This window comes from Acinetobacter sp. B-6, from assembly GCF_056930735.1.
The window spans coordinates 57,672-173,014 of sequence record NZ_JBXPBY010000009.1; the positions used below are offsets into that span (position 1 = coordinate 57,672).

Genomic DNA, 115,343 nt, shown 5'->3' on the forward strand with positions numbered 1-115,343 from the left:
AGAAACAATTAATCACCTAACAGTGTGTTAAATTAAGTTGATATGTGTCGTAAATAAATAGTGAACATTTAGCCAAATTAGTAGCTTTATTTTTGGAGCTCAGTAAGATTGAATTTTACCTCAAAGTAAAATTAAACTACTGAGCTTTTTCATATTTTAAATACAGGAAGTTGCTTATGAAAATGTTGAAACTATTGGCATTAGATCGCTTTACGATACTGTTGGTAGCAATGGTGCTTTTAGCTTCATTTTTACCCATTTCAGGTCAAGCAGCCGCTATTTTTGGTAAAGTTACCACCATCGCAATTGCAGTTTTGTTTTTTTTACATGGGGCAAAGCTATCTCGTGAAGCTGTGGTTGAAGGTATTCTGCACTGGAAATTACATGCTTTGGTCTTTGCGATCACATTTATTGTATTTCCTGTATTGGGATTGATGGCTAAACCCGTACTTGAACCTTTATTGGGTCAACAATTGTATTGGGGCTTTCTGTTCATGTGCTTTTTACCATCCACGGTGCAATCATCCATTGCATTTACTTCGGTGGCAAAAGGTAATGTGGCGGCAGCAGTATGTAGTGCATCATTTTCAAATTTAATCGGGATGTTTATTACTCCAATTTTAGTCAGCTTGTTTATATTTGGACAATCGAAGCACAATTACGATCCAACTTCATCGATCATTGAAATTACCTTATTGCTGTTGGTGCCTTTTATTCTTGGACAGGTTTTGCGTCCTTATGTATTTCCTTTAATGCAAAAAATGCCAAAAATTGTCAAAGTTTTTGACCAAGGTTCTATTTTAATGGTGGTGTACGGCGCATTCAGTGGGGCAGTTGTTGCGGGGCTATGGCATCAAGTCAGCTTAACGACATTAATCTATTTGGTATTGGCTTGCTCGGTTTTATTGACTGCAATTATGCTATTAGCCTTATACATTCCAAAGTGGTTGGGCTTTAGTCAGGCAGATCAAATCTCTATTTTCTTCTGTGGTTCGAAGAAAACTCTCGCCAGTGGTGTACCGATGGCACAAATTTTATTTATTGGTCAACCCTTAGGTATGATCGTATTGCCAATCATGATTTTTCATCAGATTCAGTTAATGGTCTGTGGAGTCATTGCAAACTATTGGTCTAAACAGCAACATTCAGGCGAGTAAATTTAATCAAATTGTTGAAAATAGATCGCAATCGAAATATTTATCACGTATAATGTTGCCCACTTGTTGTGCTTAGCTCTGACACTTATAGTCTCGGTGGGCCAAAAGAAATGGTCTGTTGTGGTGTTAACCTGCTGAAGATGTTCAGCCTTCCTCAAAGCTTTTTTAGATGTTTGAGAGTGGTTAATTGCGATGACAGCTAAACCTTTCTTAACTTAGGAGAATCGACCATGCGTGCCGATATTCACCCAAAATACGAAAAATTAGTTGCTACTTGTTCATGTGGTAACGTTATCGAAACTCGTTCTGCTTTAGGTAAAGAAACGATTTACCTAGACGTATGTTCAGCTTGCCATCCATTCTATACTGGTAAACAGAAGAATGTTGATACTGGCGGTCGTATCGATAAGTTCAAACAACGTTTTGCTGGTATGTCACGCTCTGTTAAGCGTTAATACGACAAAACATAAAAAACGGGCTTTTGCCCGTTTTTTTGTGTCTATGATCAATGAAAGATTGATGTATAAAAGATTGAGTATTGAACCCTTATACTCAATCTTAAATAAGCATTATTTATTGATCTTGAACATCGGTTAGATGATCAAGTTTTTTCTGGAAATATTCACCTTGTAAGAATCGAACATCAACATTCCAAGCATTTGCGAATAAACTCATATCATTTAGGTTTTTGAGCAGCATTTCCACAGGTTTAATGGTTTGATACTTTTCAAGTGTCTGCTGAAATTGAGCCATGGTCGTATCACTATTTAGCTTCTGTGTGAATTTCTCATCCAGTGTTAATAAACTGACATCTAACTGTTTTAATATCGTTTCGCTGGAAATGCTTGAGCCAAAGCGACGGATTGAAATCTCAGCACCGTGGTCGCGTAGAATTGCAAATTGCTTTTGTGTCTCGAGAATACTTTTTGCAATGTCTTCTTCGTCAAACTGTAGAATCAATGGATGTGATTGACGGCTGCCAACAATGGTTAGGAGTTTAGAAATAAGCTCTGGAAATTGCTTATCGTGGAATAATACATGCCGATTCAAATTAACAATTAATTTTGCTTGTGGATATTGAGTAATAAAGTTATGAAGTTGCTTGCAGGCTTCAACTAAAATCCAGCGATCAAGTTTAATAGATAGTTCAATATCGTCATCGAGTTCAATTAAATTGCTGACTTTTTTCCATTGATTTTCAAAAATAAAACCACTGGTGACTTCATAAGTATTAAGACTACTATCATGTTTATCATAAAGCTGTTGATATTTAAGCTGAATTTCACCTTTATCGAGAGATTGCATGATCTGTTCTAAGATCGGTGCATTTTTGAAAATTGGTTTGGTTTGTATATCTTGGGCAGCAGTATCTTGATGTGTTGGTGCAGGATCTGGCTGCGGCTTTGGCTCTAATTGAAGTGAGTTGCGTTCAAGTTGAAGTGGTTCTACAGGAGTTGAAGCAGGTTCAACTAAAGACAATTCAATTTTAGTATCTTGTAATGTTGCTGTTAATTGTTGTTCAGAAACAGAGCCTTTTTTGCTTAGACGATGATCATAGGCTTGTTCTAAAACATCACTAAAGTTGCTTTCATTAAAGCTATTTTGTTGAATGTTGGTATAACCAATTTTGATGCTTAATGGATAAGTTGTTCCATTAATTTCAAGTAATTGAGGTTTTTCTAAAGCTTGTAGACCATGAATACGTGACTCTAAAATGGCATCTGATTCTGCTTGTAAAATCACCGCATATAGCAACATGTCAATTTGATAGACTGTTGTATTGGTCTGTTCTTTAATAAAACTTTTAAAGCCATCTAAATACTGAATCGCAGTTTTCCAATTGGATAACAAAATATGATCAGGACAAGCTGCAAAACTAAATAATATCAGGGCATTGGCATTGGCGGGTTGATTAATCAAAGCATATTGGATTTGTTGCAAACTGCTGACGACAGGGCTAATCGCTTTTTTACTCGATTCGCTGGATTGAGTAGATGTTTTTTGAGAGACAGAATGCGTTTCAATGGTAATTTGAATACAATCCTCTTCATTGGAAGGAAGAAATTCAATCTTCAAAGGATTTTCAGATTTGGCATTTTTATTGAGTGTATCGATTTCAAAACGGGCTAAATCAAATTGTCCTTGGGAAATCTTTTTAAAACGTTGTTTGAAATCGTTGATATTTTGAGGTTGTAAAATATCCAATAAAGGTAAGCCAATGATTTCATTTTCATCTTTTAGACCGAATAATTTTAGATATTCATCATTGGCTTGAGTGTGAATACCTTCTTGAATCAGTGCGACAGCTTTATGTTGTTCTTCCACCAAAGCTTGTGCCTGATTTTTTGCACTTTCAAGATCTGTCAATAAATGTTGCTTGCTTTGTAGTGTGCGGCTATAGGAGAGTGCTCTAATTAAACTGATATAAAAACGTTCAGTATATTCTAGGTTTACAACATCATAGATACCTTTTTGTATATATGATTGATATTGGTTATGTTGATAATCTTCAGGTTTTAGCAATAAAACAGGGATATCAATTTCCGCAGAAGCCTGAATAAGGGTGACCGCTTGCTCAATCTTAATATCGTAAGCGCGACCAAAAATAATTAAATCCCACGATGTATTAAGTTGTTTTTCAAAGCTTTTTAATTCATCAAGCAAAATAGCTTGTACTTGATGATTTTTGCTTTGAAATAAACTGATAATTTCATTATAGCGAATTTGATTGTCATCAATAATAAGTAATCTAGTTTCCGAGAGTTTTAATTTTTTCGATAATAATAAATTTCTCACTTTAAAGCTTCCCATACATCTTGATTATTCAAATTGGTTGATTGGAGTTGAATGAATTGTTCAATACGATGATTTTCTTCATCATTGATCAACTCAAATTCAAACTGAACAAAACTTTGGGTAATTAACAACGTTTTCGTTAAATACACCTTAATTTCATCAGTATCTAAACGCAGATAAATTGCTTGCTGTTCTTTAAAAAAAGGTAAGTTTGGCAAAATAATTGAAGTATTTGATTCATTTAGATTTGGTACCTGTACCATGAGACAAGGATGATAATTAATCGTTGAGCGATCAGCAGGAACCTTTACTGCACAAGGGTAGATGTCCTGTGCTAAAACCTCTAAACCGACTTCATAGGTTTTCTGGATCGATTGTTTAATCCAGCGGATGATTGCACCTTTCCATTTATTGTTCAGGCTTTCATTGATCAAGATAAATTCCCCCGTTCTTAGATTTCGAGGGGCTTCATTTGACCAGCGAATACGATAACCGTTGACACTAATATCGAGTACTTGTGCTTGATAAATTTGTTTGGCTTCTCGGTCCAAACTTTTAATCTGACTTAAATTAGATCCTGTACTTGAACCTGTCGAAATAGAGGAATGAATATTTGATTCCGACTGAAAAGCATAATTGTTATTGAGGTTGAGGGTTTCATAGAAATTTTTAGCTTTAGATAGATAAAAATGTGCTGTTTGTAAACTAAAGCAGATTTGCAGTTGAGCTGAGTATTCATAACGTTCATGGCGACGCTCAATGGTTGTTCCTAATACATTTTGTACATGAAACTTTAAGGCAGCTGATAAATAAATCTGCTCATTCTTCGATAAATATTCAGTTTCTTTATGGATAGTTAAATTAATATGTTCAAGTAAATTTTGCGTGGAAATATATAAGGATGTATGAAAGTTTGCATGTTGTTTGCGGTTATAGATCGGTGGTATATCTTTAGAACCATCAACAATATAACGAGAAAGACTGGTTTCTCTTGGTAAGATTTGGACCAATTTCACCCAGTCAAATGTACATTGATATAATGCCTGAGTTTCAGATGGGCGAATTTGATGCGTATTGAAAATATCCAACAGTAAAACTTGTGCATAGGCTTGTTGGATATTATGAATAGTAAAATGTGTACCTTGTAGCTGATTGATATTTATACTGAATTCTTGGTTTTTAACAGCGAGCTCATATAAATGGTGTGTAGTAAGCCATTGATGGGTTAAAGGACCGCTATAAATCATTTGTTGCTGAACAAGCAACAAACCCAATTGTTCTAATGCATAAAATGTTGCCAAAGTCCGAGCAGTTTGCAAATTTCTCTTTTGTTTAAAATTAAAAAATGAGAATTTACTCGATGTTAATGTTTGATGGCTTCTTTGCACGATGTTGATGTAAACATTGGCAAAATAGGTACGAATTCTGGAAGATAAATCAATGATATGCTCAATTCGATCTGTTTGAGAAAGCCCTTGATTCAGAATACTTTTTTCTAAACTGGATAGAATGCTTTCTGTAATCGGGTGCAACACCTGAATAAGGTCAAAACGGAGCATTTCACTACAGTTTAGCTCTGCAATTTCACAAATCGCATTTAAAACAGACTCAGAAGTGTCGCCCAATTGCATGATTGAGAGCGTTGCCACCCATGCGCTCACAGAATCTACAGAGGGATTTGCAAAACTTAAACTTTCTCGTTGTAGAACCGTGATATTTTGAAAAATTTCAGAAATTTCTTTATTTATCATGAGCGTTTCAACTCTTAAAAGGTTGTGACTCCAAACAGCGGTGTTTTATTATTTTCTCCCGCAACTTCTCGAACCAGTTTTGGGACTAGATATCCAGGTAAGCTGGCTAATACATCCTTGTAGATCTGATCAATTTTTTCTGCCCCCAAATCAAAATGATACGCACCTTTGACCTTATCTAAAACGTGTAAATAGTAAGGTAAAACTTGTGCTTCAAAAAGTCGCTGACTTAAATCAACGAGTGTTTGTGCAGAATCATTCACACCTTTAAGTAAAACGGCTTGATTCAACACAAGAATATTTTGTTTTGCCAAGTGAGCAAGTTTTGAACAGGTCAAATTATCGAGTTCAGCTGGATGATTTGAGTGTACCACTAGAATCACACGTAGCCTACTGTTTTTCAATAAAGAAACCAGCTCTTCATCGATTCTTTCAGGAATAACAATAGGAACTCGTGAATGAATTCTCAGGATTTTAATTTGACTGAGAGATGCTAGACGTTCTAACCAGAGTGCCAGTTTGCGATTTGATAAGGTTAGGGGATCCCCCCCACTTAAAATCACTTCATTAATTTCTGGATGTTGCTCTAAATAGTTTTTAATATTCAGCCAATCATCGTTTTTAGGTAGATTTTCTTGATATGGAAAATGTCTACGGAAGCAATAACGGCAGTGAACTGCACAAGCACCTGTTAAGGTCAATAAAAAACGTGATCTATATTTATGTAAAACACCTGGAATTTGATTTGCCTGTTCCTCACCCAATGGATCCGTTACAAAACCTTCATGTTCTTCAAGTTCAAGATGATGGGGGAGTACCTGTAAAAGTAGGGGGTCTAACGGATTGCCTTTTTCCATTTTCGCAACAAACGCTCGAGGTACACGTAATTTAAATTGAGCAGTCGCAAGAATTGCACCAGACAATAATTGTTCTTTCGACAACGTGAGAAGTTCAAGTAATTCGAGTGGATCAGTCACTAAATCACTGAGTTGAGATTGCCAATTTTGCTCTTGATATAAATAATTTAACATGCCACGTGCGATAAATAGTCAATGGAGGAGAGAAGGGTTCAAATGTCTATTCAGATTAAATCTGTCAGATTGGACATAATAACATTGTGAGCTGTATCTAAATCTATACAGCTGATTCATTACATCGGACCGAAAGGAGAGTCAATCAGTACAAAAAAACAATGAATCGGAGATTTTACCCTCAATCTGACAGAACATGGGTAATTTTTCATTGCTTCACGACGTATTGCTCATTTAGAATACGAAAAATGTATAATACATTCTTTATTGTTGAGAGTGATCATTCTGGGTGTGTTGGCAATTCAGCGATTTTGAAGTGTTAAATAGACCCGATTACAAATCAGATGATTTGTTGATCGCATGACATTAGAGATTTAAATTAGTAAGTTTGGAGTGTGCCTTTCATGGCCTATTATTCTACAAATGATTTCAAAGCTGGCCTAAAGGTTATGCTTGATGGTAACCCATGTTCAATCATGGAAAACGAATATGTAAAACCAGGTAAAGGTCAAGCGTTCAACCGTGTAAAATTACGTAACCTTAAATCTGGTAAAGTATTAGAAAAAACTTTCAAATCAGGTGATTCATTAGAAGCTGCTGACATCGTTGAAGTTGAAATGGATTACCTTTACAACGATGGTGAAATGTGGAACTTCATGGATCCTGTATCTTTCGAGCAAATTGCTGCTGATAAAGTTGCGATGGGTGATGCTGCGAAATGGTTAAAAGATGATTCAAATGAAAAATGTACCATTATGCTGTTTAATGGTGTGCCATTAACAGTAAGCCCGCCTAACTTTGTGGTGTTGAAAATCGTTGAAACTGATCCAGGTGTACGTGGTGATACTTCTGGTGGTGGCGGTAAACCAGCGAAGCTTGAAACAGGTGCTGTGGTACGTGTTCCATTATTCGTACAGCAAGAAGAAAGCGTTCGTGTAGATACCCGTACAGGTGACTACTTAGAGCGTGCTTAATCATTTTTCAATGATGATGCGAGGGATGATGAAAATCATCCTTTTTTTGTTTTTAATTTGAGTTGAGCTAGGGGCATTGACAGTAGCGAGTTATGGATAAATTTCCGACTAAAGTCGTAGATCGACTGAGAATAATTAATAGTAGAGTCGAATAGTCGGAATATGACAAGAATGATAAAAATAACATTGTAATAGTTTAAGTCATTGTGATGTCATGCTAATAGTACATATTCAAACCAGTTTTACATCCAAAGTCTTAGATGAAAACAAAAAAATGAGGAGTAGAGTCACCAGGGAAAGAGTCACACGGAAATGCATTACGCTTTATAAAAACAATGGAACTGCTTTTTGTAATCAAGATGTGAGGTTTTAATGGAAAATATTCAGACAAAGTCATCGCCCTTATCAAAGTTGGTCTGGGTGATTGTCGCCATAATTGGTGCAGTATCTTTTGGAATACTCGCAGTCAGTAAAGGTGAGCATGTCAATGCTGTTTGGTTGGTGCTTGCTGCAGTGTGTGTGTATAGCATTGCATATCGTTTTTATAGTTTATTTATCGCCAATAAAGTTTTTGAGCTCAATCCGAGACGGTTAACCCCTGCACATCGTTTAGCTGATGGTCTGGATTATGTGCCAACCAATAAGTATGTGCTTTTTGGTCACCATTTTGCAGCAATCGCAGGCGCAGGTCCATTAGTTGGACCTATTCTTGCCGCTCAAATGGGCTACCTACCAGGAACAATTTGGCTTTTAGTCGGAGTGGTCTTGGCGGGTGCTGTTCAGGATTTCTTGGTGCTATTTATCTCAACACGTCGCGATGGACGTTCATTGGGGGAGATGGCAAAGCAAGAACTTGGCTCATTTGCTGGTGTTGTGGTGATGCTGGGTGCATTGGGGGTGATGATCATTATCCTTGCTGTACTGGCATTGGTTGTGGTTAAAGCGCTTGCACACAGTCCGTGGGGCGTATTCAGTATTGCAGCAACCATACCGATCGCCTTGTTCATGGGGGTATATATGCGTTACATCCGCCCTGGACGAATTGCAGAAGTGTCGATTATTGGCTTTGTTTTGATGATGGCTGCAATTGTGTATGGCGGTAATGTTGCTGCTGACCCTTATTGGGGACCATTCTTTACTTTAACTGGGACTCAACTGACTTGGGCACTGATCATTTACGGATTTGTAGCTTCAGTATTACCTGTTTGGTTGCTATTGGCGCCACGTGATTACTTATCAACTTTCTTAAAAATTGGTGTAATTGCAGGTTTGGCAGTGGGTATCATTGTTGCCATGCCGATGTTAAAAATGCCTTCTGTAACGCATTTTGTTGATGGTACTGGTCCTGTTTTTGCTGGATCAATGTTCCCATTCTTATTTATTACCATTGCCTGTGGTGCGATTTCAGGCTTTCATGCCTTAGTTTCTTCAGGGACTACACCTAAACTGGTAGATAACGAAGTCAATATTCGTGTTATTGGTTATGGCGGCATGCTCATGGAATCATTTGTCGCGATTATGGCAATGATTTGTGCAACTGTACTTGAGCCTGGTGTTTACTTTGCGATTAATGCGCCTGCAGCAGTATTGGGTACAACTGTAGAAAGTGCCGCAGAAGCAGTACGTAATCTTGGTTTCGTAGTGACGCCAGAAACATTAAGTCTACTGGCTAAAGAAGTAGGCGAAAGTACCATTCTTTCTCGTACTGGTGGTGCACCAACATTTGCAATTGGTATGGCACATATCATCACGGATATTTTTAATAATCGTTCGATGATGGCGTTCTGGTATCATTTTGCGATTTTATTTGAAGCATTGTTCATTTTGACTGCGGTTGATGCGGGTACGCGTGCTTGTCGTTTTATGGTTCAGGATACCGTGGGTATAGTTGTTCCTGCACTTAAAAATTCACATAACTTCTTTGGAAACATGATTGGTACAGCGGTGGCGGTTGCTGGCTGGGGCTTCTTTGTGTATCAGGGTGTTGTTGATCCGCTGGGTGGTATCAATAGCTTGTGGCCTTTATTTGGTATTGGTAACCAAATGCTCGCTGCTATGGCGCTTATTCTTGGTACGGTCATTCTATTTAAAATGAAAAAAGAAAAGTATGTGTGGGTCACGATTGTACCTACAGTTTTCTTATTCATTACTTGTATGACAGCGGGTTGGCAAAAAATATTCCATTCAAATCCAAAGATTGGTTTCTTGGCACAAGCAGATAAATTCTCAGCGGCAATTGCTCAGGGTGAAATTTTAAAACCTGCAAAAACACTTGAAGAGATGCAAACGATTGTTTTATCGAATCAGATCAATGCAGCATTGTGTGCATTCTTTATGATTGTTGCGGTCGTAATGCTGGTTGCCGCTATTGGGGTAATTCGCCGTGCATTGGCAAGTCCAACACCAACAGTTAATGAAGCGCCTGCAGTATATGCTGACCCTGAAGAAACTGTTGTCACGTCTGCAAAGCATTAATTGACTTATAAGTGAGGTGAGTAAGATGAATCTTAAATTCGCCAAAGGTGGTAAGACGGTAATTTATAAAATCATCAAAATGACCATCATGTCGCAAAAGGATCTAATTTTTAATCCTAAGAATTGGTCAAGAATTGCAACATTGTGGACACGCTTACAGCAGAGTTTTCGTTTGATGGTTGGTGTACCAGATTATCAAAACTATTTGGAGCATATGAAAAAGCATCATCCTGATATGGATGCAATGGATGAGAAGACTTTTCATCGTTACTGTGTAGATGCTCGTTATCCGAGTGCTGGTGGTACGATGAAAAAGTGTCCATGTTGAGATGAGTGTCTAATCACATGGAACAGTACTTTGATGCTGTTTTGAATGGTAGTTAAAACGGTACTTCGGTGCCGTTTTTCATTGGGTAGTGATTTAGTTAAGGTATAGTCAATCTGATGAAAAATTCATACAGTAAAATATCATTTCTCTTAATTATTAAAATTAAAGCGATCAATAAATTATTTGATGAGCCAAAGCTTGCACTGCCACGCTTTACTTCTAAAGTCTAAATTGTTATGCGTAGGCGACACTTTACTTTTCAGAGATGAAAAGTAACGAAAATCTTTCGTTTAACAGGGATCTTGCGCTGTAAACAAAGCAGTGCTTTGTTTTTGCTCACATACCCCCGCTCAACATAGCGACATCCATGTCGCCTCACGATAGCAAGTCCTTCTATGATTCAAAAGGGCGAAGTAAATGAATGATCAAAATCTTCTAGTGGGTGTAAATATTATTAAATATTAATTATTTATAGTGGTATATTTGTATGAATTATTAGACGGTTTAACTATATTCGCTATCATTTTTATTCCGCGGGCTTAGGTAAATTGTGATTGCAAAGCGTTATTGTAAATTGCCATGAAATAAACATTATGAATTGTCGGATAGCGGACAGTTCATTTCGCTTATCTCAGATAAAATGTTTAATTAGAAAAATGACAGAAATATATTGGTTAAAGGGATTTTGAGATGAAGATTTGTATTTATGGTGCGGGAAGTATTGGGTGTTATATTGGTGGTCGATTGGTTGCATCAGGTGTAGACGTTACATTTATGACCCGTCCACGCATGTATGATGAATTATCCAAATCTGGTTTGAAACTTACGGATTATTTAGGGAATAACTTATCTATACCTGCAAATGAACTAAAATTATCACAAGATCCGAGTATTGCTTTAGATGCTGATATTATTTTTGTCTGTGTTAAATCAGCGGCAACTGAACAAGTCGCCAAAGCGCTTCAGAAAATATTCGTTCAAAGTAATGCTGGTCTTAAGCACAGACCTTATATCCTGAGCTTTCAAAATGGATTAAGTAATGTTGCTGTACTTAAACAGTTTTTACCAGATATGACAATCTTAGCGGGGATGGTTCCTTTTAATGTGGCTGCCTTGGGATCTGGACATTTTCATCAAGGTACATCAGGGGCAATTCATGTCAAAAACTTTTCCAAACAACAAGATTTAGCCCAACTTTTTCATAAATCGCAATTAGATATTGTATTTGATCAGGACATGCTTGCTGTGCAGTGGGCAAAAGTTTTACTTAACTTAAATAATTCTATTAATGCCTTATCAAAATTACCTTTAAAAGCACAATTATCGAATCTGCAATATCGTCAATGTCTCGCAATGGCGCAACAAGAAGCACTTGATTTACTTGATTTGGCGCAGATCAAGCCTGCTAAGTTGACTGCAATTTCTGCACATTTGCTTCCTAAAATCATGAGTCTGCCGAATATTTTATTTAAAATATTAAGTCGTAAAATGCTGAAAATTGATCCGTTGGCACGTTCGTCTATGCAAGATGATTTGATTGCAGGGCGAAGCACTGAAGTTGATTGGATTAACGGTGAGGTGGTGAAGTTAGCACATCGACTCAACACCCAAGCACCCATCAATCAATTGCTCATTGAATTGATTAAGCAAGCTGAGGTTTCAGATATTGAATTTTCAATGAGTGCAGATGATTTAAAATCAAGATTAAACCATGCTCAAAATAGATTTGTATGAACACATAATTTAGCCCCTAAATTAATCTTTAAAGAATGATAAGAATCGGTTTTTAGTCAAAATAAACCAAGTGGTGAAATTCATGAATTGTTGCACTTTGAGTATCCCTTAAAAACGTGTATGTTAATCAAATTACTTAAAAAATTACGATTGGGGAAAATAAGGTGATTTGGGGAACAACACAAGGAAATACACTGCAACAGAATTCCGAATTAAGTGATTTAGACTTATCACGTTATTATCCGAAGGTTGATGAGTTCTTAGTGCAAATTAACCAAATCATTTTAGATAAACAGCAACAAACAAAACTTGCCTTGTGTAGTTTATTGGCTGGAGGGCATTTGCTCTTTGAAGATTTGCCAGGCTTAGGTAAAACGACTTTAGCCAGCAGTTTGTCTCGTTTAGCAGGGCTTGATTTTCAACGAATTCAATTTACCAATGATATGCTGGCCAGTGATGTGATTGGGATTAATATGTTTAATCAAAAAGAACATCAATTTGAATTTAAGTATGGACCTATTTTTACTCAAATATTACTTGCGGATGAAATCAATCGTTGCAGTCCAAAAACCCAAAGTGCATTGTTGGAAGCAATGGAAGAGGGCAATGTCACAGTGGATGGTGTCCGTTATACACTGCCACAGCCATTTTGGGTGATTGCAACACAAAACCCACTTTTTCAAAGTGGTACATATAGCCTACCTGAATCTCAGTTAGACCGCTTTCTAATGCGGTTATCCTTGGGTTATCCATCACGTTCAGCAGAAAAATTACTTTTACAACAACATTCTCGTCATGACTTAATTGAAAATTTACAATCCATTTTTAAACAAGAAGAGATTCTGCAATTACAATGTATGGTTAATAACATTGCAATTAATGATTTGGTTTTTGACTATATACTTGATTTAGCAGAAGAAACCAGAAAGGGACGTCATGGGTTGTCTACGCGTGGTGTATTGGCATTGAAAAAGGCTGCTCAAGCGCATGCATTTATTGAAAAAAGATCATTTGTAATTGCAGATGATGTACAAGCCGTTTTTGTTGCAGTTACTTCGCATCGTATAGGATTAGGTGAGTCTGAAACTTTAGCTTTGATGCAAAAAGTTCCTGTTCAAGGTTAATTGGGATTTGACCATGTTTGCTAAAAGATTCGTGCAATGGTTGCATCAAAGATTTCGTTATACAGGTATACGCACACTCAAACAAAATGAAGTCTTAGTCTTTATATACCAACAAGGCTTCCTCTATCTTGTGCTTATTTTGATCACATTTATTGCGGGAATTAACTATGCAAATAACTTAATTTTAGGTTTTTGCTTTTTAATAAGTGCCATTTTGTGTATTAGTTTTTATTTGAGTTTTAAACAATTGCATGGTGTGACAATAGAAGTCATTGTTGATGAAGTTGGTAAGGTTAATGAAGCTTTTAAAGTCACCGTGATTTTGCAACAACATCATGCAAGCCCGAAGTTTTTAAATTTTAAATTCGATGATCAATTACTACCTTTGTTATTTCAGGATAAACAACAGCGTGTTGAATTAAATTTTATCCCGCAAAAGCGTGGCAAATTTTCAATTCCTCCGATTCAGATTTATTCAACTTACCCATTAGGCTTAGTTCGAGCATGGACTTACATTTATCTGACCCATGATTATTGGATAGCCCCTGAAGCTAAGCAGGGTGTTCAATATTCACATATTCAGGCGAATACGGGTGAACCTGATTTGGACGAGTTTAAAGAGTTAAGAAATTTTAAAATTGGTGATTCATTACAAAGTATTTCATGGAAGCAGGCTGCTCGAGGACAAGGACTTTTTGTGAAGCAGTTTGAAGATTTACTCGATACCCACGCCATGCAAATTGAATATGCAAAAATGCCCAGTGCAGATCATGAAGAAAAACTCAGTTTAATGATGGAATTGGTTGATCGTTGCGAACAAGTACAATCACCTTATTGTATTATTTTACCGCATGCTCAGACTGAAAATGGTGTAGGGGAGCAGCATTATATTCATATCAAAACTTTGTTGGCACAAGCTTGAGGGTTGGACATGAATAAATCGATCCAAATTTCAATTTTAGTTGCCTTAAGTTTGATTTGGTTGGCACAACTTGCTTATATGCCAATTGCCTTGTCGATATTGTTCTTGGTGAATATCCTCGGTTTAGGGGGGTATTATCATAAAATAAATACTCATCAAACACTCAATGTTCCTCGATTTTTGTTGCAAGCGCCGAAGCTATTATTTGCATTTTTTGCCTTATTAATTATCTATCTGCACACTCAAACATTTTTAGGCGTAGAAGCTGGAACTGCCGTACTTTCTACATTCTTATTTGCCAAAGCATTAGAAACCAAGTCTAAGCGTGACTATATTATCTTGTTTAATTTTGCTTTGTTTGTGAGTGCAAGTTTATTTTTACATAGCCAATCTTTTGCAATGGCTGTTTTAGTATTGTGCTGCTTAATCAGTTGCTTGGTTGGATTGTACCGCGTACAGACAGCCAATTTTGAAATTGCACAGCCTGTTTTACAATCTCTTAAAAACGACTCTTTACATATTGTTAAGTTTATTGGTTTGGCTTTACCCTTTTTTATTTTGCTATTTTTGTTTTTTCCACGCTTGCCTCCACTTTGGCAAATTCCGATTCCCAATAATCAAGCGGTGACAGGATTGAGTGATCGGATGTCTCCTGGAGATATTGCATCATTGTCGCAATCGAGTGCTTTGGCTTTTCGAATTATTGGAGACATGAAACAGTTTCCAAGCCGCAATGAGTTATATTGGCGAGCGATGGTATTGGATCGTTATGATGGTACAACTTGGACAAGTGATTTAAGCAATAAGCAGAGTAAATCTTATTCCAAAATAACGGGGCAAGTGGATGGTTTTCATTATCAGTATTTAGCCAGTGATCCAAGTCAGCAGTGGATCACGGGTTTAGAAAAATCTATACCGATAGAACAACGTTTTGAACTACATCAAGACTGGTCTATTACACCGAAACGGCTTGTACAACGGGTACAACCCATCGAATTGCAATGGATTGGTCAGCGTATACAGGATGTTCAAGCACCAGCGTTTGAACAATTGATGCTTAAAAATAATCTAAAATATCCTAAAAATCGTGATCTACAAGCGCAGAAGTTTGCAGTGAGTATGTTTCGTCAAAGCCAAGAAAACCCTGATATCTATATTCAAAATATTTTAAACTGGTATAAAAAAGAGAATTTTGTTTACACGCTGGCTCCGGGGAAATTGGGGAATCACCGAATTGATGAGTTTTTATTTCAATCAAAACAGGGTTTTTGTGAACACTATGCTTCAAGCTTTGTTTTGCTTATGCGTTATGTCGGAATACCTGCTAGGGTTGTCACAGGTTATCAGGGCGGAGAACTTGCACCTGACGGAAAAAGTTGGGAAGTACGTCAGTTAGATGCTCATGCATGGACAGAAGTGTATCAACAAGGACAATGGCGTCGAATTGATCCTACAGCCATCATTGCGCCGATGCGAATAGATCAGGGAATGCAAACGACCATAGATGGCAATGCAGCGATTTTTGGGGATGCAGCTTATTCAAATTTACGTTTTCAGCATTCATCCGTATTGAGAACATTAAGAGTCTGGAGTGACTACGCAAGTTTTCAATGGCAAAGCAAAGTCGTGGGTTATGATGCGGAAAAGCAAAGTGGGTGGATGAAAAAACTGGGGCTCACTTCAGTCTATAGTTATGGACTAGTTTTAATTTTTGGAATCATTGGATTGTTACTGATTTACTGGGGAGTGACAAAACTTTTTCGAGTGCGTCAGATGTCTGAACTTGAGCGCTTGGTTTTTAAATTTAATCAGCAGTTACCTGAGCTAAATCAAAAAGCACAATTTGAAACTTTTCAACAATGGATGTCTCGTTTAGCAAGTCAGGTTGAAGAAAAAAGTTCCTTTGAACAGGCAAATCAAGTTTTTCAAAAAATCACGTATTTAGCTAATGAAAATCAACAAGATATTCAAAAAATTAAGAAATTGCTTAAAGAGTGTTCGAATGCGTTAAAAGCTAAAAAATAAGTCTTGTCATATTGCTGAAAAATGAATAATATTCTCAGCACTTCAGGTGTATAGCTCAGTTGGTTAGAGCGCTACGTTGACATCGTAGAGGTCTCCAGTTCGAGTCTGGATATACCTACCAAGATTTTTAAAGGGTTTACGAGTATTTTCAAAGACTTGTAAGCCTTTTTTTTATGGTTAGAATTTTGTTGTTTTGACTAGATTTATCAAAAAATCATAGAAATAATTACTAGACTTCACCAAGAATGCACCAAGATGAGGATGAATGAAGTTACCAAAACCGATTAAACGTGGTGAAGTTTGTTTTACTAAGAAAATAACGAAATATAAGATTTCTTCATTCTCTAATGATAAAGTAAATGAATGACATTAAAAATATGTGTGAATATTGGAAAATCTTTTACTGATAAGATAAAAGTAGTTGATTTTGAATATAGGCTTAGTTAATCAAACAAATATTCTAAAAATTTACCCCAATATTTTTTAGTTCTTTAACAACTTAATAAAATCAATAAGTTATAATTGTAAGTAAAAACTTGGGTCATTTGATGATTTTTAAGTTTAACTTACTGTTATTATTTTTTTTGTTTTAAAATTACAGTTCACTACCGCATAGGTAGCTTAGAAAAAAATCTACAATGATGCCCACGGAATAAAAGAGTTCACTACCGCATAGGTAGCTTAGAAAATATGATTCGCAATCTTGGCTTCTGTTTTACTGTTCACTACCGTATAGGTAGCTTAGAAAAGATGGGATGGCTAATACTGCTGCTGTTGGAAGTTCACTACCGTATAGGTAGCTTAGAAAGCAACAATTGCAGGTTGTAAATCAGTCGTAAAGTTCACTACCGTATAGGTAGCTTAGAAAATTTCATTCAAAATTTTGCAGGCAAAGTACAGGTTCACTACCGTATAGGTAGCTTAGAAAGATGTTTGGACATGGTAAGTTAAGCGCAACAAGGTTCACTAGTGCATAGTAGCTTAGAAAAAATGGTCTGTAGTACGGGTGATACTGGGGTAACTTAACGAACTTAAAATTAATTGGATATAGGTTTAATGTGACTGGAAAAGTCTAATCAATTGAAAAATTTCGATATTATGTTTAAAACAAAATTTGACAAAATGAGCGACATAATCTTTGACATTATTACAATTAAAATTTGACTAAATTTATGATTTATAATAATAATGTTTTGACATTTTATTTGACAAAAAATTGACAAAATGCCTGATCAAAGTAAAGTTTGGCTAGATGACACAACTTTAAGAGTCATGACGTACAAGTCCGGCTCTTTTACCTTTCAGCTTGGGTTTGACTTAGAGCAGGTTACACCTATGCTTGATCGTGTAAACGATGCACAGAATAGATTTAATAAAATGCCAAGTTTGCCTCAAATTATAGATCAAGTACAAGAAAAGGTTTTAGCGAGTAGTATTTATAGTACAAATACCATTGAAGGTGGTCAATTTACAGAGCAAGAGACGAAGGAAATTTTAAGACTAGATCCTAAGACAATACAAAAGACCGAGGAGCGTCGTCTCACCAATCTTAAAGAGGCAATAGATTGGATCAAACAGTTCAGTCAAAAAAAATTACAACCTAAAGAGGGTCAAAGTATATCCTTAATGTCCGTCATTAAGTTACATAGTCTGGTATCGCAAAATCTAGAAGAACAACATAATCCAGCAGGGCAGTTTAGGAATAATCAGCCTAACCAAAAAACAGTGGTAGGTAATAGCGAACATGGTGGTACATATCGTCCACCAAAATGTATTGAAGATATTGAGTATCTTATAATAGCTTGGATTGAATGGTTAAATAGCCCGAATGTGATTAATCAGCCCGCTATTATCCGTGCTTGTTTAGCACATTATTACTTTGAATTGATTCATCCATTTTGGGATGGTAACGGACGAACAGGTCGTTTAATTGAAATGTTACTGCTTGAACAATCAGGCTATCGATTTAGTTCGTCAGCGATATGGGCATATTATCAAATCAATATTCATGAGTATTTTGCTTTGTTTAATGCATGTCGAAAAGCTGCTGATAGAAAAGAATCTTCAGCCAATCAATCTTTTATTGAGTTTGTGCTAAAAGGGATGTTTGAGACCATTAATAATTTACATGATCAAAGTAATGGATTAATCGGCTTTTTGTTATATCAAACAGCTTTAAATGATGCCAAGTTTAGTAAACGGATCTCAGATAGGCAATTTAATTTAATTCAAACAATTATGTTTGTAAGAGGACAGACGAAAAAGTTTTTTAACCAAGCTGAGTTATATCGAATACCACAAATCCAAGTTTTATATACAGGTAAAACAGAACGTACTTTTTATCGTGATATTGCTAGATTGGTTGAGCTAAACTTTTTAGATGATCAAGATGGATTGATTGTTGTTGGCGAGTCAGTTTAAATATGATGAGTTTATAAATTGCTTGGCAATATTTTATAAATCTTTTGCAACTGAGGCAAAAGTAGGAAAATTTGGATTGTATAGATTTTAGTGAAACAGAAGATAATTCTAAAATTTTACCCCAATATTTTTTAACTCTTTAACAACTGAATAAAATCAATAAATTATAATCGTAAATAGAAACTTGGGTCATTTGATGATTTTTAGGTTTAACTTACTGTTATTATTTTATTTTTTGTTTTAAAGTTATAGTTTACTACTGTATAGGTAGCTTAGAAATGTTTGACGGTTAATTCGAACACCACCCTCAAGTTTACTACTGTATAGGTAGCTTAGAAATGTTTATGGGGACGTTACTTGGGATGGTGAGAGTTTACTACCGTATAGGTAGCTTAGAAAAAACCGCATCATCTTCTTGCTCAAAACGTAAAGTTTACTACCTTATAGGTAGCTTAGAAAATCTAGAAATGAGTAATCAAGCTGGTCAGATTGTTTACTACCGCATAGGTAGCTTAGAAATGAATATAAAAATGAATTTGCGGCTGCTGTTGGTTCACTACCGTAGAGGTAGCTTAGAAAAAGATTTCTTCATTCGTAATTTGAATTGTTCAAAATTTGATTTATATTCATTTCTGTTTTATTATTTGCTTGGAGACGCCGAGTAGCGGTAACTACCCGACGCATTCTGTTAGTGAGCTGATTGAGAAATCAACAACAATAACAGAATGACAACGATGATTAGACAAAAGCGCATCGTAAACCTCCAAGGATTAATGTAACGAAACACCGTTACAGGTCACCCTAGCCCCAATGACTAGGGCACGTTACTGTAACACAACAAAAAGCGCCCATGGGCGCTTTTTGTTGTTTAAAGAGATGAGGTTAACTACATCCTATCCAGCGTTTGTCTTCTTCTTCAATTACCATATTCACTTTTTCACTTCAATTCAGCGCGATCATTTATTTTATCTGTTTGGTACACTGAGAGACGTCAAGAGAACACCTTCCGTATAACTTGATCATTCTCTAACAAGCATTCACTACCATATAGGTAGCTTAGAAACCTTACCAAAGCGATATAAGCCATCGCACCGAGTTCACTACCGTATAGGTAGCTTAGAAAATTGTGGTAAAAATTAACTTAAATATGATTTTGTTCACTACCGTATAGGTAGCTTAGAAAAGATTACGAGTTCTTGTTCTGATCGGGGCAGGGTTCACTACCGCATAGGTAGCTTAGAAAAATATGAAAGGTGGAGAATGTAGTCAGGGTGTGTTCACTACCGCATAGGTCGCTTAAAAATTATGCGTTGTAACGCGCATTTTCATACGTTGGTTCACTACCGCATAGGCAGCTTAGAAAATAAATTGCAATCGCAATTTCAAGCAGTAAAAGTTCACTACCGTATAGGTAGCTTAGAAATTTATTTACAGCTTGATCAGCCTTTGTCGCATGTTCACTACCGCATAGGTAGCTTAGAAATTGCTAACATTTTGAATTGCCGAAAAGTCTGAGTTCACTACCGTATAAATCCCTTAAAAATATAAACGCCTTAACATCTTAGCTAAATTTAGAAAATTACAAACGATATGGAATAATTTTTATAGTAAATAAAATATGATAATTTAAATGATAATTATTTGCATTATTAATTGCATTTGAATATTTGGTAAAATACAATGTGCAACAATTCTTACACAATCCCTCCGTAATTTAAGTTGCGTATTAACATGAATAAACAATTAACACTTCCAGCACTATCTCTCTCCATACTCTCAGCAATGTCAATTTCAACATATGCAAACGAGACTTCAGAAGACTCCTCCAAGCTTAAAACGATTGTCGTTACAGCAAGTAGTCAGGCGGTCGATGTTAAAGAGGCACCAGCTAGTATTAGTGTGATTACCAGTGAAGATATAGAAAAACAACCGGTGGGTAGTCTTGGCGAGTTATTAAGTAAAGTACCTGGGGTTACTGGTGGAATTAGTCCTACCAAAGAAGGATCTAAAATTAAACTACGCGGTTTACCTGACAATTACACACTGATTCTCGTGGATGGTAAACGTATCGGTTCTTCCCGTGATGTCAGTTATCGTCCAGATTTAGGACGTCAGGATTTAAACTGGATAACTCCAGATATGATTGAAAGAATTGAAGTTGTACGAGGACCAATGTCTTGATTGTATGGCTCAGATGCAATGGGTGGTGTCATTAATATCATCACCAAAAAAATCCCAAGTGTTTGGGGTGGCAATGTCACACTAAATTATACTCAACCTACAACGTCTGCAGATTTAGGTACGACTTTACAAACAGGTGTGATGGCTGCTGGTCCATTGACGGATACACTCGGATTACGACTAACCGCAGGAATGACTGAACGAGAAGCAGATAAAAAATATAAAGCGGGTGATGGTACAACAGGTTCTAAAGATCAAAACTATAATGCAATGTTGCACTATCAGCCAACAGACAAACAGTCATTTAGTTTTGAAGCAGGGCACAGCATTCAAAAGAATGAGAAAGGTTCGCAAATCAATCAAACTACGGGAGCTGAACAAACCACAAGTTGGGGTGCTGCAGAATTAGAACACAATACATTCACCATTTCGCATCAGGGTGACTGGGCGATTGGTCAATCTAAATTAAGTGCCTATTACAATGATTATGATTCGAGTGTAGGTGAACTTACGACTAAATCAAACGAAATGATTGTTGAAGGTAGTTTAACCATGCCATTTGAAGCAGTGTTTAAGCAGGCTTTAACTGTTGGGGGGCAATGGAAACGACAAGAATTGACCAATTCAGATACCATAGGAACATTACCAGGTGGAAGTTGGGATGGAAAAGGTTATAGTGACCCCAAAGTAGAAAATAAGAACTGGGCATTATTCTTTGAAGATAATATTTCACTGCTAGACAATTTGACTTTCACTGTTGGTAACCGTTTAGATCATGATGATAAATATGGAACTCATCATAGTCCACGTGGATATTTAGTTTATAGTCCAACTGATGACCTTGTTATTAAAGGTGGCGTTGCAAAAGGTTTCCGTGCACCCACGGTAAAAGAGTCTTCTCCAGGTGGTGCGACTCAATCAGGAGGGAATGGTTGTAATGGATTGAAAGGTCAAGTTTGGTATGACGAAAAGGGAGCGCCTCACACTTATGTAAGTGGGGGCTGTTATATGACAGGTAATCCAAACTTAAAGCCTGAAGAAAGTACAAACTATGAGATTGGTGTGAACTATACTGGCTTTGGAACAGACTTGGGGTTGATGTTCTTCCATACAGATTTTAAAAATAAAATCGCTTATTCTCCACTCGGTTATTTTTATGGAAATTGGTTTACGCGTAATGAAAATATACAAAGCGCAGTAACGCGTGGTATCGAGATGGTGGCAAATTTTCCAGTCCTTGATAATTTAAAATGGAATAATAATGCCACCTATTTCTTAAAAGCAAAAAATGAAGACACAGGTGCAAATCTAATCAATACATCAAAATTAACAATAAACTCAGCATTGAATTGGCAAGCATCAGACCCATTAAATGTTGAATTGTCTGCACAATATTTAGGTAAGCAATATTTAAGTGATAAGACAGCGACACCGACAATGCAAAAACCACACACCATTGTAAATTTAGCCAGTAATTATAGCGTAAATGATAAATTAACACTTCGTGGCGGTTTAACTAACTTATTAGATAAGAAGTTATCTAATGGTTCAGATAATTATTTGGTTGAGCGTCAAAAAATATTTGTTGGTGCAACCTATAAGTTCTAGTCGATACATCGAATTATTAAGCTGAGTATACTCTTTCTAGAAATGAATTAATAAAACCACCCTCGGGTGGTTTTTAAATAGGTGCTTAAAAGGAATGAATAAGTAGTCAAAATGCTATTGTATAAATTTAAATGATCAATTTAATAAGGCGATAACTTTTGTGAAAAAAAGTGACGTATCTTCTAAATACTGGCTGGGAAAAATCTCAATTGGCTATGGCATTGGGTATTTTGAAGGGAATGTTGGCGATAACGATTTACATCGACACCATGCACACCAATTAAGTTTTGCAAAAAATGCAGGAGAATGTATTCAGGTCAGTGGTGAGGAACAATGCATATTTAGCAGTGGCGTATATATTACAGCAAATACATTGCATCATTTAAAGTCAGGAACATATTGTTCAATTTATATTGATCAAACACATTTTCTTGCATCGGTTATCCATCAATACTTACAACCCATCTTCACAATGACCGTATTACCTGAAGATTTGGTGATTGTACTTCGTAAATATTTTATCCAGCAGCGTCATCACGACAAAGCTTTTCAAATGCTGTTAAATTACTGTGGAATTAATCATTTTAAACAACCTACGATACGAGTACAGCATCTTTCAAATTTTCTTAGTTCGAGTAAACAGCAAGATTTAACCCTTAAACAAATCGCTGAACAATTTAATCTTTCAGAAAGTCGTTTTAGTCACTGGTTTAGTGAAAGCTTTGGTATTTCTTATAGAAGTTATCGTAAATGGTTACGACTACTTCAAACGATTCAATCAACTAGTCAGCAAACTACCCTGACAAATGTGGCATATCAATCCCACTTTTCTGATCAAGCTCACTTTAGTAGAACGTGCAAACAGATGTTTGGTATTCAACCTTCACTGTTAAAATTCATTCCATCGATCGAACAGATTCCGATGTGGCAACCATCTGATCCTATACTTGAATAGTAATCTAGCTGTTTCATTCAATTCTTTTCACTTTCTAATCCGCATACTGAAATGACATTTTAAACGGAAAAGGAGTGATGAATTGAATACCTTGTTAAAGATGTCATTCAGATATTTATTTTACCCAGTTTGGATGGCTTTGACTGTTTGGGTCATGTCCGTGATTCTATCGGGGCAGATTACATATTGGTCAAGTTCGATCTTATTTATTGTGCTCAGTGGTTTGATGATTGCTTTAGCTGAATATCATTCTCCCTATCAACCGAACTGGTTAGAGTCGCATCAAGATGGATTGACCGATATTTTGCATGCCATTTTTAATTTAATTTTGATTGTTTCTGTATCTAAAATAATTGAAATATTGGACATATTTAGATTTTTCCCACGTCTCTGGCCGGATCAATGGTCATGGTTTTGGCAACTTATGCTTGTCGCCTTGGTGATCGACTTTGGATTGTGGTTGATGCATCGTTTTAGTCATCGTTATAAGTTTCTGTGGAAATTACATGCAATTCACCATCATTCTAGTCGGCTATACTGGTTGAATGCTGAAAAAAGGCATCCATTGAGTGCCTTAATACTTGCAGGACCAAGCCTTATGATTCTTGCAATCTTAGGTGCTCCAAGTATATTGATTGGCTGTTGGATGATGTACATGGCGGTACACTTATTTTTTCAACATGCCAATGTGGACTATCGAGTAGGTGTTTTAAAATATATTTTTGCTGTTGCTGAAGTACATCGCATTCATCATAAACATGGGCATGGTCGGAAAAATTTTGGTGAGGTGTTCATTTTCTGGGATATTATTTTTGGAAGCTTCTATTATGAAAAGCAAAAGATTAAACCAGATCAAGTCGGTGTACGTAGCCCAATTCCAAATGAATATTTGGCGCAATTAAAATGGCCATTTCAAAAGTAGTCAGACAGATGTCTAGTCTAGAGCAAATTAAACTCATTGTATTTCTGGTAGTCAAATTTAGTACTGACTAAAAGGACTGTTATTTTATAAGCATAAAGTGGTCATCACGACCACTTTATCGTTTTATTTTTAAAGCTCAAACACATTACTAGATTGAATTTATTTAAGCTTGGGTTAAATCATAAATTTAAAAACAGAATTACCAGCTGTAGCGAACACCTACATTAAAGTTTGTTGGTGCACCATAATAACTATTGGTTGTCGCCAAATGATATTTTTCATTCAATAGATTATTTACATTGAGATTGACCAACAAATTTTCACTGATTTTATAACGTGCCATCAAATCAACGAGTGTATAACTGTCTTGAGTAAAGCGTGTATTTACAGGGCGAGTCACATCCGAATAAATATCGCTTTGCCAACGTAGACTGCCACCTACTGTCAGTGCTTTATCGAAATAAGGCAGGGTATAAGTGGTAAATATTTTTGCTGTATTGTTAGGGATATTGGTGTTTATGGCGTTGTCTTTATTATCCTTTGATAGATTACGAGTGAAACTTCCTGAAACTTGCCATAACTCTGTCAGTTTTCCAGTTGCTTCTAGTTCAAAACCTCTACTTTCTGTACCTGATTCAGCGCGATAAGCTTGCGAGCCATCTGGAGCAAAAACTCCATCGACAGCAATGGCTTTATTGTCTTCTTTGGTTTGATAAATGGCAGCACCAATATTTAATTGATTGTCGAAGAACTCACCTTTGATTCCAAGCTCAGTGCTATTTCCAACAAGCGGATCTAAATAGTCACCACTCACTGTTTTTCTGTCTTGTGGAGAAAAGATACTGGTATAACTGGCATAAGTGGTCCATTGCTCAGTCAAATCGTAAGTCAACCCGATATAAGGAATCACTTCACCTGTTTCTTTACGTGATGTTGTTTCGGTAGTGTTTGTGGCATTGTCATGATTTTTGGTCACACGCTTCCAATCTTCAACGCGTGTCCCCAAGATAATCGCAGCTTTGTCTGAAGGCTTTAATCGAACAGCACCGAATATAGAGCGACTACTGTCATCACCACTGTACCAGCCATCAATCATTGTTTCTGGGCGAGTTGGATTATGCCCATCCCAAGTGAAAATATTACCTAGATTACCATCCCAAGACATTCCATTATTCCAACCTGAATATGTTGGGCGTTGATTGTCACTTTTAGTATAGGTTGTCCCTACGACGACATCATGAGTTTGGTTAAATAGATTAAAGGAACCATTTAAGGTTAAATTGAATAGATTCTGTGTAGGTTCATAATCCCAACGTGTGGCATAAATTAAAGCGCCAGCACCTGTTTGTTTATCAATTCCTGAACTATATGCATAGCCGACTACCTCATCAGAAGAGGTTTCAGTTCGAGAAATCGTTCCCTTGAGTTTCCAATTGTCATTAAATTTATGTTCAATATCTGCAAAATAACCTGTTGTTGAACGGTCTGAATAGGTCCAGTCAGCTGCCGCTGAATCAGAACGTGACCAATTGATCAGTGATCCATCTTTATAGTATGAAGGTAAGCCCCCACGTGCGATGCCTGTAATATCAATTTGTTGGTGGCTGATACCGAAACTTGCTTTGGTTCGATCAGTCAAATCAGCTTCAAGTACACCATAAGCAACTTTACGTTCTTCAGCATAACGATCGATATAAGAGTCACCATCTTGATAAGCCAATACGGCACGACCACGAATACTTCCTGATTGGTTTAATGGTGATGAAACATCAATATCGGTACGATATGTGTCCCATGAGCCAGCACTTGCACTCACTGAAGCTTTAAAATTCTGTAATGGTTTTTTCCTAACCATGTTGATACTGGCACTTGCTGAACCGGCACCTGTCATTAAACCATTAGCACCACGTACAATTTCAATACGGTCAAAAAGCGCAGTATCTTGGCTTTGAAAGATACTTGAATAAGAGTTTAGGAGTTTTACACCATCCAATAAGTAATTGTCTACGCTTTGACCACGCGCATAAATTGGTGTGTTATCTGAGCCGATATTACCGCCTTGATTGATGGTTAAACCCGCAGCTTGAGTGACCACATCTGTTAACTGGGTGAGATTTTGATCTTCCATTTGCTGGCGAGTAATCACACTCACCAGTTGCGGTGTTTCTTTTAAGCTGAGGGCTAATCCAGTGGATGCAGTGGTTGCTTTCGCCGTATAAAGACCTGTTTCTTCTGTTGTTAATGTATCACTGTTGGCAGCAGTGACCGTAATGGTCGGGAGTTGTTCTGAATTTTGTGACAGGTTCTCAGTATTATCTGATGCTGCAAATAATGATCCATTGACCAAAATAGATCCACCCCAAAGTACAGTTCGAATAGCCAAAGTCAGGGCATGCTTAGCTTGATGTTCCTTCATAAGATTCTCATACGAGTTATATTTATCTATTAGTCGTTTAATATGAAAAAAAAGCTCAAATTTTTCTAACTTTTTTACTTTTAGGTAATTTGGAAATAAAAATATTAAAAAGAAATTTTTATTATTTTATATAAATCAGTAACTTGATGTTAATCTTGTAAAGCCTTTATCTAATCGAGAAAATTTTAATCTGATCACGATAAATCTAGTTCAAGGTATTGTTATAGGTTTTAGAACAAGCGCTGAATGCCTGCTTCATATCTCTTTTTACTGTGGCTTGTGAAATATTGAGTTGCTGACCAATGGCGCGATAAGTCATTCCTTCTAACTGAGATAATAAAAAAACCTGAGCAACTCGATTGGGAAGGTTTTCAAGGGTTTGTTGAACCTGATTCAAAGTTTCGCGCATGCAGATTTGATGTTCAGTCGAAGGATAATCATCTTGAGGGATTGAGGGGAGTGTCTCTAAATAACCTCGTTCAATTTGCTGATGTCGCCAATGATCAATGATGACATGTTTGGCTATGCCCAATAGCCATGCTTTGGGTTCTTTGATTTCTTCAAAACGATAGTTGCTTTTTAATGCACGATAAAAAACTTCTTGACTCAAGTCTTCTGAAGAGTGGTGATTATGCAGCTTATGCTTAAACCACAAAACCAAACTACTTTGATAGTCTTGATAAATATGGTTGAACCATTGCTGTTTTTCTACGTTCAAATTCATTGAAGTTGCCTGTTGAATCAGCGAATAGAACAAAGTTTTGCTGGGTAGATATAAGTATTGAAAATAATGATAGTGATAATGATTATTAAATGCAATAATAAACATTACAAAAAGCAACATGTAGTATTGAACTGATTTAAATCAAGTTTCATCAAGCGAATGGATGAAATGAGCACTGATTTTTAGTGAATTATCACTTTATTAGGTTTGATCTTTGTAAATATCGCGAATTCTGCGACTGTCTGAATAAGAGTTTTTATGAGTAACCCATTAGTCAATATAAGCCCCAAAAAGAGTTCACTTCAGCAGAAGTTTAAATATTTAATTGGATTAATCATTCTCATTGGCTCGGCGCTAGCAGGTTTTTATTGGAAAAAATCGACGTCTAAACCTGTAGAGGAATACAGTCAGTGGAGTAAACCTGTTCCTGTAAGAACAGTATCCGTACAGCAGCAAAATTTACAACTTGAGATCAAAGCTATAGGAACGGTAATTCCTGCACATACCGTCAATGTTCAAAGTCAAGTTTCTGGTGTGCTACAACAAATTTATTTTAAAGAAGGTCAATGGGTTAAAAAAGGCGAGCTACTTGCACAATTAGATCCTGCACCGTTTCAAGTTGCATTGGCACAGGCACAGGGCACCCAGCAGCAAAATTTAGCGCAACTGCAAAATGCAGAAACAGAGTTAAAACGTTATCAATTACTGTTTAAGCAAGATTCGATTGCCAAACAGCAAGTCGAACAACAACAAGCATTGGTGAATCAGCTTAAAGGGCAAATACAATCAAACAAAGCCCAAGTTGATGCGGCCAAATTACAGCTATCGTATACACGAATTTATTCACCGATTGCAGGGCGAGTAGGCTTTAGACAAAAAGATGCCGGTAATTTGATTCAGGCCAATGAAACAACAGGCTTGGTCACAATTACTCAAGTCCATCCCATTTATGTGCAATTTGCAGTTGCCGAAAATTATTTGATGGGGCTACGTGATACTTTGAAAAAAGGACAGAAAATTGAAGTGAGTGCATGGGACAAAAGCGAGCAAAATAAGTTAGCGATGGGACATGTGCAATCACTGGATAATCAGATTGATGTTAGTACTGGAACATTAAAGCTAAAAGCAGTATTTAACAATCAAGACGATGCTTTATTTCCTAATCAATTTGTCAATGTTCGCTTGAATACACAGACGATTCAAAATGCCATCACGATTCCAAATGATGCTGTGCAACATGGCGCCAAAGGAACCTATGTTTATATTGTTAATCCACAACATAAAGCTGAAATTCGCATGTTAAAACTGGGCATGACTTCAAACGGTCAAATTGAAGTGATAGAGGGTTTAACAGCAAAAGAGCAGGTGGTTTTAGAAGGGATTGATCGACTATCAGAAGGAAAAGAGGTTCAAATCGTTTCAGATCAGCACCAACAAACTTCAAACGTGGATGCAACTCAGAGATAAATCATGAATATTTCACGATTCTTTATTTTACGTCCAGTCGCTACGACGCTGTTAATGCTTGCCTTGTTATTCAGTGGTTTCTTAGTTTGGCGTTTGCTCCCTGTATCTGCTTTGCCACAAGTCGATTATCCGATTATTCAGGTATATACCTTTCAACCCGGTGCAAATCCCGATACGGTGCAAAGAACCATTACCGCTCCACTTGAGCGTGAAATGGGGAAAATTGCAGGGTTGAAACAGATGTCGTCCAGTAGTTCTGTTGGTGCGTCGGTAATTACTTTACAGTTTGAACTCAGTGCGGAATTGGGTGTAGTTGAGCAAGAAGTGCAGTCTGCACTCAGTACAGCCAGCAATAAGTTACCCGATGATCTGCCCACACCACCTGTGTATCGCAAGGTTAATCCTGCCGATGTTCCAGTGATTACTTTGGCCATTAGTTCTGATACTTTGCCTTTAACTACAGTCTATGACATGGTTGATACACGTGTTGCTCAGAAACTTTCACAACTGACAGGTGTGGGCATGGTCAGTCTTGCAGGTGGGCAAAGACCTGCAATACGGGTACAAATGAATCCAGCAGCGCTTGCTTCTTATAAAATGAGTGCAGAGCAAGTACGAACAGCGATTCAGTCAGCCAATGCCAATCAACCGAAAGGCAGTTTTGATGGTCCTTTTCGAACCACAATGTTGGATGCCAATGACCAGATTCGCTCAATTCACGATTATGAAAATTTAATTCTGCGATGGAATAACGGCGCGCCGATACGTTTAAAAGATGTGGCAAAGATCATAGAAGGTAGTGAAGATCGTTATATGGCAGCTTGGGCAGACAGCCAGTCAGCGATTTTGGTGAATATTCAACGCCAACCGAATGCCAATGTGATTCAGGTTGCTGATCAAATTAAGCAGGTATTGCCTGACTTACAAAAAAATTTACCTGAAAACGTTAAAATTCGGGTTTTAACAGATCGTACGGAAAGTATTCGAAGCTCAATTCGCGATGTACAAAAAGAATTGGTTTTTGCTGTTTGTCTTGTGGTCATGGTGACCTTCCTGTTTTTAAAGAATTTATCTGCAACCATCATTCCAAGTATTGCTGTACCACTTTCAATTATTGGTACTTTCGTGGTGATGTATTTTCTAGGTTTCTCTGTTAATAATCTGACCTTAATGGCACTGACGATTGCGACTGGTTTTGTGGTCGATGATGCGATTGTGATGCTGGAAAATATTGCACGGCACCGAGAGTCAGGTGAAAACTTATTACAAGCGGCATTGAAAGGTGCTCGAGAAATTGGCTTTACTCTTATATCTTTGACAGTTTCATTGATCGCAGTACTGATTCCATTGCTGTTTATGGGAGACGTCGTTGGGCGCTTATTCCATGAATTCGCAGTCACTTTGGCAGCAGCAATCGCAATTTCTTTGGTGGTGTCTTTAACATTGACACCGATGATGTGCGCCTATTTACTCAAAAATACTCAGCATGCAACTTCAAAAAAGGCTTGGAGCTTAGATCAAGTTATTGATTATTATGCTAAAGGATTGACGTGGGTTTTTCGCCATCAAACCCTGACCTTAGTCGTAATGTTGAGTACAGTATTGCTGGCAGGATTCTTATATTGGGCGATTCCCAAAGGATTTTTCCCAGTCCAGGACAGTGGGGTGATTCAAGTCGTGACTGAAGCACCAGATGATATTTCATTCCAAGCCATGAGTGAACGTCAGCAAAAATTTGCCAGTCAAATCCTCAAAGATCCTGCGGTTGAAAGTTTATCTTCATTTATTGGGGTAGATGCCAATAATCCGAAACTGAGTAATGGGCGTATTTTAATTAACCTAAAGTCACATGCCGAGCGTGATGATGCTGATCTGGTGATGTCTCGTTTGCGTGAACAAATGAGTCAAGTGCAAGGTATTTATGGATGGATGCAACCTGTACAGGAGTTGAGTATTGAAGACAAAATTAGTCGGACTCAATATCAACTCAGCTTAAGTGCAACACAAGCTTCAGACTTAGAAAAATGGACGCCTCTATTGGTAGATGCATTGGCACAACGTTCTGAATTTGCAGATGTCACCAGTGAGGGGAGCGGACAAGGTTTACAGGCATTTATTGAGGTCAATCGAGATGCTGCATCTCGTTTAGGTTTAAGCATTGAAGATATTAGTTTGGCCTTACAGAATTTATTTGCCCAACGTCAGATTGCGACACTGTATACCCAATCGAATCAGTATCGTATTGTCTTGGAGCTCAATCCTGATTTGGCACAAGGTCTGGATCATTTAGGGCAAACTTATATTCATAATGGTAATGGTGAACCCATATTACTCAGTACTGTTGCTACAATTGTTCAAAAAAGAGTGCCGATTATTTTACAACAACAAGCACAATTTCCTGCCAATGGTGTGTCTTTTAATCTTGCTTCAGGTGTTGCATTGGGAGATGCAATTAAAACCATTCATGAAGTGGAACGACAGCTCAATTTGCCTATCGATGTGAAGTTGAAATTACAGGGGGCAGCAGCAGCATTTGAAAATGCGCAGCAACATACATTTTGGCTGGTCATCGCCGCGATTGTCACGATGTATATTGTTTTGGGGATTTTATATGAAAGTTTTATTCATCCCATTACCATTCTTTCAACATTACCCTCTGCTGCAATTGGTGCTTTAGTGGCTTTGTTTTTGGTACAACGACCGTTGGATATGATTGCATTGATCGGAATCATCCTATTAATTGGTCTGGTCAAGAAAAACGGCATCATGATGGTCGATTTTGCTTTGGCTGCGCAAAGGAATGAAGGTTTGACACCGCAGCAGGCGATTTATCAAGCAGCACTAATGCGTTTTCGTCCGATTTTAATGACTACACTTGCAGCATTGGTCGGAGCGATTCCACTCATGTTGGCTTCGGGCGCTGGTGCAGAATTACGCCAACCACTCGGCATTGTGATGGTCGGTGGTTTGATTGTGAGTCAGTTACTCACCTTATTTACAACACCCGTGGTTTATTTATTCTTTGATCGATTGCAACAATCTTTTTCAAAATCTGAGTCTTCAACAATAACGGCAAATGAAGTAGGGAGGGAGTCTTGAAGGTGCTCTCAAACTTTATTCATCGACCCGTTGCCAGCATATTGTTGGGTATAGCAATTGTATTGTTGGGCATATTGGCTTATTTCCGCTTGCCAGTGGCAGCTCTACCGCAAGCTGATATCCCCACAATTGTTGTACGAGCCAGTTTACCTGGAGCAAGTCCAGAAAGTATGTCCGCGACAGTGGCAACTCCTTTGGAAAGAGCCATGATGGGGGTGTCAGGGGTAAAAGCCATTAACTCTTCAAGTAGTCAAGGTTCAAGTCAAGTGGTTTTGCATTTTGCTTTGGATACGGACATTAATGAAGCTGCTCGAGAAGTACAAGCAGCGATTAATGCTGCCATGTCACAGCTTCCTTCTGGTATGCCTAGCCCACCTGAATATTTTAAAATTAATCCAAGTCAAAGCCCGATTCTTTATTTGGCATTGAGTTCAAAGCATTTATCTGCTGGAAAACTCTATGAGATTGCTGCGAATCAATTACAACCGAATCTTGCTCAAGTCAGTGGTGTTGGTGAAGTTGCCATTGATGGTGCTTCTATGCCTGCGGTGAGAGTGACACTTAACCCGAATGCTTTGATTGCTCAAGGGATCTCTTTGGAGCAAGTTCGTGAAGCGATTGTTCAGGCAAATCGAACACAGGCATTGGGTGTCATAGAGACTGAAAAATTAAGATGGCAGGTCGCACTTTCAAATGACTTAAAAACTGCACAAGACTTTGCTGATTTGGTGGTTTATCGAAATGCGCAGACATTGGTTCATTTAAAAGACGTTGCAGAGGTACAAGACTCCGTTGAAAATCGTTATGTCAGTGGTTTTCATAATGGTCAACCTGCTGTGATTATTAAAATCAGCCGTCAGCCCAATGCCAATACTGTTGCGACCATTGCAAAAATAAAAGAAAAGATACCCGAGTTAAATGCCTTGATTGCTGCGGACGCTCAAATCATCACCGTGATGGATGGATCAGAGATTATTCGAGCCAGTCTTGATGAAGCACGTGATACTTTATTATTTTCCATGTTTTTGGTGATCGTCGTCGTCGCATTGATGTTGGGACGTTTACAAAGTGCAATTGTGCCCAGTATTGCCTTGGTCGTGACTTTGATTGGCGCATGTAGCTTGATTTATCTCGCAGGTTTTTCACTGAATAATTTGTCGATCATGGCTGTGATTGTGGCAATCGGATTGGTTGTGGACGATGCCATTGTCGTCTTAGAAAACATTGAGCGTCATATTGAACAAGGTGAACAGCCTGTTCAAGCTGCAATCAAAGGTATCAGCGAAGTTGGTGCGACTTTGGTGGCAATGAATTTAGCTTTGGTGATGATTTTTATTTCCGTACTATTTATGGGCGGAGTGATTGAACGATTGTTTAGAGAGTTCTCTTTAACTTTAGTGTTTATTGTCATTTTATCTGTATTGGTATCATTGGTTCTGACCCCCAGTTTGTCTGCACGGACACTTAAACCCCTTAAAAGTTATCAGCATCAAGCTTTGTACCAGTTTAGCCATCGTACAACACAATATTTAACTCAGCTCTATTTGCGCTCCCTGAAATGGATGATTGGACATGCCTATATTGCAATTCTATTGTGGATTGGGGCAATTGGGGCATCCGCATATCTTTACCAAAATTTATCGAAACGGGTGCTACCTGAGCAAGATACAGGTCGTGTAGATGCCTTTATACGTGGTGATGATGGATTCTCTTTTCAGATTATGCAGCCGAAAATTGCCAGTTTCAGTCAAAGTGTATTAAAAGACCCAGCCGTAAAAGATGTCATTGGGACTTCAGGCGGAGCAGGAGGAACCACGAACTCTTTTCTCATGGTGAGTTTAAAACCTAAAGCCGAGCGTGGTGGAAAATCTTCACATGAAATTGTTGAGCGACTTAAGCAAAATGCACCTTGGCAAGCTGGGGCAATTTTCTCGGCACGTGTTAAGCAAGAGTTAGAACTAGATGATCCATTTTCAAGCGGGAGTGGTCAAGATTATATGTTGCTTCTGCAATCTGACAATGTTGCCTTGTTACGCCAATGGGTGCCCAAAGTTGCGCAGGCCATGCAGAAACTTCCTGAACTTGAAGAAGTTGAAAGCATGGGAGATGAAGGCGCTCAGCATGTCACATTAGATATAGATCGTGAAGCTGCACGTCGTTTGGGCGTAGAGATTGAAAATATATCGAGTGTATTGAATAACTCATTTTCACAACGTCAGATTTCAACCATTTATGATCAAAATCAACAATTTCATGTGGTGATGGAAGTCGATAAGCATTTTACCGAGCATCCGGAAGCTTTGGCGAATGTGCGTATACCGAATCAACAGGGTGCATCTGTACCATTGAGTAATTTTGCCAAATGGTCATATGGGATTAGTAATGATCGAGTATATCGCCGTAATCAGTTTGCAGCGATGGGAATCGGTTATGTGGTGAAACAAGGTTACAGTTATGAACAGGCCGATGCTGCGATACGATCTGTTTTGCCTGAAGTGATGTTGCCCAATGAAATATTTATGACCACGGATAAAGATGTGGAAGCAGAAAGTTTACAAGGTGGCTTAAGCACAGCATGGTTAATTTTGGTGGTGATACTCCTGATTTATATTCTATTAGGGATTACTTATGAGAGTGTGGTTCATCCCTTAACTATTTTATCTACCATACCTGCTGTGGCGTTGGGAGCGCTATTTACCCTATGGTTATTTGATTTTCAATTTACCCTCATTGCACTTTTAGGCATGTTTTTGTTGATTGGTATCGTGGTGAAAAATGCCATCCTTTTAATTGATTTTACTTTGCTTGAACGGCGTCAAGGTAAGTCCGCATACCAAGCCGTGTTGTCTGCTGCAAGCTTGCGTTTTCGTCCGATTTTAATGACCAATAGCGCAGCACTACTTGGCGCGATTCCATTGGCACTTAGCTGGGCTGAAGGGGCTGAGTTACGCCAACCTTTAGGTGTTGTCATTGTGGGTGGATTAGCACTGGGTCAGTTATTCACCTTATATAGCACACCTGTCTTATATTTAGCTTTGGAAAAATGCGCAGAATTTTGCGCAAGAATCAAGCGTAGCCATGCCGTTCAGTCAGGTCAGTAGGAACTATAACATGCAAAATTTAATCAAAAAAAATATGTTCAGTCTAAGTTGTATGTTGTTCTTGACAGCATGTCAATCAACCAAAGTTTGGCATCCACCGCATTATCAAGTGCCAATTATTCAAGCAGATCAGCACTATAAATATTCAACTTTAAACTGGAAACAAACCGAAAATTTAAAAATACAGTCAAATGCATGGTGGGAGATTTATCACGATTCAACCTTGAATCAATTGATGCAACAACTCAATCTCGAAAATTTGGATTTAAAACAGGCTGAAGCACGATATGTACAAGCGGCCGCATTACTCAACCAACAGTATGCGCAACGTTCAGCAAAGTTAACCGTAGACGGTGGAGTAAATCGTCAAGCAAGCAAGCAAAGCTCAGCAAAAAATCAATGGTCTACGGGTATTCAAGCCAGTTGGATCCCAGATTTGTGGGGCAGAGTTGCAAAAGCGATTGAAGGGCAAAATGCAAATCTAGCCGCTTCTCAAGCAGACTTAGATGCTGTAAGACTCAATCAGCAATTATTAGCAACAGAGGCTTATTGGAATATACGGATATTGGATGCGCAGTTAGCGATATTACAGCAAACCCAAAAAAGTTATTCACGATCTGTCGAGATTCTCAATAACCAATATCTTGCTGGAATGATCGCACGTGCAGATGTGATTCAAGCAGAAACGCAGCTCAAACAAGTTGATATTCAGCAGATTGAAATACAACGTGATCGTGATTTACAAGAAAATATTTTGGCTGTACTACAGGGCAAAACGGTTTCACAATTTCACTTGGCTCGGCAGCAACAAACCTTTCAAATACCTGTTTTACCCACACAAATTCCTAGCCGTTTATTAATTCAGCGTCCAGATGTTCGACGTGCTGAACGAGAACTTGCAGCCACACATGCAGAACTTGGATTAGCGCAAACGGCTTGGCTACCTGATCTTAGTATCGGTATAAATGGCTCAGTCAATGCTCAAACTTTGAGTCAATTATTCCAAGCGCCACAATACTTATGGTCAACAGGTTTGCAAGCGACATCAATGATATTTGATGGCGGTAAACGTAAAGCTGAAATTGAGCTTGCACAAGCACGTTATGCTGAAAAAACGGCAACTTATAAACAAAAGGTTTTAACAGGATGGAAAGAAGTTGAAGATGCACTTCTACAATCTACCAGTTTTAGGCAACAACAAAATGAACAAAGTCGTTTATTTGAATTAGCAAGAGAAAATGAACAAGTGGTCACTCGCCGTTATCAAGCAGGTATGGTGAGTTATTTAGAAGTGGTTACGGCACAAAATTTGCGCTTACAGGCAGAACAAGCAACTTTGGAGTTAAAACAACGACAGTTAAACAATACAGCACAATTGATTGCAGCATCAGGCGGACAGATTAATTAAAAGCAGTCTTCAATGTTGATTACTGAATAATGTTTTATGGTTTGTCTTTCTCGTATTAAGTCTTTAGATTTTGCTATGTTATTTATCATCAAGGAAGATGTACACCTACACGATAGACGATGTGTAGGTTAATTTAAGCAAGTCTAAAATTTAATGTCCTAACCTGAATTTTGCTTTAATTGTTGTCATTTTAGGGTGTTTGGTCCATAAAAATGCACTGTTCAAGTGCGATATTTTAATAAATGCATCTTGATTCATTTTTTTAGATAAAAATGTTATACAAGTCACAAAATATATGTATAATCGCCGAAATTTATCACTTGACATGATTTAAAAATGGTAAAGCTCATAACTTTGACAGTCTTCGCTGGGATTTTATTTCTTGGTTATTTTACCTATGTGGATACGCAACAGAAAAAACAGCAAGAAATGCTGAATATCATTAAAGAAGCAAATTTAACCATTAAAAATGTTGAAGCGAACCCAAATAATCAGCATATTTTAAAGGGCAATCATTCATCCATCTAATCTCAAGAGTGGCTATGCTGATGTTCAAAAATTATCAGATCCGATGAAATGAACGGGGGAGGACGTTCAGTTTGATAAAATTATATAAACAGTATGATATAATTTGCGAAATGTAACCGATCAAGTCCGTTTATACATTCTAGAATATTAAAGCTGCGCATTCGCAGCTTTTTTAATTCAAGTTTTTTATCGGAAATGTCATTTTGGTATGTTTATTGAATGCTTAACTACGGCTAAATTGATGCCATGTATCATTTACTCAATCAACTCGATTTTATCAACGAATAGCTCAAACTTAACAGGGGCTCAACAATGACGAATCCAAATCCTTCAGCGGGTTTGCTCGAACGCTTATTTAAATTAAGTGAAAACAAAACAACGTTTAGAACCGAAATACTTGCAGGTTTAACAACGTTTTTAACGATGTGTTATATCATCATTGTTAATCCATTGATTCTATCTGAGACAGGTATGGATCATGGTGCAGTATTTGTCGCAACATGTTTGGCAGCTGCAATTGGTTGTTTGGTTATGGGGGTGGTAGCGAACTATCCAATTGCGCTTGCACCAGGTATGGGGTTGAATGCGTATTTTACTTATTCAGTCTGCTTGGGAATGGGGGTTGAGTGGCAAACAGCATTGGCTGCTGTATTTGTTTCTGGATTGGTATTCATTGCAATTAGTATGTTTAAGATCCGAGAAGCCATTGTAAATGCCATTCCAATGTCATTGAAGTTTGCAATAGGGGGAGGGATTGGTTTATTCCTTGCGCTGGTTGCATTGAAAAACTCAGGCATTATTGTTGCGAATCAAGCAACGCTGGTTGGTTTAGGTGATTTAAAACAACCGACTGTTTTATTGACTTTGTTAGGCTTTTTCCTCACAGTCATTATGCATCACTATAAAGTTCGTGGTGCAATTATTATCAGCATTTTAGCAGTAACAGGTATTGCGACAGCACTCGGCTTAAACGAGTTTAAGGGTGTTGTGGGTACAATTCCTTCAATTGCGCCAACGTTCATGCAAATGAATTTTGAAAATTTATTTTCAGCAAGTTTGGTAGGCGTTATCTTTGTATTCTTCTTGGTTGATCTTTTTGACTCAACAGGCACATTGGTTGGTGTTTCACATCGTGCAGGTTTGTTAAAAGATGGTAAATTGCCACGTTTGAAAAAAGCATTGTTTGCAGACTCTACTGCAATTGTTGCAGGTGCTGCCTTAGGAACATCTTCAACGACACCTTATATTGAATCATCCGCAGGTGTTGCTGCTGGTGGTCGTACAGGTTTAACTGCTGTTGTTGTGGGTTTATTATTCCTTGCATGTTTATTCCTAGCACCGCTTGCTCAATCTGTTCCTGGTTTTGCAACAGCACCAGCATTATTATTTGTTGGTGTATTGATGATCCAAGGGATCACCAACATTGAATGGGATGACATTACCGAAGCTGTTCCTGCATTTTTGACCATCGTATTTATGCCGTTTGCCTACTCAATTGCAGATGGTATTGCAATGGGATTCATTAGCTATGCTTTGGTTAAACTGTTTACAGGTAAAGCTAAAACTGTACCTTATATGGTGTGGATCATTGCTGTGCTTTGGGTGATTAAATTCGTTGCATTTGGTGGCTAATATCCAGAAATGCGTAGAGGGTGTAAACTCATGTTTGCACCCTTTTTTATTTAATGTGTAGATATAAATCCAAGAGATTTGGATGTTTTGATTTAATTTAAGAAATTTGAGGATATATCGTGAATAGGTTAGAACTCATCCGTGCTTTGCCAAAGGCGGAACTCCATGTACATATTGAAGGCACGTTCGAGCCAGAACTCATGTTTGCGATTGCTCAACGTAATCAGATTGATATTCCTTATAAATCTGTAGAGGAAGTCAAACAGGCATATAACTTCCATAACCTTCAATCATTTCTTGATATTTATTATGCAGGCGCGAATGTACTGGTTAAGGAACAGGATTTCTATGATTTGGCTTGGGCGTATTTTGAGAAATGCGCAGAAGATCATGTGGTACATACCGAAATGTTCTTTGATCCACAAACACATACAGACCGTGGTGTAGCATTTGCAACGGTGATCAACGGTTTACAACGTGCGTGTGATGATGCAAAAGCTAAGCTTGGGATTAGTTCACATTTGATTATGTGTTTCTTGCGCCATCTAAGTGAAGAAGCTGCTTTTGAAACCTTGAAACAGGCACTGCCATTTAAAGATCAAATCATTGGTGTTGGTTTAGATTCAAGTGAAGTAGGGCATCCACCTGCTAAATTCGAACGTGTTTTTGCTAAAGCACGTGAAGCTGGATTTTTGGTTGTTGCACATGCTGGAGAAGAAGGTCCAGCTGAATATGTATGGGAAGCTTTAGATCTACTCAAAGTCAATCGTATAGATCATGGGGTTCGTTCAGAAGAAGATCCTGTACTTATGCAACGTTTAATTGCTGAAAAAATGCCTTTAACGGTTTGCCCACTCAGTAATCTTAAACTATGTGTTGTCAATGATATGGCGCAGCATAATATCCAGCGCTTATTAGAGCAGGGCGTTCATGTGACTGTAAATTCAGATGATCCATCTTATTTTGGTGGATATATGAATGATAACTTTATATCAATTGCAGAAGCTTTGGATTTATCGACACAAGAATTAAAACAATTGGCAAAAAACTCATTTGATGCTGCTTTTATTTCTGCTGAAGAAAAGCAAAATTGGAATCATCAAATAGATGCATTAAGCTAAGTCAAGGTATATCCTAGCTATATTAAAAAACAGTGTGTGAGCACTGTTTTTTTTTCATGAGGAAAATGATTTGAAACTTTTAACCGCATTGATGTTGATTTTACCCATCACGGTTGCTTGTGCGGATTCCAATAAAAGCATGACGCAAAAAATGTTTAAGCCTTTGATAGAATTGCAATGTGCCAATGAATTAAAATCTTCAAAAATTTGGCAAGCTTCGGCTTTTCTATGGTCGAGCACTCAGCAAAACCAAGCGCAGGAGAAAATCTGTGCTTGCGTCAGCGATAATGCTTTAAATGATATTCCTGCTACAGAATTGCTTAAGTCGACCGTGAGCGAGTCGGCTAAAGACAGCTTGGTTCAAAAGGCGGTTATGAATAGTTTAAAAGGTTGTGCAAAAGAAGCTTTAAATTATAGATGATATAGTCAATCTGTTGAAAAATTCATACAGTAGAATATCATTTCTGTTGATCAATAAAATTAAAGCGATCAATATATTGTTTGATGATATAAAGCTTGCACAGCCACGCTTTAGCTCTAAAGTTTAAATTGTTTTGCGTAGGCGATACTTTACTTTTCAGAGATGAAAAGTAACAAAAATCTTCCGTTGAGCAAGGGGTACATCCTAATACCCCCGCTCAACATGGCGACATCCATGTCGCCACGTGATAGCAAGACTGTTTATGATTCAAAAGTACAAAATAAATGAATCATCCAAATCACTTGTATGAATAATCAGGCGGTTTTACTAGATGTCCTGTCCTAAAATAAATTTAAAAAAAGCACATCATTTAGATGTGCTTTTAAGTGCAAACAATTTTAATCTCAAATCGTTGTATCTTGAGATTTAGCCCTGACGAGTCATGCTTTTTAAAACATTATCTTTATCAATAAAATGGTGTTTAAGCGCTGCAAGAATATGCCCGACCAGTAATAGCCCAGCTGCCCATGAAATATAAATATGCAGTGGTTTTACAATCGCAGTTAAATCAGGATTGTCTTGAACCAGTCTTGGAATCTCAAACAGATATAATACAGGAACAGGATGACCAGCACTCCAGCTAAATAAACAGCCTGTGATCGGTAAAGCCAAAAGCATGAAATAAAGACCGAGATGTCCCAAGTGAGCCAAAGTTTTCATCAAGGGAGACATGGTTGCTGGGAGTTCTGGCACTGGGTGTGTATAACGCCAAAAAATTCGAATAATCACCAAAAAGATAATCACTGAAGCGATATTTTTGTGCAAGGTGATAACATCGCCTTTGAATGGACCATCGACATCATAGCTTAAAAAATTACCACTATAAAAACCAATCACCCACGCGGTGATAAAAATGACTGCCATGACCCAATGTAACCACTGTGCCGTCCTTGTATAGTATTGTGATTTTTGTTGCATGTTACATATTCCAATTTAATTTGATGCCTATGATATGGATTTTTACTACGGAAATCAGTTCCAAAAATTCAACGGATTGTTTTAAATTTGCAACGCTTAATGCAGAAAATGAGAAATAATTATCCATTTAATGGCAGAGCACAAGATTATTAGAATTTTTAGTTTAATCTCACTATAAGTTTAGGCAAAATATATTCTTTATTCGATAAACTGGAAAAATTGTGAAAAAAACTGCTGCCTTTATTGCACCTTTGATCTTGGCTTTGACTGCTTGTGCGACAACGGATTCAATGGATCCTACTGCAGCAGGGACAACGACACAGCAATTAGGTGCTGTAGCGATGAAAATTGCGATTAATGCAAAATGCACGACAGAATTAGAAAACTTACCTGCATGGAAAGTGGCAACACGAGTGATGACTGCTGAACAAAAAAGCAATGTTCAAAGCCAAATTTGTGGTTGTGTGAGTGAGAAAGCACCACAAAGTGTCTCTGCTGTAGACTTAGCAACAGCGGCACTAGATCCTCAGGCACGTGCAACGATTGTTTCCAATGCAGTAACAAAAACAATTAATGCCTGTGTTGCTGAAGCAATGAAATAATTGCCTAGAATTGTTTAAGGCTTTAATGATTTAGGTATGGATTTGATAGGAAAGACGATGTTAGTTGCTGGAGTTGATGAAGCGGGCAGAGGTCCATTGGTTGGATCTGTTGTTGCTGCAGCTGTTATTTTAGATCCAAATAATCCGATAGAAGGATTAAATGATTCAAAAAAACTGACTGAAAAGAAACGTGAAAAGTTGTTTATTGAGATTAAAGAAAAAGCACTTGCTTGGGCGATAGCTGAAGCAACACATCAAGAAATTGATGAGTTCAACATCTTACAAGCTTCATTGTTGGCAATGCGACGCGCTGTAGAAGCATTAAAGCTTGTTCCTGAGCATGTATTGGTTGATGGGAACAAAGTTCCGAAAGGCTTAAACATGAGCTGTGATGCTGTGGTAGGAGGTGATGCGTTACATGCTGAAATCAGTGCTGCCAGTATTTTGGCAAAAGTGACCCGTGATCATGAAATGGTAGATTTAGACAAGCAATATCCGCAATTTGGTTTTGCAAAGCATAAAGGCTATCCAACAAAGGCACATTTTGATGCTATTGCAGAACATGGGGTTATTGATCAACACCGACGTAGTTATTCACCAGTAAAAAAAGCTTTAGGTCTTGAATAAGCACAAAGTTTTTTACCAGTGGTTCAAATAAATTTAAAGCGGCTATATAAGCCGCTTTATATTTCAAAACATTTATAATCTTAACGATTATATGTGTTTTGCGAATTATCATCTTCAAAAGAAGGTTGATAATCTTGATCAATATGTTGCAAATGTTCGTGCATAGCACGTTCATGTTGAATACGTTGATAAATTTCTTCGCGATGTACAGAAACTTCTTTTGGTGCATTCACACCAATACGAACTTGATTGCCTTTAACACCAAGCACAGTAACACTGACTTGATCCCCAATCATCAAAGTTTCTCCGACACGGCGGGTCAGAATCAGCATGTTTATCTCCTTGCTTAAACGCTAAACCTGCGATGAATTTCTACAAAAATAGAAAACACAACTTTAAATAGCACCGATAATTTTAACAGAATAATGTGACAAGTTTTTCACTTTCTCACTCCTCCGTTGAAATTTTTTAAAACCTCAAAAACTAATATAACAGAGCCACTATAGAAAACACTATAGTGGCTCTGATTTTTTCTTGGTCAAAACAGCGAATAAGTTGCTATATTTGATCAAAAATTACGCACGTGCGCTTGATTCGCCATGTTCACGGTCTAAACCGAACGCTGTATGAAGAGAACGTACCGCAAGTTCAAGATAATTTTCTTCAATAATCACAGAAATTTTAATTTCAGAAGTCGAGATCATTAAAATATTGATCCCTTCATCTGCAAGTGCTGTAAACATTTTACTCGCAACACCTGCATGTGAACGCATACCGACGCCAACGATAGAAACCTTGACGATATCATCACGTGTTGCAACTTCACGTGCGCCAATTGCTGTTGCAGTTTCTTCTAAAATCGCTTTGGCTTTTTTAAGTTCGCCACGATTTACTGTAAATGTGAAATCAGTCGTACCATCTTCTTCAACGTTTTGGATAATCATATCCACTTCAACGTTTGCAGCACCAACAGGCGATAAAATTTTTGAAGCAATACCTGGTTCATCAGGTACACCTAAAATTGTTAATTTAGCTTCGTCACGGTTAAATGCGATACCAGAAATAATTGGCTGTTCCATACTGTCTTCCGCTTCAGTGGTGATTAGTGTTCCGACATTCTTTTTAAAGTCTTCGTCGAATGCGCCATCATTGTCATTATCAAAGCTTGATAACACGCGTAAAGGCACTTGGTATTTACCTGCAAATTCAACTGAGCGAATTTGTAGAACTTTAGAACCAAGAGATGCCATTTCAAGCATTTCTTCAAATGAAATGCGATCAACTTTTTTGGCTTTAGGTGCAACACGTGGGTCAGTGGTATATACACCATCAACATCAGTATAAATTTGACACTCGTCTGCTTTCAAGGCAGCTGCCAATGCAACGCCAGATGTATCTGAACCACCACGACCTAAAGTTGTTGTATTACCATCAGCATCAAAACCTTGGAAGCCAGCAACAACAATGACACGACCAGCATCTAAGTGACCGGTCATTACATCAGTATCAATCGCTTCAATACGTGCTTTGGTAAATGCGCTGTCGGTTTTAATCCCAACTTGGCGACCTGTAAGTGACTTAGCTTCAACACCAATTGAATTGAGCGCCATTGCTAACATTGAAATCGTTACCTGTTCACCCGTTGACACCATTTGGTCTAATTCACGAGGATCAGGGGTTTCGGTAATGGCTTTCGCTAAAGCTAATAAGCGGTTGGTTTCACCACTCATTGCTGATACAACCACTACAACCTTGTGGCCGTGGTCATGCCAACGCTTTACACGACGAGCAACATTTAAAATGCGCTCGGGAGTACCCATAGAAGTACCGCCATATTTTTGAACGATTAATGCCATAGTTGTTCCATATAAGCCATGACTCTAATTGGCATTAGAGTCAGTTACACAAAAGGTGAAGTTTTATTTTTGAGCAAGCCATGCAGTTAAATCTGTCATCACTTGTTCAAACTTCTCGTTTAGTGGCGCGCCACCTTGTGCTAAGTCAGGTTTACCACCACCTTTACCACCAAGCTCAGTTGCTAAGTGTTTGATGATGTCACCTGCTTTTAGATTTGCAGTGAAATCTTTAGCTACAGATGCGATCAGGCTCACTTTGTCACCTTCAACACCTGCAAGCACGATTACTGCATTCTCTAATTTAGATTTGACACTGTCATGAAGATGGCGAACTGACTTCGCATCTTGTCCTTGAACTGTGGCAATAAGTGTTTGACGACCAGCAATTTCTGTAACTTGATTGATCAAGTCAGAAGCTTGGAAGTTCGCCAATTTTTGATTCAATTGTTCGATTTGTTTTTGCAGTTGATGCGCATTTTCAACCGCTGCTTCAACTTTCTCAACAGTTTGGTCTTTTTGGGCTTTCAGTAGATCATTGATATATAAAATATCGGCATCTACTTTTTGTACTACTTCCAGTGCTTTCGTGCCTGTGACAGCTTCAATACGACGTACACCCGCAGCAACACCACCTTCAGAAGTGATTTTGAATAAACCAATATCACCTGTACGTTTTACATGGATACCACCACACAGCTCGATCGAGAAATTTTTCTCATCTTTTAGTGAGCCCATAGACAGTACACGAACTTCATCACCATACTTTTCACCAAACAACATCATTGCGCCTTTATCTTTGGCTGCTTCGATGCCGAGAAGTTCTGTAGATACAGCAGTATTGGCAATAATTTCAAGGTTCACTAAACGTTCAACTTGTTGCAGTTGTTCGAAGCTCACAGGTTGGTCATTGGCAAAGTCAAAACGTAAAAGATCAGAGGCAACCAATGAACCTTTTTGCTGAACATGTTCACCTAAAATTTGACGTAATGCAGCATGTAAAAGGTGAGTGGCAGAGTGGTTACGTGCAGTCGCGTCACGGATGTCAGCTTTTACAATAGCTTCAACGCTCTGTGTTGCTTTTAGACTGCCTACAGTGACAATACCTTGATGAACAAATGCATTACCTGATTTTTTGGTATCTTGAACTTCAAAAATACCGGTTTCATTTTTGAAGATACCTGTGTCACCAATTTGACCACCGCTTTCTGCATAGAATGGTGTTTGGTTCAGCACGATCAATGCTTCATCACCTTCAACGATTTCGTCAACTTGAACACCATCTTTATAGATCGCAACAATTTGTCCCTGACCCTGAGTTGCGTCATAGCCGTCAAACTGAGTTTCGCTATCTACTTTTACAATGCTGTTGTAATCAACTGCAAATTTGCCTGCTTCACGTGCACGTTGACGCTGTGCAGCCATTTCAATTTCAAAACCTGCTTCATCAATTTCGAGTTCACGTTCACGTGCAATATCGGCAGTTAAGTCAGTTGGGAAGCCATAAGTATCGTAAAGTTTAAAGACAGTCTCACCTGGGATAATTTTACCTTTCAGGTTTGCTAATTCACCTTCAAGTAATTTCAAACCTTGTTCAAGTGTTTTTGCAAACAACTCTTCTTCACGAATCAAAGCATTTTCAATGACTTGACGACGCTCAACCAATTCAGGATAAGCTTCACCCATCACATCAATGAGTGGTTGCAACATTTTGTAGAAGAAAGTACCGGTTGCGCCCATTTTATTACCATGGCGTACAGCACGACGAATAATACGACGTAACACATAACCACGTCCTTCATTGGATGGATTTACACCATCAGCAATCAAGAAACAGCATGAACGTGCATGATCTGCAACAACTTTAAGCGAAGCTGGGTATTCAATTGGTTTATTTTGAGTCTGAGCCTCAGCTTGAGCTTGGCTCATATCTACGCCGATGATTTCAGCTGCAGATTTCAATAAGTTTTGGAACAAGTCAATTTCGTAGTTTGAATTGACGTGTTGTAAAACAGCAGAAATACGCTCTAAGCCCATACCTGTATCGACAGATGGCGCAGGAAGATTGTGCAAGACGCCATCAGCAGTACGGTTAAACTGCATAAAGACGTTATTCCAAATTTCGATAAAACGGTCACCGTCTTCTTCAGGTGTGCCAGGTAAGCCACCCCAGATATGATCGCCATGATCAAAGAAAATTTCAGAGCAAGGACCACAAGGACCTGTATCACCCATCGCCCAGAAGTTATCAGATGCGTATTTCTCGCCTTTATTGTCACCAATACGGATGATACGGCTAGCATCTAGACCGATTTCTTTGTTCCAAATATCAAAAGCTTCGTCATCTGTATGATAAACAGTGGCATAGAGTTTGTCTTTTGGAAGTGCTAACCATTCTTCACCTGTTAGGAAATCCCAAGCAAAACGAATAGCATCATGCTTAAAGTAATCACCAAAAGAAAAGTTACCTAACATTTCAAAGAAAGTGTGGTGACGTGCTGTATAACCCACATTATCCAAGTCGTTATGCTTACCACCAGCACGGACACATTTTTGTGAAGTTGTTGCACGAACATAGTCGCGTTTTTCTAGACCAAGGAAACAATCCTTAAACTGATTCATGCCTGCATTGGTAAACAGCAGAGTAGGGTCATTGGCGGGTACAAGTGAGCTCGACGCGACACGTGTATGTCCTTGCGATTCAAAGTAACGCAAAAATGCTTCACGTATTTCAGCAGTAGTCATAAAACGAGTACTCACAACCAAGTCACTCCTCAATTTTCATATTGGCTAAAAGTGTGTCACTGAGTCTAATTTTATTGCTCAGTCTGCACACAGGCTTAATTTTTAAAAACGCCAAAGTATAACGGAAAATACACGCTCCACCAATGATTTTAAGGTGAATTATTGGTTTTTCTATACAATTGCGACTTTGGTCCAAATAGGTTTTAAATTCTACAAAATTTAAAATACCCCTACATTGTCATTACAACATTTAACGCAAATTAAAAAGGATCAATACTTAAAAAGTTATGATGCTGAAATTTATATACTTGACCATTAAATTTAAGCGTTTGTTGTTGCTTATATTGTTTTTTCACCGAAGTACAGGTTTTGTAGTTAGTTTTGGTCTGATTTTTAGTTTCTTTTAAAATGATGTCCTGTAAGCCATGTGTAGTTTTATTTGAAAGAACCAGAATGCGCCTGACTTCTGAATTGCTATTTTCAGGGCAGTTTCCAATTCGTTCATCACCGCTATCATTCATGCTGATGCCCCCGATTTCTTTGATGGGGAGTTTAGGATTAACTTTAAATAAAGTTAAATTACTGTGACTATAAGTGAAACCACCTCGATGCGACGATAAAGTTTCAATACCCACGATATCAATATCATTTAATGTTGAAAAACGGGTGGTATGTAGCTGTGCACCATCATAATGATCGGCATCTGAGTAAAAGGTTTCTGGTGCTTTATACTTTTGCAGAATTTTATGCTGTGAAGAATCAATTAGATATAAATTTAGATCATGTTCCATGTCATCATAAGATTTATAATCAATTGGCTGGCTAATGGCGATTAAGTGAATTCTTTGCGCATTGTCTAAATTGATACAGCTTTGATATGTTTTTGCATCTGTATTGGCAAAACGCTGATTGACCAATTTAAATTGGTCAATCAATTGTTGTTGCTGTTGTTCTGAGCAACGTTGATAGGGAGCTGCAAATAAGTTTCCTGAAATGTAAACCAATGCCATGCCAAGGTAAATCTGTAATATTTTCATAGACTCATCTCTAAAAATTTAAGATGTTTAAAACGATATTCTTTACCATCAAATTTCATGATATGACGTTGCTTTTTGACAATACGATGGGTACTACAATTTTTTTCGTCAAGTGTTATGCGCTCTGTTTTTTCAGTGAGTTGAATATCTGCTAAACCGTGACTGTTTTGTTTTAATGGGTGAAGTAATATTTGAGTCTCGATTTGTTGATTATTTTCACACATAGACGGTCTTTCGCTAGCTGAGTAATTCGTCATAAATTTATCTAAAACCAATTGCAGTTGGTGATTGTTGATTTTGAATAACTTTATTTCACGTATTGTTTTGTCGATCCTGCCTAAATGCTTGTAGGTTAAAGCCAGACCAATAACGGGTGTTGCATAGTCTGTAGAAAAGTGATGAATATCAAATTGTGAGTTTTCATACTGACCGATATCTGAAGTAATCTTCATTGGATAATGATAGTGATTTAGAATTTTTTCAGATGTATTGTCAATTAAGTAAAGATTTAAGTCGTAATCTGGATACCCAGACGACAGAGGAAGTGGTTGACTAACTGCGATCAATTGCAGATTTTGATCCAGCTCGATACAGGTCTCAAATGTTGGGTAGCGTGTATCACTGTGTTGTGATGAAATTAGGTTAAGTTGATCAAGTAATTGCTGAGTCTGTGTTTCGCTGCATCGAGAATAAGTATTTTGAACATTCATTTGTTGGGCATAACTGAAAGGAATCAATATAAAAATACATATTGCAATACAGCAAAAATAGAACAAACATCGCATAAAAGTCATGGTGAGCAAAGATGAATACATTTTTTTATCCACTGATGTTTTTAAATTCTATTGTTTTCGAAATTTTTCTTGCTAAAGTCAGCTATATATTAACAGTAGTGACCATAAATCTTATACCATATAACTGATTATGGTAGTTTGGCTGTAAAAGGACATCTGATGCAACGTGTGGCAATAAACGGATTCGGGCGGATTGGGCGAAATGTATTAAGAGCTTGGTTTGAAAATCCGAAGAACTTTCATTTTGAAATTGTTGCCATCAATGATATCGCAGACGTTGAAACATTGGTTCATTTATTTAAATATGACACCACTCACGGACGTTTCGATGGTGCAGTCAATATTGTTGAAGAAAATGGACAGCTTTATATGTCTATTGATGCTCGTCAGATAAAACTTAAAGTTCTGATTTTAAGACAAGAAAATCCAGCACTGCTACCTTGGAAAGAATTGGATATTAATGTTGTTTTAGAGTGTACGGGTCTATTTCGTTCTAGAGCGGCTGCAACACAGCATTTAATTGCTGGAGCTAAGCGTGTCATTGTTGGTGCTGCACCATTTGATACTGTTGATGCTGCAATCGTATATGGTGTTAATCACCATGAAGTAAAAGCCTCTGACCAAATCATTTCCAGTGTGTCTTGTACCACACAGGCGTTGGTGCCATTGGTCAAAATTATTGATGATGCTTTTGGTATAGAAAGTGCCTTGATGACAGAAATTCACGCGGTTACAGCGGATCAATCGGTATTGGATCATGCTCATCGTGATTTGCGTCGTGCTAGAGCTTCAGGTCAAAACATTATTCCAACCACATCTTCAGCGCTGGGTGCATTGAAGCAAGTCATGCCAAAAATGGAAAATCGAATTGATGGTTTTTCAATTCGGGTACCGACCATTAATGTGGCTGCAATTGATTTAAGCTTTGTTGCAAAGTCAGCGATGACGACTCATTTGATTAATCAAACTTTGGTTCAAGCTGCAAAATATGATTATGCGGAAATTATGTCCGTGACAGATGAACTATTGGTTTCTAGTGATTTTAATCATTCACCTTATTCATTGATTGTTGATCTCACCCAAACACTTGTTGTAGGACAGCAGGCTAAGGTTTTTGCTTGGTATGATAATGAATGGGGCTATGCGAATCGCTTGCTTGATCTGTGTGAATCATTCTATTGAACATTCACTGATGCGTGTGTGATAACAATGCATGCAACACGATGAGAATTCATCACTTTTAACGTGCTGAAATAAAGATAAAATAATGATAGATCGCATCTTATAATTGGGGAATGATGATGTTTTTTATGTATATCACTTTGGTGATTGTCTATTTGGCAATTATTTTTATGGTTTGGCAAATGGGGAAGTTGAATAAGCAAAATATCACTTTAATTGAGCGAACCAATCACCAAGAACATTTGATTCAATCACAGGAGAATCATCTTAAACAAACATTACAAATTATGCAGGATTTAGCAAAAAAGATGCATGTACAACAAGAGGTCTTGGACAATACCTCAAATCGCTTGACTCAAGTTGAGTTTCAAAATGCTGAACTGATTAAAATACTTCAACAAAGTAAACAGCCTTAATTTGCTCAAGAACGTAGAGATGGATGGGCAAATCATGCTCTCAAACAGTTGAGATACTTTATGCGATCAAGTATCTCAACATCGCTGTGGCGACAATACTGATCATTACAGTAGGAAGTAAAGACAAATAACAAGCAGCCAGTATGGTCACGGCAATTGCAACTAAATTCGCTGGATGATCAGAAACAAAATATGGTGCGATGACAGAAACAAGTACGCAACCTGGAATGACTTGCAAAATCCGTGTGGTTCTTTTGCTGAGCTGTCGATTTTTTAACACCAAATAGCCTAAAACTCTGGTTGAATATGTGGTCAATCCAACGCATAGAATCGCGATAAAGGTGGTCATATGAATCATTCTTCATCTCCAATAAACAAGAAGGCAGCAATAATTCCTGAAATAGAACCCACCAAAACGTACCATCCTTTGGGTAAAAAGTAATAAGCCAAAGCGGCAGCGATGAGGCTAACCAACCAAGGTAATGCGGGTTTAAAGCCTTTCCACATTCCACGTAAAAGCACTAAGCATACAGCCGGAAAAGCCATGTCAAAACCAAATTTGGTAACATCTCCAAGAAAAGAGCCAATACCAACGCCAAGCGTGGTGAAGCTAACCCACATAACATAAAGTGCAAAGCAGAGTCCGATATAAAAGAACACACTAAAGCCTGCATAGGGATTTCGTGGATTTTGTTTGTGGGCATCGGTAATGCTTAAAGCCCAACTTTCATCACACATAAAAAATAACAAAGGCAATGCTTTACGGTTGGGCAAGTGTCGAATATAAGGTGCTAAACTAGCGCCCATTAAAATATGGCGACTATTCACCAAAAACGTGATTAAGATCAGAAAAAGAAGTTGTGGTGGTTGGGTCCATACTTCAATAATGGCAAATTCTGAACCACCCGCAAAATTAAGTCCTGTAAGTAGAGGGACTTCTAAAGCAGAGAAACCTTTTTGAGCAGCTTGAGTTCCCAGTACCAAGGCAAAAGGGATAATCCCTAATAACATCGGAATGGATGTTTTAAGACCGCGTAAAAATTCTCTGAAATCAATAGAATCATTCAGTTCTGCTGCGGCGTTTTTAAAACTTAACATGAGAAGCTCAAAGTCGAAAATACGGTGTTTGTTTATTTTATGCCACTTGATAGGCTATTTTTCTCTAAATTTTCTGCTTGTAAAATTTATTTTGCAATAATATTGCTGAAATATGTTATTTTTTAAATTTATATACTAAGACTGGTTTTATGAAATTAGACCAAATAGATCGTCGTATTTTGCGCGGTTTACAGCAAAACGGTAAGTTGCAGAATAATGAGTTAGCCGAGCAGATCGGATTATCCGCTTCCCCATGTTTAAGACGAGTCAAACAACTTGAAGATGAAGGGATCATTGACCGATATGTGGCTTTGGTAAACCCGCAAAAAGTCAATCTCGGTTTGACGGTGTTTGCTCGAATTTGGTTGAAAAGTCAGGATGAGCAAACCGTAAACCGTTTTATCGATTCGATTATGAATATTCCTCAGATCGTAGAGTGCCAATTGATGGCAGGCGATTGTGATTTTTTCTTACGTATCGTTGTTTCTGATTTAGAAGCTTATCGAAAGTTTCAAATCAATCATCTTAATAAAATATCAGGAATTCAGAATGTAAAAACTGAAATCCCTTTGCAAAAAATCAAACTAACCACGACTTTGCCATTGGATTAGTACGAGTTATTATAACCTGTAGACTAAGAGATATAGCTCAATGAAAATAAATGGCTCAACAAAAATAATAGCCTTAATTGGAGACCCTATAGTAAAGGCAAAAACTCCAGAAATGTTAAACCAACTGCTATATGAACGCGGTTTGTTGGGAGAATATGTGGTTGTAGGATTTCATGTGAGTAAGGAGAATTTAAAAAGGACAATCGATGGTTTGAAATGTATTGAAAATTTTATTGGTGCAGTGATTACAATGCCTTTTAAAAACTCGATAGTATCTTTACTAAATAGTTTTGAAGAAAATGTTGGTTTTCTTCAAGCATGTAATGTGATTTTAAAAAGAGATTCAAATATATTACATGGCTATAATTTTGATGGATTAGGATTTGTTAATGGCTTGTTTAAACAAGGTTATGTTGTAAAAAATAAAGTTTGCGTTTTAGTTGGAGCTGGTGGAGCAGCATCTTCTATCGCATATCAGTTGCTTCAAGAGCAATGCCAGAAACTTGTTATATTAAATCGGACAGAAGAAAAAGCACAATATTTAAGAGCTAAATTATTAAAGCTATTTCCAAATGCAAATATTACGTTGGATGTAGTTAATTTAACATGTATTGATATTTTGATTAATGCAACTCCATTGGGGATGAATACTACTGACTTGTTACCCTTAGATAAAACACATATTTGAAAAGCAAAATTGGTTGCAGAATGCATTGTGTCGCAAGAAAAAACAAAACTAATTGAATATGCAGAGCCGTTTGCAGAAATACATTTAGGTAAGTTTATGTTAGAGGGGCAACTAAGCCAAATTTTAGATCTATTTTTAAAAGATACGCTTTAAGTAAATTCTAGATGTGTAGAATTAACAAATATATACTAGGTTTTTTTAGTTGTATTAGTTCAGATCTGATCAGACATTGATCTTGAAAAAGAGAAAGTTACCCGTTTTGATAAAGGTGTCGAATCTTAATCAAACAAAGGTAACTTTCTTATGTTGCATACTAACAATCAAATCATCAAACACAAAGTAGGCTTACTCAATTTAGCTGAAGAACTTCAGAATGTATCCAGAGCTTGTAAAGTCATGGGTGTCTCTAGAGATACCTTTTACCGTTATCAGGAACTCGTTGAATCAGGTGGTGTTGATTCACTCATCAATAAATCCCGAAGAGTACCGAATCTTAAGAATCGTGTAGACGATGCCATAGAACAAGCCGTTATTGATTTCGCAATCCAATATCCAGCTTATGGTCAACACCGCAGTAGTAATGAATTGCGTAAAAATGGTGTATTCATTTCAGGTAGCGGGGTTCGATCTATTTGGCTTCGCCACGATTTAGAGAATTTTAAAAAGCGATTGAAAGCCTTAGAAGCCAAAGTGGCACAATATGGCTTTGAGTTAAATGATCATCAGATTGCTGCACTTGAGCGTAAACATGAAGATGATGTTGCTTGTGGCGAGATAGAAACACACCATCCAGGATATCTTGGAGCCCAAGATACATTTTACGTTGGCAATCTGAAAGGTGTTGGTCGAATCTATCAACAAACTTTTATCGACACCTACAGCAAAGTCGTTCATTGCAAGCTCTATACAACGAAAACACCGATTACAGCAGCAGATCTGTTAAATGATCGTGTACTACCATTTTATCAGTCGCAGGATCTACCAATGCTGCGTATCCTGACAGATAGAGGTACTGAATATTGCGGTAAGGTTGGACAACATGATTATGAGCTATATTTAGCCATCAATGATATTGATCACACCAAAACAAAAGCAGCATCCCCACAAACGAATGGAATATGCGAGCGTTTCCATAAGACGATCTTGCAGGAGTTTTATCAAATTACATTTAGGAAGAAGCTATATAGTACATTAGAGGAATTACAAGCTGATCTAGACGTTTGGCAAAAATTCTATAATACTGAACGAACTCATCAGGGAAAAATGTGCTGTGGTCGCACACCACTGGAAACATTACTTGATGGGAAGCGAATTTGGGCTGAGAAGAATTTAGCTCAAATTTAACCTGACAGGCACACTAAAAAATGGGTAACTGTCAGATCTGGTTTGAGCTAGTACATTTTAGTGTATAAAACGATCATTGTTAATTCTGTTAAGGTTCTATTGTTTTTACCACACTATCAACCGAATATTGTCCCCATTCGGACAGTTGTTCGATAAAGTGATTGATTGCTTGACTGTCAAAGTGAGCCACTAACATATAGCAAGCAGAACCGCAGACTTTATAACAACTTTCGATCGCTTCAAACTGCATAACAAATGCTTCAAACTTTTCAAAATCATTATTTTGCATCATTACTCGGATAAACTGAGTCGTTGGATGATTTAAAGCAATTGTGTATTTTTGAATTGTACCTTCGTCTTGCATTCGGGCGATACGACTACCAACGGCTTGCCCTGTACGGTGAACCAATTGTCCAATGTCTTTATTACTGAGTCTAGAGTCAGTTTTCAGGATCTTTAAAATTTTTAGATCGATTGGGTCATTTGGCAACATGGGCAATTAAACTTTTTTCAGTTTGAAAGTAGTCAGACATTTATTCTTTCACGAGAGTCTGCAAACTGCTAGATATTTTGCTTAATCTTATAAAAACTTCAACAGAACAGTGAGAATGAAAATGAGTCGTACTGCTTTATTGGTGATTGATGTTCAAAATGATTATTTTCCACAAGGCAAGATGGCGTTGTTTGGTGCAGAACAAGCTTTAACAAATATCAATCGATTGGAAGCTGATTTTATCAAAAATGCTCAACCGATTATTTATATTCAACATATTGCCAAACAAGCGCAAGCAACTTTTTTTCAAGAGGGAACAGAGGGTGCTGAATTGCATGCTGGCTTGCAGATCAATCAAGACCCAATCATCATTGAAAAGCACTATCCTAACAGTTTCTTTCAAACGAACTTAAAGCAAGTGCTTGATCAGCTTAAAATAGAGCGTTTGGTTATTAGCGGAATGATGACGCATATGTGTGTCGATGCGACATCTCGCGCAGCAGCGGAATTGGGCTATCAACCAATAATCATTGCTGAAGCAACAGCGACACGCCAACTCAGTTATGCAGGTAAAACAGTACAAGCTGAAGATGTGCAAACGGCATGTTTATCTGCATTTCAGATGTTTTCACAAGTCATCAGTGTTGATGATTATTTAAAATAGTCAAAATAAAGGGAAATGCAAAAGGATAGCGCTTTTGCTTTTCCCATTTTAAATCAAAACAGCTTCTATTCTTGATTTAAAAAACCTTCTTTAATTTTTTCAGGCAATCCTGCATGCCACCAAGTATAGATTGAGGATTTAATTTCCTCATCTTCTTCTGGGTCGTTAAATGGTTCGTCGTCTTCACGAATTAATTCATCTTCTTCAAATTTAAACCAGAATTCCCACGGGTCATCATCACCGCATCCCCACGCACGTACATCAATCTCATCAAGTAGAGATTTTAAGAAAAGCACAATTGCTTCAACAAATTCGTCACCTGAAGACCCATGTACAAAATGGGCAATGGAGTAGCCATCAACAGCATAAATGGACTCTGGACCTAAATCGAACTCGACATTGTCTACAGTATTTAAAAGGTCTTCAGCCAGTTCATATCCCATCTCTGGGTTGATCTCAACCGCGGAAGTCATAAATTTATCCTGATCCCCTCGATGTGCTTTAAATAATTCATCCAGTTTTAGCATAAGGTTTGGATTTGGATGTTTGTAATAAATGTTGCTATGAAGTTCCATACGTTCCCCGATTTTAATATTTAAGTCATGTTAATATTGATGTTGGTGATGCTTTTCTATGCAAATGAATTATATTTTGAACAGTGTAAATAGCAATCGGCTATAAAATGAAAATTTAAATAAATACAAACTATTGTGTTTAGTTTAAGCTGCAGTTTCTAACTTTGCTGTAAGTTGTATACTTGTCAGCAATTTATTAATCAAAAGTTATTTTATTAATGCATGGTGCGGATGATCGTGCTAAAATAAGAGAAATCGGGTGTGTTCCCGATTTTTTTATGCGGATTACTTCCGCGCTGACAGGATTTAGGTTTACAACATGCCCATTTCAGAGACATGGTTATTACCTGATGGTGTAGCTGATGTATTACCAGAGCAAGCGCAAGTAATTGAACAATTGCGCCGTAAAGCTTTAGATTTCCTCGCATCCCGAGGTTATCAGCTGGTGTATACGCCATTCATCGAATACATCGAATCACTTTCTTCTCTTTCCGAATCGAATCAAGATTTAGACCTAGCCACTTTTAAAGTCATCGACCAACTTTCTGGTCGTTTGCTTGGTGTGCGTGCCGATATGACACCACAAGTGGCTCGTATCGATGCCCATGTACATCAAGTACAAGGTGTGGCGCGTTACTGCTATGCAGGAACAGTACTTCATACTAAACCACAAGGTTTTAATACCACGAGAGCACCTTTACAGCTTGGTGCGGAATTATTTGGTTCAGATAGCATTGATGCTGATGTTGAAATGATCGACGTCATGCTTAATCTGATTAAAACAGCGGGTATGGTGGATGGTATCCATCTTGATTTAGGGCATGTTGGGCTATTTAGAAGTTTGGTCAAGCTTGCAGGTTTAAATAAGTCAACAGAACGTCAGTTGTCAGACTTATATCAACGTAAAGCGTTACCAGAACTTGCTGAGTTTACGCAAGAATTAAAATATGGCGCTGATTTTTATGCTTTAGGTCGTTATGCAAGTGACTTAGATGCTTTGCAAACGCATATTAGTACAGAAATTTTTGCGGATGAAGCATTTAAACATGCTTTTGATGTACTTAAAACAACATATACCGAAATTCAAGCACGTTGGCCAAATCTCAACATCGGGATTGATGTGGTAGAACTTCGTTCATACCATTATCACACTGGCTTAATGTATGCCGTATATGCACCAAACCGTGCAGCACCATTAGCACAAGGTGGTCGTTATGATGGTATTGGTGAACATTTTGGACGAGCGCGCCCAGCAACAGGTTTCTCTTGTGACTTATATGTTTTAAGTGCGGGGCAACATCAACAGATTGAAAAAGTGGTTGCACCGAAGGGAACAGCTCCTGATTTGCTTGATGCGATTGAGACGGCTCGTAAACAAGGTTTAAGTGTAATTCAACTATTGGGTAATGACGATTTAAACTCAGTTCCTAATGCAACACACCAATTGGTGAATGTTGCAGGTGAGTGGAAAGTCGAAACAATTTAATGATCGAATTGAGTGTTCATGTCACTTTATTTGATTTTCTATTTTAACAGCATGATGTAATGAGGCTATTATGGGCAAAAGTGTTGTGGTACTCGGTACCCAATGGGGCGACGAAGGTAAAGGTAAAATCGTTGACCTGCTCACAGATCAAGCAGCTGCGGTAGTACGTTATCAAGGCGGGCATAACGCGGGTCACACACTCGTCGTTGGTGGTAAGAAAACAGTTCTTCACCTCATTCCATCAGGTATTTTACGTGAAAACGTACTTTGCTTAATTGGCAATGGTGTTGTGCTTTCACCTGAAGCTTTGATCAAAGAAATGGATATTTTAGAGAAAGAGGGCGTACCTGTTCGTGAACGTCTACGTATTTCTCCAAACTGCCCATTGATCCTTCCGCACCATATTGCACTTGATCAAGCACGTGAGAAAAAACGTGGAAATGCTAAGATTGGTACAACTGGTCGTGGTATTGGTCCAGCGTATGAAGATAAGGTCGCTCGTCGTGCAATCCGTGTTGCGGATTTGGTACGTGGTGGTGATCATCTTAAAGCGCAGCTTGAAGAACTTCTTGAGTACCATAACTTCCAGTTAACCCAATTCTTTGGTGTTGAAGCAGTTAAAGTAGAAGATGTACTTGCTCTTTGCGACCAATGGCGTGAAGTGATTAAACCATTAGTATTGGACGTGATCACGACTTTGCATGACTATCGTAAAGATGGTGCAAATATTATGTTTGAAGGTGCTCAAGGTTCATTATTGGATGTTGACCACGGTACATATCCATATGTAACCTCTTCAAATACAACAGCAGGTGGTGTGAGCTCAGGTTCAGGTCTAGGTCCATTACACCTTGATTATGTTCTTGGGATTACCAAAGCATATACAACTCGTGTAGGTGCGGGTCCGTTCCCTACCGAACTTGTTTATGATGCTGCCAATGATGTTGGTGATGCGATTGGTAAACACTTAGGTACTGTAGGTTCTGAGTTTGGTGCTTCTACTGGTCGTCAACGTCGTTGTGGTTGGTTTGATGCAGAAATTTTACGCCGCTCAGTTGATGTAAACTCATTATCTGGTATTTGCTTAACTAAGCTTGATGTTTTAGATGGCTTAAAAGAAGTGAAAATCTGTGTAGGCTATGAAGCTGCGGATTCTGGTTGTGTTGGTTCTACAGATGCGCTTGCATTTGAAACATTAAAACCAATCTATGAAACCATGCCAGGTTGGTCTGAATCGACTTTCGGTGCGAAATCACTAGATCAATTGCCACAAAATGCAATTAATTATGTGAAGCGTATTGAGCAGTTGATTGAATGTCCGATTGACATCATTTCTACTGGTCCAGATCGTGATGAAACGATTGTGATGCGTCACCCATTTGATGCTTAATATATAGATATTTTAAAAGCTCCCTCGGGAGCTTTTTTTATAAAGCTATTTTATAAGGTTTAAATAAAATGTGATTTACTTTGATTTTTTTTACAAAATACAACATAATTTGGGCGCTAAACGTTGAACTCCGTGTTGGAGTTTACATAAAGACTAATGAGCTTTGGTGAAAATAATGATTAACAAGAATGTATTACTTGGATTAGGGTTAGTGTTTGGTTTGTCTGGTTGCACCACGGTTGCTGAGTTAACGGGTAATGACTCTGCAACATTAAACCTCAATGCGGCAGCAGATTATAAGTTATTGGTTGAAGATGCAAAGGCGCAAAAAGCACTGGATACGACATCATCTACTTATAAACGTGTGAATGCTGTTTTTGTAAAAATGAAGCCTTTTGCGGATCAAGCAAATAAAACAGGGCAACAGTTTGACTGGCAGTTAAGTGTGTTGAGATCTGATGAACTCAATGCATTTGTCATGCCGGGTGGAAAAGTGGTGTTCTTCACAGGTATCGTCAATCAGCTTAAATTAACAGATGCTGAAATCGCTGCAATCATGGGTCATGAGATGACGCATGCTTTAGAAGAACACTCTAAACGCGATGCAGGTGCTACTGCAATCACTGATTTTGCTGTGAAGATGGGTAAAACTTATGCAGGTGATAAGTTAGGCTCAATGGGTACTCAAGCACTCGATATTGGTAGTAAATACGGCGTCGGTCTACCTTACTCACGTAGTTTAGAGTCTTCTGCGGATCGTGGTGGTTTGATGCTTATGGCTAAAGCAGGATATAACCCAGAAGCCGCAATCACAGTATGGCAAAAAATGAATAAAATTGATGGTGGCAGTACCAATGGTGTTCAAAAGTTTACTTCTACGCATCCATCGAATAATGACCGTATCTCAGATTTAAATAAGAGTATGGTTGAAGCCAAGCAAGTTTATAAAGCTGCAATCAAAAAATAATTGAAATGTAGAAGAGATCTAAGCCTGAAGTTATTCAGGCTTTTTCTTGGAAGTAAAAGACTAAAGTCGAAAATGATTTAAGTTAGGTTTTTATATTCAGCTTGTTAGAATATACCTTTCGATACACATTGAGTTTGAACCATGCAAAAGAATATATCCTCAACGATGTTTTATTCTCTGATTTTTGCAATGGGCGGTGCACCAACAATCGCTATGCTCATTATTCAGGCTCAAACCACTGATCCAGCTATTGTTTCTCAAGCTTTGCTTGGGCTGAGTGTAATGATTGCTTGTATACTGGTTCCTATTGTTCTGATTCAAAATGCATTTCTATTTTTTAAACGAAATGATCAGCAGTTGGAACAGAAAATTATTCCTTTAAAAAATATCTATTTGGCTTTGAATGTACTCTGTTTGGTGTACTGGTTGATGGTACAGTTTTTGTAGGTTTTTTACTTACATAATTAATATGATTTAATGAAAATTATTGATTTATCCTTATGTAACATTTGCATATAATTCACAACGTTTTTATTTGTTCTCTATGGAGTTGATTATAATGAACAATAAATTAATACTTAGTCTTTGCGCTGCGACTGCGATTTCAATTTCTGGATGTACAACCATTGCGGATATGGCAGGTGCAGACTCTGCAACATTGAATTCAAATGCGACGCTGGGTTTTAACAAAACTGTGCAAGAAGCACGTGCAAATAAAACTTTAGACACAACTTCTGCAACATATAAAAAGGTAAATGCGGCATTTATTCGCTTAAAACCTTATGCAGATCAAATGAACCAAACAGGACAACGATTTGATTGGCAGTTGGCTGTGCTTAAGTCAGATCAGATCAATGCTTATGTTGCACCAGGTGGAAAAGTTGTTTTCTATACGGGCATTGTTAACCGACTCAATTTATCTGAGGCTGAAGTGGCTGCTGTTATGGGACATGAAATGACCCATGCTTTAGAAGAGCATTCAAAACAGAAGTTAGGAGCGCAAGCCTTAACCAATCTTGCCGTAAATATTGGTAAATCTTATGCAGGTAGCCAAATTGGTGAATTAGGCAATGCTGCAATTGATTTGGGCAGTCAAGTGGGGGTGGGCTTACCTTATTCACGTAGCTTGGAAAGCCGTGCGGATGAAGGCGGTTTAATGATGATGGCAAAGGCAGGCTATAACCCACAAGCGGCAATCACGTTGTGGGAAAAAATGGCCAAACAAGGTGGTGCTCAAGGTTCTGCTTTGCTTTCTACACACCCATCTGATGCAAACCGTATCAATGCGATGAAAAAGAATCTTGCAGCTGCGATGGCAGTATACAACGCACGCGGTGGAAAATAAGCGTTTGGGACTACAACAGTATATAAGTGAAAAGGATGCCTAGGCATCCTTTTTTAGTTTCTGAATCAGTAACGCGAATGGAGTGGCTATGTACATTAAAACCTGAATCAAACTAAGGTGCTGGATTAGGTTGTTGTTTATGGATATCTTCGATTTCCGTTAAGATTTCTTCAGACAGATGAAGCTCGAAAGCATGAAAATTTTCTTTTAGCTGTGAAAGTTGTGTTGCACCAATAATGGTGCTGCTCACAAAGAATTGCTGTTTAATAAATGCCAATGCCAATTGGGTTAGACTTAAACCGTGTTTTTCAGCAAGTCGCGCATATTGTTCTGTTGCCCAATCACTTTGAGGGTTGGTATAACGGCTAAAACGCGAAAATAAACTAATACGACCATCTGCAGGTCGTGCACCATGACGATATTTTCCTGTCAGGTAGCCAAATGCAAGTGGTGAATAAGCAAGTAAACCAACACTTTCAAACTGTGCAATTTCAGACATACCGACTTCATAGGTGCGATTTAACAAGCTATATGGGTTTTGTACACTGACAATTTTCTCTAATCCCAATTGCTCTGCGAGATGTAAAAATTTTAAGGTGCCCCATGGCGTTTCATTGGACAAGCCAATATGGCGAATACGTCCTTTTTTAACTTCATTTGAAAGCGCTTCTAATGTTTCTGCAAGTGGGGTAATGTTTTGAGTCAATGCCGCTTGCTGATTGCCATAGCCTAAGGTACCGAAGAAGTTTGCAGGTCGCTGTGGCCAATGTAGTTGGTAGAGGTCAATATAATCGGTTTGTAAGCGTTTTAATGAACCATCAATCGCTGAACTAATTTCTGAAGCGATAAATTTTGTATGCCCATCACGGATTTGACTACCGCCTTGCTGTGGTCCAGCGATTTTTGTAGCAATGATGAGTTTGTCGCGTTGACCATTTTGAGCAATCCAATTGCCTATAATGGTTTCTGTTGAACCTTGAGTTTCAGGTTTGGGGGGAACAGGATACATTTCGGCTGTGTCCCAAAAATGAATATTTTGATCAAGTGCATAGGCGAGTTGTTCAAATGCTTCATTCTGAGTATTTTGTTCACCAAAAGTCATGGTTCCTAAACAAATTTCAGGTACCACCAAATCAGAATGACCTAAGCGATTTGATTTCATGTCAGATCCTTTAATGAGAGTTCAATATCTAATGAGAATAATAACGTAAATAAAATTTGATAAGCTGTTGAAATTATTTTTCTAATGACCAAAAGAAGATGAATTTATCTAAAAAATGTATAAGAAAGTATTTATCTTTATCCAATTCACTATTCAAACAGCACAAAGGGAAGATGGACAAAAACTGTAGAGTTTAGACTTAAAAAGCAAACTCGAAAGTTTGCTTTTAAACAATATAAAGATGGTGTTATTTTGAGAATTTTGATATTTATCAAAGCCAAAAAATTGGTGATGTTTACTTCTCAAATCAACTTTTAAATTTTATTCATCATCATTGTTATATTCATCTTCAGAGAATTTAGACTCTTCTAAAGACGCATCAAAAATTAAAATTGCTTTACCATCAGTCTCGATCATACCTTGCTCTTCAAGCGTTTTTAATACACGCCCTACCATTTCACGTGAGCAACCTACGATGCGACCAATTTCTTGACGAGTAATACGAATCTGACGACCATTTGGTAAAATCATTGCTTCAGGTTGCGCAGAAAGATCAATCAAGCAACGTGCAATACGACCAGAGACATCAATAAATGCAAGATCAGTTACTTTACGTGTTGTATTCTTTAAGCGACGAACAAGTTGTGCAAATACTGCATAACTTAAGTCAGGATATTGTTTACTGATTTCGTGGAAATTGTCATATGAAATCTCTGCAATTTCACATACATCACGAGTTCTGACCTCGGCTGTACGTTGTGGGTTTTGCTCAAATAAACCCATTTCTCCGAAAAAATCCCCAGGGTTCAAATAGGCAACAACGATTTCACGCTCATCATCTTCGCGTAAAATAATTGAAACTGAACCTTTTAAAATTAAATACAGTGATTTTGACTCTGAACCTGCATCAATGATTGTTGAGCGTTTAGGAAAACGATTGATGTGGGCTCTCTTGAGCAAAGCTTTGACTGACTCAGGTAATTGACCAGGTGACAAAGCATCTGTACTAAGTTGTGCAAAATTAGAAGACATGCTTAAAAATTCCGAATTGGATAATAACTAGATCTTTTGATCTAAATTGAACTCGTCACGTAGAAGCAGTAGAGATGAAATTCCTTATCAACTCATTTTATGCTAGTGTACAGGTACCCTGTAAATTTATAGCTTTTTTTAGGTAGTTGCAATGCAAACTAGCGTTCATTGGTTAGAGAATGTTGCTTTTCAAGCAAATTCAGAAAGTGGTCACCAAATTATTATGGATGGTTCTGCTGAATACGGTGGTGAAAACCGTGGACCACGTCCTATGGAATTGATATTAATGGGACTTGGTGGGTGTGCTTCATTTGATATTGTGACCATTTTAAAGAAATCGAGACAAAATGTAACGGATGTTGTTTGTCAGCTCAAGGCTGAACGTGCAGACACCATTCCAGCAGTATTTACTAAAATACATCTACATTTTGTCGTGACAGGGCATGATGTAAAAGATAAGCAAGTTGCCAAAGCTGTTGAATTATCAGCTGAAAAATATTGTTCGGCGAGTAAAATGTTGTCTGATGGCGGTGTTGAAATCACCCACGATTATGAAATTATCGCTGCTGAATAGCAAAATAAATCTAAAAAAAGCCAATAGTTTTATTGGCTTTTTTTTATTTTTTAGTATTTATAAAACGTGACTAGTGGAGTCAAAATTAAATAAAATAAATTATTACAAAATGTGTATTTTCTCCAAAAAAGCTATTTTTAGTGAGGAAATGGCTTAATTTCGCGATCTATTTGAGCAAATTAGTGGGTTAGAAAAAGCTGTGGATCAACACGTGCATTGTTGAGACTCATTCCCCAATGTAAATGTGGTCCTGTTACTCGTCCTGTTTTACCCACCAAACCGAGCAAATCACCTTGTTGTAATATTTGTCCTTTCTCAACATTTATTTTACTTAGATGACAGAACATACTAATTAAACCTTGTCCATGATCAATCATGACAGTATTGCCATTAAAGAAATAGTTGCCTGTTGCAACCACTTTTCCTGCCGCGGGTGCAATAACTTTTTGTCCAATTGGAGCAGGTATATCTAATCCAGAATGGGGTGCGCGTTCTTCGCCATTGAAAAAACGTTTGCGACCGAATGAATTGCTAAATTTACCTGCAGTTGGTCGGATGAAATTTGGGAAATCTTTCCATTGGGCTGGGCTAAATGTGCTATAGACGTCATTTTGCTCTTTGGCTTCTTGGCTATATCGATCAAGCTGTTGTTGATTTGGATTAACGTAATCCTGGTTTTTTACATTAAGCCGTTGCTCAGCATACTTATAGGGTTGCACCTCAATATTGATTGGACCATTTGAGCTTTGCAGTTCTAGGTTGCCAACCTGAGCAGAAAGTGGAATACCAAACACAATATGATTCACCGAATTGGTCCCATCAACAACCAATACGGGCTTGCCTTGATAACTCACATTCAACACTGTTTTGGGCACAGTAATCACCGCAATACCACCAGCTCGACGTGAGTCTTGAGGTAACGCAAAGCTTTGAGTTGTGATCATTAGGCTGGTTAAAATGAGGATTTTTTTGATTGAAAACATAATGCTGATACAAGATTTAATTTTTAGACAGTATCTGAGATTGTCCTAGCAAGCTCAAGCCCATGATTGTTAAATTATCAGCACTCCTGTTGATCGTTTAAACGCTTAGCATTTGTACTTGTGAGCATTTAAATCGACCAACTTTTAAATTGATCAAGCGCTTTCGAGTACAGTTTATAGGTTGAATTGGAGGGAGAATGAATTTGATATATTTTTACGATCACATGCTAATGATCTAGCATGTGATTCATTAAAAGAACTGCTTGGATATTCATTGATTTGCAAATGCAGACCGATAAGGTTTAGCTCGTCTTAATTGGTGCAATACTGAAACCAATACATCTATTTCTTCAGTGGTGTTATAGAACGCAAGTGAAGGGCGCACCGTCCGTTCGACACCAAAACGGCGTAAAATTGGTTGTGCGCAATGATGTCCCGTTCGTACAGCAACTCCATGCTGATTTAAAACTTTCCCTACCTCTTCAGTTTCATAACCTGCAAGGGTAAAAGACATCACACTGGCTTTATTTAAGGCTGTACCAATTAAACGTAAACCAGAAACACTTTGAAGTGCATGTTGACCGTACTCCAGTAAATCATGCTCATAGCGTGCGATGTTGTGGATGCCGATTCTTTCTATATATTCCAAAGCAGCGCCCAAGCCAACAGCATCAGCAATGTTTCCAGTACCAGCTTCGAATTTATTTGGAGCAGGTTGATAGATCACATGTTCAAAGGTGACATCCTGAATCATATTACCGCCACCTTCCCAAACGGGCATGCTGTCGAGTAATTCTGATTTGGCATAAACAGCGCCGATCCCTGTAGGTCCAAAAACTTTGTGCCCAGAGAACACAAAGAAGTCAGCGTCTAAGCTACTCACATTGGTTGGAACATGAGAAACCGATTGCGCGCCATCAATTAAGACCCGTACACCAGCAGCATGTGCTAAAGCGATAATTTCTTGAGTCGGTGTCACCGTACCAAGTGCATTGGATACTTGAGTGATTGAAACAAGCTTAGTCTTTGGATTGAGAAGTTTGATAAATTCATCAATCTGAATCTGACCTGTATCATCGACAGGGATTACCCGCAGCTTAGCGCCAGTTTCTTGAGTCAGTTGGTACCAGGGGACAATATTGGCATGATGTTCCAAATGCGAGACAATGATTTCATCTCCCGCTTGAATATTTTGTTTTCCCCATGATTTTGCAATTAAATTAATGCCTTCGGTTGTGCCTCGGACAAAAACAATATTTTTAGCAGAAGCTGCACCGATAAAGCGAGCAACCACATCACGTGCATGTTCATAGGCATCACTGGCGCGTGCTGCGAGTTCGTGTGCAGCACGGTGAATATTCGAATTTTCATGCTGGTAAAAATAAGAAATTCGATCAATAACTGCCTGTGGTTTATGGGTGGTTGCTGCATTATCCAACCAGATCAAAGGCTGACCATTGACACGCTCTTGCAAGATTGGAAAGTCTTTTCGAATTTGCAGAATATCCAATGGCTGATAATTTTGACTCTGAGTGGGTATTTGCTTATCTGAATGTGGACGAACAGACTCAATTGTGGGGGATTGAAGAAAGTAATAGCCTGATTCAGTCGTCGCAGGTTTGTCATTACGATCTTCTATCGTGCTTTTTAGATGATGGTCATTTGTCACATGATAATCATCAAAGGCATAGGGATTTTTAACTCCTTTTGTTTGGCTGATGTTGTGTTGTAGATTTTCAGCATCAACACTTTCATGTTGAGCAAAATCCAAAAAATAAAAAGCGGATTGTGATGGTGTTGCGGATGTTGCTGGCGGAGTAGAGGGGAGTGCAGACGTTGAATTTAAGGCTAAATTCCAATCAGGTGTGACCGTGAATGGGTCTGGCGTATTCGCTCCTCCAATAATTGGCGCCGAAGATAGAATGCGACGTTCAGGATGATCTGTCGTAGGTTCTACATAATGTTGCGTAGATTTCGGATTTAAATGAGCTTGTTGCACAATAGCAGGGATACGACCTGATAAAGCTGCTATTGGATCTTTTGGCTGTGGTGTATGGCTCTGCCCGAGCACTTGATCAGGTAGTTCAAAATTCAAAGCTTGTTTTTTTTGCTGTGGTAATGCCGCAAACAATTCATTTGCCAACTGGGTAATCACAGATTCATGGATTGGTGCATCTTGTGTTGCAGCAGATGAATTATTTGTAGGTTGTTGGATAGTCATGGTATTTATCTACCTCCACATCTTCAAGTACAGCAAGCGCATCATCTGTAAGCACAGCAAGTGAGCAATATAACGAAATTAAATATGAAGCAATGGCATTGCGATTGATGCCCATAAAGCGGACTGAAAGTCCTGGTGCTTGTTCACCCGCAAGACCAGGTTGGAATAGTCCGACGACACCTTGACGTTTTTCTCCGACACGTAACAGGATGATTTTGGTTTTGCCGTCTTCCACTGGGATTTTATTGGAAGGAATTAACGGAATACCACGCCATGTAATGAATTGAGAACCAAACAAACTGACAGTCGGTGGTGGTACGCCACGGCGAGTACATTCACGACCAAATGCAGCAATTGCATCAGGATGCGCCAAGAAAAAACCGGGTTCTTTCCAAACCTTGCGTAATAGGTCATCCAAATCATCGGGTGTTGGGGCGCCTGTCAAGGTTGAAAGACGTTGTTCATCTGCAACACTCGCTAATAGCCCGTATTCAGGGTTATTGATCAATTCACTTTCTTGGCGCTCTTTAATCGTTTCTATAGTCAGGCGTAATTGTTCTTTAATTTGATCGTGAGGGCTACTGTATAAGTCTGAAACACGGGTATGAATATCGAGTACGGTTGAAACCCCATTTAAAAAATATTCACGAGGATTAAGCTCATAATCCACAAAGGTTTGTGGAAGTGTCGCTTCATCACGTTGGGTGCAGGCAACTTGAATATCATCTGTATTGCTGACTTTGTTGACTCGGTAAATACCAGCTTCTACAGGTGTCCATTGTAATAAATGCGTCAGCCATCGTGGCGTAATTGTTGAAAGTTGAGGAACGGTTTTGGTTGCATTTGCCAGTTGGCGAGCAGCCTGATCATTGAGTGCTTGGCGTGTGACTTCTTGGTTCTTAGCCATGTTTTAATCCTTGGTGATATGAATTGATGGTTGATTACAATTTGTTTAAGGTGTCTATTGTTATCATCTCCAGTAAAATCAGAGTGCTGTTATGAATGCTTCATATTTTGAATCTTTTAAAATATGTATAAGGAATAACTTCGAAAGCTATTCTTGGCGCCAAGGCAATCCATGAAAGCGCCAACCGTTGAATACCCCGCGATGATTGTTTTCATCCAAGTCACCTTCAAAGCCTTGTTCAATGTTATAAATATTTTCAAAACCAGCATTGAAAGCGACATTGGCTGCCGCTGCGGAACGTTTACCGCTACGGCACAGTAAGAGAATGATTTTATCTTTGCCCACTTTGCTTTCGAGTTCTTTGGCAAAACGTGGATTACGGTTTAATGCAGTTCCTGTAGCCCAGGGGATGTGAATGGTACCTTCAACAAAACCGACAAATTTTCGTTCTTCATTGGTACGAACATCAACAATTTCGACATGACCGGCTTGATACAATGCCCAAGCTTCGTGCGGTAAAATCGTACCTGTAAACTCTAAATAATGGTCTTCAACACGTTGTTGCGCTTGTTCAAAAATCTTTTCAATTTGTGCTTGAGTTAATTCGTTAAAATGTTGTTGGTTTAAACTGGTCATTTCAATTGCCTTTTTTCTGACTTAAATTTGTATTTAAGCTTTGATGTATCAGATGTATTGATAACAACTATAAACATTTTGTATATTCTATAAATTAATAAAAAATGGATTGCTTATTCTTATTTTGAAATAAAGATTGAATTATTTTTTACAGATATGCTTATATGAATTATGTTTATCTACCCTATTGTGAATAAAATAGTATTTAGATGAATAATAAAATTTCATGTGAGGTTTTTTAGATCATGGAACGTCTTTTAGGTAGGTAAACATATGACCCAATGGAATATCCAAAATATTGTGGATGAGTTACAAGAAGCTCGGAATGAATGGCGTACCCAACGTAAAAGTCTCAAAGACTTTGGAGGGAGGGAATTACCGTCAAAAGACGAAATTAAGAAGATCATGAATGACCTGTGTGGCATTTTATTCCCTATGCGTTTGGGACCACATGATTTACGACAACAAAGTGAAAATTTTTATATTGCACATACACTTGAAAAAACTTTGCATTCCTTACTTGAGCAAGTCAAACTCAATTTAACCTATGATTATAAATATAAAAAACATAATGAAAATGCAGATGTCATTGACGTGTTGGCGCAAAGTATTGTCAGTGAATTTGCGCAAAAACTACCTGATATACGCCGTATTTTGGATACAGATGTGATAGCGGCTTATGATGGTGATCCTGCGGCACGTAGTGTGGATGAGGTGTTGCTATGTTATCCGGGAATTTTGGCAATCATTTATCATCGTGTTGCCCACGAATTTTATAAAAAAGATTTATCTCTATTGGCACGTTTAATTGCTGAAATTGCACATTCAAAAACAGGAATCGACATTCATCCAGGTGCGCAAATTGAACAAGGTTTCTTCATCGATCATGGTACAGGTGTGGTGATTGGAGAAACGTGTATTATTGGAAAAAATGTCCGTATTTATCAAGCAGTCACTTTGGGTGCTAAGCGTTTTGAAGTCGATGATAGCGGACGTTTGCAGAAAGAATATGCCCGTCACCCAATTGTTGAAGACAATGTGGTGATTTATGCAGGTGCGACCATTCTTGGACGTATCACGATCGGTCAAGGCGCTGTGATTGGGGGTAACGTGTGGATTACTCAAAGTGTTGCTGCAAATAGTGCGGTTTCGCAGAGTTCGGCAACCAAGACAGAAGTATAGCCAATCTCATCGTATTCATGATGATCTTGATTGAGATTCTATAGTTCAACCCTGATTATCGATACAAGTGATTCGATTTAAATCATTCCTATTCAATAAGCTTGATGCTTTTATACAAATTATTAGTTATTAGAAACTTTTGGAGAATGACTTTTTTGCATTTTTGAATCGCCGATGTTCTTTCTATTGTGAGGTGACATGGATGTTGCCATGTTGAGTGAGTGTATATGAGCAAAAACAAAGCACTGCTTTGTTTGCAACACAAGAATGCTATTCAAGAAAGAACACAAGAATGCTATTCAAGAAAGAATGGATAAGCAAAGAGAAGCATTGCTTACGCAGATCTATTTAAACTTTTGATATAAAGCATGGCAATCATAGCTTTAAATGATTCAACAATATATTCATTACATTGATTTTATTGATCACAAGAAATTATATTTTTACTGTATGGGCTTTTTAAGCAGATTGACTATATTTGCTAAGACAAAGGAATAATGTAATAAGTTTGAGCATTGATCACGATGAGATCATTTCTAATACGATAGATTTGTGCTGCTTCAAGCGGCAGTTTAAACTGTATTGTTTTGCCATGTTGCTGAATTTCAAATACATCATATCCAATCGGTGTAAACCAAAAAATATAGTGATTTCCTGAGCCTTGGACATCATCAATACTTTGATATTTTAGGTATTTATCGTTTGAAATTATTGGTTTAGGGGCTGTCTTACATTCAGGTAGCTCAATCGAATGTTCTAATTTTGGAAGAAATCTGGAAAAATCTTGACTAAAAATATAGTTTTTTGAGGTTTTTATGAGTTGTGTTTCTTCATCAATCACTTGATAACACTCGGCTTGCTGCTGTTGTAAGTATTGTTTTAACTTTGCAATCATCGCTAAATTAAATGGTTCTGCAGGTTGAACTCGATAATTATTGGGTGAAAAGTTACGTTGTGGTTGTTCAGGCTGAGTTCTAAAAATATCTATTATATTTTGAATAAAAGATTGTTCCTGCTGTTTTTGTTCTTGTTTGACTTTCTCGGCTTCTTTTTCTGAGACATATTGAGGGTCGAAATAAACGATGATGTCATGTTCTGAAACTTTTTTTTGATAAGTTTTTTCCTGTACCATTTGCTCCAATAGTGCATAAGCAAATTGATCATAAGAAAAGGTACTTAGTTGAGTAAAAGTTTGGGTCTGCGCATTGAAAAGATAAGCTTGAGTGGACGACTGATAATCGGCTTGAAAAATTCTTATAGTCACTAAAAATTGATTTTGACCTAAATATTCAATTTGTTGGATCAACTGCCGGGGTGAAGACGAGACAAAATATGCCGGAAGCTGTTGATGGGTACGTAAATCATAACTACAAATTTTTAAATCCCGTTTGGGTTGATTGACTCTTTCAAATATCGAACAATCATAAACAATAAAATTTTCATTCAAAACTTTTAAGATCGTGTCAGCAGGCGATTTAAACCATTTAAATTCTAAATCTGATGTTTCAGGTGTTAATTCTTGAATATGTTTATGTGGAAATTTATCGCTGTTCGGCGATTGATAGCCACAAGCATTTAACATGCTTATAGTGAATAGTACCGACAATAATTTACTGAAATTCAACATTGTTGTTATTCTAAAAAAGTTCAATACTGCTTACTCTAAAGCATATCGTTGAAAATACAAACGCTTAAAGGTCATACGTAATATTTTTGCTTAAATTGACTTGAAAAAGATGAATTTAGCACAAATATTAATACTAAAATGTATCCTGACTATTTTAGTAAGCTTTTGAAAAATATATAAATTAATTTTTAAATATAGTTGAAATCTACAAAACCGTTCCCATCTATTATTCAAGTACAAATTTGTTGTGAGGAATAACAAGAATGCGATTTGAAAAATTTACGAACCGCTTACAGCAAGCTTTATCAGATGCACAATCTCAGGCAATGGGTAATGACAATACCGCCATTGAAGGTATTCATATTCTTTCAGTGTTATTGGATGAACCTTCAAATCTGAGTCTGTTACAACAGGCTGGTGCAAATATCCCTGAGTTAAAAGCAAAGTTGCAGAAAGCGTTGGCGGATGCACCAAAAATTGGAACACCGACTGGAGATATCAACCTCAATCCTGAGGCTGTTCGAGCGTTGAATTTAGCAGACAGCTTTGCCCAAAAAGCAGGTGATGAGTTCTTATCTACAGATTGGGTCATCTTGGCATTGGCTGAAACAGGTGCAACCAAAACATTATTAACTGGCGTAGGTGTGACCACTGAAAAACTACGCAAAGCGATTGAAAATATTCGAGGGGGTGAACAAGTGATGGCAAATAACCATGAGGATCAACGAGATTCACTTAATAAATACACCATTGATCTAACTGCTCGTGCTGCAGAAGGAAAACTCGACCCTGTGATTGGTCGTGATGAGGAAATTCGTCGTACCATTCAAGTATTGTCACGTCGTACCAAAAATAATCCAGTGCTTATTGGTGAACCAGGTGTCGGTAAAACTGCGATTGTCGAAGGTTTGGCGCAACGTATTATCAATGGTGAAGTACCAGAAGGTTTAAAAGGCAAACGTGTCTTGTCCTTAGACCTGGGTTCATTATTGGCTGGTGCGAAATATCGTGGTGAGTTTGAAGAGCGTTTAAAAGCTGTTTTAAAAGATCTCGCGAAATTTGATGGTGAAATCATCCTGTTTATCGATGAACTACATACGCTCGTGGGTGCGGGTAAAGGTGATGGCGCAATGGACGCAGGGAATATGCTAAAACCTGCGTTAGCACGTGGTGAGTTACGTTGTGTAGGTGCAACCACCTTGGATGAATACCGTCAATTTATTGAAAAAGATGCAGCTTTAGAAAGACGCTTCCAAAAAGTATTGGTAGATGAACCAAGTGTGGAAGATACCATCGCAATTTTACGTGGTTTAAAAGATAAATATGCGACCCATCATGGGGTGCAAATTCTTGACTCCGCGATTATTGCTGCAGCGAAAATGTCGCATCGCTATATTACAGATCGTCAATTGCCAGACAAAGCGATTGATTTGATTGATGAGGCTGCATCACGAATCAAAATGGAAATTGACTCTAAGCCAGAAGCACTAGATCGTTTAGACCGTCGTTTAATCCAGTTGAAGATGCAATTGGAAGCGGTTAAGAAGGATGCGGATTCAGTCAGTAAGGCTGAAGTTGAGCATTTGGAAAAACAAATTGCTGAAGTTCAGAAAGAATACAGTGATTTGGAAGAAGTTTGGATTGCAGAAAAACGTTTGGTTGACGGCACTAATCAGGCGCAAATTGAACTTGATAAAGCTCGCACAGCGTTTGAAAAAGCGCAACGTGAAGGTGACTTGGCTGAAGCAAGCCGTTTGCAGTATGGTGTGATTCCAGAGTTGCAAAAACGCTTGAATGAAGAAGAAGTTGCGGAAGTGAATGAAGAGCCAAAACTGATTCGTACCAAAGTGACTGAAAACGAAATTGCAGAAGTTGTCAGTGCTGCAACAGGTATACCAGTGTCCAAAATGCTACAAGGTGAACGTGAAAAACTGCTTCATATGGAAGACTTCTTGCATAACCGTGTCGTTGGTCAGGATGAGGCTGTTGTGGCAGTCGCAAATGCGGTGCGCCGTTCACGCGCAGGTCTTTCCGATCCGAATCGCCCAAGTGGGTCATTCTTGTTCCTTGGACCGACAGGTGTGGGTAAAACCGAGCTTACCAAAGCTTTAGGCAATTTTTTATTTGACAGTGATGATGCGATCATTCGAATTGACATGTCAGAATTTATGGAAAAGCATTCGGTCAGTCGTTTAGTTGGTGCGCCTCCAGGCTATGTCGGATACGAAGAAGGCGGTGTATTGACTGAAGCTGTACGTCGTAAGCCATATAGCGTGGTGTTGTTTGATGAGGTGGAAAAAGCACATCCAGATGTATTTAATATCTTATTGCAGGTGCTTGATGATGGGCGTTTGACAGATTCTCAAGGTCGTGTGATCGACTTTAAGAATACGGTTATCGTGATGACGTCTAACTTAGGTTCAAGTGATGTTCGTGAGTTGGGTGAAGGTGCAAGCGATGAAGATGTTCGAGCAACAGTGATGAATGCCGTTTCTCAGCATTTCCGTCCAGAGTTCATCAACCGTATAGATGAATTGGTGGTGTTCCACTCATTGAAAAAATCGCAGATTCGAGGCATTGCGGATATTCAATTAGATCGTCTACGCGCACGTTTAGCTGAACGTGATATTCGTTTAAATGTTGATGATCAAGCGTTTGACATTCTGATCGATGCTGGTTTTGATCCTGTATATGGTGCGCGTCCACTCAAACGTGCAATCCAACAGCAGGTTGAGAACCCATTGGCGCAAAAAATCTTGTCAGGTGCATTCACAGCGGGTGATACCATCTTGATCAGTGCTGAAAATGGTGAGCTTGATTTTGGGAAATTAAAACTCAGCTAATCGAGTCATGTACCAAAGATAAAAAACCAACCGTTATAAGACGGTTGGTTTTTTTATGTTATAAGAAATCTATATATCAACGGCGAATATTCAATGAATAAAAAAATGTATATCCTATTATTTTCAATTTTATGTTTTAACCCTTTGGCACAAGCCTTACCTGAAAGAACATTTGAAGAAATGATCAAACGATCAGAACAGGGGGATCCAGAAGCAATGTATCAATATGCTGACTTTTTATTACATCGCGAAGATGAGGCATCCCAAAAAAACGGGGCAGCATTGATGCTAAAGTCGGCTCAAGGAGGGTTTTGGCTAGCATTTTCAGTTGTTGGTGATTTCTTTAAATATGGTTTTACGGTCAAGCAAGATCCTTCCAAAGCTGTAGAGTGGTATAAAAAATCAGCAGAACAGAATGATCCAGCAGGACAGAATAATTTAGGGCTTGCTTACTATACTGGTGAGGGCATATCGCAAAATAAAGCCTTGGCTGCAAAATGGTATCAGAAATCTGCTGAACAAGGCGATGCCAATGCACAACGTAATCTTGCCCTCATGAATCTATATGGGGATGGAATAACAAAAAATGAAAAGCAAGCATTTCAATGGATGTTGAAATCTGCTGAGCAGGGCGATGAGGATGCTCAAAACAGTGTTGGGCAGATGTATCTGGAAGGTAAGGGTGTTGCTGCAAACGTAACGTTGGCAGTGCAATGGTTGAAGCGTTCTGAAGCACAAGGTAACCGTTATGCACACCAGCAGTTATGGGAAATGTGTAATGCAGGCAGAATTACAGCGGAATGTGTTGATTAGTTCTGTTTGGACCTATTTCAGCCAGTAAGCGGGCTTATTTAACAGATAAACCTAACCTGTTTTACCTATTATCGGGTTTTCTGATCGTTTGATTGCAACATTTGTTAAAAATTGATAATTTTTAGACAGGAATAATAAGAAAGGGAAGTTGATCATGACGATCAAAATAAAGGAAAAATCTGATTATTTAAAGCTACTGACGATGTTGTTAATGGCACTGGGTTCGGGTGAGATATTGGCAAATCAATTGGATGACCAAGATCTTGCAGAACAGTCTGTAGGTGTAGTAAAGCTTTCGCCGATTATTATTCAAGCCGTTAAACAGAATGTTCAACAATCTGTAGATGAGCAAAAAGATTTACATCATAAGATCGCGCAACAACAAGCAGATGCAGCAAAAAAGGATGAAATATATTCTACTGTATTGACTGATTTTGAGTGGCAAAAAAAAGACCCTGATCCAAATAAACCAGGGGATAAATATATTACCCCTTTAGAAAAATATAAAATTATCGATATTGGATTTAACCCTTATCAACGCCACGATGTTCGTATCACAACACAAGATCGGGTGACCTTGTACATTGGTCATGAAGTTGACCCCGTGGCGTATAAATAGCGAGAAAAAAATTAAACAGGGAAGTGTTTAATTTTCCAAGCTCTGTGGATTTTTTGATTACGTTTAAAATCTAAACCAATGGTTTCATTGCTGATTTCTTGCACATCAAACATAGCCTCAATTTCTTCATCCATCTCAAAACCACGATAGTTATTTGAGAAATATAAAGTTCCTTCGGTCGTTAAGCGGTTCATTGCTCGTTTAAGTAATGAGATATGATCACGTTGAACATCGAATGTACCGTAGAATTTTTTTGAGTTAGAGAAAGTTGGCGGATCAATAAAGATCAAGTCATATTGTTCATGACCCTCTTTGAGCCATTCGAAACAATCGCTTGAGAAAAATTGGTGTTGTTCATCAGCATGATCTACGGTCAGACCATTCAGTACAAAGTTTTCTTTAGACCAGTTTAAGTAAGTATTGGATAAGTCCACACTGGTTGTACTGGCAGCACCCCCTAAAGCGGCATGCAAACTTGCAGTCGAGGTGTAGCTGTATAGGTTAAGGAAGTGTTTGCCTTTGGCTTCTGCTGCGATGCGTAAGCGCATTTGACGGTGGTCTAAGAATAATCCTGTATCTAAATAATCAGTTAAATTGACCAGAATTTTAGCTTTACCTTCCTGAACGATAAAGCGTTTAGACGCAGTACTTTGTTTGGTGTACTGCGCTTTACCTTCTTGACGCGCACGGGTTTTGATAAAAATTGCATCACGACCTAAACCTGTTACCGCACGGATCGAGGCTAAAGCAAGATTAAAACGCTTTTTGGCTTTTTCAGGATCAATTGATTTCGGTGGCGCATATTCTTGGACATGCAAACGATCACCATAAAGGTCAACTGCAACATTAAAATCAGGTAGATCCGCATCGTAAAGTCTTAAGCAATAAATATTTTCTTTGACTGCCCATTTCTTTAAAGCTTGCATGTTTTTTTGCAAACGGTTGGTAAAGTCTTCAGCACCTTCAATCTTTTCAAATTGTTGAGGTTGCCAATCAGCAAGGAAGGGCTTACTGACTGTTGCTGGTTTAATATCACCAAAACGAACATAAATCGGTAATTTACCATTCATCAAACGTAAAATTTGTGGATTGTTGAAAGCCAATACATCCGCTTGTTCAACTGCTGCAGCTATAACAGCTGCATATTGATTTGGGAAATTCTTTTGTAAAAGCGCAGATAGACCTAAATATAATGCTCGGTTTGAAGCTTTATCTCCCAAACGCTCACCATAAGGAGGGTTGGTGACAACAAAGGATGTTTTACCTTCAGCATGGAAGTCTGGCCAATCTGCTAATGTACGTTCTTCGATTTGAATTTGATCGAGTTGCTGTTCAAAACCTGCCGCAATAATATTTTGCTTGGTGGCTTTGACAGCTTCCCAATCTGCATCATAAGCATAGAATTTTGGTAAAGGTTGTTGTAATGCGGCTTGATGACGGTCTGCGGCTTCAGCTTTGATCGACATCCAGAGTTCATGGTCATGCCCATTCCAACCATTGAAACCAAAACGACGGACTAAACCTGGCGCACGGTCAGTCAGAATCATTAGTGATTCAATGATAAACGTACCTGAACCACACATTGGGTCAAGTATGATTTCTGGGTGACGTTCTTTCAATTTGGCTTTTTGTAAGATGGCTGCGGCTAAATTCTCTTTAATCGGTGCATCGGTCATGTAACGGCGATAGCCACGCTTATGTAGAGAATCGCCAGATAAGTCTAGGCAGTAGGTATGTTCAGTTTTGCCTGCAAGTATATATAAGGTAATTTCAGGTTGCTTAATATCAATACTTGGGCGTTTACCCACTGCTTCCATGAAAGAATCAACCACGCCATCTTTGACACGTAAGGTCGCGAATTGAGTATTGACCTTGATATCACGTTCAACGTGTAGGCGAATGGCAAAAGTACTTTGTGGTGCAAAAATTAACGACCAATCAAAGTTGATCGCACCTTCATAAAGTTCTTCAGCAACGTCACGCGCATCATGCGTAAATTCAAGTTCATGTGTATGAATAGGCGTGAGCACACGTGAAGCGAGGCGTGACCACATACAAATACGATAAGCATCTTCAAGTTTACCCTTAAAGACCAAACGTCCAGGAAATTTTTCAATATTTTGAATCCCTAAACCTTGAATTTCTTCTTGCAGTAAGGTTTCTAGTCCATCTGCACAGGTAACCCAATATGTAGAAAGACGCGGTTTCGAATTCATGAATATTTCCAAAGACATTAAAGCAATCGCATATTTTAGCGTATTTTGATGACGAAAACTTGTGGATTGTGCCAAGAAGATCGAATTTTTCCAAAAACCTTAAAATTCTTTCATAGATTGTGGTGATTTGCTTGAAATATATTCAAATATCCATATCTAACCAAGATCAAATCAAGAAATTTAAAAAAATGCTGAGTCTTATTCTTTCAATGTTCATTTTTTCACTTTCAATGTCCATATCGCCAGGACCTGTAAATTTAACCATTTTAACCAGTAGTATGAATTATGGCGCTAAACGCAGCTTTGGTTTTATTTCAGGGGCAACAATTGGCTTTACTTTGCTATTGGCATCAGTCTGTTTTGGTCTATATCAAATCATCGTGGTTTATCCTTTACTACTGGATATTATTACTGTATTGGGTACAGTTTTACTGTTATGGATTGGGCTAAATATTCTGCGTGCAGAAGGCACAACGATTTCTACCCAAAGCCATGCTCAAACTAAAATTCCCACATTTATGCAAGGTGCATTGATGCAGTGGCTTAATCCAAAAGCATGGATTGCGGCTGTAGCAGGTACGGGTTTGTTTTCAACAGGTCAAATCGAAAATGCTTTGCTGATTTTTGTGCTGATTTATTTTGTGGTGTGTTATTTATCCTTATTCTTGTGGGGAGTTGTGGGGCAAAAATTAGCAAACTTTTTAAACACAGGAAATCGCGCACGAATTTTTAATGTAGTGATGGGATTGGTACTTATTTTTATCTCAATAGAAATGTGTTGGACATATTTTTATCATTCACCTGCTTTATAAGATCATTATCTAGAGAGCTTGGATATGTCAGCGGAATTTTATGTCACCTTTCAGCCAGTAGAATGGTATCGAACACATTGTCAATCGGTGATTCAAATCGCTCAGCAATTGCAGAGTTATCAATTCCTCCAGTCAAATATTAGGGGCTGTGGGCATTTCATAAATGACTTGCGTTGTGGGTTAAAATTGAGCAGGCAAGGCATGAAATGAAGAGAATAGCGAGACTATTTTCAAGTTTCATAACGTAGCCTGAGATAATTTTAGCCACAACCCTGAGCAAGAACAAAGCACTGCTTTGTTTGCAGCGCAAGGCGCAGCGGGGACTAGTGTGTTTTTTGTCGCTTCGTCGCTCCCTTGCGAAACAGCGTTTCTCATCATTTAGAATGACTAAATTTCGTATCTCGCGTCTAGAATCGCCTAAAAAACACACCTAGTCGCAAACATAGACGAATTGTCCACAGACCCTATTTATTTAAAAGCAATGACAGTGATAGAAAATGCATGGGAATATGATGTTCGTTTGATTTTTGAAGCATCCCAAATTCTATTGGAAATATCTGCAATGAATGATCAACTCTGACAAGAAATAAAAGCTTTTTTGGCTTTATTCGGTCAATATGTTCAGGTTGATGTGATCGATGACGATGGAGAGCAAACAACGTGGTAACTTGGAATTCATCAGTGAACAAAATAATTAACCTGTCATGATAAAACAAAAGCAAGTCTTTGAAGTGTTGATTGATTGGTATACACCTGAGAACGGTGGACGTCAGTATATCCCACAACATGGTGTTTATTACTGTACAACAGAGATTTTGCACAAGCATAAGATCAATACTTGGAGTATTGCACTTGAAATGAATGCAATGTCTCCGAATGAAGCAGAAATGTGGTTTTTGTTTGATCATGATGAACGTCATATACACATTGGGCAATTATTCAATTTATTGGAAGGACCTAGATGTGTCGGTCAAATCATGATTCAACGACTTAAAGATTCTGATTGATTGAACTTTTTAAAAGATGACAGCTGTTAGAATTTAAAATTGGTATATAAATTGCTTAGTTATTCATCGTATTGGTCAGTGTGCTGATGTTAAAAAATTAAATGAATACAGGGGATTTTTATGCAACCAGTCAATAACAATCGATTTATTGCACATGCAGATGCATTTTCAATTGGGGCACTCATTTTAACCAGACTTAGACGTGTAACAGGGCGCGTCATAGATGTGATGTATTTGGTTGACAATAAAAGCTATGCGCAGTATGTCATTGATATATCTTTAGCAACTCAAGATGCTGAGCTCAATCGACATGCTTTACGTTTACAGCATTTACTTGATCAAGAACAACAAGATTTAGATACAACCGTTGACTGGATAGAACAGGGTTCAGCATCTGAAGAAGGCTATGTTTCTGGTGCAACGGAAGAAGAAATATATCGTGCACAAGTTTCTCATCACTATATTGGTGCATTGAGATAATACAAAATTAAAAGCTTTAAGTATAAAGATGGTCGGGCTTGAAGCTTTTTACGCATTTGAAACAGTAAATATCCCATTCAACTTATAAGCTGATAAAAATCATAATGATCATAGAGTATAGACTTTGAGTTATAGTAAGTTTAATACGGAAATCAGCAAATATTTAAAAAGACATCAAATGATTTATTCAGGTACAGCAGATGAATCATTCGCTCAAACAGCACGACGTTTGGCAGATTATAAATTGGCAAAAGATGCAGTTTTTCGACAATGGTTGGACAATAAAAAGTTTAAAGAATTGATTTCGTGCGCACATGGTCGTTGGTATCCTTATGAGGAATTTACATTACCACTAGCACAGTATTTTGCAGAGCAACATGATTTAGCTCATTTAAAATTTTTGTGTGAACATGAAATCCGTTTTCGACTAGAAGATACGCTGAATTGCCTAAAACGAGTCAAAGAATTTGATACGGCATTAACAAATAGCCAAATATTGGAATATGACCTAACCCATGTAGATCCTGAAAAATATCATCCGATTCAGGAGTTGTTTAAATGGCGAGATAAAGCACTGAATAGATTAGACAGTTATCTTGAACTTTTAAAAGATCAATCCGACCAAGACTATATTGAACTGATCAGACAATTAAAACAAAAGCTATTGCAAATGGATGTGAAGCAGTCTGATTTGAAATTGATCAAATTTAAAATTTGATCAGTATTTTTAGCGTTATTTGCCCAAAACTTCGTCTGCCAAAGAAAAGGAAAATCTGTATAATACGTTAACTTAACCTCTAAGGAATCTCTCATGCACTTGGCGGCATTGCATACACCGAGCCAGATTCAACTCAATAATGATGGAAACTTAAAGCATTTCCTGACCATCGAAGGTCTTTCTAAAGAAACCCTCACTAAAATTCTAGATACAGCCCATTCTTTTATAAATGATCAAAATCAACTGATAACGACACCGCTTTTAGAAGGTCGTACAGTGATGAATCTGTTTTTTGAAAACTCAACTCGTACTCGTACCACTTTTGAAGCTGCTGCAAAGCGCTTGTCAGCCAATGTACTGAATATTGATATTGCACGTTCAAGTACTTCAAAAGGTGAAACATTACGTGACACACTTTGGAATTTAGAAGCAATGGCAGCCGATATTTTCGTGGTGCGTCATTCTTCTTCAGGTGCTGCTCACTTTATCGCAGAAACTGTATGTCCTCATGTTGCTATTATCAATGCAGGTGATGGACGTCATGCACATCCAACTCAAGCAATGTTGGATATGTTGACCATTCGCCGTGAAACTAAAAAGAATTTTGAAGATATTAGCCTCGCAATTATTGGCGATATTAAACACTCACGTGTCGCTCGTTCAGACATTGCGGCTTTACAAACGCTCGGCTGTAAAGATATCCGTGTCATTGCCCCAAACACATTATTGCCTCATGGTTTTGATGAATATGGTGAAGGTGTACGTCTATTCAATAAAATGGATGAAGGGGTTAAAGATTGCGATGTGATCATTACCTTACGTATTCAAAATGAACGTATTGATTCACCCGCTTTGTCTTCACAAGCTGAGTTTTACAAAATGTATGGTTTGAACAAAGAACGCCTTGCTTTGGCAAAACCAGATTGTATCGTGATGCATCCTGGACCTATGAATCGTGGTGTAGAAATTGATTCCAGCATTGCGGATGGGGATCAATCGGTGATTCTTCATCAAGTGACCAACGGTATTGCAGTTCGTATGGCTGTTTTGGCGCTGGCAATGCAAGGTCAGTTGCAGGAAAAAGGTTTATTAGACGCGATTGCAGTTTAAGGTAGAGGATAAAGTCATGAGTATTGTAAAAATTGAAAATGTACGTGTCTTAGACCCCATCAACAAAACTGACCGCGTACAAACTGTTTATCTGAAAGATGGAAAACTTGTAGAGTCCTCGAATGACGTTGTTGAAAGCATTGATGGGCAAGGGAAGTGGTTGATGCCGACCATGGTGGATCTTTGCGCACGTTTACGTGAGCCAGGTCAACAACAGCATGGAACACTAAAGTCAGAAGGTAAAGCTGCTCGTGAAAATGGCATTTTACATGTGTTCACGCCACCTGACTCCCAACCGATTGTGCAAGATAACGGCGCTTTAATTCATGGTTTGGTTGAAAAAGCCATGTTGGATGGCGGTATCCACTTACAGGTGATTGGCGCACAAACACAAGGTTTAAACGGAAAACAGCCTGCCAATATGGCGGGGTTGAAAAAGGGTGGCTGTACAGCTGTTTCAAATGCCTATGCGACCTTTGAAAATGATGATGTGGTACTTCGTACACTGGAGTATGCCGCGGGTTTGGATATGACCGTTGTGTTCTATCCTGAAGAGCATCAAATTGCCAAAGACGGATGTGTACACGAAGGTTTTGTTGCCTCACGTCAAGGTTTGCCAATGATTCCTGCGCTTGCAGAGACAATCGCTATTGCAAAATATTTATTGATGATTGAAGCAACAGGCGTTAAAGCGCATTTTGGCTTACTTTCGACTGGCGCATCTGTCGATTTGATCAAAATTGCAAAGCAGAAAGGTTTGCCAGTTACAGCGGATGTTGCGATGCACCAACTGCATTTAACTGATCAATTGATTGATGGTTTTAATTCGCTTGCGCATGTACGCCCACCTTTACGTGCTGAACAAGATAAGGAATTACTTCGTAAGGGAGTAAAAGAGGGTATTATTGATGCGATTTGTACGCATCATGAACCTTTAAGTGGCTCGGCTAAATTAGCACCATTTGCTGAAACTTTGCCCGGTATCAGTGCATTTGATACCTATGTGTCTTTTGGCGTTCAATTGGTTCGTGAAGGTTTATTTGAACCTTTAGAATGGGTTGAAAAAGTGACTTCTGCACCTGCAAAAGTTGCCAACATGACTGAACGTTGGGTGAAAGAATCAGGTTGGGCATTGGTTGATCCAGACATGGAATGGACAGTGAGCAAAGACAGCATTTATTCAAATGGGAAAAATACACCACTAATTAATCAAAAAATGTTGGGTAAAGTTGTAGCGACGTTTATCGCTTAATATAGGAAAGTGTTCACTTCTATTGAGTTTAAAAAGCCAGCATAAGCTGGCTTTTTTTATAGATATAAAACATTTATTGCTACAAAAAGATATTATAAATATCAAAAATTAACCACTAGAATAAAAAACGATCAATAAGTGATTCTAATGCGACAAACACAACAATGATATAGGAGTGTCCAGAATTATGAATATTATTGAGCTTTTAAAACAACAAGTGACAACAAAAGTTTTACAACATGATCAACAGTTTCAAGATGAAAAAATCGGTGCGTTAAGCGCTTTTTTTCCCATCCTTCTTACTATTTTTAAATCCAAACCTGAACTGATTAGTACACTTCAGCAAAATCTGAATCCACGGCTCGCTGACATTTTTAGTTATCGTCCAGAAACGGTAAGCCAATTTCTTGATCTGGTTCGGGGGGATGCACCGGCACAAGACATTGAAAACACATTAAATCATGCTATTTCTCCCACATTATCTTTGCTTGCAGATCAGGCAGGCTCAGACAATAAACATGAAATTTTCGATTTAATTAAGGCGCAGTGGGGGAATATTCAGGCTGCGTTGCCTGCATGGGCTGGGGGCTTATTTTCAGCACTTGGGCTCAGCGTTGGAGGCTTAGGTTTCGCTTCCAATGCAGAAGCTGTGCCTGTTGCAGAAACGGTCATACCACCTGTTGAGCCCGTTGCTCCTGCACCCGTTGAAATTGTCACGCCTACACCTGTTCCACCGCTTAACTCAAGCCCAGTTCAAGATGAGCCAAAAAAATCAAATTGGCTGTTGCCCATCATTGCTTTATTGGTGATTGCAGGTTTAGCTGCATTATTGTTCAAGCAATGTAGCAGTAAACCTGCTGTAGTTGGCGAATCTGCAACAGGAAGCTCAGCTTCACAGGCTGTTGTAGATTTACAAGCTGCTGAATTTCAGCTTTCTACTGATGCACAGGGTAAGCTGGCAAATTGCCAAGCACAATCCAGTAGCCAAACTTTGTTGGATCAATTAAAAGGTGCTGTTGCCTCTGTGTTTGGTCAAGCAGATCAGTGTCAAATTACAGCCAATACAGCTTATGCAGGTGACTTGCCAGATCAAAATGCAATCAATCAAGTTTTAACAAAAATTAAAGGAATTCCGAATATTTCATTGGCATGGATGGGTGATCAATTTACCATTCAAGCCCCAGATTTGGCTCAAGCACAAAAATTGGCTGATGAATTAAAAGGTATTATTCCAAATGTAAATATTACAGCAAACCAATCAACTGCGAATCTCGCTGCATCGGATGCGACAGCAAATGTCGATACAAGTAATTCACAAGCTGATCAAGCATTGTCAAATATTCAAGTAGACTCTGCGAATGTCAATGATATTGCCGCAGCTTTAAACCTTCAGGTGATTAACTTTGCAACTGGTTCTACAGATATTCCTCATGCCAATAAAGCCATTTTGGATAAAGCAGCGAGTTTGTTAAAACAACTGCCTGATGCAAAACTTGTGGTCAAAGGTTTTACTGATAATGTCGGGAATGCAGCCTCAAATAAAACCTTATCAGAAAAACGAGCGAAATCCGTTGTCGCTTATTTGGTTGAAAAGGGAGTTCATAGTTCTCAGCTTACTGCGGAAGGACATGGTCAGGATAATCCGATTGCAGATAATTCGACGAAAGAAGGGCAATTTAAAAATCGTCGCATTGAGTTTGAAGTGGTGGGTGCAACCACACCTTAAGATTCTCATTATAATGAAATGAATAAAAAAGCTTCTGGACAAAGAAGCTTTTTTATTTTTTGCTCGAAAATCGCATCAAATTTTGTTTAAATGGCGCAGATAAAAAGATGATTGGATAAACAATGAATAAATCCTTTAGCCCTTTACTTATAATTACAGCCCTTTCAAGTTCTTTGCTATTGTCAGGATGTGATTATTTTAAAAAGAAAAAAGATGATAACAATACCGCACTTGCTGAGTGGAGTTGTACCAACCAAAGCAATATTGATCAAATTCAGAAATTTTTAAAAGATGAATATTTACGTCAAGTTTCAGACAATATTGCCAATTCAGGTTATGAAGCAGACCAAGCATTATTGCAAAAAATCAATAATGGTCTGAAATTTGAAGTCAAAAATGTACGCACTCTTAGTAATGATTCTACTAAAACCAATCAGTTAGAGTGCGAAAGTCAGCTGGTTGTACAATTTCCTAAAGGCTTACAACAGCGTGCTGAAAATGCCTATGCTGAATATGGTCAAGATTGCCGTAGCGAAGAATGTGAAGGTGAAGGTTATCGTACGCTTCGAGAATATATTGAAGCAGGCGAGTCTAAACTGGTGCTCGGTAATGATCAGTTAAAAGGCAAATTTAATTATAATGTGGTTAAAACAGATCAAGATGGTTTAACGCTGGATGTGTTAAATCAAGATGCAATTATTCAAGGTGTCAGTTTTGTCTCTGTTAAAGCAGTGCAATATGCTGCTTATATTAAAGAAAATAAAGATATACGTGAACGTCAGCAAGAAAATCAGATCGAAAATGCGGCACAGACTGAGCTTGCACAGAAAGCCATGGATATCCGTAAAAAAGAGCTTGATGAAGAAAAAGCCAAACAAGTTGATCGTTTAAATCAAACTTGGGACAGTTTAACGGAAGAAGCGAAGGCACAACTCAAGCAAGATCAAGCAGAGTGGTTTGAAAAGCGTGATGTAGACTGTAAAGTGATTTCACAAAAAAGTTATAGTGAACTGCCTGAAAGTGAAGTTGAAACCTATCAGCAACAACGCCAATATTGGGATGATGCGATGTCTCAACAAAATAAAGAAATGCAATATACCAAGTGTTTTAATAAGCGAACTGCTGAACGTATTATTTATCTCAATAACGCGTTAAATTAAACTAAATATATTCAGATCATTTTTCTGAAATATAAAGAAAGGGATGAATTGATTCATCCCTTTTTTATTGGCATGCTGTAAGCCAATTTAAATTTAAGATGTTGCTATGCGTATTAGTTTCATTGGTTCAGGTCGTGTTGCGACTCATTTAGCACGAAAATTGTCAGAACAACATGACATTGTACAGATTTATAGTCGTGATTTAATTCACGCAGAAACGTTAGCATCTCAAGTAAATGCACAAGCGATAGAACGACTAGTGCATATTGATCCTAAAATTGATCTATTGGTGATTGCTGTCAGTGATCAAGCCATTGCACAAGTGATTCAATCTGTTCATTCTCAGCTGACTGAAGTTCTGATTGTACATACTTCTGGTAGTACCAATTTGAAAGTTTTGACCGAGTTTCATCAAAAATCAGGGGTTTTTTATCCCTTACAAACATTTAGTTTTGATCGTAATGTTGAGTGGAAAACGACACCTTTATTCATTGAAACTGAATTAACTGAGGATTTGGCAATACTGACAGCGTTAGCCAATAGTCTAAGTGAGCGTATCTATCACTATACTTCAGCACAACGTTTGAGTTTACACTTGGCAGCGGTATTTGCATGTAACTTTAGTAATTATTGTTATGACATGGCAAAACAAGTGGTTGATGCGCAACATGTTGATTTTAACTTGTTGTATCCGCTGATTTTAGAAACGGCACATAAAGCGACCCAGAATGATCCCGTAGCCATGCAAACTGGACCTGCAATGCGTGGTGATAGGAATATTTTAAAAATGCATCAAAATATGTTGGAACAACAAGGACGTCTGGATCTAAGCTGTGTCTATAACTTACTTAGTCAACAAATACAAAAAAAACACTCACTGGAGTAAGGTGAGTGTTTGTTGTAACTTGATTACTAAAATGGCTCATCATTTAATGATAGCAGCGTGATCTGCACCAATGGTGACGATGACTCCGATGCAAAATAGACTACAGTAGATAAAAAACCAGATAATCATTCGTTTAAAGGCTTTGTCCGAAATAGAACTATCCGCATATTGTGGTTTTTTAGGGCTTTTGTCATCATTCATCGCAAAATCTCTTTCTGCTTAATATGATTGAATTATGACGATATAAGTTGATATCGCGTAGATACAAAAAATTAGAAAAAAAATATAACAGATGAACAGCGAAACTTTTCATCTGTTATAAAAATTAGTCTTTTAGTGCTGCTTCAATGATAGTAATTAAATGGTTAAGTGCTTGAATAAATTTTTCATTTAATTCAAAAGAGCAATTGATTCGAATAAAATTATTTTGTTGGTTTGTGATATTAAATAAATTACTCGGTGTAATACTGACGCCTTTCTCCAACATTTGATGATAGACATCATTGCTATTGACTCGTTCGGGTAGTTCAATCCATAAAAAATACCCTGAAGGATAATATTTCACATGACATTGTGCAGGTAAATGGGCTTTGAGATAATTAAAGTATTGCTTTTTATAACGTTGTAAAGTTAAGCGTAAAGTTTTTAGATGTTTTTCATAATGGCGATGAGATAAATATTCGACCAAGGCATTTTGAATAAATGAATTGACTGAAAGTGTACTCATTAATTGAGTGTGTTGAATATGTTCAGAAAATTTTCCTGCATAGACCCAACCTATTCTAAAACCTGCCCCCAAAGTTTTAGAGAAAGACGAGCAGTGTAGAACCCAGTTTTGCTGATCAAAATATTTCATTGGGAGCGGTTTTTTTTGACCATAGTAGAGTTCTTCATAGACATCATCTTCAATGAGATAAATTTGATGAGTATGCAGAAGTTTGGCGAGCTTGAGTTTAATCTCATCACTTACAGTGAAACCAATGGGGTTTTGACTATTCAACATCATCATACAAACTTTGATGGGATATTTAAGAATAGCTTGTTCAAAAGCCTCCAAATCAATACCATGCTCAGCATGTTCAGGAATGGTAATCACTTTTAAACCGAGACGTTCAGCTGCTTGCCATGCGCCATAAAACATGGTTTCTTGCAATAAAATGTAATCTCCAGCATGCGTTAGCGCTTGTAATGAAAGATTTAAGGCATCTAATCCACCAGAAGTCATCACAATATCTGAGGGATCCGTTGGGATACCTTGCATGGCATACTTTTGTGCAATAGTTTTACGCAGTTGATAATTTCCTGGCGGTAAACTGGGTGTTTGTTCATAACTGCGCCGTTGCTTTGCAAGTTGTCCTAGTGATTGAATAAGTTTGGCTGAATATAACAATTGGCTATTTGGAAATGCGGAACCCAGTGGGATGATATTTTCAGATTGTATCGATTTTAAATATTTAAATACCACTGAGTTGATTTCAATCGTTTCATTGACGACATGTACTGGTAGGCTGTGCTGAGAAGTTTGCTCAACGACAAAATAACCAGACTTTTCTTTTGAATAAATCAAACCCTGCGCTTCAAGTTCTTGATAAGCATTCATGACGGTAATTAGGCTGAATCCAGATTGTTCAACTTGCTGTCGAAGCGAAGGGAGTTTTTCATGTGCTTTCCATGTCCCATTTTCAATCAATGCTTTAAGACTATGTGCCAGTTGTTCAGATTTATACATGACATTATTCAAGACAAGTTGTGAAATAACTATAACAGATCACATCGTTTTAGCTCTATCTGTTATATATTTTTTATAAATATTTGTGACTATATTTATTTATGATTTGTTTTCAGAATACTGTTACTTGAGGTGGTAGAAAGTGAGTTAGAGAAATGTTTATGACAGCTCAGTTGAATGTGCTTACGCAGTTTTTATCTGATCATGCTTGTTCAATGACGGTGATCAATCATTTAAATCAGAAATTCGTTAACTTTGAAGCAACATTATTACGTGCCAAAGTTTTGCGTGAGTTTTCTGAAAAAAGACATATATTGATTATCCAATCTGAAATGACCACCAATCAAACAGACTTTGCCTATTTGTTTGCGCCGTTTATTTTGGCAAATTTAAATCAAACCGTTTTGTACACCTCGCCACTAACAGACCAACTTCAAAGTCTGCTCAAGCCTTATTATCAAATTGAAAAAACCATAAATTTAACTGAAAAAGATGAAACTGTCCTAGAAAGCTTAAAGTTACGTCTTGATTTTCAGGATCAAGCATTAATCGAGCAGGACTTTATTTGTTTTGAGTTGTTCAAAGCGCTGACACTGTCTGAAATACAGACCATTTTTTTAATTACAGATTATCCAATCGACATCCAGGGACTATATGAAATTGAGCGTTATTTCAGAATTAGAATTTTTCTGATTCGCCCACAGGATCATCAACTGCAGAGCTCATTTCAATACCAAGCAGATGACTTAAATATGCAACAACTGCTTTTTAAATATAAAGATGCTACGCATATGGCATTATGCCGAGAATTCTCTGAAATGAATGCGAGGATTTTAACTTTATTAGGGCTTTATGATATTTATCGAGCACAAAATTTAGTTGAAGATATGTTTTATTCTGAGCACATTTATGAAAAATTGTCTGTATATGCTGAATACATGCAAACAAAACTACAGAACAATGTGCTGAGCCCGAAATTCAAGTCCGTATCGAGCTTAACGATGTAAAAAGACGTAAAAAAAGCTGTAACGATTGTTACAGCTTTTTTGATGGCGAAGAAATTCTGATTTAATTGATTTTTTTGAAAATAAAGTCATTGATTTTATGACCTGATTCAATTCCACGGCGTTCAAACTTAGTTTGTGGGCGCCATTCTGGACGAGGATAACTGTTGCCTTTCCCCGCAAGATTTTCTAGGCGGGGGCGATTATCTAAGACATCAAGCATCCATTCAGCATACGGTTCCCAGTCTGTTGCAGCATGAAAAGTACCACCAATTTCAAGTTTTTCTTCCACCAATGGCATACGATCATGTGACACAAAACGACGTTTGAAATGACGTTTTTTCTGCCAAGGATCAGGAAAATAAAGCTGAACAGTATTGATACTATTATCAGGCATTTCACGAAGCACTTGAATTGCATCTGCATCTAAAACACGAAGATTTTTGACTTCTGCCATGCCTGCTTCATAAACGCACTGTGCAATACCGGGAACATGAACTTCGATTCCAACGAAGTTACGCTCAGGATTGGCTTTTGCCATCAACACCAAAGAACGCCCCATACCAAAACCAATTTCTACAGTCAGTGGGCGTTCCGGATGTTCAAAATGCTGTCGCAAGTCGCCAACAGGGTATTCCAAAATTAACTCACGATGTTGCTCAAGTGCAGTACGTTGTGAAGTATTGAGCGGCGACGATCTGCGCATAAACGTCACAATTTCGCGGTGTTCTTGCAAATTGTCTAAGTCAACAATTTGTGCTTCGATTTGATCGTTTGACATGATTTTGGTAATACTGGAAATCTAAAAGGCGTATTGTAAGTCCTGAGCATGCCAAGTCAAATTTTTTATGGTCAGACTGATTGTATTCAAGCAAAAAATCGAGTCTGATGCTGAATGAATAAAAATTCGATGCTTGAAATTTTGTTCATTCGCCGTTTTAACAAGCATGCCTTTATAAATTTTCCAAGTCTTTACTATTTTTGCTTGGTATAAATTAAATCTTTTAAGTCATAGCCTAAGTGTTGTGCATAATTTAAATATTCTTCAACAACTACAGGATCTAGTTTTTGAGAACGGCTGAGTAACCAAAGATACTTTTTGTTAGGTGTTCCAACTAAAGCCACTTGATAGTCTTCATCAATTTTTAGAATCCAATAATCACCGCGTCCTACAGGTAACCAACGTAAAGCTTTCGGTAAAAATGTAACTTTTAATTTTGAATTGACAGGCGCATTTTGTACTTTAGCGACCCCAATCGATTGCTGAAGTTTTCCATCTTGACTATAACAAGTATTATCCACTCTAATGCTTCCATTTTCATTTAATGAATAATGAGCAGTTACGTTATAATCACATTTTTTCTGAAAATAGAGGGGCTTGCGAGCGATTTCATGCCATTGCCCCAAGTATTTATTTAGATTGATATCTTTAGCTGTTGGGATTTTTTCATGCTCTGAATGAGCGAGTGCAGCAACACTAAGTAATGCAATTCCACTGACTAAGGTAAATACTCTTAATTTATTATTCATAACAAAGCCTTATCTGTTTTGATCATTCAATCAATATACCTAATGATGGATAAATGTGGATTATCTATTGTAAATTTACTTACAAGTCATGTAATTGAAGGATGAAATTTAGAAACTTCTCAACTTTATTTAAGGCTATATTTGATCGTTAAATTTAAGCATTATGGCAGCTATCCTGATCTAAACTTTGTCTGATCAATTCGATCAGTTCTCGAGTAGCTTTAGGGAGTGCTTTATCTTTTAGCCAAATCAAATAAATCGGGACAGAAAGTTGGTTATAAGTATTTTTAAAATTAATTTGAATTAAACGCCCCTCCTCAATATATGGTTTGACCAGTGAATATGGAAAGTTTCCCCATCCTAAACCTGCTTCAACCATATCAATAGCTGTTTGTAGATTATTGGTCCTCCAGTAAGATGCACCAATTACTGGTCTTAAGTCAGTAATATCTAAATCGGTACTCGCCACAATAATTTGACGAATATTGATCAGATCTTCGATATAAATAGGGTGGTTGTAGTGAGTGATTAAATCATGTTGAGCAGAAATAGTTGCAACGACGGTTTCCAAACTAACCAATTGCAAATGTTCTTGTATTTTAATATTTTGCCCAGAACCTGCCAAACAGATACTGATTTGCTCAGAGTACAATAAATGTAAAATATCATCTTGTGGCGCAGTAATGATTTCAATATTTAATAACGGATATTTGCAGGCGAGTTGATCAATTGCACGCAAAAGCTTCTGATTATTTACATCCGATACCACACCTATTTTTAATATGCTTTCTAGACCTAAAGAAAGTTCATAAGCATGTTTACTGAGTTGTTTTAATTGTTCAGAAATAATGCGAGCTTGTGGGGCTAATGCCAGTGCAGTTGCTGTTGGAATGACTTTTCTTGGTGTTCTTTCAAAGAGTTGTAAGCCTAATTCAGCTTCAATATTAGCGATTCCCATGCTTACTGCTGATGGAACCCTATTCAGGGCACGAGCGGCAGCTGAAAAAGAACCTGTATCAATGACTTTGACAAACAATTCAATATTTTCACTGGTGAAATTCATAGTTTGGTATCAGCTCAACTGAAAGCTATTATCTTTATCTATTATTATAACTGAAATTAAAATAGCCTTTCTTAAAAAATTGAGATTGATATATGCAAGGGTTTAAACGTCGAGTGATTTATGTGAGTAGTTATGAAATCATCGGATTGACAATTTCATCTTTAGGTCTTGCATTACTTTCAGGGACTCAATTGAGTCAAACGGGTCCATTGGCGATTTTTATTACGACCATTGCTGTGAGTTGGAATTTTATTTATAACCTTATTTTTGAGGCTTGGGAAAAACGTCAACTTTCACGTCAACGTACGGTAAAACGTCGTATTGTTCATGCTATTGGCTTCCAACTGACCTTAATTGTATTTTTAATCCCCTTGATTGCATGGTGGATGAAAATCAGTTTTCTTGATGCATTCCTGTTGGATGCAGCATTGATTGTCATTATTCCTATTTATACATTTATTTTTAACTGGTCATTTGATCGCATCTTTGGACTGCCACTTTCAGCGCAAGCTTAGAAGAACATTGACTTTACTATTGAGATTTGCCCATCAACATGAATGGGCAATGTTTAAATGATTTAAATTCATTGTATATTTCTAGTTTTCATTTAGAAGTTTGAGTTGATAATTTACTGTAAAAATAATGGATTATAATTTATACGTCAGCTCATGTCGTGATGATGATTAGATCAATATTTTACAGCCTTCAGAGTTTATATAATGACTAAAATTCATTGGTAAAATTGAGTTTAAGTCATGACAGAACGTATCAGAGAAAAATTGCAAATTTTGGCAGATGCTGCAAAGTATGATGTGTCATGCTCGTCCAGTGGAAGTCAACGTAAAAACAAGGATAAAGGGCTTGGAAATACTGGTTCTGGTATTTGTCATAGCTATACCGAAGACGGGCGATGTGTTTCCTTACTTAAAATCTTATTTTCCAATGTATGTATTTTTGACTGCTCTTATTGTGTTTCTAGGCGCTCAAATGATGTCAAAAGAGCGGCATTTACTGTGCAAGAAGTCGTGGATTTAACCATTAATTTTTACCGAAGAAATTATATTGAAGGGCTATTTTTAAGTTCAGGAATTTTTAAATCTGCTGATTACACTATGGAGCGTATGTTGCAGGTGGTGAAAAAACTACGCCTAGAAGAAAATTTTAATGGCTATATTCACCTTAAAACCATTCCGGGTGCGTCACAAGAAATCATTCATGAAGCTGGGCTTTATGTTGATCGCATGAGTATTAACTTGGAAATGCCGACCGAAGAAGGGCTAAAAAAGTTTGCACCAGAAAAAACTCATGGAGAAGTGCAAAAAGACTTAGGCATTGTACGAGATCGATTAATTCAGTTTAAAGATGAGAGAAAAATTATAAAGTCTGTGCCGAAGTTTGTGCCGGCAGGGCAAACCACACAGATGGTTGTGGGAGCACACAATGAAACAGACCAAGATATCATTCTCATGGCAGATCATCACTATAAAGAATTTAAACTTAAACGGGTCTATTTTTCAGGATATATTCCAATCAATGATCAAGAAAAGGCATTGCCTGTTGTCGGTTCTGCACCACCACTATTACGTGAGAATCGTCTGTATCAGTCTGATTGGTTAATGCGCTTCTATGGTTTTGAGGCAACAGAAATTGTCAATGAAAAACATCCGAATTTAGATTTGGATATCGACCCCAAACTGAGTTGGGCATTACGACATCCTGAGCAATTTCCTGTAGACATCAATCGTGCTGAGTATCGTATGATATTGCGCGTACCTGGTATCGGTGTACGTTCAGCCAAAAAAATTATTCAGGCTCGACGTTTTGGTAAGATTCATATCGATCAAATTAAGAAAATGGGTATTGCATATAATCGTGCTGTCCATTTTATCCGTTGTGCTGATACGCCTGCGTTTGTAAAGGATCAATTACCGAGTCAGATTCGTCATCAAATATTACAAACTGGTCAATCAAAATATACGCAACAACTTTCACCACAGTTGGACCTTTTATTTTAAATGGCAAAGTATATTTTTGATGGAACGATGACTGGCTTATTATGCTGTGTGTTTCGTGCATTTCAGTTTAAAGAGCTGGATGTCTTGATAGCCAGCCAAAATAGTCTTCAATCCAGTTTATTGGATGAAACGATTTTTGTTGAGTCTAATGAAATTCACGCTGATCGCGTGTGGAAGGCATTTAAGCAAAAGGTTTCATCTAATACATTGCGTAATTTTTATTATACTTTTTTATCTGAGCAGGAAAGTGCATTTCAACATTTATTTAATTTGAGTATCTACGTGTTTTCATCACATCGACGTGTCGATGCTGATTATGGTCATGCAGATGTGCTTGCAGTTTCTAAATGGGCGAAACAAGTGGGGCGTGAGAAGCACCGTATGGAGGCTTTTGTCCGTTTCAAAAAGTGTAAAGATGAATTATTTTTAAGTTTGGTACGTCCTGATTTCAATGTTCTTCCATTGATTGAAAAGCACTTCAAAGCAAGATATCAAGATCAACGTTGGCTCATTTATGATGAGTTGCGGAATTTTGGCATTTATTATGACTTAAAAAATATTCATCAAGTCAGTATGAATGTATTTGAGATTGATCAAAATATTGATAAGGGGACCAGTCAGGATTTTAGTATTGAACTGGATGACGATGAAATTCTTTATGACCAACTTTGGAAAGACTATTTTAATAGTGTCAATATTTCGGCACGTAAAAATATCAAACTTCATATTCAATATGTTCCCAAACGTTATTGGCGCTATATGAATGAGAAACTGATTTGAGCATTGTATTTTTACATAAAGTCCGTCGCTTTGCTGTGCTATGATGAAGTTGGACTGATTTGAATATCTAGATTTATTGTCTTCATTTAAGATTTTGAATTATTTTAAAAATTAACAATATTTTTTAATATAACCTGAAAATAGAGCGTTCATCATGAAAAACCTTTTTCTAGCAGCTTCTTTTGCGGATGTTTATTTGGATTTTGCACAGCATATTGATCAGCCTCTAATCGGTAAGTCTGTTACATTTATTCCGACTGCAAGTAAGCCTGAATCAATTACATTTTATGTCGAAGATGATAAAAAAGCCTTTGAAAAACTAGGCATTCAGGTTGATGTTTTACATATAGATGAGCAAGATATCCAGTCAATTGAAGCGACGCTAAATCGGAATGACTTTATCTTTGTTTCAGGAGGGAATACCTTTTATCTCTTACAAGAATTAAAACGATCTCAGGCTGACAAAGTCATTTCAAGGTTGATCAATCAGGGAAAACCTTATATAGGCAGTTCCGCTGGCTCTATCGTATTGGGACAAGATTTAGAATATATCAGAACAATGGATGATGCTTCAAAAGCGCCTTATTTACAGGATATTCAAGGATTGGGATTGATCAATTTTTCAATTTTACCGCATTTTAAAGATGAACCATTTTCAGATATTACCACACAGATATTCAATGAGTTTTATGCTAAACAGGTTTTAGTTCCACTCACCAACCAGCAATTTATTTGTATCAACTGATTGTTTTTTAGGTCATCGATGAAATATTGTGGTTTGATTATAATTTTAAGTTCTTGTTTGATTGTACAGGGATGTAAAAAGAAATATATCCAAGATTTTAAATATGAACGCGTGAATCAAAATATATGTGCGCTGAAGCCCCAAGCCATATTCAATTCTGATGATTTCTCAAGGTTTGATATTGTGTTTTTATATGCAAACGGAAATGTAAACGATGTGTTGACAAGCAAAGTTTATCAATCAAGTTTGCACAACTTAGAGAATCATCAGCAAAAATATATGTTTTGTTTGAATCAGGTAGATTTTTTCAAAGATTATTTAGAAACCCAGATTCGGATTGAGCTCATACAGGACAAAATGATTAAGGAATACGAGTTTCGTAATTATTCTTGTGTGTTATTGCATCATACACAGTTAAATTTATCAAAGAATAAAGCCATGAAATATTGTGATTAAGACTTGAACATATTAAAAGCGTAATTGGAAGATTGATTGTGATACTTTTTATTTTATTAGGTCGGAGTTTTTTTATAAGCCTGCTCGCTCAACGAAAGATTTTTGTTATTCAACAAGATTTTCATTACATTGCTTTTATTGATCAAGGTAAGTCATATTTTACGGTATGAGTTTTTAATAAATTGGCTCTATCATTAAATATGAAATAATGATTAATTTGTACTTTTTCTGAACGAGGAAATCACTTGCAATGTTGAAATGATTCACAATCACAACCCAGTCTCATTTTTGATTTATGCCAGATGCCTATTCACCGATATTTTAATTTACACTGAATGATTAAAGTCTCTACACAGAGAACGAGCATAGAGACTTTTGTTTGAACTTCAATCAGTTGCACTGTAATAAATCAATTGAGATATTGGACTCACAACATTATTTTAATCATCAACAACTTTAGATAATCGCTCACTGTCTGCTTTACCAATTTGCCAATATGAGCACGCATAACAATCTTCTTTCCCCCAGTCACTTTGTTTCCTGAGAATATTCCGACAAGCACGTACAGCTTGTAATTCAGCAGTGATGTGTGCATAACGACTCGGCGGTAGATTGATCAGCTCTGGATGTTTCGCTAACTCATCTGCCAATAAGCTTTGCTTCAAGGGCGTAGGGTTATATAACCATATTTGTTCTAAATCAGCTTGTGTTTTTAATTCGATTCGATCTGCGATAGTAGGCACTTCTGCAATCACATAAGCTTTGCTACTTGTAGGTAATGTTTTTAAAATTGCTTGTGTAACGGCTAAACCTGTACTATCCGTAATAATCAGATAATGTTGAAGCCCAGTGGGAATCAAGTCTCGTGTCGCAGTAGACATGGTGACACCAATTTGATCACCTCGTTGCGCACGATCAGCCCAATGACAAGCAACCGTATCTGTACCATGCATTGCGAACTCAATGGTTAAAGTTTTATTGATTAGATCAATATCACGATGGGTATATGTGCGAATTTCTGGCATAAGGGTAGGATTGTCGACGATCCATTTACGTTGATCAAAATCAAAATCTGGAAGCTCTATTTCACTTTGGTCAGGTCTTGGAATAAAGACTTTATTGTTATCGCCAATACTTGTATGTTTGTATTTATCCGTATCTACACAGTCAAAAATGATACGAATATAGTTGGGACCTAAATATATTTTTTCCTTCACTTGAATAAAAGTACGATGTGCATTCAAAGCCATGATTCATATTGCTCAAGTAATAACAATTATCATTATCGTATATGTTTTTGAATAGAAGTGCCACTATTACAGTAATAATTCCAAAGTTTAAAAAGTCAGTAGGGTGAATAAATTTGTGTCTTATCTTCGTGATTAAATGAAGAAAACCAAAATTAATAATTAAAAACAATAGCATAAGATTTATTTTGTTTTAAAAATAACCGACCTTATATTCACTATCGATATTGAATGTTTTAGACTTTAGTCTTGGTTAAGCAACGAGCTTAAAATTTTAACAATACGCAAAAGGATTGCAGTGTGTTGATGATCTTTTTTATTGTGATGATCTTTGTCCTTATGCTGATTTGTTTATGGAGCGGGTTAGAAGTTTATTTAGATAAACATAAAAATCATCACTAGTCATTTTGGTGTAATCGATATTGCAAAGTACAGTTGCTTTGTCATAATTCGTTGAATTCGCTCTCTAATGTTCAAAAAACATGCATTAAATCTAAGTTGTTGTTAAAGTTCTTGTAATTCAATTTTATTTTCGCTAGTATTCTTTCTCGAAAATACTCTATCGTCAGTATTTATAGGGCCTGTAGCTCAGTTGGTTAGAGCAGCGGACTCATAATCCGTTGGTCCCCAGTTCAAGTCTGGGCGGGCCCACCATATTAAACCTTGTAGATCATTGATTTATGGGGTTTTTTATTGCCTGTTGTTTTTAGACCATCGGATTTTTGGTCTATTTTGAGGTCCATTCGTTCGATAGTCCGTTGGTCTATATCCCACATGTAAATCTATCTGCCCACTTAACGTTTTCTAGCACGTCGGCTTTCCACTCGATCTACGATGAAGATGAATCTTCTATGATCTAGACCATCGAGGCGTAAAGCCTGTGGAAAACGAAAAGGCTTGGGGGAATTTGGACATTCTGATGTTTGACCTTTTTCTCCTATCTGCATAGGAGATTTCTAATTATGTCGTGGGTAGTTTTGTTAAAGTCATTCAATAAAGACAAAGTATGTGATAGGTAATTTGGAAAAGCTAGATTGGCATGAGGTTAGAGGTTGCTGAAATCTTTACTCTTTTATAATCGAATTCCGAATAAAATCAGTAACAGTGTTCAATAATTAAAACTAGGCCGGAAATTTCTTTATAAAATATATGCTTAGCTATTGTATAAAATTAACTTTAAATAATATAATCTTAGTTATTAACAATTTACAGAGAAAATAAATATGCCGTTCTCCTAAAGATACAAAATGTTCGATTGCCAAAACAAGTTCAACAGAGGCTAAAACTGTTCACATAATAGTGACAGGAAATGGCGTAAAAAACGTTTAGATGCAGGTAAAACACTTAACAAATAAGTTTTTTTGCTTGAATCAAACTACTATGTGAACAGTTTTTCAATTTAATCAAAAAATTAGATAAGTTACTGTAATTAATATAGTATTTAGTCTTTTTTATAAGTTTTAACTATACTTGATTTTATATACATGAAAATAAATGTTTTTTTTGTTTTTGCATTAATTGGAACTTGTTCTTTTTCTGTTTATGCAAAACCCACTCAATTTTATAAGCCCTATAAAAGTTCAGAAACTGTAGAGAATATACAGCCTAAGAAATATATAGTAGGTGAAGTTAACTTAACCTTGTCAAGTAAACTTGATGCACCCACATTTTATTCTCAAGATCAAATTAAAGAACGTTACATTCAAAAATTAAATGAAGAATTGAGGTTAAAAGGATTATTAGCGGATCAAGAAACTACACAACCGATATCAGTGTCTTTTGATATAAAACAAAAAAGGGTTTTTTCTGGAGAGGATTTAAGCTTTCTAAGTTCAAAAGTCGTAGGAAAGTATGCACATAGTACTTTGCAATATACTTCAACTATAACGTTTAACAATAAACCATTAGCGACCTATGAATCTTCTGAAAGAATATCTTTAGGGAAAAATGGAAGTATCGGGAAAATTGTTAGAGATTTATCTGGCAAGGGTTCACCCGAAAATGAAAAAGAAGATATAGATGGTTTTGTAAATTATATGATTGAGCAATTACCTACTAAATAATTTATAGCTAAGATATTTCATATTAAACACTGATATTGGTTAAATTTAGCCAATATCAGTTATATGTAATTAATATTCTAATTTTTGATGTCGTTTTTTACAGGGTAAATTGTAAGAATGAGAGTATTATAATTAAATTCTAATATAATAGACATGAGAAATGAATGGGGGCTTGGTAAGTCAGTTGAGATATTGAAGAATTTAGATTAAGTATATAGTTTGTAATATAAGTCATACTTTCAAGAATTGAATAAAACCTTGTCAAGGATTTTAGAGAACTATAGATAACTAATACTAAATTGAAACGATCTCTATGAATCACACATTTAAATCAATAAGTAGACCTTGAGTTTAGCTGATCATTTCCAAATCTAGAAAAGAGTACTTGCATTAAATGATGCCAACAAAAATAACCACACTTGTTAAATTAGTTTGTTTTCTCCAACTTTCAATGGCAATAACTTTTTGTTATGCAAATGATTGGCAGAAGCAAATTATCTCGGATAACTTTAAAGCGATTGATAGTTTGAGGCTTTACAGTGACTCTGGTCATGAGGCAATTCGGCTATACCAAAAAGAAGGTAATTTTGCGAAAGCACTGGGTTATCCTGAAAAAGCAGTATTTTAACTCTTTCTGTCGCTTTGACTGCTGATTCAGGAGTAAGTAAAACTGCTCGATTCATTGATTCTAATAAGCCGATATATATCACCATGGATAGTGGTATCAATCAGAAACTGCAATCAACAGACTTTGCGGATGAGGGATTAAAAGCAATACAAATTTTATTTGTTGCGATGGGTCCGCAGGAATCCTGTGGACTGATGGGAGAGTTAATCCATTCTAAAAAATTTACAATAAGTTACCATCAGTTTGATTCTTCAGAAAAAGTTGAAATTGATTTTACAATGCCAGAAAAAAATGAACTGATCTATGAGTTGTTTAAGTTGAATCAGGCGACAGATTGCTTAAAAGTAAAAAAATGATCAAGAAAAACTTGAGCGTGGTTTGTTTTAGATATCTGAATCTATAGATTTTTTAAATAGCAATACTGTGAAATGAACTTCAACTTAAATGATTTTGAAGTTCACCAGTTTTTGTAAAATGGAATATTAGCTGTCGAAAAGCGCTTTAAAAAACCATCATTCAATGCAAAAAAGCTTTATCTTAACTATCGCCCTAAGGAACAATGAATTTTTGAAATCAATATGATTCACGTCTGATGACCTATTTTAATGAGTTGTGAACAAGCTATTTTGAATGATTTTAAGCTGACGATTATTCATGATGTCTTAAACGATAATTTCCAAATAGTGCAAGGATGAATACGATTGCACCCGCACTCAAGGCGATCAAGAATCCATATTCTAAACCATAGCGATCAAGCATTTGCCCTGCACTTGCTGCGCCTAGTGCTACACCAATATTTAAACCAGCCAATAACCATGTCATTGCTTCAGTTAAGCGGTGTTTCGGGACAAGACGTTCAACCAGTGACATTGCCACGATCATCGTCGGTGCAAAAAATATTCCAGCCACAAATACAACACAAGTCAGGATAGCGATACTGTTAATCCAAGCTAAGGGAATGGTTGCGATGGCTGTAGCTATACCGACACGTAATAAAAGTCGATGTAAGGGCATTGATAGCTTAAGTGCACCAAACCACAGACCCGATATACATGATCCTAGAGCATAAGCAGAGAGCACTAGACTCGCAGCAGCGGGTTGAGAAACTGCTTCAGCAAAGGCGACACTCACGATATCCACTGTACCGACAATAACGCCCATGCTCAGCATAAGTAAAGTCAGTAAACGTATATTTGCAAGTTGGATAATCGACCCAGAATTCGGCAGATGGGTATTTAAATCGTCCAATTGGGGTTCGGTTGCACGTTGAAGAATCAATATAATAACACCAATAATCAGTAATAAGATTGCAACGATTAAGCTGGCTTGAGGGAATAAAATGATAGATAAGCCTACAGATAAGGGAGGTCCAATAATAAATGACACTTCATCAAGTACTGTTTCTAAGGAATAAGCCGACTGTAATCTGGGGTGATCACGATAAAGTTCTGTCCAACGGGCTCTCACCATTGCCGATATGCTTGGCATAAAACCTGCTAAAAATGCTCCAATAAATAAGCACCAATTGCCAGTTTGGTTCCAAGCACTATAAATTAAGATAACAAAGCCAACTGTGCAGATGATCGTTACGATTGGAAGTATATCTCTTTGTCCATAGCGATCAACAAGCCTTGATACTTGTGGGGAAATAAGCGCATAAGTTAGGACAAATGTAGCCGACACTAAACCTGCAAGGGCATAACTATCATACAACTGTGAAATCATAAGGATGATTCCAATACTGCTCATCGGCAAAGCAATACGGGCAATTAAACCAGCCATCGTGAATGTGGTCGTATGGGGTTTTAAAAATAATTCTCGATATGCATCAATCATTCGGTCTTCCTAAAAATGATTTCTTGTAAAGATACAAGGATTTTGTAAAATACATACGCTGCGTATGAATAAAGCATACATTCATACGCAGTGTATGTAAATATTCATACGAAATGTATGTAAGGAGTTTTTTGATGGTTCGTCGCACCCGTGCTGAAATGGAAGAAACCCGTGCAGCTTTGATCGCAATGGCACGTATAGTATTTAGTGAAAAGGGGTATGCAGAGACCTCAATGGATGACCTGACTGCTCAAGCAGGCTTTACCCGTGGAGCGCTCTATCATCATTTCGGTGATAAGAAAGGACTATTAGCAGCGGTTGTGAAGCAAATTGATAGTGAGATGGATCATCAGCTACAGTTTATTTCTGATCATGCTGAAAATACTTGGCTTGGTTTTAGTCAACGTTGTCATCGTTATTTAGATATGGCTTTAGAGCCAGAGTTCCAACGTATTGTTCTTCGTGATGCCCGCGCTGTTTTAGGAGGAAGCTCATTGGAGTCACAAAAAGACTGTATTGATTCGATGCAAAAACTCATTAAAAAGCTTCTCCAAGAGAATGTGATTGAACCTGTTGCCCCACAAGCAATTGCTTCTTTAATTTATGGCAGTCTAACAGAAGCTGCATTTTGGATTGCTGAAGGGGGAGATAATGTACAAAGATTAATACATGCACGAGCAGCTTTAGATTTATTATTACGGGGATTGTTGATCAAGTAAAATTATGGTGTGTTTTAAATCTTGTGCAATATCTAAGTTTTTTATAAAACACGAGTTTAGATTTGATACTGAAGCAGCATGTCTATTATGCTTGCTATCGCTACTTTTAAATTCGTCATTATTTATAAGATGAATAAAATAAATTGACTGAGCGAAATTTACCTAAAAAATTTTATTTAAGTAATTATTGGTGTTTTGAATCGCTAACTCATATCAAACGATCAGTATGATGAATGATGTATATCGTTTTTATTTTACTTTGTGATTTAAGAAAGAAGGATATTTATCCTTCTTTCTTATTGTTAACTTAGAAGTTATATTTTAATTGAAGATTCACACCATTAAAGCCATCAAAAGCGCTAATGTATGTGTATGCTAATTCAGCTGCAATATTCTTGGTAAAGTTATAACCGCCACCAGCTTGAATAATCACACCTGAATCATCTTCACTTTCAGATACTTTATAACCTAAAAATTGAGCATCTACATCAAGATCAACACGTGTATATCCAATCATACCTTTAGCATAAAAATTGTTTTCTAAAGGATATTTACCCGTTAAAGCAACACCATAATATTGAACATCTGCATCAGTTCTTACGCCTAGCTCTTCAAAGTCTTCATCAAATTTGATGTCATTTACTGATTTGTTCCAAAATGCTTCAGCACCAATATATTGGTTGAATTGAACACCAGCATTAAGTCCCAAAAAGTGAATATCAACATCATTATCTAAATATGTATAACCTGCACCCACATAAGGTTGAATTTCAGTATTCGCTGCATGGCTAGTTACTGATAGAGCACCCAAAATTGATACTAAAAGTAATTTTTTCATCTTTTTTCCAAAGTTTAGTTAGGTATAGTTAAAATTTTTAATGATCAATATCTGTTTAAAAATTTTGCATATAATGAGAGTATTGTCACGAAATTGCAACAAATTTAGAAAAATGATTGTTCTTAATATTTTTATTTGCTTGATAAGTAGTCGAGTTTTATTGATTTAAATAGTTTTGTTTAAGCCGAATTTCACCTATTATCTTGTTTTTTGTTGTTCTATTTAATTTTACTATTCAAGTATTTTAATAAAACCAAAAAACTATTTGTTATGCGCAATTTTGCTTTATTTACGCTGTATGAAGATGAAATACGATAGCGAATGCGTTTGACCTACAGGTTTTTAGCGAATAAATGCAAATTCATTTTCGACTCCAATTTTTTAAATCCTAATTGAAGTCATTCCTTTATCGAATATAAAAAATGACTTCAATCTTTATTGCTTTATAGGTTAAAAATTAGAAACGATAACCAACACCAACGTATGAGATCAGTGGATCAATCTCGATTTTAGTTTTCGCTTGGATTAATTTTGCATTGTTATTGGTATTCACCACACTGATTGTCGCTGTATTATCTAATTTAGCATATGAAATAGATGCCGTAGCAAACCAGTTTGGTTTAAAGTCATAGGTAAATCCAGCCGTGACGATAGGTGCAAGTGCATCTGTAGCATCGACCTTAACTTTCATATTGCCACTTGATGGTTTGCCTTCAAGTGAAGCACCTGCCTGACCATCATGAATATTTTGGATCATATGCCCCGCATTGACCAAATCATTTTTAATTCCTGAATTGATTTTAATATCATTGAAATAGGCATACATAACACCTGCGCCAACAAATGGTCTAAATTTATTGACACCAGATTTTCCAAAATAATACTGTGCTTGAATTGCGGGTGTCCAGGCTCTGGCAGAAGCAGCATTGTTGTAGCGATCTAAATCTGTAATCAAAAGATTGTTCTTTAAGTATAGATCGCCAACCAAGCCTTGAAGAGGTTGAGATGTTGCGGTGAAGGGTGCATAAACAGCACCTTTGCCTTTTAAATCAACTTTAGGTGGGACACCGCCAATCAGCTGAACAGCAACATTGTCTGTAACATTATAGGTAAACATCAAACCGAGTGTATCAACATCTTCAACTTCTAAACCTGCATTTGATGTCCAATTGGCAATGCCATTGATTTCAGCAATTCCTGTTAATTGATCAATCAAAGTGGGGTCCTCAGCCATGATAACTTCGAGTAAATCATCAAATAAATATCGACCTTCTGTATTACTGGGCGTATTAAGTAACTCGATGAGTGTTGGGTCCATCGCATCAATACGAGATTGATCCACATTATCCAAAATTGTTTGCCCTGAAATTACACCCACCGCTGCTTTTGTATTCGCACCAACCGAAGTATTGATTCTAAATGGCTGCGCTTTTCCCATAGACGTCATATGTAGCCAGCCTGTAGAAACTGAAAAGCGTTTAAAATCTTCAGCTTGGCTAACCCCTGCAAGACACAATAGAGAAGTTGTAACGATGGCTTTTTGAAACATCTTTTTTGTTTTCATTAGATTCATCCTTTTAAAGATCATCATTGTCTTCTTGACAATGAGTTATTTAAAATTACACAAAATAATCAACAAGTAGAGTAAAAACTCTAATTTAAAAGTGCAATTAAGACTAAAAAAGTAATGAAAAATAAAGTATTAATATTATATCTAAATAAAAATCAGAAATTTATTTAAAAAAATTATTTTTTTTAGTTTATTTTTTATACAAATAAAATATTGCAAAATAGTGACATAGTTTTACTTTTTGATAAATTGAATTATTTTTTGATTGTGTTAAAAAAGCATAAAACAAATTAGTATCGCTAAATTAATTTTTAAGTTATATTATTTTTTAGGTGAATTTTATAATTAATTGAGTGAGTTAATGCAATATTCAAAAATACTAAAATACAAAGGGGGGATTAAATATAAGCGTTCCTTAAAAAGCAAAAAAAATGCTGATATGTCATGATTTATTTTATAATTGATACTCATTTCTCTATTTGAAAACGATTAGGATGTAGAATAATGTATTATGAAGAATAAGGAGATGAACATGGAATATAACGGTGTTTGTTTTTAAACTTTAGATTTATATTTTATAAGCGATCAGTTTTATTTGACATTTTTTAGGTCGATCAATGGTTTATATTTATTTAAAATCTACTGCATTTTTAAATTTATTGCGTTGTGATGTCGTGTATCGGCTTATGATCAGGATATAAGTCTGATACTTTTCAAATTTGTATAAATAAATCCATTGATGTTTTGGTTGCTTTAAGAAAAGACGATTATTCTAAGATAAAATATACAAGTGTAGAAAAATAAGCGTAATAGTGATTGTTTTTTTTTGCTTTTGCTCAGACAATCCTCAAATCAAATTTTTAAGGCATACATGTTATATGAAAAAGTTTTTGGGAGAACTTACCTTTAAGCTCTCGGGTTGGTCTTATGACGTGGATCAAAGTGTACTTGAAAAAAAACAAGTGATTATTGGCTTTGAGCATACGTCTATGATGGATGCTGTGCTTTCACTTGCTATATTTCAAATTCATAACATTAGAATTCATACTTTAATCAAGAAAGAATTATTTAAAGGACCCATGAAACCAATTTTAGAAAAAATTGGTGGGATTCCTGTTGACCGTAAATCAAATAAAGATATTGTTTCACAAATGGTTGAATTGTTTCAAAGTCAGGATGAATTCAATTTGGTGATCGCACCTGAAGCTACTCGTGCTGAACGCGGAGAAGCACGTAAACCGATTCGTACAGGTTTTTGGCATATAGCCAAAGCTGCAGGTGTGCCGATTGTTTTAATGTATGCCAACTCAAAAACCAAGCAAGGTGGAATTTTTGGAAAAATTTATCCAAATGATTTAGATCAGGATCTCGCAGAAATTAAACGGTTATATAAAGAGCACACAGGATTGGATATTGTAATTCCTGAGCCAAAAAACTCTTAATTTGCATCAAAACTAAAAAATAAGCACTTTCTCATAAAAAAGTGCTTATGGTAGAATTGCTGCAATTTGATATGGCATAAGGCCAATCTACAGGAGCATATTTCGCATGGCGGGTCATTCCAAGTGGGCCAATATTAAGCATCGTAAAGCAAAACAAGATGCAAGTCGCGGTAAAGTATTTACCAAATATATTCGTGAATTAACCACAGCAGCAAGACTTGGCGGTCCTGATGTGGGAAGTAACCCTCGTCTACGTGCTGTTGTTGAAAAAGCACTTTCAGTGAATATGACACGCGATACCATTAATCGTGCTATTCAGCGTGGTGCTGGTGGTGAAGATAATGATGATTTAAAAGAAGTCACTTATGAAGGTTATGGTGTTGGTGGTGTAGCAGTTATTGTTGAAACGATGACTGATAACCTCAATCGTACAGTACCAGACGTTCGTCATTGTTTCTCTAAAACCAACGGTAACTTGGGTACAGCAGGTTCGGTCGCTTACTTATTTACCAAGCGTGGTGAAATTACTTTTGAAGATGTTTCTTTAGAAGACAAGATCATGGACATTGCTTTAGAGGCAGGTGCTGAAGATATCGAAGTCGATGAAGACGAAATCTTGGTAATTACTACACCAGAAACGTTTGGTGATGTACAAGATGCTTTAACTGCAGCAGGCTTGAAATCTGACAATGCTGAAGTGGTGATGAGTCCATCAACCAAAGCGCTCATTTCTGATGTAGATCAAGCAAAACTCATCGTGAAGATGATTGATATGTTTGAAGATTTAGATGATGTTCAAAACGTATATACCAATGTTGAGTTTACCGACGAAGTTTTAGCTGAATTAGAAAATTAATTCTAATTTGTGTAAAAGAAGCGCACTCTTGAGTGCGTTTTTTTATGCTGGTTTTTATTTGTGAAATTCTGCCGTAATTGAGTTATCACCACTCTATAAACTCAATCGCTTTTCGCCACGTTCGAAGTTGTTTAAAAGATCAAGGACATGGTAATAATGAGAACAGTAAATAGCTAAAATATCGTTTTACTGAGTAAATCATCACGTTTAAACAACTGATCAATTGTCTTTTTAAAGGCAGATAAATTTAGCTTATTATTTTATATATTTAACATTTACTTAAAAATATTTGACTTGTGTCTCGTTTTTGATTAATTTTAAATGATCGGTTGATCAGTAAAATTGGTTCATTCTTAAGGATAAAAAGTGTTTGTAAAATATAGAGATAAATACATTAATTCAGCAAACATCAAGTTTATGGAAGTTGAGACGATACAAGGAAACATTCATCAAGCAAAAATTTTTTTTATCGACGGTAGCAATATTGATTTAAAGTTTCTTGATAAAGTGCAGTTTGATTCATTTCTACTTAAATTAACAAACAACAATTAAGATCATTTCAATTAAAAAAATTGATTTTTGTCTAAATAAGGGAGGGAGAGATCCCTTATTTGTTTTATAGAACGTCAGCACTTGAATCAGCAACTAAATACGATTAAGTAAGCCAGTACAGTTAAATACTCGATTATATTCTTTGATCACAAAGCTTGAGTGTAGCGCGACCACATGATCAATTTTACCAATACGTTTAAGTAAAATTTCACTGTAGTTTTCCATATCTTTAGCAATGACTTCAACCAAGAAATCTGCAGTTTGCCCCGTGACTAAAAAGGCATTAATCACTTCTGGAATATTTTCCAGTTCTTCTAAAAATTTTGCAAAAGTATCAGTGTCGTGTTTACTAAGTGAAATCTGTAAAATCACATGTAGCTTAAAGCCTAATTTTTCGAAGTTAATATCACGTTTTAGATTGGTCATGATATCTGTTTCAATCAAATGCTTGATGCGACGGTGTACTGAACTCACAGATAGATTAATGCGTTCTGACAATTCATTTAAGTTGATATCTTCATGGGTTAATATTTCTAATATTTGTTTGTCGTAACGGTCAAGTTCCATAGCCATACTCAGTGTGAAATTTTTTTCTAAGCTAATGTAGAATGAAATTTATAAATTTTCAATATTGAAATAATACTTGAAAAATATTTGCGATAAATAAAATAATTTAGCAACTTTCTACTTTGGATAGGTCATTGAGCAAATACTATTGTTCAAGCACTTATTTCAGATTCATTTTTACAATGTTCTACGTGATAAACCTTGAAAATGTTATATTGCAGATGGCAACAGCGGAATTATTTTTAGTACATGATGGATATGGATTTAGAACTGAACGAATCTGAAATGCACCTTTATTCGCGCCAGATTTTATTAGATGGTTGGGATTTAGAGGCACAGGAAAAATTAAAGCTTGCCAATATCCTGATTGTAGGCTGCGGTGGGATTGGCTGTACCACCGCTGAGCTATTGGCACGCGCAGGTGTAGGTAAAATTAGCCTGATTGATGCAGATATTATAGAAATAAGTAACTTACAAAGACAGATTGCTTATGTCGAGCCAGATATTGGTTTCTATAAAGCAGAAATATTAGCCAAACGATTGCAACAGATTAATCCCTTTATTCAAGTAGAGCATTATACCAACCGGCTTGATCAACAGAATGCACAAATGCTGATCTCACAACAAGACTTGGTGCTTGATGGTTGTGATAACTTTGCTACACGTTATCTTGTCAATCAAACCTGTACTCATGCTCAAACTCCTTTGATTAGTGCTTCCGCAATTGGTTTTCAAGGTCAGCTGTTTATGGTTGAAGGGGATTCAGCTTGTTATGAGTGCCTATTTCCCAAAGGGCAGCAGCAAAATGAAAGCTTACGTTGTGCGGACTCTGGCGTATTGGCGACAACTCCAAATGTCATCGCCAGTTTACAGGCACATCATGCACTTTTATACCTCGGTCTGGGAAGGACACCGCTCAAGCAAAAATTATTGCTGTGGGATGGTTTAACAATGAAACAACGAATTTTATCCTTTGAAAAAGATCAAGATTGTACAAACTGTCAGCTTAGCCATACTGCAAACGCTGATTAATTTGTTAAACTCCTACAAACTCAATTTAATGTTGACATTATGAAAAATAATATCTTTCTCGATGGTCTGCGTTCAGTCGCCCGCGTTGGGGAAACGGCTGTAATTGCAGCGAAAGCAGGCATTAAATATGCCACAGAAAAACCCAGTAATGCCAAGTTGATGCGTGAAACCTTTGAATCATTAGGTTCAACGTATATTAAATTAGGTCAATTTATTGCCAGTACACCCTCATTATTTCCTCGTGAATATGTTGAAGAGTTTCAAGGCTGTTTGGATCAGACCCCTTATTTACCATTTAGTTATGTACAAGGTGTGTTGCAACAAGAGTTTGCAGGGCGCGATTTGTCAGAAATATTTGCTTCTATTGATGAAAAGCCATTAGCCTCAGCATCCATTGCACAAGTGCATGCTGCACGCTTAGTCACTGGCGAAGATGTTGTAATCAAAGTTCAAAAGCCTGGTGTAGAAACCATTCTTTATACTGATTTAAACGTTCTACATTGGGCAACCAAGGTTTTGGAAAAAGCCATACCTAAAGTTAAATTTGCTTCTTTGGCTGACATTGTTGAAGAAATCAAAACACGTATGGTTCGTGAAGTTGATTTTATTGAAGAAGCTAAAAATTTAGATGATTTTGTCAATTATTTGAATGTCTCTCGAAATACTGCTGCAATAGCTCCTAAGGTTTATCATCAATTTTCTACTCGTCGTGTTCTTACAATGCAACGTTTATATGGTGTACCACTGACAGATTTTGAAGTAGTCAAAAAAGTTGCTAGAGACCCTTCGCAGGTACTGATTACAGCAATGAATACTTGGTTTGGTAGTTTAATGCTGTGCCAATCTTTCCATGCAGATTTACATGCAGGCAACCTAATGTTGTTAGAAGATGGACGAATTGGCTTTATCGACTTTGGGATTGTGGGGCAGTTAAAACCTGAAGTTTGGCAAGCATGTATGGCATTTATGGATGCATTGCAAAAGACCGATTACAAACTGATGGCTGAAAATATGTTGCAAATGGGTATGACCAGTACTCAAATTGACACTCACGTTTTAGCAGACGATTTGGAACGTTTATTTAGTGGTGTATTGCTTGCTGATCCTCAGCAAATCATGACTTCAAATCCATCTGATCTTAACGATATCATGATGGATATGGTTGCTGTCGGGGAGCGTCATGGTATACGTTTCCCACGTGATTTTGCTTTATTATTTAAGCAAATGCTGTATTTTGATCGTTTTATGCGAGTACTTGCACCCTATACAGATATCTATGCTGACCAACGTTTGCAGATGATTCAAAATATCGACCCAGCATCATTATTAAAGCATTAATATGAAGCGTCCCTTGTGAAAAGTATTTGAAAGATTGACGACAAGTCTTGATAAATACATTTTCGCAAGGGTTTTTCATTGAATAAGAGAAATTTTAAAATCATGGATGCAATTATTATTGAAGGTTTGAAAGTCGATACTGTTGTTGGCTGTTTTAACTGGGAACGTCAAATTATCCAGCCTTTAATGCTTGATTTGCATATTCAAACCAGTTTAGAGCAAGCTTCAAATTCTGATGAACTTGAACATACGTTAAATTATGCTGAGATTTGTGACATTTCAGCCAAAGTGATTCAAGATGCTGCCCCAAAATTGATCGAACATGCGGCGAAATTGGTGTTAAATGCGCTTTTCTCTACCTTTCCTGCGATTGAATCGATTATGATTACCATCCGTAAGCCTGCTATTATCCCGCAAGCAAATTCTGTAGGAATTCGTCTTGAACGCCACCGAAACGATATTCGCTCTAGCGCTAGCCAGTAATAATCAACCACAACATCATTTTCAAAAATCATGGACTCAAATTAAAAAACTGGGGGAAGCTGTTTTTTCTCCAATTTATTTAATTCCTTGTCGTGATGGAATTGGTGCAGATTATTGGAATGCTGCCTGTTTATTAAAAAGCCATTTATCAGTCGATCAGATGATCTGTCAATTAAAACAGATGGAAGCAGAGTCAGGACGTACCCGACCATCTCATCATATTTCTTTGGATATTGATTTAATTGCTTGGGGAGCGGAGTTAAATACAATGCATTTTAATCCCAAAAAACTTCCACTGGCTTTGGACGTTAAAATCCCAATGTTTGATCTTTGGCAAGATGTACGATTCAGCTATCCACTTCATCAATTTCCTGTGATTGATCTACCCGCATAAGGTGAGTACATATGAATATTCGATCTATGATTTTAATGAGTGCTGCATTTTTGTTAAGTGCTTGTACAACAAGTCATGAAAAACCACAAAAGCAACCTGCTAAATCGACAAGTTCGTTATCATTGCAACAGCGTGAGATACACTTAAAACAGCAAGTAGAAAGTTATACTCAGGGTCAGCCTACATTTAATGTTGCATTTAATGACCTGAATCAAGATGGAGTGGAGGATGCGATTGTCCTTCTAAGCGGACAGGATTGGTGTGGCTCTGGGGGCTGTACTATGTTGGTCTTTAAAGGTGGAACAAATCAGCAGTTTGAGTTTTTAAGCAAAACCACTTTGGTAGACACACCTGTATATGTGACCAGTTATATGCACAACGGCTGGAAGCAACTGTTTATATATACACATCAGCATGGGCAAGTGATGTTAAAATTTGATGGGAAAAAATATCCCTTAAATCCATCTTTATTACCAGTACAAACAGCAAAATTGGCGCCTGATAGTGCCCAGTTGATATTTGGTCAAGAGTGATATTTAATCAGAATGAAGATGTGGTTTTGTTTAGCAGCTAAATATTTAGAACAGTTAAAATTTTCAAAAATAAAGTTAAAAAATAAGCCCAATTCAAGGGCTTATTTTTTTAGATACTGCCATTAAATATAATAACTGGTTTTGGTCATCAGTTTAGAAATGGCAGTCATGGTAATTTTAACAGGGATTGGAAGTTCTACCCCACCAGCAGTTAATGCTGTATCACGATGATGTAATTCATCTTCATTCATTTGTACCAAGATCTTACGCGAGCGTTCATCTTGAGCAGGGAGCTGACTGATATGGTGTTGCAAGTGAAGGCTCACTTGGCGTTCAGTTTCAGCCACAAAGCCTAAACTGTATTTATCGCCCGCGATACCAGCAAGTGCCCCCATACCAAATGAAAGTCCATACCATACGGGATTGAGTAAACTGGTATGACTGTCCAACTCTTTTAAACGATCCTCACACCATGCCAAATGATCTTGTTCTTCAATGGCAGCAAACTCCATTTCACGACGCACATTGGGAAGTTTTGCAGTCAGTGCTTGTCCATGATAAAGGGCTTGTGCGCAGACTTCACCACTGTGGTTGACCCGCATTAAACCTGCTACATGGCGTGCTTCACTAACAGCGAGTTGAGTTTCAGTCTCAGTGGATGGATTGGCTCTTTGTGCAGATGTCGCTCCAGGAACTAAGCTTCTTAACGCTTGATCAAAAGAATGAATCAATTTATCAATGCCCGTATATTGACGCATATTAGTCCTCCAAAGAAACTTGAGTGGTTGCGATTAATGGCTTTAAACGAATTAATAACCATGTGCTAAACAATGCGCTTAACACAGCAGTAATACAAAATAGAATTTTAATATCTATTTTTAAGATACTTAAGATGATAATAGAAAAAATCGCCGATGAAACCATGAATATCGCATTAAAGATATTATTTGCAGCAACAACGCGTGCTCGATGTGATTTTGGTGCATATGCTTGCATCATGGCATATAGGGGAACGATATAAAAACCCCCACTAATCCCCAGTAAAGTCACTGCCAACATCACGTGATAGTAAGGGGCACCAGAACTAAACATATCTGTAACGGAAATCAAATCACCTGTACGTTCAGGAACAAAAGCCAGACTGCCTGCAAGGTAAATTGCAAATAAAGTTAAACCAATTGCACCCAATGGCACCATTTTGATATTCACTTCAGTACCACCAATTTTGCGGCATAATAATGAACCAACACCGATTCCCACAGAGAAAAATGTCAGGAGTAAACTCACCACGTTTTCATTGCCATGCAGGTTTTGTTGGGTCAATTGAGGAATTTGCGTCAGGTAGGTCGCGCCGTAGAACCAATACCAAGAATTACCTAAAAGAACCATAAAGATTAAAGGCAAACTTTTTGCATAGCGAATGGTTTCGAAACTGGTTCTAAAGAAATTCCAGTCAATTTTTAAATCAGTGTTGGAGGTTGATTGTTTGAGAATAAAGCGGCTCGCTATATAGCCCACTACAGCGATTGAGACAATGGTTAGACAAATCCAAATCATGTGTCCTTGAGAGAGTGATATAACCGCGCCACCCAAAATCATCCCGATCAAAATAGCAATGGATGTTCCTGACTGAAATAAAGCATTTCCTGACATTAACTCGTTTGGTTTCAAAATTTCTGGCAAAATCGCATATTTGATTGGACCAAAGAAGGTGCTGTGAGTACCCATCAAAAACAAAGCAAACAGTAAAATCCACAAATTACCCAATAAAAAACCTGCCGAAGCAATCAGCATAATAATGATTTCAAGAATTTTAATATTTCTAACTAAAAATGAACGTTCATACTTATCCGCAATTTGACCCGCTGTCGCAGAAAAGATGAAATAGGGTAAAATAAATAGAAGTGCGGCAAGGTTATTTAAGGTACTTACACTTGCTGATTGTTGCTGAATCCATCCATAGGTAATGACGAGCAATAAGGACTGTTTATACACATTGTCGTTTAAAGCGCCAAAAAATTGGGTGAGGAACATCGGTAAAAAACGTCGGGTCCCTAAAATATGCTCATTTTTTTCCATTGTAGAAGACTTCATTTAGTTATATATAAGAAATGTGTTGAAATGGTAACTATCTCTCAAAATCATGTATCATGTTTTTACCTTAAATCATGTGTAAAACCAATTGGTTTGAGTATTTGAAAGATTTTTAATCATGGATCTTTCTACAAATAAATTTAGGTCATTCGAGCGTGGTATGCCAGCAAAAATTAATTTTAAAAAATCTGTGCTTTCACATAGTGTTCATTTACACTTTGATCGTTATCATATCAATAAACTGATATGTTCAAGTGTTTTTTTAAGTATTTTTGCAGTACCCGTGAGTTACGCAGAGCAAGCACAGAATAGTCAGAACATAAACTCAAGTACTGTAAATATTACACATGATCAAGAACAATTAGAGTCGGCAGCAAGACAAGAAGGCTTATCGAACGAGAAAATTGATCAACTCGATGAGAAAGTAAAACAGGCTCAACAGCAGCCCGAACAATTTGATAGTGCAAAGATGCTTGAACAGCAACAGCAGAATATTGGTGTTCAGGATGATTTCAAACCGATTGAATTTGAGGACTTGGAAGATTTACCCGCGGTCAGTGTTGACCAGTCTATGGCAAACGAAATTTACAGTGTGGCAGAGCAGGCTAAAACCGAAGCACAAAATTTTCGTAATGGCATGAGCAAAA

101 protein-coding genes, 2 tRNA genes, 1 pseudogene and 1 CRISPR repeat array (2 of these 105 cut by a window edge) are annotated in these 115,343 nt (G+C 37.3%); of the genes and pseudogenes, 70 read left to right on the forward strand and 34 right to left on the reverse strand.

Annotated elements, in window-relative coordinates; all coding sequences use genetic code 11:
• The 3 genes from gloA to rpmE all read left to right on the forward strand — a co-directional run.
• On the forward strand, nucleotides 1-12 hold the final stretch of the coding sequence (gene gloA, locus AC1Z3T_RS12335; RefSeq protein ID WP_004831214.1) for a lactoylglutathione lyase. The gene continues 390 nt to the left of window position 1, outside the view; only the last 12 of its 402 coding nucleotides appear in the window; its start codon lies off the left edge, out of view; it ends in the stop codon at nucleotides 10-12.
• Between the two features lie 164 nt (nucleotides 13-176).
• The gene (locus AC1Z3T_RS12340; protein ID WP_004831213.1) at nucleotides 177-1,157 is read left to right on the forward strand and encodes a bile acid:sodium symporter family protein; all 981 of its coding nucleotides are present in this window, start codon (nucleotides 177-179) and stop codon (nucleotides 1,155-1,157) included.
• Between the two features lie 230 nt (nucleotides 1,158-1,387).
• Entirely contained in the window at nucleotides 1,388-1,612 is a 225-nt protein-coding gene (rpmE, locus tag AC1Z3T_RS12345) for a 50S ribosomal protein L31 (protein WP_004831212.1), read from the forward strand.
• Between the two features lie 118 nt (nucleotides 1,613-1,730).
• Here the strand turns inward: rpmE and AC1Z3T_RS12350 are convergent, their stop codons facing one another.
• The 3 genes from AC1Z3T_RS12350 to epmB are packed head-to-tail and all read right to left on the reverse strand — an operon-like array spanning nucleotide 1,731 to nucleotide 6,735.
• Nucleotides 1,731-3,968, reverse strand: a complete 2,238-nt coding sequence (locus AC1Z3T_RS12350; RefSeq protein ID WP_004831210.1) for an EAL domain-containing protein — start codon at nucleotides 3,966-3,968, stop codon at nucleotides 1,731-1,733.
• Nucleotides 3,950-5,704, reverse strand: a complete 1,755-nt coding sequence (locus tag AC1Z3T_RS12355; protein WP_004831209.1) for a hypothetical protein — start codon at nucleotides 5,702-5,704, stop codon at nucleotides 3,950-3,952. Before AC1Z3T_RS12355 ends, AC1Z3T_RS12350 begins: the two co-directional genes overlap by 19 nt.
• Nucleotides 5,705-5,718: 14 nt before the next feature.
• Nucleotides 5,719-6,735 carry an EF-P beta-lysylation protein EpmB gene (gene epmB / locus AC1Z3T_RS12360; RefSeq protein WP_151752165.1) on the reverse strand — a complete coding sequence of 339 codons (1,017 nt, stop codon included), beginning with the start codon at nucleotides 6,733-6,735 and terminating at the stop codon, nucleotides 5,719-5,721.
• Nucleotides 6,736-7,139: 404 nt separating this feature from the next.
• Between epmB and efp the strand changes: the two genes are divergently transcribed.
• The 13 genes and pseudogenes from efp to AC1Z3T_RS12425 all read left to right on the forward strand — a co-directional run bounded on the left by efp (nucleotide 7,140) and on the right by AC1Z3T_RS12425 (nucleotide 24,404).
• Entirely contained in the window at nucleotides 7,140-7,709 is a 570-nt protein-coding gene (gene efp, locus AC1Z3T_RS12365) for an elongation factor P (protein WP_004831207.1), read from the forward strand.
• A 372-nt stretch (nucleotides 7,710-8,081) separates the two neighbouring features.
• A complete protein-coding gene (locus AC1Z3T_RS12370) occupies nucleotides 8,082-10,184 on the forward strand; it encodes a carbon starvation CstA family protein (RefSeq protein WP_004831205.1) in 2,103 nt (700 codons plus the stop codon).
• 25 nt (nucleotides 10,185-10,209) lie between these two features.
• Nucleotides 10,210-10,512, forward strand: coding sequence for a YbdD/YjiX family protein (locus AC1Z3T_RS12375; protein ID WP_004831204.1), 303 nt, complete (start codon nucleotides 10,210-10,212; stop codon nucleotides 10,510-10,512).
• Between the two features lie 690 nt (nucleotides 10,513-11,202).
• Nucleotides 11,203-12,246, forward strand: coding sequence for a 2-dehydropantoate 2-reductase (locus AC1Z3T_RS12380; protein ID WP_100884990.1), 1,044 nt, complete (start codon nucleotides 11,203-11,205; stop codon nucleotides 12,244-12,246).
• Nucleotides 12,247-12,410: 164 nt separating this feature from the next.
• Nucleotides 12,411-13,370: an AAA family ATPase gene (locus tag AC1Z3T_RS12385; protein WP_100884991.1), complete on the forward strand. Its 960-nt coding sequence runs from the start codon at nucleotides 12,411-12,413 to the stop codon at nucleotides 13,368-13,370.
• Between the two features lie 13 nt (nucleotides 13,371-13,383).
• Nucleotides 13,384-14,292 carry a DUF58 domain-containing protein gene (locus tag AC1Z3T_RS12390; RefSeq protein ID WP_100884992.1) on the forward strand — a complete coding sequence of 303 codons (909 nt, stop codon included), beginning with the start codon at nucleotides 13,384-13,386 and terminating at the stop codon, nucleotides 14,290-14,292.
• Between the two features lie 9 nt (nucleotides 14,293-14,301).
• Complete coding sequence (locus AC1Z3T_RS12395; protein ID WP_100884993.1) at nucleotides 14,302-16,317, forward strand: transglutaminase TgpA family protein; 2,016 nt, start codon at nucleotides 14,302-14,304, stop codon at nucleotides 16,315-16,317.
• Between the two features lie 44 nt (nucleotides 16,318-16,361).
• Nucleotides 16,362-16,438, forward strand: a tRNA-Val gene (locus AC1Z3T_RS12400).
• 479 nt (nucleotides 16,439-16,917) lie between these two features.
• Nucleotides 16,918-17,245: direct repeats of the CRISPR family, unit length 28 nt; unit sequence GTTCACTACCGTATAGGTAGCTTAGAAA.
• Nucleotides 17,246-17,541: 296 nt separating this feature from the next.
• Nucleotides 17,542-18,738, forward strand: coding sequence for a Fic family protein (locus tag AC1Z3T_RS12405; protein WP_046759453.1), 1,197 nt, complete (start codon nucleotides 17,542-17,544; stop codon nucleotides 18,736-18,738).
• Between the two features lie 344 nt (nucleotides 18,739-19,082).
• Nucleotides 19,083-19,403 carry a hypothetical protein gene (locus AC1Z3T_RS12410; RefSeq protein WP_157811008.1) on the forward strand — a complete coding sequence of 107 codons (321 nt, stop codon included), beginning with the start codon at nucleotides 19,083-19,085 and terminating at the stop codon, nucleotides 19,401-19,403.
• Between the two features lie 1,066 nt (nucleotides 19,404-20,469).
• A pseudogene (locus AC1Z3T_RS12415) lies at nucleotides 20,470-22,527 on the forward strand (TonB-dependent receptor domain-containing protein).
• Nucleotides 22,528-22,687: 160 nt separating this feature from the next.
• Complete coding sequence (locus AC1Z3T_RS12420; RefSeq protein ID WP_228153689.1) at nucleotides 22,688-23,482, forward strand: helix-turn-helix domain-containing protein; 795 nt, start codon at nucleotides 22,688-22,690, stop codon at nucleotides 23,480-23,482.
• An 82-nt stretch (nucleotides 23,483-23,564) separates the two neighbouring features.
• On the forward strand, nucleotides 23,565-24,404 hold the full coding sequence (locus AC1Z3T_RS12425; RefSeq protein ID WP_100884996.1) for a sterol desaturase family protein: 840 nt from the start codon (nucleotides 23,565-23,567) through the stop codon (nucleotides 24,402-24,404).
• Between the two features lie 199 nt (nucleotides 24,405-24,603).
• On the opposite strand, the gene AC1Z3T_RS12430 is transcribed toward AC1Z3T_RS12425, so the two are convergent.
• Both AC1Z3T_RS12430 and AC1Z3T_RS12435 read right to left on the reverse strand, forming a co-directional pair.
• Nucleotides 24,604-26,820 carry a TonB-dependent siderophore receptor gene (locus tag AC1Z3T_RS12430; RefSeq protein WP_100884997.1) on the reverse strand — a complete coding sequence of 739 codons (2,217 nt, stop codon included), beginning with the start codon at nucleotides 26,818-26,820 and terminating at the stop codon, nucleotides 24,604-24,606.
• 205 nt (nucleotides 26,821-27,025) lie between these two features.
• Nucleotides 27,026-27,544 carry an RNA polymerase sigma factor gene (locus tag AC1Z3T_RS12435; RefSeq protein ID WP_100886283.1) on the reverse strand — a complete coding sequence of 173 codons (519 nt, stop codon included), beginning with the start codon at nucleotides 27,542-27,544 and terminating at the stop codon, nucleotides 27,026-27,028.
• Between the two features lie 258 nt (nucleotides 27,545-27,802).
• Between AC1Z3T_RS12435 and AC1Z3T_RS12440 the strand changes: the two genes are divergently transcribed.
• The 8 genes from AC1Z3T_RS12440 to AC1Z3T_RS12475 all read left to right on the forward strand — a co-directional run bounded on the left by AC1Z3T_RS12440 (nucleotide 27,803) and on the right by AC1Z3T_RS12475 (nucleotide 40,321).
• The gene (locus AC1Z3T_RS12440) at nucleotides 27,803-29,011 is read left to right on the forward strand and encodes an efflux RND transporter periplasmic adaptor subunit (RefSeq protein ID WP_100884998.1); all 1,209 of its coding nucleotides are present in this window, start codon (nucleotides 27,803-27,805) and stop codon (nucleotides 29,009-29,011) included.
• 3 nt (nucleotides 29,012-29,014) lie between these two features.
• A complete protein-coding gene (locus AC1Z3T_RS12445; protein ID WP_100884999.1) occupies nucleotides 29,015-32,110 on the forward strand; it encodes an efflux RND transporter permease subunit in 3,096 nt (1,031 codons plus the stop codon).
• A complete protein-coding gene (locus tag AC1Z3T_RS12450; RefSeq protein WP_100885000.1) occupies nucleotides 32,107-35,211 on the forward strand; it encodes an efflux RND transporter permease subunit in 3,105 nt (1,034 codons plus the stop codon). Before AC1Z3T_RS12445 ends, AC1Z3T_RS12450 begins: the two co-directional genes overlap by 4 nt.
• Before the next feature lie 10 nt (nucleotides 35,212-35,221).
• Nucleotides 35,222-36,619, forward strand: a complete 1,398-nt coding sequence (locus AC1Z3T_RS12455; protein ID WP_100885001.1) for an efflux transporter outer membrane subunit — start codon at nucleotides 35,222-35,224, stop codon at nucleotides 36,617-36,619.
• A 336-nt stretch (nucleotides 36,620-36,955) separates the two neighbouring features.
• Nucleotides 36,956-37,147, forward strand: coding sequence for a hypothetical protein (locus tag AC1Z3T_RS12460; RefSeq protein WP_100885002.1), 192 nt, complete (start codon nucleotides 36,956-36,958; stop codon nucleotides 37,145-37,147).
• A gap of 312 nt (nucleotides 37,148-37,459) precedes the next feature.
• Entirely contained in the window at nucleotides 37,460-38,779 is a 1,320-nt protein-coding gene (locus tag AC1Z3T_RS12465) for an NCS2 family permease (RefSeq protein ID WP_004831186.1), read from the forward strand.
• A gap of 119 nt (nucleotides 38,780-38,898) precedes the next feature.
• On the forward strand, nucleotides 38,899-39,900 hold the full coding sequence (locus AC1Z3T_RS12470) for an adenosine deaminase (RefSeq protein WP_004831185.1): 1,002 nt from the start codon (nucleotides 38,899-38,901) through the stop codon (nucleotides 39,898-39,900).
• 70 nt (nucleotides 39,901-39,970) lie between these two features.
• A complete protein-coding gene (locus AC1Z3T_RS12475) occupies nucleotides 39,971-40,321 on the forward strand; it encodes a hypothetical protein (RefSeq protein ID WP_100885003.1) in 351 nt (116 codons plus the stop codon).
• A 426-nt stretch (nucleotides 40,322-40,747) separates the two neighbouring features.
• Here AC1Z3T_RS12475 and AC1Z3T_RS12480 read toward each other — a convergent pair whose 3' ends face one another.
• Nucleotides 40,748-41,299: a cytochrome b gene (locus tag AC1Z3T_RS12480; protein WP_009583912.1), complete on the reverse strand. Its 552-nt coding sequence runs from the start codon at nucleotides 41,297-41,299 to the stop codon at nucleotides 40,748-40,750.
• Between the two features lie 221 nt (nucleotides 41,300-41,520).
• On the opposite strand from AC1Z3T_RS12480, the gene AC1Z3T_RS12485 reads away from it, so the two are divergent.
• Both AC1Z3T_RS12485 and rnhB read left to right on the forward strand, forming a co-directional pair.
• Entirely contained in the window at nucleotides 41,521-41,901 is a 381-nt protein-coding gene (locus tag AC1Z3T_RS12485) for a hypothetical protein (RefSeq protein ID WP_004831182.1), read from the forward strand.
• A gap of 57 nt (nucleotides 41,902-41,958) precedes the next feature.
• Nucleotides 41,959-42,528 (forward strand): ribonuclease HII, encoded by a 570-nt coding sequence (gene rnhB, locus AC1Z3T_RS12490; protein WP_004831181.1) that lies wholly within the window; start codon nucleotides 41,959-41,961, stop codon nucleotides 42,526-42,528.
• 80 nt (nucleotides 42,529-42,608) lie between these two features.
• Here rnhB and csrA read toward each other — a convergent pair whose 3' ends face one another.
• The 5 genes from csrA to AC1Z3T_RS12515 form a co-directional block, all read right to left on the reverse strand.
• Nucleotides 42,609-42,860: a carbon storage regulator CsrA gene (gene csrA, locus AC1Z3T_RS12495; RefSeq protein WP_004721174.1), complete on the reverse strand. Its 252-nt coding sequence runs from the start codon at nucleotides 42,858-42,860 to the stop codon at nucleotides 42,609-42,611.
• Between the two features lie 243 nt (nucleotides 42,861-43,103).
• The gene (locus tag AC1Z3T_RS12500; RefSeq protein WP_004831179.1) at nucleotides 43,104-44,384 is read right to left on the reverse strand and encodes an aspartate kinase; all 1,281 of its coding nucleotides are present in this window, start codon (nucleotides 44,382-44,384) and stop codon (nucleotides 43,104-43,106) included.
• Between the two features lie 63 nt (nucleotides 44,385-44,447).
• A complete protein-coding gene (gene alaS / locus AC1Z3T_RS12505; RefSeq protein ID WP_171266128.1) occupies nucleotides 44,448-47,141 on the reverse strand; it encodes an alanine--tRNA ligase in 2,694 nt (897 codons plus the stop codon).
• A gap of 245 nt (nucleotides 47,142-47,386) precedes the next feature.
• A complete protein-coding gene (locus AC1Z3T_RS12510) occupies nucleotides 47,387-48,163 on the reverse strand; it encodes a PA3715 family protein (RefSeq protein ID WP_100885005.1) in 777 nt (258 codons plus the stop codon).
• On the reverse strand, nucleotides 48,160-48,978 hold the full coding sequence (locus AC1Z3T_RS12515) for a PA3715 family protein (protein ID WP_100885006.1): 819 nt from the start codon (nucleotides 48,976-48,978) through the stop codon (nucleotides 48,160-48,162). The genes AC1Z3T_RS12510 and AC1Z3T_RS12515 overlap by 4 nt, the downstream gene beginning before the upstream one ends.
• Nucleotides 48,979-49,116: 138 nt before the next feature.
• On the opposite strand from AC1Z3T_RS12515, the gene AC1Z3T_RS12520 reads away from it, so the two are divergent.
• Together AC1Z3T_RS12520 and AC1Z3T_RS12525 are read left to right on the forward strand one after the other, a co-directional pair.
• Nucleotides 49,117-50,139 carry a type I glyceraldehyde-3-phosphate dehydrogenase gene (locus tag AC1Z3T_RS12520; RefSeq protein ID WP_005029503.1) on the forward strand — a complete coding sequence of 341 codons (1,023 nt, stop codon included), beginning with the start codon at nucleotides 49,117-49,119 and terminating at the stop codon, nucleotides 50,137-50,139.
• Between the two features lie 119 nt (nucleotides 50,140-50,258).
• Nucleotides 50,259-50,555 (forward strand): hypothetical protein, encoded by a 297-nt coding sequence (locus AC1Z3T_RS12525; RefSeq protein ID WP_004831174.1) that lies wholly within the window; start codon nucleotides 50,259-50,261, stop codon nucleotides 50,553-50,555.
• A gap of 58 nt (nucleotides 50,556-50,613) precedes the next feature.
• On the opposite strand, the gene AC1Z3T_RS12530 is transcribed toward AC1Z3T_RS12525, so the two are convergent.
• Nucleotides 50,614-50,913 carry an AzlD family protein gene (locus AC1Z3T_RS12530; RefSeq protein ID WP_009583918.1) on the reverse strand — a complete coding sequence of 100 codons (300 nt, stop codon included), beginning with the start codon at nucleotides 50,911-50,913 and terminating at the stop codon, nucleotides 50,614-50,616.
• Nucleotides 50,910-51,653 carry an AzlC family ABC transporter permease gene (locus tag AC1Z3T_RS12535; protein WP_005029499.1) on the reverse strand — a complete coding sequence of 248 codons (744 nt, stop codon included), beginning with the start codon at nucleotides 51,651-51,653 and terminating at the stop codon, nucleotides 50,910-50,912. Before AC1Z3T_RS12535 ends, AC1Z3T_RS12530 begins: the two co-directional genes overlap by 4 nt.
• Before the next feature lie 149 nt (nucleotides 51,654-51,802).
• On the opposite strand from AC1Z3T_RS12535, the gene AC1Z3T_RS12540 reads away from it, so the two are divergent.
• From AC1Z3T_RS12540 to AC1Z3T_RS12550, 3 genes are all read left to right on the forward strand, one after another.
• On the forward strand, nucleotides 51,803-52,264 hold the full coding sequence (locus tag AC1Z3T_RS12540) for an Lrp/AsnC family transcriptional regulator (protein ID WP_483396674.1): 462 nt from the start codon (nucleotides 51,803-51,805) through the stop codon (nucleotides 52,262-52,264).
• Between the two features lie 40 nt (nucleotides 52,265-52,304).
• The gene (locus AC1Z3T_RS12545) at nucleotides 52,305-52,952 is read left to right on the forward strand and encodes a shikimate dehydrogenase family protein (protein WP_228153690.1); all 648 of its coding nucleotides are present in this window, start codon (nucleotides 52,305-52,307) and stop codon (nucleotides 52,950-52,952) included.
• Nucleotides 52,953-53,255: 303 nt separating this feature from the next.
• Nucleotides 53,256-54,296 (forward strand): IS481 family transposase, encoded by a 1,041-nt coding sequence (locus AC1Z3T_RS12550; RefSeq protein ID WP_483396675.1) that lies wholly within the window; start codon nucleotides 53,256-53,258, stop codon nucleotides 54,294-54,296.
• An 88-nt stretch (nucleotides 54,297-54,384) separates the two neighbouring features.
• Here the strand turns inward: AC1Z3T_RS12550 and AC1Z3T_RS12555 are convergent, their stop codons facing one another.
• Nucleotides 54,385-54,789 carry an Lrp/AsnC family transcriptional regulator gene (locus AC1Z3T_RS12555; RefSeq protein ID WP_005029494.1) on the reverse strand — a complete coding sequence of 135 codons (405 nt, stop codon included), beginning with the start codon at nucleotides 54,787-54,789 and terminating at the stop codon, nucleotides 54,385-54,387.
• 121 nt (nucleotides 54,790-54,910) lie between these two features.
• Between AC1Z3T_RS12555 and AC1Z3T_RS12560 the strand changes: the two genes are divergently transcribed.
• A complete protein-coding gene (locus AC1Z3T_RS12560; RefSeq protein WP_100885009.1) occupies nucleotides 54,911-55,453 on the forward strand; it encodes a cysteine hydrolase family protein in 543 nt (180 codons plus the stop codon).
• Nucleotides 55,454-55,518: 65 nt separating this feature from the next.
• On the opposite strand, the gene AC1Z3T_RS12565 is transcribed toward AC1Z3T_RS12560, so the two are convergent.
• Entirely contained in the window at nucleotides 55,519-56,028 is a 510-nt protein-coding gene (locus tag AC1Z3T_RS12565) for a hypothetical protein (RefSeq protein ID WP_100885010.1), read from the reverse strand.
• 319 nt (nucleotides 56,029-56,347) lie between these two features.
• Between AC1Z3T_RS12565 and AC1Z3T_RS12570 the strand changes: the two genes are divergently transcribed.
• The 5 genes from AC1Z3T_RS12570 to AC1Z3T_RS12590 all read left to right on the forward strand — a co-directional run bounded on the left by AC1Z3T_RS12570 (nucleotide 56,348) and on the right by AC1Z3T_RS12590 (nucleotide 61,216).
• On the forward strand, nucleotides 56,348-57,514 hold the full coding sequence (locus tag AC1Z3T_RS12570) for an ATP phosphoribosyltransferase regulatory subunit (RefSeq protein WP_100885011.1): 1,167 nt from the start codon (nucleotides 56,348-56,350) through the stop codon (nucleotides 57,512-57,514).
• 70 nt (nucleotides 57,515-57,584) lie between these two features.
• Nucleotides 57,585-58,904, forward strand: a complete 1,320-nt coding sequence (locus AC1Z3T_RS12575) for an adenylosuccinate synthase (RefSeq protein ID WP_100885012.1) — start codon at nucleotides 57,585-57,587, stop codon at nucleotides 58,902-58,904.
• Between the two features lie 175 nt (nucleotides 58,905-59,079).
• Nucleotides 59,080-59,871: a M48 family metallopeptidase gene (locus AC1Z3T_RS12580; protein ID WP_100885013.1), complete on the forward strand. Its 792-nt coding sequence runs from the start codon at nucleotides 59,080-59,082 to the stop codon at nucleotides 59,869-59,871.
• 141 nt (nucleotides 59,872-60,012) lie between these two features.
• Nucleotides 60,013-60,318, forward strand: coding sequence for a phosphoethanolamine transferase domain-containing protein (locus AC1Z3T_RS12585; protein WP_005029483.1), 306 nt, complete (start codon nucleotides 60,013-60,015; stop codon nucleotides 60,316-60,318).
• 112 nt (nucleotides 60,319-60,430) lie between these two features.
• On the forward strand, nucleotides 60,431-61,216 hold the full coding sequence (locus AC1Z3T_RS12590; RefSeq protein WP_004831159.1) for a M48 family metallopeptidase: 786 nt from the start codon (nucleotides 60,431-60,433) through the stop codon (nucleotides 61,214-61,216).
• A gap of 112 nt (nucleotides 61,217-61,328) precedes the next feature.
• Here the strand turns inward: AC1Z3T_RS12590 and AC1Z3T_RS12595 are convergent, their stop codons facing one another.
• On the reverse strand, nucleotides 61,329-62,378 hold the full coding sequence (locus AC1Z3T_RS12595; protein ID WP_100885014.1) for an NADP(H)-dependent aldo-keto reductase: 1,050 nt from the start codon (nucleotides 62,376-62,378) through the stop codon (nucleotides 61,329-61,331).
• Between the two features lie 321 nt (nucleotides 62,379-62,699).
• Nucleotides 62,700-63,410 carry a cAMP-activated global transcriptional regulator CRP gene (gene crp / locus AC1Z3T_RS12600; RefSeq protein WP_004831157.1) on the reverse strand — a complete coding sequence of 237 codons (711 nt, stop codon included), beginning with the start codon at nucleotides 63,408-63,410 and terminating at the stop codon, nucleotides 62,700-62,702.
• Nucleotides 63,411-63,561: 151 nt separating this feature from the next.
• Here crp and AC1Z3T_RS12605 point away from each other — a divergent pair, with 151 nt between their 5' ends.
• A complete protein-coding gene (locus AC1Z3T_RS12605) occupies nucleotides 63,562-63,984 on the forward strand; it encodes an OsmC family protein (protein ID WP_004831156.1) in 423 nt (140 codons plus the stop codon).
• A gap of 179 nt (nucleotides 63,985-64,163) precedes the next feature.
• On the opposite strand, the gene AC1Z3T_RS12610 is transcribed toward AC1Z3T_RS12605, so the two are convergent.
• From AC1Z3T_RS12610 to AC1Z3T_RS12625, 4 genes are all read right to left on the reverse strand, one after another.
• Nucleotides 64,164-64,967 (reverse strand): peptidoglycan DD-metalloendopeptidase family protein, encoded by an 804-nt coding sequence (locus tag AC1Z3T_RS12610; RefSeq protein ID WP_463674999.1) that lies wholly within the window; start codon nucleotides 64,965-64,967, stop codon nucleotides 64,164-64,166.
• Between the two features lie 271 nt (nucleotides 64,968-65,238).
• Nucleotides 65,239-67,188, reverse strand: coding sequence for a family 2A encapsulin nanocompartment cargo protein cysteine desulfurase (locus tag AC1Z3T_RS12615; RefSeq protein ID WP_100885015.1), 1,950 nt, complete (start codon nucleotides 67,186-67,188; stop codon nucleotides 65,239-65,241).
• Nucleotides 67,163-68,095 carry a family 2A encapsulin nanocompartment shell protein gene (locus AC1Z3T_RS12620; protein ID WP_046760268.1) on the reverse strand — a complete coding sequence of 311 codons (933 nt, stop codon included), beginning with the start codon at nucleotides 68,093-68,095 and terminating at the stop codon, nucleotides 67,163-67,165. The genes AC1Z3T_RS12615 and AC1Z3T_RS12620 overlap by 26 nt, the downstream gene beginning before the upstream one ends.
• A 147-nt stretch (nucleotides 68,096-68,242) precedes the next feature.
• Nucleotides 68,243-68,731 (reverse strand): rhodanese-like domain-containing protein, encoded by a 489-nt coding sequence (locus AC1Z3T_RS12625; protein ID WP_004831152.1) that lies wholly within the window; start codon nucleotides 68,729-68,731, stop codon nucleotides 68,243-68,245.
• Nucleotides 68,732-69,004: 273 nt separating this feature from the next.
• Between AC1Z3T_RS12625 and epsC the strand changes: the two genes are divergently transcribed.
• A complete protein-coding gene (epsC, locus tag AC1Z3T_RS12630; protein ID WP_004831151.1) occupies nucleotides 69,005-69,913 on the forward strand; it encodes a serine O-acetyltransferase EpsC in 909 nt (302 codons plus the stop codon).
• A 481-nt stretch (nucleotides 69,914-70,394) separates the two neighbouring features.
• Here epsC and AC1Z3T_RS12635 read toward each other — a convergent pair whose 3' ends face one another.
• Nucleotides 70,395-71,540 (reverse strand): hypothetical protein, encoded by a 1,146-nt coding sequence (locus AC1Z3T_RS12635; RefSeq protein ID WP_100885016.1) that lies wholly within the window; start codon nucleotides 71,538-71,540, stop codon nucleotides 70,395-70,397.
• Between the two features lie 263 nt (nucleotides 71,541-71,803).
• Between AC1Z3T_RS12635 and clpB the strand changes: the two genes are divergently transcribed.
• The 3 genes from clpB (at nucleotide 71,804) to AC1Z3T_RS12650 (ending at nucleotide 75,815) form a co-directional block, all read left to right on the forward strand.
• Nucleotides 71,804-74,383 carry an ATP-dependent chaperone ClpB gene (gene clpB, locus AC1Z3T_RS12640; protein ID WP_004831149.1) on the forward strand — a complete coding sequence of 860 codons (2,580 nt, stop codon included), beginning with the start codon at nucleotides 71,804-71,806 and terminating at the stop codon, nucleotides 74,381-74,383.
• Between the two features lie 105 nt (nucleotides 74,384-74,488).
• On the forward strand, nucleotides 74,489-75,196 hold the full coding sequence (locus tag AC1Z3T_RS12645; protein WP_227565967.1) for a tetratricopeptide repeat protein: 708 nt from the start codon (nucleotides 74,489-74,491) through the stop codon (nucleotides 75,194-75,196).
• 154 nt (nucleotides 75,197-75,350) lie between these two features.
• Complete coding sequence (locus AC1Z3T_RS12650) at nucleotides 75,351-75,815, forward strand: hypothetical protein (protein ID WP_100885018.1); 465 nt, start codon at nucleotides 75,351-75,353, stop codon at nucleotides 75,813-75,815.
• A gap of 11 nt (nucleotides 75,816-75,826) precedes the next feature.
• Here AC1Z3T_RS12650 and rlmKL read toward each other — a convergent pair whose 3' ends face one another.
• A complete protein-coding gene (gene rlmKL, locus AC1Z3T_RS12655) occupies nucleotides 75,827-78,031 on the reverse strand; it encodes a bifunctional 23S rRNA (guanine(2069)-N(7))-methyltransferase RlmK/23S rRNA (guanine(2445)-N(2))-methyltransferase RlmL (protein ID WP_100885019.1) in 2,205 nt (734 codons plus the stop codon).
• Between the two features lie 230 nt (nucleotides 78,032-78,261).
• Here rlmKL and AC1Z3T_RS12660 point away from each other — a divergent pair, with 230 nt between their 5' ends.
• From AC1Z3T_RS12660 to AC1Z3T_RS12700, 9 genes are all read left to right on the forward strand, one after another.
• A complete protein-coding gene (locus AC1Z3T_RS12660; RefSeq protein ID WP_227544031.1) occupies nucleotides 78,262-78,843 on the forward strand; it encodes a LysE family translocator in 582 nt (193 codons plus the stop codon).
• 704 nt (nucleotides 78,844-79,547) lie between these two features.
• Nucleotides 79,548-79,850 carry a hypothetical protein gene (locus AC1Z3T_RS12665; protein WP_100885021.1) on the forward strand — a complete coding sequence of 101 codons (303 nt, stop codon included), beginning with the start codon at nucleotides 79,548-79,550 and terminating at the stop codon, nucleotides 79,848-79,850.
• 120 nt (nucleotides 79,851-79,970) lie between these two features.
• On the forward strand, nucleotides 79,971-80,330 hold the full coding sequence (locus tag AC1Z3T_RS12670) for a hypothetical protein (RefSeq protein WP_100885022.1): 360 nt from the start codon (nucleotides 79,971-79,973) through the stop codon (nucleotides 80,328-80,330).
• Nucleotides 80,331-80,508: 178 nt separating this feature from the next.
• On the forward strand, nucleotides 80,509-81,048 hold the full coding sequence (locus AC1Z3T_RS12675) for a hypothetical protein (protein WP_005029456.1): 540 nt from the start codon (nucleotides 80,509-80,511) through the stop codon (nucleotides 81,046-81,048).
• 93 nt (nucleotides 81,049-81,141) lie between these two features.
• The gene (locus AC1Z3T_RS12680; protein ID WP_004831135.1) at nucleotides 81,142-82,158 is read left to right on the forward strand and encodes an aspartate carbamoyltransferase catalytic subunit; all 1,017 of its coding nucleotides are present in this window, start codon (nucleotides 81,142-81,144) and stop codon (nucleotides 82,156-82,158) included.
• 16 nt (nucleotides 82,159-82,174) lie between these two features.
• A complete protein-coding gene (locus AC1Z3T_RS12685; RefSeq protein ID WP_483396677.1) occupies nucleotides 82,175-83,410 on the forward strand; it encodes a dihydroorotase in 1,236 nt (411 codons plus the stop codon).
• 187 nt (nucleotides 83,411-83,597) lie between these two features.
• Entirely contained in the window at nucleotides 83,598-85,136 is a 1,539-nt protein-coding gene (locus tag AC1Z3T_RS12690) for an OmpA family protein (RefSeq protein ID WP_483396678.1), read from the forward strand.
• Between the two features lie 122 nt (nucleotides 85,137-85,258).
• Nucleotides 85,259-86,296 (forward strand): hypothetical protein, encoded by a 1,038-nt coding sequence (locus tag AC1Z3T_RS12695; protein ID WP_046760259.1) that lies wholly within the window; start codon nucleotides 85,259-85,261, stop codon nucleotides 86,294-86,296.
• A gap of 106 nt (nucleotides 86,297-86,402) precedes the next feature.
• Nucleotides 86,403-87,182, forward strand: a complete 780-nt coding sequence (locus AC1Z3T_RS12700; RefSeq protein ID WP_483396679.1) for a Rossmann-like and DUF2520 domain-containing protein — start codon at nucleotides 86,403-86,405, stop codon at nucleotides 87,180-87,182.
• Nucleotides 87,183-87,507: 325 nt separating this feature from the next.
• Here AC1Z3T_RS12700 and AC1Z3T_RS12705 read toward each other — a convergent pair whose 3' ends face one another.
• The gene (locus tag AC1Z3T_RS12705; protein ID WP_483396680.1) at nucleotides 87,508-88,911 is read right to left on the reverse strand and encodes an aminotransferase-like domain-containing protein; all 1,404 of its coding nucleotides are present in this window, start codon (nucleotides 88,909-88,911) and stop codon (nucleotides 87,508-87,510) included.
• 161 nt (nucleotides 88,912-89,072) lie between these two features.
• Between AC1Z3T_RS12705 and AC1Z3T_RS12710 the strand changes: the two genes are divergently transcribed.
• The gene (locus AC1Z3T_RS12710; RefSeq protein WP_228153691.1) at nucleotides 89,073-89,918 is read left to right on the forward strand and encodes a hypothetical protein; all 846 of its coding nucleotides are present in this window, start codon (nucleotides 89,073-89,075) and stop codon (nucleotides 89,916-89,918) included.
• Between the two features lie 61 nt (nucleotides 89,919-89,979).
• Here AC1Z3T_RS12710 and trmB read toward each other — a convergent pair whose 3' ends face one another.
• The 3 genes from trmB to AC1Z3T_RS12725 all read right to left on the reverse strand — a co-directional run bounded on the left by trmB (nucleotide 89,980) and on the right by AC1Z3T_RS12725 (nucleotide 92,508).
• A complete protein-coding gene (gene trmB / locus AC1Z3T_RS12715; protein ID WP_004831127.1) occupies nucleotides 89,980-90,696 on the reverse strand; it encodes a tRNA (guanosine(46)-N7)-methyltransferase TrmB in 717 nt (238 codons plus the stop codon).
• A 194-nt stretch (nucleotides 90,697-90,890) separates the two neighbouring features.
• Entirely contained in the window at nucleotides 90,891-91,445 is a 555-nt protein-coding gene (locus AC1Z3T_RS12720; protein WP_004831126.1) for a lipocalin family protein, read from the reverse strand.
• A gap of 154 nt (nucleotides 91,446-91,599) precedes the next feature.
• The gene (locus AC1Z3T_RS12725) at nucleotides 91,600-92,508 is read right to left on the reverse strand and encodes a LysR family transcriptional regulator (RefSeq protein WP_004831125.1); all 909 of its coding nucleotides are present in this window, start codon (nucleotides 92,506-92,508) and stop codon (nucleotides 91,600-91,602) included.
• Nucleotides 92,509-92,600: 92 nt separating this feature from the next.
• On the opposite strand from AC1Z3T_RS12725, the gene AC1Z3T_RS12730 reads away from it, so the two are divergent.
• The 5 genes from AC1Z3T_RS12730 to AC1Z3T_RS12750 all read left to right on the forward strand — a co-directional run bounded on the left by AC1Z3T_RS12730 (nucleotide 92,601) and on the right by AC1Z3T_RS12750 (nucleotide 96,504).
• On the forward strand, nucleotides 92,601-93,023 hold the full coding sequence (locus AC1Z3T_RS12730) for a PACE efflux transporter (protein ID WP_100885027.1): 423 nt from the start codon (nucleotides 92,601-92,603) through the stop codon (nucleotides 93,021-93,023).
• 240 nt (nucleotides 93,024-93,263) lie between these two features.
• A complete protein-coding gene (locus tag AC1Z3T_RS12735; protein WP_004831123.1) occupies nucleotides 93,264-94,523 on the forward strand; it encodes a putative DNA modification/repair radical SAM protein in 1,260 nt (419 codons plus the stop codon).
• Nucleotides 94,524-95,303, forward strand: a complete 780-nt coding sequence (locus AC1Z3T_RS12740; RefSeq protein ID WP_100885028.1) for a TIGR03915 family putative DNA repair protein — start codon at nucleotides 94,524-94,526, stop codon at nucleotides 95,301-95,303.
• 154 nt (nucleotides 95,304-95,457) lie between these two features.
• The gene (locus AC1Z3T_RS12745) at nucleotides 95,458-96,048 is read left to right on the forward strand and encodes a Type 1 glutamine amidotransferase-like domain-containing protein (protein WP_100885029.1); all 591 of its coding nucleotides are present in this window, start codon (nucleotides 95,458-95,460) and stop codon (nucleotides 96,046-96,048) included.
• A gap of 18 nt (nucleotides 96,049-96,066) precedes the next feature.
• Nucleotides 96,067-96,504, forward strand: a complete 438-nt coding sequence (locus AC1Z3T_RS12750; RefSeq protein ID WP_100885030.1) for a hypothetical protein — start codon at nucleotides 96,067-96,069, stop codon at nucleotides 96,502-96,504.
• Nucleotides 96,505-96,944: 440 nt separating this feature from the next.
• On the opposite strand, the gene AC1Z3T_RS12755 is transcribed toward AC1Z3T_RS12750, so the two are convergent.
• Nucleotides 96,945-97,754, reverse strand: coding sequence for a siderophore-interacting protein (locus tag AC1Z3T_RS12755; RefSeq protein ID WP_100885031.1), 810 nt, complete (start codon nucleotides 97,752-97,754; stop codon nucleotides 96,945-96,947).
• Nucleotides 97,755-98,328: 574 nt separating this feature from the next.
• Here AC1Z3T_RS12755 and AC1Z3T_RS12760 point away from each other — a divergent pair.
• From AC1Z3T_RS12760 to AC1Z3T_RS12775, 4 genes are all read left to right on the forward strand, one after another.
• Nucleotides 98,329-98,405 (forward strand) — tRNA-Ile (locus tag AC1Z3T_RS12760).
• Between the two features lie 830 nt (nucleotides 98,406-99,235).
• A complete protein-coding gene (locus AC1Z3T_RS12765; RefSeq protein WP_100885032.1) occupies nucleotides 99,236-99,814 on the forward strand; it encodes a hypothetical protein in 579 nt (192 codons plus the stop codon).
• 394 nt (nucleotides 99,815-100,208) lie between these two features.
• Nucleotides 100,209-100,442 carry a hypothetical protein gene (locus AC1Z3T_RS12770; RefSeq protein WP_228153692.1) on the forward strand — a complete coding sequence of 78 codons (234 nt, stop codon included), beginning with the start codon at nucleotides 100,209-100,211 and terminating at the stop codon, nucleotides 100,440-100,442.
• A gap of 14 nt (nucleotides 100,443-100,456) precedes the next feature.
• A complete protein-coding gene (locus AC1Z3T_RS12775; protein ID WP_228153693.1) occupies nucleotides 100,457-100,798 on the forward strand; it encodes a hypothetical protein in 342 nt (113 codons plus the stop codon).
• A gap of 292 nt (nucleotides 100,799-101,090) precedes the next feature.
• On the opposite strand, the gene AC1Z3T_RS12780 is transcribed toward AC1Z3T_RS12775, so the two are convergent.
• Nucleotides 101,091-102,278 (reverse strand): MFS transporter, encoded by a 1,188-nt coding sequence (locus AC1Z3T_RS12780; RefSeq protein WP_100885033.1) that lies wholly within the window; start codon nucleotides 102,276-102,278, stop codon nucleotides 101,091-101,093.
• Nucleotides 102,279-102,412: 134 nt separating this feature from the next.
• On the opposite strand from AC1Z3T_RS12780, the gene AC1Z3T_RS12785 reads away from it, so the two are divergent.
• Nucleotides 102,413-102,997, forward strand: coding sequence for a TetR/AcrR family transcriptional regulator (locus tag AC1Z3T_RS12785; RefSeq protein ID WP_100885034.1), 585 nt, complete (start codon nucleotides 102,413-102,415; stop codon nucleotides 102,995-102,997).
• A gap of 307 nt (nucleotides 102,998-103,304) precedes the next feature.
• Here the strand turns inward: AC1Z3T_RS12785 and AC1Z3T_RS12790 are convergent, their stop codons facing one another.
• Nucleotides 103,305-103,835 carry a porin family protein gene (locus AC1Z3T_RS12790; RefSeq protein ID WP_004831114.1) on the reverse strand — a complete coding sequence of 177 codons (531 nt, stop codon included), beginning with the start codon at nucleotides 103,833-103,835 and terminating at the stop codon, nucleotides 103,305-103,307.
• A 457-nt stretch (nucleotides 103,836-104,292) separates the two neighbouring features.
• Nucleotides 104,293-105,399 carry an OmpW/AlkL family protein gene (locus tag AC1Z3T_RS12795; protein ID WP_100885035.1) on the reverse strand — a complete coding sequence of 369 codons (1,107 nt, stop codon included), beginning with the start codon at nucleotides 105,397-105,399 and terminating at the stop codon, nucleotides 104,293-104,295.
• 884 nt (nucleotides 105,400-106,283) lie between these two features.
• Between AC1Z3T_RS12795 and AC1Z3T_RS12800 the strand changes: the two genes are divergently transcribed.
• Together AC1Z3T_RS12800 and AC1Z3T_RS12805 are read left to right on the forward strand one after the other, a co-directional pair.
• A complete protein-coding gene (locus AC1Z3T_RS12800; protein ID WP_100885036.1) occupies nucleotides 106,284-106,847 on the forward strand; it encodes a 1-acyl-sn-glycerol-3-phosphate acyltransferase in 564 nt (187 codons plus the stop codon).
• Between the two features lie 106 nt (nucleotides 106,848-106,953).
• Nucleotides 106,954-107,703 carry a YebC/PmpR family DNA-binding transcriptional regulator gene (locus AC1Z3T_RS12805; RefSeq protein WP_004831110.1) on the forward strand — a complete coding sequence of 250 codons (750 nt, stop codon included), beginning with the start codon at nucleotides 106,954-106,956 and terminating at the stop codon, nucleotides 107,701-107,703.
• 645 nt (nucleotides 107,704-108,348) lie between these two features.
• Here AC1Z3T_RS12805 and AC1Z3T_RS12810 read toward each other — a convergent pair.
• Nucleotides 108,349-108,822 (reverse strand): Lrp/AsnC family transcriptional regulator, encoded by a 474-nt coding sequence (locus AC1Z3T_RS12810; RefSeq protein WP_004831109.1) that lies wholly within the window; start codon nucleotides 108,820-108,822, stop codon nucleotides 108,349-108,351.
• Nucleotides 108,823-109,071: 249 nt separating this feature from the next.
• Here AC1Z3T_RS12810 and AC1Z3T_RS12815 point away from each other — a divergent pair, with 249 nt between their 5' ends.
• From AC1Z3T_RS12815 to AC1Z3T_RS12835, 5 genes are all read left to right on the forward strand, one after another.
• Nucleotides 109,072-109,854 carry a HesA/MoeB/ThiF family protein gene (locus tag AC1Z3T_RS12815; RefSeq protein WP_100885037.1) on the forward strand — a complete coding sequence of 261 codons (783 nt, stop codon included), beginning with the start codon at nucleotides 109,072-109,074 and terminating at the stop codon, nucleotides 109,852-109,854.
• Between the two features lie 39 nt (nucleotides 109,855-109,893).
• Nucleotides 109,894-111,192: an ABC1 kinase family protein gene (locus AC1Z3T_RS12820; RefSeq protein WP_100885038.1), complete on the forward strand. Its 1,299-nt coding sequence runs from the start codon at nucleotides 109,894-109,896 to the stop codon at nucleotides 111,190-111,192.
• Nucleotides 111,193-111,294: 102 nt separating this feature from the next.
• On the forward strand, nucleotides 111,295-111,675 hold the full coding sequence (gene folB, locus AC1Z3T_RS12825; protein WP_005029425.1) for a dihydroneopterin aldolase: 381 nt from the start codon (nucleotides 111,295-111,297) through the stop codon (nucleotides 111,673-111,675).
• Complete coding sequence (locus tag AC1Z3T_RS12830) at nucleotides 111,632-112,069, forward strand: 2-amino-4-hydroxy-6-hydroxymethyldihydropteridine diphosphokinase (RefSeq protein ID WP_005029423.1); 438 nt, start codon at nucleotides 111,632-111,634, stop codon at nucleotides 112,067-112,069. The genes folB and AC1Z3T_RS12830 overlap by 44 nt, the downstream gene beginning before the upstream one ends.
• 11 nt (nucleotides 112,070-112,080) lie before the next feature.
• Entirely contained in the window at nucleotides 112,081-112,602 is a 522-nt protein-coding gene (locus AC1Z3T_RS12835) for a hypothetical protein (RefSeq protein WP_100885039.1), read from the forward strand.
• Between the two features lie 122 nt (nucleotides 112,603-112,724).
• Here the strand turns inward: AC1Z3T_RS12835 and coq7 are convergent, their stop codons facing one another.
• Complete coding sequence (gene coq7, locus AC1Z3T_RS12840; protein ID WP_004831102.1) at nucleotides 112,725-113,360, reverse strand: 2-polyprenyl-3-methyl-6-methoxy-1,4-benzoquinone monooxygenase; 636 nt, start codon at nucleotides 113,358-113,360, stop codon at nucleotides 112,725-112,727.
• Between the two features lies 1 nt (nucleotide 113,361).
• Nucleotides 113,362-114,681, reverse strand: coding sequence for an MFS transporter (locus AC1Z3T_RS12845; RefSeq protein WP_100885040.1), 1,320 nt, complete (start codon nucleotides 114,679-114,681; stop codon nucleotides 113,362-113,364).
• Between the two features lie 175 nt (nucleotides 114,682-114,856).
• Here AC1Z3T_RS12845 and AC1Z3T_RS12850 point away from each other — a divergent pair, with 175 nt between their 5' ends.
• A protein-coding gene (locus AC1Z3T_RS12850) for an autotransporter assembly complex protein TamA (RefSeq protein ID WP_042088632.1) crosses the window boundary here: on the forward strand, nucleotides 114,857-115,343 show its 5' portion. The gene runs 2,240 nt beyond the window's last position; only the first 487 of its 2,727 coding nucleotides appear in the window; it begins with the start codon at nucleotides 114,857-114,859; its stop codon lies beyond the right edge, outside the window.

Excerpts from the sequence above, each read along its gene's own strand:
- AC1Z3T_RS12550 (WP_483396675.1), top strand. The coding sequence starts at position 53,256 with ATGTTGCATACTAACAATCAAATCATCAAACACAAAGTAGGCTTACTC.
- coq7 (WP_004831102.1), bottom strand. The coding sequence starts at position 113,360 with ATGCGTCAATATACGGGCATTGATAAATTGATTCATTCTTTTGATCAA.
- AC1Z3T_RS12730 (WP_100885027.1), top strand. The coding sequence starts at position 92,601 with ATGCAAGGGTTTAAACGTCGAGTGATTTATGTGAGTAGTTATGAAATC.
- AC1Z3T_RS12460 (WP_100885002.1), top strand. The coding sequence starts at position 36,956 with ATGGTAAAGCTCATAACTTTGACAGTCTTCGCTGGGATTTTATTTCTT.
- AC1Z3T_RS12770 (WP_228153692.1), top strand. The coding sequence starts at position 100,209 with ATGATGCCAACAAAAATAACCACACTTGTTAAATTAGTTTGTTTTCTC.
- AC1Z3T_RS12375 (WP_004831204.1), top strand. The coding sequence starts at position 10,210 with ATGAATCTTAAATTCGCCAAAGGTGGTAAGACGGTAATTTATAAAATC.
- rpmE (WP_004831212.1), top strand. The coding sequence starts at position 1,388 with ATGCGTGCCGATATTCACCCAAAATACGAAAAATTAGTTGCTACTTGT.
- AC1Z3T_RS12445 (WP_100884999.1), top strand. The coding sequence starts at position 29,015 with ATGAATATTTCACGATTCTTTATTTTACGTCCAGTCGCTACGACGCTG.
- AC1Z3T_RS12705 (WP_483396680.1), bottom strand. The coding sequence starts at position 88,911 with ATGTATAAATCTGAACAACTGGCACATAGTCTTAAAGCATTGATTGAA.
- AC1Z3T_RS12555 (WP_005029494.1), bottom strand. The coding sequence starts at position 54,789 with ATGTTGCCAAATGACCCAATCGATCTAAAAATTTTAAAGATCCTGAAA.
- AC1Z3T_RS12530 (WP_009583918.1), bottom strand. The coding sequence starts at position 50,913 with ATGATTCATATGACCACCTTTATCGCGATTCTATGCGTTGGATTGACC.
- AC1Z3T_RS12500 (WP_004831179.1), bottom strand. The coding sequence starts at position 44,384 with ATGGCATTAATCGTTCAAAAATATGGCGGTACTTCTATGGGTACTCCC.
- AC1Z3T_RS12815 (WP_100885037.1), top strand. The coding sequence starts at position 109,072 with ATGATGGATATGGATTTAGAACTGAACGAATCTGAAATGCACCTTTAT.
- AC1Z3T_RS12560 (WP_100885009.1), top strand. The coding sequence starts at position 54,911 with ATGAGTCGTACTGCTTTATTGGTGATTGATGTTCAAAATGATTATTTT.
- AC1Z3T_RS12585 (WP_005029483.1), top strand. The coding sequence starts at position 60,013 with ATGCAAAAGAATATATCCTCAACGATGTTTTATTCTCTGATTTTTGCA.
- AC1Z3T_RS12675 (WP_005029456.1), top strand. The coding sequence starts at position 80,509 with ATGATTTATTCAGGTACAGCAGATGAATCATTCGCTCAAACAGCACGA.
- AC1Z3T_RS12645 (WP_227565967.1), top strand. The coding sequence starts at position 74,489 with ATGTATATCCTATTATTTTCAATTTTATGTTTTAACCCTTTGGCACAA.
- AC1Z3T_RS12835 (WP_100885039.1), top strand. The coding sequence starts at position 112,081 with ATGAATATTCGATCTATGATTTTAATGAGTGCTGCATTTTTGTTAAGT.
- AC1Z3T_RS12605 (WP_004831156.1), top strand. The coding sequence starts at position 63,562 with ATGCAAACTAGCGTTCATTGGTTAGAGAATGTTGCTTTTCAAGCAAAT.
- AC1Z3T_RS12480 (WP_009583912.1), bottom strand. The coding sequence starts at position 41,299 with ATGCAACAAAAATCACAATACTATACAAGGACGGCACAGTGGTTACAT.
- AC1Z3T_RS12410 (WP_157811008.1), top strand. The coding sequence starts at position 19,083 with ATGGGGACGTTACTTGGGATGGTGAGAGTTTACTACCGTATAGGTAGC.
- AC1Z3T_RS12695 (WP_046760259.1), top strand. The coding sequence starts at position 85,259 with ATGAATAAATCCTTTAGCCCTTTACTTATAATTACAGCCCTTTCAAGT.
- AC1Z3T_RS12820 (WP_100885038.1), top strand. The coding sequence starts at position 109,894 with ATGAAAAATAATATCTTTCTCGATGGTCTGCGTTCAGTCGCCCGCGTT.
- AC1Z3T_RS12465 (WP_004831186.1), top strand. The coding sequence starts at position 37,460 with ATGACGAATCCAAATCCTTCAGCGGGTTTGCTCGAACGCTTATTTAAA.
- AC1Z3T_RS12790 (WP_004831114.1), bottom strand. The coding sequence starts at position 103,835 with ATGAAAAAATTACTTTTAGTATCAATTTTGGGTGCTCTATCAGTAACT.
- AC1Z3T_RS12545 (WP_228153690.1), top strand. The coding sequence starts at position 52,305 with ATGAAAATAAATGGCTCAACAAAAATAATAGCCTTAATTGGAGACCCT.
- AC1Z3T_RS12510 (WP_100885005.1), bottom strand. The coding sequence starts at position 48,163 with ATGAAAATATTACAGATTTACCTTGGCATGGCATTGGTTTACATTTCA.
- AC1Z3T_RS12635 (WP_100885016.1), bottom strand. The coding sequence starts at position 71,540 with ATGTTGAATTTCAGTAAATTATTGTCGGTACTATTCACTATAAGCATG.
- AC1Z3T_RS12340 (WP_004831213.1), top strand. The coding sequence starts at position 177 with ATGAAAATGTTGAAACTATTGGCATTAGATCGCTTTACGATACTGTTG.
- AC1Z3T_RS12755 (WP_100885031.1), bottom strand. The coding sequence starts at position 97,754 with ATGGCTTTGAATGCACATCGTACTTTTATTCAAGTGAAGGAAAAAATA.
- trmB (WP_004831127.1), bottom strand. The coding sequence starts at position 90,696 with ATGTCAAACGATCAAATCGAAGCACAAATTGTTGACTTAGACAATTTG.
- efp (WP_004831207.1), top strand. The coding sequence starts at position 7,140 with ATGGCCTATTATTCTACAAATGATTTCAAAGCTGGCCTAAAGGTTATG.
- AC1Z3T_RS12350 (WP_004831210.1), bottom strand. The coding sequence starts at position 3,968 with ATGGGAAGCTTTAAAGTGAGAAATTTATTATTATCGAAAAAATTAAAA.
- AC1Z3T_RS12805 (WP_004831110.1), top strand. The coding sequence starts at position 106,954 with ATGGCGGGTCATTCCAAGTGGGCCAATATTAAGCATCGTAAAGCAAAA.
- AC1Z3T_RS12735 (WP_004831123.1), top strand. The coding sequence starts at position 93,264 with ATGACAGAACGTATCAGAGAAAAATTGCAAATTTTGGCAGATGCTGCA.
- AC1Z3T_RS12780 (WP_100885033.1), bottom strand. The coding sequence starts at position 102,278 with ATGATTGATGCATATCGAGAATTATTTTTAAAACCCCATACGACCACA.
- AC1Z3T_RS12440 (WP_100884998.1), top strand. The coding sequence starts at position 27,803 with ATGAGTAACCCATTAGTCAATATAAGCCCCAAAAAGAGTTCACTTCAG.
- AC1Z3T_RS12700 (WP_483396679.1), top strand. The coding sequence starts at position 86,403 with ATGCGTATTAGTTTCATTGGTTCAGGTCGTGTTGCGACTCATTTAGCA.
- AC1Z3T_RS12395 (WP_100884993.1), top strand. The coding sequence starts at position 14,302 with ATGAATAAATCGATCCAAATTTCAATTTTAGTTGCCTTAAGTTTGATT.
- AC1Z3T_RS12690 (WP_483396678.1), top strand. The coding sequence starts at position 83,598 with ATGAATATTATTGAGCTTTTAAAACAACAAGTGACAACAAAAGTTTTA.
- AC1Z3T_RS12590 (WP_004831159.1), top strand. The coding sequence starts at position 60,431 with ATGAACAATAAATTAATACTTAGTCTTTGCGCTGCGACTGCGATTTCA.
- AC1Z3T_RS12795 (WP_100885035.1), bottom strand. The coding sequence starts at position 105,399 with ATGAAAACAAAAAAGATGTTTCAAAAAGCCATCGTTACAACTTCTCTA.
- AC1Z3T_RS12740 (WP_100885028.1), top strand. The coding sequence starts at position 94,524 with ATGGCAAAGTATATTTTTGATGGAACGATGACTGGCTTATTATGCTGT.
- AC1Z3T_RS12685 (WP_483396677.1), top strand. The coding sequence starts at position 82,175 with ATGAGTATTGTAAAAATTGAAAATGTACGTGTCTTAGACCCCATCAAC.
- epmB (WP_151752165.1), bottom strand. The coding sequence starts at position 6,735 with ATGTTAAATTATTTATATCAAGAGCAAAATTGGCAATCTCAACTCAGT.
- AC1Z3T_RS12390 (WP_100884992.1), top strand. The coding sequence starts at position 13,384 with ATGTTTGCTAAAAGATTCGTGCAATGGTTGCATCAAAGATTTCGTTAT.
- AC1Z3T_RS12595 (WP_100885014.1), bottom strand. The coding sequence starts at position 62,378 with ATGAAATCAAATCGCTTAGGTCATTCTGATTTGGTGGTACCTGAAATT.
- AC1Z3T_RS12750 (WP_100885030.1), top strand. The coding sequence starts at position 96,067 with ATGAAATATTGTGGTTTGATTATAATTTTAAGTTCTTGTTTGATTGTA.
- AC1Z3T_RS12610 (WP_463674999.1), bottom strand. The coding sequence starts at position 64,967 with ATGTTTTCAATCAAAAAAATCCTCATTTTAACCAGCCTAATGATCACA.
- AC1Z3T_RS12455 (WP_100885001.1), top strand. The coding sequence starts at position 35,222 with ATGCAAAATTTAATCAAAAAAAATATGTTCAGTCTAAGTTGTATGTTG.
- rlmKL (WP_100885019.1), bottom strand. The coding sequence starts at position 78,031 with ATGAATTCGAAACCGCGTCTTTCTACATATTGGGTTACCTGTGCAGAT.
- AC1Z3T_RS12650 (WP_100885018.1), top strand. The coding sequence starts at position 75,351 with ATGACGATCAAAATAAAGGAAAAATCTGATTATTTAAAGCTACTGACG.
- AC1Z3T_RS12665 (WP_100885021.1), top strand. The coding sequence starts at position 79,548 with ATGATAAAACAAAAGCAAGTCTTTGAAGTGTTGATTGATTGGTATACA.
- AC1Z3T_RS12355 (WP_004831209.1), bottom strand. The coding sequence starts at position 5,704 with ATGATAAATAAAGAAATTTCTGAAATTTTTCAAAATATCACGGTTCTA.
- epsC (WP_004831151.1), top strand. The coding sequence starts at position 69,005 with ATGACCCAATGGAATATCCAAAATATTGTGGATGAGTTACAAGAAGCT.
- AC1Z3T_RS12535 (WP_005029499.1), bottom strand. The coding sequence starts at position 51,653 with ATGTTAAGTTTTAAAAACGCCGCAGCAGAACTGAATGATTCTATTGAT.
- AC1Z3T_RS12615 (WP_100885015.1), bottom strand. The coding sequence starts at position 67,188 with ATGACTATCCAACAACCTACAAATAATTCATCTGCTGCAACACAAGAT.
- AC1Z3T_RS12725 (WP_004831125.1), bottom strand. The coding sequence starts at position 92,508 with ATGAATTTCACCAGTGAAAATATTGAATTGTTTGTCAAAGTCATTGAT.
- AC1Z3T_RS12520 (WP_005029503.1), top strand. The coding sequence starts at position 49,117 with ATGCAACGTGTGGCAATAAACGGATTCGGGCGGATTGGGCGAAATGTA.
- AC1Z3T_RS12525 (WP_004831174.1), top strand. The coding sequence starts at position 50,259 with ATGTTTTTTATGTATATCACTTTGGTGATTGTCTATTTGGCAATTATT.
- AC1Z3T_RS12380 (WP_100884990.1), top strand. The coding sequence starts at position 11,203 with ATGAAGATTTGTATTTATGGTGCGGGAAGTATTGGGTGTTATATTGGT.
- folB (WP_005029425.1), top strand. The coding sequence starts at position 111,295 with ATGGATGCAATTATTATTGAAGGTTTGAAAGTCGATACTGTTGTTGGC.
- csrA (WP_004721174.1), bottom strand. The coding sequence starts at position 42,860 with ATGCTGATTCTGACCCGCCGTGTCGGAGAAACTTTGATGATTGGGGAT.
- clpB (WP_004831149.1), top strand. The coding sequence starts at position 71,804 with ATGCGATTTGAAAAATTTACGAACCGCTTACAGCAAGCTTTATCAGAT.
- AC1Z3T_RS12745 (WP_100885029.1), top strand. The coding sequence starts at position 95,458 with ATGAAAAACCTTTTTCTAGCAGCTTCTTTTGCGGATGTTTATTTGGAT.
- AC1Z3T_RS12710 (WP_228153691.1), top strand. The coding sequence starts at position 89,073 with ATGACAGCTCAGTTGAATGTGCTTACGCAGTTTTTATCTGATCATGCT.
- AC1Z3T_RS12625 (WP_004831152.1), bottom strand. The coding sequence starts at position 68,731 with ATGACCAGTTTAAACCAACAACATTTTAACGAATTAACTCAAGCACAA.
- AC1Z3T_RS12800 (WP_100885036.1), top strand. The coding sequence starts at position 106,284 with ATGAAAAAGTTTTTGGGAGAACTTACCTTTAAGCTCTCGGGTTGGTCT.
- AC1Z3T_RS12660 (WP_227544031.1), top strand. The coding sequence starts at position 78,262 with ATGTCCATATCGCCAGGACCTGTAAATTTAACCATTTTAACCAGTAGT.
- crp (WP_004831157.1), bottom strand. The coding sequence starts at position 63,410 with ATGTCTTCTAATTTTGCACAACTTAGTACAGATGCTTTGTCACCTGGT.
- AC1Z3T_RS12810 (WP_004831109.1), bottom strand. The coding sequence starts at position 108,822 with ATGGAACTTGACCGTTACGACAAACAAATATTAGAAATATTAACCCAT.
- AC1Z3T_RS12565 (WP_100885010.1), bottom strand. The coding sequence starts at position 56,028 with ATGGAACTTCATAGCAACATTTATTACAAACATCCAAATCCAAACCTT.
- AC1Z3T_RS12670 (WP_100885022.1), top strand. The coding sequence starts at position 79,971 with ATGCAACCAGTCAATAACAATCGATTTATTGCACATGCAGATGCATTT.
- AC1Z3T_RS12405 (WP_046759453.1), top strand. The coding sequence starts at position 17,542 with ATGCCTGATCAAAGTAAAGTTTGGCTAGATGACACAACTTTAAGAGTC.
- AC1Z3T_RS12435 (WP_100886283.1), bottom strand. The coding sequence starts at position 27,544 with ATGAATTTGAACGTAGAAAAACAGCAATGGTTCAACCATATTTATCAA.
- AC1Z3T_RS12680 (WP_004831135.1), top strand. The coding sequence starts at position 81,142 with ATGCACTTGGCGGCATTGCATACACCGAGCCAGATTCAACTCAATAAT.
- rnhB (WP_004831181.1), top strand. The coding sequence starts at position 41,959 with ATGTTAGTTGCTGGAGTTGATGAAGCGGGCAGAGGTCCATTGGTTGGA.
- AC1Z3T_RS12570 (WP_100885011.1), top strand. The coding sequence starts at position 56,348 with ATGCCCATTTCAGAGACATGGTTATTACCTGATGGTGTAGCTGATGTA.
- AC1Z3T_RS12540 (WP_483396674.1), top strand. The coding sequence starts at position 51,803 with ATGAAATTAGACCAAATAGATCGTCGTATTTTGCGCGGTTTACAGCAA.
- AC1Z3T_RS12785 (WP_100885034.1), top strand. The coding sequence starts at position 102,413 with ATGGTTCGTCGCACCCGTGCTGAAATGGAAGAAACCCGTGCAGCTTTG.
- AC1Z3T_RS12515 (WP_100885006.1), bottom strand. The coding sequence starts at position 48,978 with ATGTATTCATCTTTGCTCACCATGACTTTTATGCGATGTTTGTTCTAT.
- AC1Z3T_RS12580 (WP_100885013.1), top strand. The coding sequence starts at position 59,080 with ATGATTAACAAGAATGTATTACTTGGATTAGGGTTAGTGTTTGGTTTG.
- AC1Z3T_RS12620 (WP_046760268.1), bottom strand. The coding sequence starts at position 68,095 with ATGGCTAAGAACCAAGAAGTCACACGCCAAGCACTCAATGATCAGGCT.
- AC1Z3T_RS12845 (WP_100885040.1), bottom strand. The coding sequence starts at position 114,681 with ATGGAAAAAAATGAGCATATTTTAGGGACCCGACGTTTTTTACCGATG.
- AC1Z3T_RS12370 (WP_004831205.1), top strand. The coding sequence starts at position 8,082 with ATGGAAAATATTCAGACAAAGTCATCGCCCTTATCAAAGTTGGTCTGG.
- AC1Z3T_RS12575 (WP_100885012.1), top strand. The coding sequence starts at position 57,585 with ATGGGCAAAAGTGTTGTGGTACTCGGTACCCAATGGGGCGACGAAGGT.
- AC1Z3T_RS12765 (WP_100885032.1), top strand. The coding sequence starts at position 99,236 with ATGAAAATAAATGTTTTTTTTGTTTTTGCATTAATTGGAACTTGTTCT.
- AC1Z3T_RS12430 (WP_100884997.1), bottom strand. The coding sequence starts at position 26,820 with ATGAAGGAACATCAAGCTAAGCATGCCCTGACTTTGGCTATTCGAACT.
- AC1Z3T_RS12720 (WP_004831126.1), bottom strand. The coding sequence starts at position 91,445 with ATGAATAATAAATTAAGAGTATTTACCTTAGTCAGTGGAATTGCATTA.